The organism is Halorubrum salinum (genome assembly GCF_024494575.1).
GTDB classification, from domain to species: domain Archaea; phylum Halobacteriota; class Halobacteria; order Halobacteriales; family Haloferacaceae; genus Halorubrum; species Halorubrum salinum.
Map to the genome: position 1 here is coordinate 662207 of NZ_JANHDO010000001.1, position 110022 is coordinate 772228.

General features: G+C 69.7%; 121 protein-coding genes (2 of these 121 only partly in view). 58 read left to right on the forward strand and 63 right to left on the reverse strand.

Features of this window, described 5'->3' with window-relative positions; all coding sequences use genetic code 11:
* The 4 genes from NO930_RS03545 to NO930_RS03560 all read left to right on the forward strand — a co-directional run.
* Window positions 1–314, forward strand: partial view of an alpha/beta fold hydrolase gene (locus NO930_RS03545; protein ID WP_256402508.1) — the final stretch only. 469 nt of this gene lie to the left of the window's left edge; the window shows 314 of its 783 coding nt (coding positions 470–783); its start codon lies off the left edge, out of view; the stop codon is at window positions 312–314.
* Window positions 315–613: 299 nt separating this feature from the next.
* Window positions 614–1402, forward strand: a complete 789-nt coding sequence (locus tag NO930_RS03550) for a DUF2391 family protein (RefSeq protein ID WP_256402509.1) — start codon at window positions 614–616, stop codon at window positions 1400–1402.
* A 102-nt stretch (window positions 1403–1504) separates the two neighbouring features.
* Entirely contained in the window at window positions 1505–1888 is a 384-nt protein-coding gene (locus NO930_RS03555; protein ID WP_137783377.1) for an Hsp20/alpha crystallin family protein, read from the forward strand.
* Window positions 1889–1891: 3 nt separating this feature from the next.
* Window positions 1892–3565, forward strand: coding sequence for an ABC1 kinase family protein (locus tag NO930_RS03560; RefSeq protein WP_256402510.1), 1674 nt, complete (start codon window positions 1892–1894; stop codon window positions 3563–3565).
* Window positions 3566–3648: 83 nt separating this feature from the next.
* Here the strand turns inward: NO930_RS03560 and NO930_RS03565 are convergent, their stop codons facing one another.
* The 3 genes from NO930_RS03565 to NO930_RS03575 form a co-directional block, all read right to left on the reverse strand.
* Window positions 3649–4797 (reverse strand): site-2 protease family protein, encoded by a 1149-nt coding sequence (locus NO930_RS03565; RefSeq protein WP_256402511.1) that lies wholly within the window; start codon window positions 4795–4797, stop codon window positions 3649–3651.
* Window positions 4798–5076: 279 nt separating this feature from the next.
* On the reverse strand, window positions 5077–5334 hold the full coding sequence (locus NO930_RS03570; RefSeq protein WP_049983168.1) for a DUF7123 family protein: 258 nt from the start codon (window positions 5332–5334) through the stop codon (window positions 5077–5079).
* Window positions 5335–5685: 351 nt separating this feature from the next.
* Window positions 5686–6552, reverse strand: coding sequence for a molybdopterin synthase (locus NO930_RS03575; protein WP_256402512.1), 867 nt, complete (start codon window positions 6550–6552; stop codon window positions 5686–5688).
* 94 nt (window positions 6553–6646) lie between these two features.
* Here NO930_RS03575 and pyrH point away from each other — a divergent pair, with 94 nt between their 5' ends.
* The 3 genes from pyrH to NO930_RS03590 are packed head-to-tail and all read left to right on the forward strand — an operon-like array spanning window position 6647 to window position 9384.
* Complete coding sequence (gene pyrH / locus NO930_RS03580; RefSeq protein ID WP_256402513.1) at window positions 6647–7372, forward strand: UMP kinase; 726 nt, start codon at window positions 6647–6649, stop codon at window positions 7370–7372.
* Window positions 7369–9126 carry a lysine--tRNA ligase gene (gene lysS / locus NO930_RS03585; RefSeq protein ID WP_256402514.1) on the forward strand — a complete coding sequence of 586 codons (1758 nt, stop codon included), beginning with the start codon at window positions 7369–7371 and terminating at the stop codon, window positions 9124–9126. The genes pyrH and lysS overlap by 4 nt, the downstream gene beginning before the upstream one ends.
* Window positions 9127–9384: a DUF7573 domain-containing protein gene (locus NO930_RS03590; protein ID WP_137783865.1), complete on the forward strand. Its 258-nt coding sequence runs from the start codon at window positions 9127–9129 to the stop codon at window positions 9382–9384.
* Between the two features lie 27 nt (window positions 9385–9411).
* Here NO930_RS03590 and NO930_RS03595 read toward each other — a convergent pair whose 3' ends face one another.
* From NO930_RS03595 to NO930_RS03635, 9 genes are all read right to left on the reverse strand, one after another.
* A complete protein-coding gene (locus NO930_RS03595; protein WP_137783864.1) occupies window positions 9412–9705 on the reverse strand; it encodes a DUF5808 domain-containing protein in 294 nt (97 codons plus the stop codon).
* Between the two features lie 117 nt (window positions 9706–9822).
* On the reverse strand, window positions 9823–11499 hold the full coding sequence (locus NO930_RS03600) for a bifunctional N(6)-L-threonylcarbamoyladenine synthase/serine/threonine protein kinase (protein ID WP_256402515.1): 1677 nt from the start codon (window positions 11497–11499) through the stop codon (window positions 9823–9825).
* Window positions 11500–11510: 11 nt separating this feature from the next.
* Complete coding sequence (locus NO930_RS03605; protein ID WP_137784850.1) at window positions 11511–11819, reverse strand: 30S ribosomal protein S24e; 309 nt, start codon at window positions 11817–11819, stop codon at window positions 11511–11513.
* A gap of 76 nt (window positions 11820–11895) precedes the next feature.
* Window positions 11896–12510 (reverse strand): GTP-dependent dephospho-CoA kinase family protein, encoded by a 615-nt coding sequence (locus tag NO930_RS03610; protein WP_256402516.1) that lies wholly within the window; start codon window positions 12508–12510, stop codon window positions 11896–11898.
* Window positions 12511–12545: 35 nt separating this feature from the next.
* On the reverse strand, window positions 12546–12743 hold the full coding sequence (gene spt4, locus NO930_RS03615) for a transcription elongation factor subunit Spt4 (RefSeq protein WP_137784791.1): 198 nt from the start codon (window positions 12741–12743) through the stop codon (window positions 12546–12548).
* Window positions 12743–13318 (reverse strand): DNA-directed RNA polymerase, encoded by a 576-nt coding sequence (locus NO930_RS03620; RefSeq protein WP_256402517.1) that lies wholly within the window; start codon window positions 13316–13318, stop codon window positions 12743–12745. The genes spt4 and NO930_RS03620 overlap by 1 nt, the downstream gene beginning before the upstream one ends.
* Before the next feature lie 21 nt (window positions 13319–13339).
* On the reverse strand, window positions 13340–13777 hold the full coding sequence (locus NO930_RS03625; protein ID WP_345780032.1) for a type II toxin-antitoxin system VapC family toxin: 438 nt from the start codon (window positions 13775–13777) through the stop codon (window positions 13340–13342).
* A gap of 1 nt (window position 13778) precedes the next feature.
* A complete protein-coding gene (locus NO930_RS03630) occupies window positions 13779–15023 on the reverse strand; it encodes a translation initiation factor IF-2 subunit gamma (RefSeq protein WP_256402518.1) in 1245 nt (414 codons plus the stop codon).
* Between the two features lie 82 nt (window positions 15024–15105).
* Complete coding sequence (locus NO930_RS03635; RefSeq protein ID WP_256402519.1) at window positions 15106–15330, reverse strand: hypothetical protein; 225 nt, start codon at window positions 15328–15330, stop codon at window positions 15106–15108.
* A gap of 162 nt (window positions 15331–15492) precedes the next feature.
* Here NO930_RS03635 and NO930_RS03640 point away from each other — a divergent pair, with 162 nt between their 5' ends.
* Entirely contained in the window at window positions 15493–15957 is a 465-nt protein-coding gene (locus tag NO930_RS03640; RefSeq protein ID WP_256402520.1) for a DUF5810 domain-containing protein, read from the forward strand.
* 36 nt (window positions 15958–15993) lie between these two features.
* A complete protein-coding gene (locus NO930_RS03645; protein ID WP_137783527.1) occupies window positions 15994–16431 on the forward strand; it encodes a DUF5809 family protein in 438 nt (145 codons plus the stop codon).
* Window positions 16432–16505: 74 nt separating this feature from the next.
* Here NO930_RS03645 and icd read toward each other — a convergent pair whose 3' ends face one another.
* Window positions 16506–17768: an isocitrate dehydrogenase (NADP(+)) gene (icd, locus tag NO930_RS03650; RefSeq protein ID WP_137783526.1), complete on the reverse strand. Its 1263-nt coding sequence runs from the start codon at window positions 17766–17768 to the stop codon at window positions 16506–16508.
* 165 nt (window positions 17769–17933) lie between these two features.
* The gene (locus NO930_RS03655) at window positions 17934–19436 is read right to left on the reverse strand and encodes an HTTM domain-containing protein (protein WP_256402521.1); all 1503 of its coding nucleotides are present in this window, start codon (window positions 19434–19436) and stop codon (window positions 17934–17936) included.
* Between the two features lie 147 nt (window positions 19437–19583).
* On the opposite strand from NO930_RS03655, the gene cofD reads away from it, so the two are divergent.
* From cofD to NO930_RS03695, 8 genes are all read left to right on the forward strand, one after another.
* Window positions 19584–20657: a 2-phospho-L-lactate transferase gene (gene cofD, locus NO930_RS03660; RefSeq protein ID WP_256402522.1), complete on the forward strand. Its 1074-nt coding sequence runs from the start codon at window positions 19584–19586 to the stop codon at window positions 20655–20657.
* On the forward strand, window positions 20654–21493 hold the full coding sequence (locus NO930_RS03665; RefSeq protein WP_256402523.1) for a tRNA-dihydrouridine synthase: 840 nt from the start codon (window positions 20654–20656) through the stop codon (window positions 21491–21493). The genes cofD and NO930_RS03665 overlap by 4 nt, the downstream gene beginning before the upstream one ends.
* Complete coding sequence (locus NO930_RS03670) at window positions 21490–22548, forward strand: triphosphoribosyl-dephospho-CoA synthase (RefSeq protein ID WP_425601438.1); 1059 nt, start codon at window positions 21490–21492, stop codon at window positions 22546–22548. The genes NO930_RS03665 and NO930_RS03670 overlap by 4 nt, the downstream gene beginning before the upstream one ends.
* Complete coding sequence (locus NO930_RS03675) at window positions 22545–23174, forward strand: DUF447 domain-containing protein (RefSeq protein WP_256402524.1); 630 nt, start codon at window positions 22545–22547, stop codon at window positions 23172–23174. Before NO930_RS03670 ends, NO930_RS03675 begins: the two co-directional genes overlap by 4 nt.
* Window positions 23175–23272: 98 nt before the next feature.
* On the forward strand, window positions 23273–23467 hold the full coding sequence (locus NO930_RS03680; RefSeq protein WP_049983147.1) for a 30S ribosomal protein S17e: 195 nt from the start codon (window positions 23273–23275) through the stop codon (window positions 23465–23467).
* A gap of 129 nt (window positions 23468–23596) precedes the next feature.
* On the forward strand, window positions 23597–24832 hold the full coding sequence (locus NO930_RS03685; RefSeq protein ID WP_256402525.1) for a tripartite tricarboxylate transporter permease: 1236 nt from the start codon (window positions 23597–23599) through the stop codon (window positions 24830–24832).
* 124 nt (window positions 24833–24956) lie between these two features.
* The gene (locus NO930_RS03690; RefSeq protein WP_049983145.1) at window positions 24957–25136 is read left to right on the forward strand and encodes an HVO_2753 family zinc finger protein; all 180 of its coding nucleotides are present in this window, start codon (window positions 24957–24959) and stop codon (window positions 25134–25136) included.
* A gap of 1 nt (window position 25137) precedes the next feature.
* Window positions 25138–25404, forward strand: coding sequence for an elongation factor 1-beta (locus NO930_RS03695; RefSeq protein WP_049983144.1), 267 nt, complete (start codon window positions 25138–25140; stop codon window positions 25402–25404).
* 110 nt (window positions 25405–25514) lie between these two features.
* Here NO930_RS03695 and NO930_RS03700 read toward each other — a convergent pair whose 3' ends face one another.
* The 5 genes from NO930_RS03700 to NO930_RS03720 all read right to left on the reverse strand — a co-directional run bounded on the left by NO930_RS03700 (window position 25515) and on the right by NO930_RS03720 (window position 29473).
* On the reverse strand, window positions 25515–25883 hold the full coding sequence (locus NO930_RS03700; RefSeq protein WP_256402526.1) for a thioredoxin family protein: 369 nt from the start codon (window positions 25881–25883) through the stop codon (window positions 25515–25517).
* A gap of 49 nt (window positions 25884–25932) precedes the next feature.
* Complete coding sequence (locus NO930_RS03705; RefSeq protein WP_256402527.1) at window positions 25933–27177, reverse strand: M20 family metallopeptidase; 1245 nt, start codon at window positions 27175–27177, stop codon at window positions 25933–25935.
* Between the two features lie 14 nt (window positions 27178–27191).
* Window positions 27192–27629, reverse strand: coding sequence for a YeeE/YedE family protein (locus tag NO930_RS03710; protein ID WP_137784235.1), 438 nt, complete (start codon window positions 27627–27629; stop codon window positions 27192–27194).
* A gap of 17 nt (window positions 27630–27646) precedes the next feature.
* Window positions 27647–28171, reverse strand: coding sequence for a YeeE/YedE family protein (locus NO930_RS03715; protein WP_137784234.1), 525 nt, complete (start codon window positions 28169–28171; stop codon window positions 27647–27649).
* A gap of 99 nt (window positions 28172–28270) precedes the next feature.
* A complete protein-coding gene (locus NO930_RS03720; protein ID WP_256402528.1) occupies window positions 28271–29473 on the reverse strand; it encodes an MBL fold metallo-hydrolase in 1203 nt (400 codons plus the stop codon).
* 282 nt (window positions 29474–29755) lie between these two features.
* Between NO930_RS03720 and NO930_RS03725 the strand changes: the two genes are divergently transcribed.
* Both NO930_RS03725 and NO930_RS03730 read left to right on the forward strand, forming a co-directional pair.
* Window positions 29756–30010 (forward strand): sulfurtransferase TusA family protein, encoded by a 255-nt coding sequence (locus NO930_RS03725; protein ID WP_049983138.1) that lies wholly within the window; start codon window positions 29756–29758, stop codon window positions 30008–30010.
* Window position 30011: 1 nt separating this feature from the next.
* On the forward strand, window positions 30012–30623 hold the full coding sequence (locus NO930_RS03730; protein ID WP_092562179.1) for a DsrE/DsrF/DrsH-like family protein: 612 nt from the start codon (window positions 30012–30014) through the stop codon (window positions 30621–30623).
* Window positions 30624–30655: 32 nt separating this feature from the next.
* On the opposite strand, the gene NO930_RS03735 is transcribed toward NO930_RS03730, so the two are convergent.
* The 8 genes from NO930_RS03735 to NO930_RS03770 form a co-directional block, all read right to left on the reverse strand.
* Window positions 30656–31654: a Gfo/Idh/MocA family protein gene (locus tag NO930_RS03735; RefSeq protein ID WP_256402529.1), complete on the reverse strand. Its 999-nt coding sequence runs from the start codon at window positions 31652–31654 to the stop codon at window positions 30656–30658.
* Between the two features lie 97 nt (window positions 31655–31751).
* Complete coding sequence (locus tag NO930_RS03740) at window positions 31752–32453, reverse strand: helical membrane plugin domain-containing protein (protein WP_256402530.1); 702 nt, start codon at window positions 32451–32453, stop codon at window positions 31752–31754.
* Window position 32454: 1 nt separating this feature from the next.
* Window positions 32455–33600 (reverse strand): NAD(P)/FAD-dependent oxidoreductase, encoded by a 1146-nt coding sequence (locus NO930_RS03745; protein WP_256402531.1) that lies wholly within the window; start codon window positions 33598–33600, stop codon window positions 32455–32457.
* 1 nt (window position 33601) lies between these two features.
* Window positions 33602–33844, reverse strand: a complete 243-nt coding sequence (locus NO930_RS03750; RefSeq protein WP_092562190.1) for a sulfurtransferase TusA family protein — start codon at window positions 33842–33844, stop codon at window positions 33602–33604.
* A gap of 117 nt (window positions 33845–33961) precedes the next feature.
* Window positions 33962–34684, reverse strand: coding sequence for an Sjogren's syndrome/scleroderma autoantigen 1 family protein (locus NO930_RS03755; protein ID WP_256402532.1), 723 nt, complete (start codon window positions 34682–34684; stop codon window positions 33962–33964).
* 67 nt (window positions 34685–34751) lie between these two features.
* Complete coding sequence (gene sufU, locus NO930_RS03760) at window positions 34752–35177, reverse strand: Fe-S cluster assembly sulfur transfer protein SufU (protein WP_137784691.1); 426 nt, start codon at window positions 35175–35177, stop codon at window positions 34752–34754.
* Window positions 35178–35257: 80 nt separating this feature from the next.
* Window positions 35258–35803: a response regulator gene (locus NO930_RS03765; RefSeq protein WP_256402533.1), complete on the reverse strand. Its 546-nt coding sequence runs from the start codon at window positions 35801–35803 to the stop codon at window positions 35258–35260.
* Between the two features lie 288 nt (window positions 35804–36091).
* Window positions 36092–37369 (reverse strand): aminotransferase class V-fold PLP-dependent enzyme, encoded by a 1278-nt coding sequence (locus tag NO930_RS03770; protein ID WP_256402534.1) that lies wholly within the window; start codon window positions 37367–37369, stop codon window positions 36092–36094.
* 397 nt (window positions 37370–37766) lie between these two features.
* On the opposite strand from NO930_RS03770, the gene hemC reads away from it, so the two are divergent.
* From hemC to NO930_RS03790, 4 genes are all read left to right on the forward strand, one after another.
* A complete protein-coding gene (gene hemC / locus NO930_RS03775; protein WP_256402535.1) occupies window positions 37767–39005 on the forward strand; it encodes a hydroxymethylbilane synthase in 1239 nt (412 codons plus the stop codon).
* Window positions 38998–39792, forward strand: a complete 795-nt coding sequence (gene cobA / locus NO930_RS03780) for a uroporphyrinogen-III C-methyltransferase (protein ID WP_137784140.1) — start codon at window positions 38998–39000, stop codon at window positions 39790–39792. The genes hemC and cobA overlap by 8 nt, the downstream gene beginning before the upstream one ends.
* Window positions 39789–40580: a uroporphyrinogen-III synthase gene (locus NO930_RS03785; protein WP_256402536.1), complete on the forward strand. Its 792-nt coding sequence runs from the start codon at window positions 39789–39791 to the stop codon at window positions 40578–40580. The genes cobA and NO930_RS03785 overlap by 4 nt, the downstream gene beginning before the upstream one ends.
* A 222-nt stretch (window positions 40581–40802) precedes the next feature.
* Complete coding sequence (locus NO930_RS03790; RefSeq protein ID WP_256402537.1) at window positions 40803–41204, forward strand: hypothetical protein; 402 nt, start codon at window positions 40803–40805, stop codon at window positions 41202–41204.
* A 126-nt stretch (window positions 41205–41330) separates the two neighbouring features.
* On the opposite strand, the gene NO930_RS03795 is transcribed toward NO930_RS03790, so the two are convergent.
* The 5 genes from NO930_RS03795 to NO930_RS03815 all read right to left on the reverse strand — a co-directional run bounded on the left by NO930_RS03795 (window position 41331) and on the right by NO930_RS03815 (window position 45460).
* On the reverse strand, window positions 41331–42656 hold the full coding sequence (locus tag NO930_RS03795; RefSeq protein ID WP_256402538.1) for a 5'-deoxyadenosine deaminase: 1326 nt from the start codon (window positions 42654–42656) through the stop codon (window positions 41331–41333).
* A 56-nt stretch (window positions 42657–42712) separates the two neighbouring features.
* Window positions 42713–42955 (reverse strand): Rdx family protein, encoded by a 243-nt coding sequence (locus NO930_RS03800; protein WP_256402539.1) that lies wholly within the window; start codon window positions 42953–42955, stop codon window positions 42713–42715.
* Between the two features lie 74 nt (window positions 42956–43029).
* Window positions 43030–44430: a heme o synthase gene (locus NO930_RS03805; protein WP_137783830.1), complete on the reverse strand. Its 1401-nt coding sequence runs from the start codon at window positions 44428–44430 to the stop codon at window positions 43030–43032.
* 47 nt (window positions 44431–44477) lie between these two features.
* A complete protein-coding gene (locus NO930_RS03810; protein WP_137783829.1) occupies window positions 44478–44942 on the reverse strand; it encodes an FAD synthase family protein in 465 nt (154 codons plus the stop codon).
* Window positions 44939–45460, reverse strand: coding sequence for a Mov34/MPN/PAD-1 family protein (locus tag NO930_RS03815; RefSeq protein ID WP_256402541.1), 522 nt, complete (start codon window positions 45458–45460; stop codon window positions 44939–44941). Before NO930_RS03815 ends, NO930_RS03810 begins: the two co-directional genes overlap by 4 nt.
* A gap of 137 nt (window positions 45461–45597) precedes the next feature.
* Here NO930_RS03815 and han point away from each other — a divergent pair, with 137 nt between their 5' ends.
* Window positions 45598–47544, forward strand: a complete 1947-nt coding sequence (gene han / locus NO930_RS03820) for a Hef-associated nuclease (RefSeq protein ID WP_256402542.1) — start codon at window positions 45598–45600, stop codon at window positions 47542–47544.
* A gap of 49 nt (window positions 47545–47593) precedes the next feature.
* Here the strand turns inward: han and NO930_RS03825 are convergent, their stop codons facing one another.
* Window positions 47594–49330, reverse strand: coding sequence for a phospholipase D-like domain-containing protein (locus tag NO930_RS03825; protein WP_256402543.1), 1737 nt, complete (start codon window positions 49328–49330; stop codon window positions 47594–47596).
* Between the two features lie 54 nt (window positions 49331–49384).
* A complete protein-coding gene (locus tag NO930_RS03830; RefSeq protein ID WP_256402544.1) occupies window positions 49385–50836 on the reverse strand; it encodes a HEAT repeat domain-containing protein in 1452 nt (483 codons plus the stop codon).
* Between the two features lie 258 nt (window positions 50837–51094).
* Between NO930_RS03830 and dpsA the strand changes: the two genes are divergently transcribed.
* Window positions 51095–51643 (forward strand): DNA starvation/stationary phase protection protein DpsA, encoded by a 549-nt coding sequence (dpsA, locus tag NO930_RS03835; RefSeq protein WP_137784254.1) that lies wholly within the window; start codon window positions 51095–51097, stop codon window positions 51641–51643.
* A 123-nt stretch (window positions 51644–51766) separates the two neighbouring features.
* Here dpsA and NO930_RS03840 read toward each other — a convergent pair whose 3' ends face one another.
* Window positions 51767–51991: a hypothetical protein gene (locus NO930_RS03840; RefSeq protein ID WP_137784253.1), complete on the reverse strand. Its 225-nt coding sequence runs from the start codon at window positions 51989–51991 to the stop codon at window positions 51767–51769.
* A 71-nt stretch (window positions 51992–52062) separates the two neighbouring features.
* Window positions 52063–52716 carry a deoxyribose-phosphate aldolase gene (gene deoC, locus NO930_RS03845; protein ID WP_256402545.1) on the reverse strand — a complete coding sequence of 218 codons (654 nt, stop codon included), beginning with the start codon at window positions 52714–52716 and terminating at the stop codon, window positions 52063–52065.
* A 104-nt stretch (window positions 52717–52820) separates the two neighbouring features.
* Here deoC and gatD point away from each other — a divergent pair, with 104 nt between their 5' ends.
* From gatD to NO930_RS03865, 4 genes are all read left to right on the forward strand, one after another.
* Complete coding sequence (gene gatD / locus NO930_RS03850) at window positions 52821–54143, forward strand: Glu-tRNA(Gln) amidotransferase subunit GatD (RefSeq protein WP_256402546.1); 1323 nt, start codon at window positions 52821–52823, stop codon at window positions 54141–54143.
* A complete protein-coding gene (locus tag NO930_RS03855) occupies window positions 54140–55249 on the forward strand; it encodes a GNAT family N-acetyltransferase (RefSeq protein WP_256402547.1) in 1110 nt (369 codons plus the stop codon). Before gatD ends, NO930_RS03855 begins: the two co-directional genes overlap by 4 nt.
* Window positions 55250–55352: 103 nt before the next feature.
* Complete coding sequence (locus tag NO930_RS03860; protein ID WP_137783568.1) at window positions 55353–55568, forward strand: hypothetical protein; 216 nt, start codon at window positions 55353–55355, stop codon at window positions 55566–55568.
* A 49-nt stretch (window positions 55569–55617) separates the two neighbouring features.
* Window positions 55618–56895: a DUF6498-containing protein gene (locus tag NO930_RS03865; protein ID WP_256402548.1), complete on the forward strand. Its 1278-nt coding sequence runs from the start codon at window positions 55618–55620 to the stop codon at window positions 56893–56895.
* Window positions 56896–57026: 131 nt separating this feature from the next.
* On the opposite strand, the gene NO930_RS03870 is transcribed toward NO930_RS03865, so the two are convergent.
* Window positions 57027–57542 (reverse strand): HPP family protein, encoded by a 516-nt coding sequence (locus tag NO930_RS03870; RefSeq protein WP_137783570.1) that lies wholly within the window; start codon window positions 57540–57542, stop codon window positions 57027–57029.
* A gap of 99 nt (window positions 57543–57641) precedes the next feature.
* Here NO930_RS03870 and NO930_RS03875 point away from each other — a divergent pair, with 99 nt between their 5' ends.
* Both NO930_RS03875 and NO930_RS03880 read left to right on the forward strand, forming a co-directional pair.
* Complete coding sequence (locus NO930_RS03875) at window positions 57642–58622, forward strand: A24 family peptidase (RefSeq protein WP_137783571.1); 981 nt, start codon at window positions 57642–57644, stop codon at window positions 58620–58622.
* A 57-nt stretch (window positions 58623–58679) separates the two neighbouring features.
* Entirely contained in the window at window positions 58680–58844 is a 165-nt protein-coding gene (locus tag NO930_RS03880) for a DUF7838 family putative zinc beta-ribbon protein (RefSeq protein ID WP_199242211.1), read from the forward strand.
* Between the two features lie 135 nt (window positions 58845–58979).
* On the opposite strand, the gene aceA is transcribed toward NO930_RS03880, so the two are convergent.
* Both aceA and NO930_RS03890 read right to left on the reverse strand, forming a co-directional pair.
* Window positions 58980–60068 (reverse strand): isocitrate lyase, encoded by a 1089-nt coding sequence (gene aceA / locus NO930_RS03885; RefSeq protein ID WP_256402549.1) that lies wholly within the window; start codon window positions 60066–60068, stop codon window positions 58980–58982.
* A gap of 139 nt (window positions 60069–60207) precedes the next feature.
* Window positions 60208–60558, reverse strand: coding sequence for a hypothetical protein (locus NO930_RS03890; protein WP_256402550.1), 351 nt, complete (start codon window positions 60556–60558; stop codon window positions 60208–60210).
* A gap of 239 nt (window positions 60559–60797) precedes the next feature.
* Here NO930_RS03890 and thiL point away from each other — a divergent pair, with 239 nt between their 5' ends.
* Window positions 60798–61748 carry a thiamine-phosphate kinase gene (thiL, locus tag NO930_RS03895; protein ID WP_256402551.1) on the forward strand — a complete coding sequence of 317 codons (951 nt, stop codon included), beginning with the start codon at window positions 60798–60800 and terminating at the stop codon, window positions 61746–61748.
* A 61-nt stretch (window positions 61749–61809) separates the two neighbouring features.
* Here the strand turns inward: thiL and NO930_RS03900 are convergent, their stop codons facing one another.
* The 3 genes from NO930_RS03900 to NO930_RS03910 all read right to left on the reverse strand — a co-directional run bounded on the left by NO930_RS03900 (window position 61810) and on the right by NO930_RS03910 (window position 65443).
* Window positions 61810–62361, reverse strand: a complete 552-nt coding sequence (locus NO930_RS03900) for an HIT family protein (RefSeq protein WP_256402552.1) — start codon at window positions 62359–62361, stop codon at window positions 61810–61812.
* Window positions 62361–63266: a type II methionyl aminopeptidase gene (map, locus tag NO930_RS03905; RefSeq protein WP_256402553.1), complete on the reverse strand. Its 906-nt coding sequence runs from the start codon at window positions 63264–63266 to the stop codon at window positions 62361–62363. Before map ends, NO930_RS03900 begins: the two co-directional genes overlap by 1 nt.
* A gap of 71 nt (window positions 63267–63337) precedes the next feature.
* Window positions 63338–65443 carry a histidine kinase N-terminal 7TM domain-containing protein gene (locus tag NO930_RS03910; protein ID WP_256402554.1) on the reverse strand — a complete coding sequence of 702 codons (2106 nt, stop codon included), beginning with the start codon at window positions 65441–65443 and terminating at the stop codon, window positions 63338–63340.
* Between the two features lie 79 nt (window positions 65444–65522).
* Between NO930_RS03910 and NO930_RS03915 the strand changes: the two genes are divergently transcribed.
* Entirely contained in the window at window positions 65523–65990 is a 468-nt protein-coding gene (locus tag NO930_RS03915; RefSeq protein ID WP_256402555.1) for a peroxiredoxin, read from the forward strand.
* 22 nt (window positions 65991–66012) lie between these two features.
* On the opposite strand, the gene NO930_RS03920 is transcribed toward NO930_RS03915, so the two are convergent.
* From NO930_RS03920 to NO930_RS03930, 3 genes are all read right to left on the reverse strand, one after another.
* Entirely contained in the window at window positions 66013–66939 is a 927-nt protein-coding gene (locus tag NO930_RS03920) for a DMT family transporter (RefSeq protein WP_256402556.1), read from the reverse strand.
* A gap of 90 nt (window positions 66940–67029) precedes the next feature.
* A complete protein-coding gene (gene idsA3 / locus NO930_RS03925; RefSeq protein WP_256402557.1) occupies window positions 67030–68076 on the reverse strand; it encodes a geranylfarnesyl diphosphate synthase in 1047 nt (348 codons plus the stop codon).
* Window positions 68073–69425 carry a ribonuclease J gene (locus NO930_RS03930; protein WP_137784328.1) on the reverse strand — a complete coding sequence of 451 codons (1353 nt, stop codon included), beginning with the start codon at window positions 69423–69425 and terminating at the stop codon, window positions 68073–68075. The genes idsA3 and NO930_RS03930 overlap by 4 nt, the downstream gene beginning before the upstream one ends.
* Before the next feature lie 274 nt (window positions 69426–69699).
* Here NO930_RS03930 and NO930_RS03935 point away from each other — a divergent pair, with 274 nt between their 5' ends.
* The 3 genes from NO930_RS03935 to NO930_RS03945 all read left to right on the forward strand — a co-directional run bounded on the left by NO930_RS03935 (window position 69700) and on the right by NO930_RS03945 (window position 71292).
* Window positions 69700–69942, forward strand: a complete 243-nt coding sequence (locus NO930_RS03935; RefSeq protein WP_256402558.1) for an LSM domain-containing protein — start codon at window positions 69700–69702, stop codon at window positions 69940–69942.
* Window positions 69939–70115 (forward strand): 50S ribosomal protein L37e, encoded by a 177-nt coding sequence (locus tag NO930_RS03940; RefSeq protein WP_049983101.1) that lies wholly within the window; start codon window positions 69939–69941, stop codon window positions 70113–70115. Before NO930_RS03935 ends, NO930_RS03940 begins: the two co-directional genes overlap by 4 nt.
* Window positions 70116–70257: 142 nt before the next feature.
* Window positions 70258–71292, forward strand: a complete 1035-nt coding sequence (locus tag NO930_RS03945) for an MsnO8 family LLM class oxidoreductase (protein ID WP_137783755.1) — start codon at window positions 70258–70260, stop codon at window positions 71290–71292.
* A gap of 25 nt (window positions 71293–71317) precedes the next feature.
* On the opposite strand, the gene purB is transcribed toward NO930_RS03945, so the two are convergent.
* Window positions 71318–72811 (reverse strand): adenylosuccinate lyase, encoded by a 1494-nt coding sequence (purB, locus tag NO930_RS03950; protein ID WP_256402559.1) that lies wholly within the window; start codon window positions 72809–72811, stop codon window positions 71318–71320.
* 187 nt (window positions 72812–72998) lie between these two features.
* On the opposite strand from purB, the gene purN reads away from it, so the two are divergent.
* Window positions 72999–74603, forward strand: coding sequence for a phosphoribosylglycinamide formyltransferase (gene purN / locus NO930_RS03955; RefSeq protein ID WP_256402560.1), 1605 nt, complete (start codon window positions 72999–73001; stop codon window positions 74601–74603).
* Window positions 74604–74614: 11 nt separating this feature from the next.
* Here purN and NO930_RS03960 read toward each other — a convergent pair whose 3' ends face one another.
* Together NO930_RS03960 and NO930_RS03965 are read right to left on the reverse strand one after the other, a co-directional pair.
* Window positions 74615–75757: a sensor histidine kinase gene (locus NO930_RS03960; RefSeq protein WP_137783844.1), complete on the reverse strand. Its 1143-nt coding sequence runs from the start codon at window positions 75755–75757 to the stop codon at window positions 74615–74617.
* Between the two features lie 58 nt (window positions 75758–75815).
* Window positions 75816–78044, reverse strand: coding sequence for a thioredoxin domain-containing protein (locus NO930_RS03965; protein ID WP_256402561.1), 2229 nt, complete (start codon window positions 78042–78044; stop codon window positions 75816–75818).
* A gap of 143 nt (window positions 78045–78187) precedes the next feature.
* Here NO930_RS03965 and purD point away from each other — a divergent pair, with 143 nt between their 5' ends.
* Window positions 78188–79471 (forward strand): phosphoribosylamine--glycine ligase, encoded by a 1284-nt coding sequence (gene purD / locus NO930_RS03970; RefSeq protein WP_256402562.1) that lies wholly within the window; start codon window positions 78188–78190, stop codon window positions 79469–79471.
* Window positions 79472–79723: 252 nt separating this feature from the next.
* The gene (locus NO930_RS03975) at window positions 79724–80290 is read left to right on the forward strand and encodes an acyltransferase (protein ID WP_394348283.1); all 567 of its coding nucleotides are present in this window, start codon (window positions 79724–79726) and stop codon (window positions 80288–80290) included.
* Between the two features lie 7 nt (window positions 80291–80297).
* On the opposite strand, the gene NO930_RS03980 is transcribed toward NO930_RS03975, so the two are convergent.
* Entirely contained in the window at window positions 80298–80636 is a 339-nt protein-coding gene (locus NO930_RS03980) for a DUF5798 family protein (RefSeq protein WP_092566848.1), read from the reverse strand.
* 124 nt (window positions 80637–80760) lie between these two features.
* Here NO930_RS03980 and surE point away from each other — a divergent pair, with 124 nt between their 5' ends.
* Window positions 80761–81597: a 5'/3'-nucleotidase SurE gene (gene surE, locus NO930_RS03985; protein ID WP_256402563.1), complete on the forward strand. Its 837-nt coding sequence runs from the start codon at window positions 80761–80763 to the stop codon at window positions 81595–81597.
* Window positions 81598–81627: 30 nt separating this feature from the next.
* On the opposite strand, the gene NO930_RS03990 is transcribed toward surE, so the two are convergent.
* Window positions 81628–82323, reverse strand: coding sequence for a nucleotide exchange factor GrpE (locus NO930_RS03990; protein ID WP_256402564.1), 696 nt, complete (start codon window positions 82321–82323; stop codon window positions 81628–81630).
* Window positions 82324–82417: 94 nt separating this feature from the next.
* On the opposite strand from NO930_RS03990, the gene menD reads away from it, so the two are divergent.
* From menD to NO930_RS04010, 4 genes are all read left to right on the forward strand, one after another.
* Window positions 82418–84331, forward strand: coding sequence for a 2-succinyl-5-enolpyruvyl-6-hydroxy-3-cyclohexene-1-carboxylic-acid synthase (menD, locus tag NO930_RS03995; RefSeq protein WP_256402810.1), 1914 nt, complete (start codon window positions 82418–82420; stop codon window positions 84329–84331).
* An 88-nt stretch (window positions 84332–84419) separates the two neighbouring features.
* Entirely contained in the window at window positions 84420–85172 is a 753-nt protein-coding gene (locus tag NO930_RS04000) for a DUF2797 domain-containing protein (RefSeq protein WP_137784216.1), read from the forward strand.
* 50 nt (window positions 85173–85222) lie between these two features.
* Entirely contained in the window at window positions 85223–87139 is a 1917-nt protein-coding gene (locus tag NO930_RS04005) for a helicase C-terminal domain-containing protein (protein ID WP_256402565.1), read from the forward strand.
* Window positions 87140–87472: 333 nt separating this feature from the next.
* Window positions 87473–87664, forward strand: a complete 192-nt coding sequence (locus tag NO930_RS04010) for a DUF7317 family protein (protein WP_256402566.1) — start codon at window positions 87473–87475, stop codon at window positions 87662–87664.
* Between the two features lie 120 nt (window positions 87665–87784).
* Here NO930_RS04010 and NO930_RS04015 read toward each other — a convergent pair whose 3' ends face one another.
* Entirely contained in the window at window positions 87785–88891 is a 1107-nt protein-coding gene (locus tag NO930_RS04015) for a 60S ribosomal export protein NMD3 (protein ID WP_256402567.1), read from the reverse strand.
* 160 nt (window positions 88892–89051) lie between these two features.
* On the opposite strand from NO930_RS04015, the gene NO930_RS04020 reads away from it, so the two are divergent.
* The 3 genes from NO930_RS04020 to NO930_RS04030 all read left to right on the forward strand — a co-directional run bounded on the left by NO930_RS04020 (window position 89052) and on the right by NO930_RS04030 (window position 91310).
* Window positions 89052–89405: a DNA-binding protein gene (locus NO930_RS04020; RefSeq protein WP_049983087.1), complete on the forward strand. Its 354-nt coding sequence runs from the start codon at window positions 89052–89054 to the stop codon at window positions 89403–89405.
* Entirely contained in the window at window positions 89406–89999 is a 594-nt protein-coding gene (locus NO930_RS04025) for a DUF7411 family protein (protein WP_256402568.1), read from the forward strand.
* 129 nt (window positions 90000–90128) lie between these two features.
* The gene (locus NO930_RS04030; protein ID WP_256402569.1) at window positions 90129–91310 is read left to right on the forward strand and encodes a CaiB/BaiF CoA transferase family protein; all 1182 of its coding nucleotides are present in this window, start codon (window positions 90129–90131) and stop codon (window positions 91308–91310) included.
* An 80-nt stretch (window positions 91311–91390) separates the two neighbouring features.
* Here NO930_RS04030 and NO930_RS04035 read toward each other — a convergent pair whose 3' ends face one another.
* From NO930_RS04035 to NO930_RS04045, 3 genes are all read right to left on the reverse strand, one after another.
* Window positions 91391–92206, reverse strand: coding sequence for an enoyl-CoA hydratase/isomerase family protein (locus NO930_RS04035; RefSeq protein WP_137783889.1), 816 nt, complete (start codon window positions 92204–92206; stop codon window positions 91391–91393).
* 190 nt (window positions 92207–92396) lie between these two features.
* Window positions 92397–93557, reverse strand: a complete 1161-nt coding sequence (locus NO930_RS04040) for a BMP family lipoprotein (RefSeq protein ID WP_256402570.1) — start codon at window positions 93555–93557, stop codon at window positions 92397–92399.
* Window positions 93558–93701: 144 nt separating this feature from the next.
* Window positions 93702–95216 (reverse strand): phosphohexomutase domain-containing protein, encoded by a 1515-nt coding sequence (locus tag NO930_RS04045; protein ID WP_137784339.1) that lies wholly within the window; start codon window positions 95214–95216, stop codon window positions 93702–93704.
* Window positions 95217–95348: 132 nt separating this feature from the next.
* Between NO930_RS04045 and NO930_RS04050 the strand changes: the two genes are divergently transcribed.
* Complete coding sequence (locus tag NO930_RS04050; RefSeq protein ID WP_137784734.1) at window positions 95349–95627, forward strand: acylphosphatase; 279 nt, start codon at window positions 95349–95351, stop codon at window positions 95625–95627.
* A gap of 20 nt (window positions 95628–95647) precedes the next feature.
* Here NO930_RS04050 and NO930_RS04055 read toward each other — a convergent pair whose 3' ends face one another.
* Together NO930_RS04055 and NO930_RS04060 are read right to left on the reverse strand one after the other, a co-directional pair.
* A complete protein-coding gene (locus tag NO930_RS04055) occupies window positions 95648–96109 on the reverse strand; it encodes a DUF7960 family protein (protein ID WP_256402571.1) in 462 nt (153 codons plus the stop codon).
* 53 nt (window positions 96110–96162) lie between these two features.
* Complete coding sequence (locus NO930_RS04060; RefSeq protein WP_256402572.1) at window positions 96163–96552, reverse strand: winged helix-turn-helix transcriptional regulator; 390 nt, start codon at window positions 96550–96552, stop codon at window positions 96163–96165.
* Between the two features lie 69 nt (window positions 96553–96621).
* Between NO930_RS04060 and NO930_RS04065 the strand changes: the two genes are divergently transcribed.
* The 3 genes from NO930_RS04065 to NO930_RS04075 all read left to right on the forward strand — a co-directional run bounded on the left by NO930_RS04065 (window position 96622) and on the right by NO930_RS04075 (window position 98264).
* Window positions 96622–97071, forward strand: coding sequence for a DoxX family protein (locus NO930_RS04065; protein WP_256402573.1), 450 nt, complete (start codon window positions 96622–96624; stop codon window positions 97069–97071).
* Between the two features lie 81 nt (window positions 97072–97152).
* Complete coding sequence (locus NO930_RS04070; protein WP_256402574.1) at window positions 97153–97635, forward strand: VOC family protein; 483 nt, start codon at window positions 97153–97155, stop codon at window positions 97633–97635.
* Window positions 97635–98264 (forward strand): flavin reductase family protein, encoded by a 630-nt coding sequence (locus tag NO930_RS04075; protein WP_256402575.1) that lies wholly within the window; start codon window positions 97635–97637, stop codon window positions 98262–98264. The genes NO930_RS04070 and NO930_RS04075 overlap by 1 nt, the downstream gene beginning before the upstream one ends.
* Before the next feature lie 99 nt (window positions 98265–98363).
* Here the strand turns inward: NO930_RS04075 and NO930_RS04080 are convergent, their stop codons facing one another.
* A complete protein-coding gene (locus tag NO930_RS04080) occupies window positions 98364–99110 on the reverse strand; it encodes a competence/damage-inducible protein A (RefSeq protein ID WP_256402576.1) in 747 nt (248 codons plus the stop codon).
* Window positions 99111–99266: 156 nt separating this feature from the next.
* On the opposite strand from NO930_RS04080, the gene NO930_RS04085 reads away from it, so the two are divergent.
* Window positions 99267–100136 (forward strand): DUF7260 family protein, encoded by an 870-nt coding sequence (locus NO930_RS04085; RefSeq protein WP_256402577.1) that lies wholly within the window; start codon window positions 99267–99269, stop codon window positions 100134–100136.
* Between the two features lie 46 nt (window positions 100137–100182).
* Here the strand turns inward: NO930_RS04085 and NO930_RS04090 are convergent, their stop codons facing one another.
* Window positions 100183–101544: an MFS transporter gene (locus tag NO930_RS04090; RefSeq protein ID WP_256402578.1), complete on the reverse strand. Its 1362-nt coding sequence runs from the start codon at window positions 101542–101544 to the stop codon at window positions 100183–100185.
* Between the two features lie 334 nt (window positions 101545–101878).
* Between NO930_RS04090 and NO930_RS04095 the strand changes: the two genes are divergently transcribed.
* The 5 genes from NO930_RS04095 to NO930_RS04115 all read left to right on the forward strand — a co-directional run bounded on the left by NO930_RS04095 (window position 101879) and on the right by NO930_RS04115 (window position 105991).
* Window positions 101879–102391 (forward strand): universal stress protein, encoded by a 513-nt coding sequence (locus NO930_RS04095; protein ID WP_256402579.1) that lies wholly within the window; start codon window positions 101879–101881, stop codon window positions 102389–102391.
* 152 nt (window positions 102392–102543) lie between these two features.
* Window positions 102544–103644: an NAD(P)/FAD-dependent oxidoreductase gene (locus NO930_RS04100; protein ID WP_256402580.1), complete on the forward strand. Its 1101-nt coding sequence runs from the start codon at window positions 102544–102546 to the stop codon at window positions 103642–103644.
* A 106-nt stretch (window positions 103645–103750) separates the two neighbouring features.
* On the forward strand, window positions 103751–104671 hold the full coding sequence (locus NO930_RS04105) for a DNA adenine methylase (protein WP_256402581.1): 921 nt from the start codon (window positions 103751–103753) through the stop codon (window positions 104669–104671).
* Window positions 104672–104729: 58 nt separating this feature from the next.
* Entirely contained in the window at window positions 104730–105179 is a 450-nt protein-coding gene (locus NO930_RS04110) for a universal stress protein (protein ID WP_049983071.1), read from the forward strand.
* The gene (locus NO930_RS04115) at window positions 105176–105991 is read left to right on the forward strand and encodes a DUF63 family protein (RefSeq protein ID WP_256402811.1); all 816 of its coding nucleotides are present in this window, start codon (window positions 105176–105178) and stop codon (window positions 105989–105991) included. The genes NO930_RS04110 and NO930_RS04115 overlap by 4 nt, the downstream gene beginning before the upstream one ends.
* 29 nt (window positions 105992–106020) lie before the next feature.
* On the opposite strand, the gene NO930_RS04120 is transcribed toward NO930_RS04115, so the two are convergent.
* From NO930_RS04120 to NO930_RS04140, 5 genes are all read right to left on the reverse strand, one after another.
* Complete coding sequence (locus tag NO930_RS04120; RefSeq protein ID WP_137784400.1) at window positions 106021–106500, reverse strand: DUF456 domain-containing protein; 480 nt, start codon at window positions 106498–106500, stop codon at window positions 106021–106023.
* Between the two features lie 124 nt (window positions 106501–106624).
* Window positions 106625–107206: a DUF2150 family protein gene (locus NO930_RS04125; protein ID WP_137784401.1), complete on the reverse strand. Its 582-nt coding sequence runs from the start codon at window positions 107204–107206 to the stop codon at window positions 106625–106627.
* Between the two features lie 94 nt (window positions 107207–107300).
* Window positions 107301–108149 carry a TatD family hydrolase gene (locus NO930_RS04130; protein ID WP_256402582.1) on the reverse strand — a complete coding sequence of 283 codons (849 nt, stop codon included), beginning with the start codon at window positions 108147–108149 and terminating at the stop codon, window positions 107301–107303.
* Between the two features lie 94 nt (window positions 108150–108243).
* Window positions 108244–108642: a hypothetical protein gene (locus NO930_RS04135; protein ID WP_256402583.1), complete on the reverse strand. Its 399-nt coding sequence runs from the start codon at window positions 108640–108642 to the stop codon at window positions 108244–108246.
* Window positions 108643–108732: 90 nt separating this feature from the next.
* Window positions 108733–109662, reverse strand: a complete 930-nt coding sequence (locus tag NO930_RS04140; protein ID WP_256402584.1) for a PLP-dependent cysteine synthase family protein — start codon at window positions 109660–109662, stop codon at window positions 108733–108735.
* A gap of 150 nt (window positions 109663–109812) precedes the next feature.
* On the opposite strand from NO930_RS04140, the gene NO930_RS04145 reads away from it, so the two are divergent.
* Window positions 109813–110022, forward strand: the 5' portion of a protein-coding gene (locus NO930_RS04145; RefSeq protein WP_137784136.1) for a TlpA family protein disulfide reductase. 174 nt of this gene lie beyond the right edge of the window; the window shows 210 of its 384 coding nt (coding positions 1–210); it begins with the start codon at window positions 109813–109815; its stop codon lies off the right edge, out of view.

A 110022-nucleotide genomic window follows, 5' to 3' on the forward strand; every position in this document is an offset into this window, starting at 1 on the left:
CGCCGGAGTACGTCGAACGGTCGCGCATCGCCATGCGGGAGTGCGGCCGCGAGGTCACGGAGCGCGATTTCTGGACCTGCCACGCCTTCGACGTCCGCGAGCGCCTCGGCGAGATCGCCGTCCCGTCGCTCGCGGTCGTCGGCGAGCACGACGCGCTCACGCCGCCCGCGTCCCACGAGTACCTCGCCGACCGGATCGGCGACTGCGAGTACGCGGCGATCGACGACGCCGCTCACCTCGCGATGCTCGAACGGCCCGCGGCGTTCAACGCCGCGCTGTCGGCGTTCCTGCGGCGCGTGCGCTCCTCGCCGTAGCCGTCTCGGAAACTGACGGCACGTGACGCGGGAGGTTACGAGCAACGGAAAACGCGGGCGAAGAACGCTTGAGAGCACACGGGTCGTCGACGACCCGTGCGCGCTGCGCCTCGAAGACGGTCCACACTGGACTCATTGCGGTACCGCTCGGCAACTGAACACAGTCGATATCGGTCTCCGATGGCCTTGATACTCACCTCGTGGTATGTGTTACCACCTCACAGTATATAAAATGATCGGCAACGAGGGCGAGGGAACCAGCCGGTACGCTTTCGGTGGTCGGCGTCGAGCGGTGGTCCATGGGTACCGACGGGGACGACGCGGGGCGCTCCGCCGCCGACGCGGCGAGATCCGACGATGGTTCGGCGGCTTCCGTCGATGAGGGGTCTTCGGGGTCCGGTGATCGACTGGCGGACGGCGGTGATAGATCGGCAGATCCCACGTACGCTCCGAGCGACCCCGACATCAACGATCTGCTCGCGAAACTCGACGCGCTCCGTGACACCGTCGACGAGGGGCACGAGCGGGAGAAGGTGCGACAGACGATCTCGCTCGTCGAACGAATGCCCGGGAGCGCGGCGTTCACCACCCGGATCACCAAGTACACCTCGCGGGACATGGCGGAGGCGTTCGTCGGGGCGGTCCTCTTTTCGCTGCCGCTGCTCGTCGAAGGAGGCGTCTTCGAGATCGCAGCGTGGTTCGCCGCGACCGCGCCGGGTGGCGTTCCGGTCTTTCTGATCGCGCACGTCTGCTTCGTCCTCGTCATGACCGCCGGTCTGCTCTATTTCGCCGACTTCCGACACATCGAAGTCAGACACCCGATTCTCGGCGTTATCCCGCGCCGGTACGCGGGCATCCTGCTCGTCTCGCTCGTAACGTCCGTGTTCATGCTGCTTCTCTGGGGTCGACTCCACGAGGGGGGGCCGACTGCGCTCGAACAGGTGGGCCGGGTAGCGGTCGTCTGGGCGGCCGCCGCCTTCGGTGCCAGTCTCGGGGACATCCTTCCGGGCGAGTCACAGGGCGAGGACATCTACGACATCGACTTGGACCTCGACTTCGACCGCGGCGGTCGCGAGCGGGAGGACTGACCGCTCCGGGAGCCCCGTCACCCCCGCCTGACCGGTCGGCCAGCCGCGCGATCGATCCGCGTTTTCCACACCTTTTTCGCCGCGGCGACCCTACGAGAGTTCATGTCAGCGTTACGCGACGCGCTCCGGGACCTCCCGGACGCGGTGTTTGCGGATCTGCTCGAATCCGACGAGGGATACGTTCTCGTCGTCGACCTCCCGGGGGCAACCGCGGAGACGACCGAGGTACTCGCGGAGGACGGGCGGCTCGTTATCGAAGGCCGGCGAGAGAAGGCCGTTCCGGACGGCTTCCGCTACGTGCGAGAGGACCGTCCGCTGTTCCTCGACGCCGAGTTGCCACTTCCCGCGGACGCCGACGAAAGCGGGGCGGACGCGGAGATGGACCGCGGCGTCCTCGAAGTCACCATCCCCAAGCGGAGCGACGACGCCGCGCGCACTATCCCGATCGACGAGGGAGACGGGGACGGCTCCGACCGTGACGCCTGACGGGTGGTGACGCTGGTCAACCTTCGCGCATACTGGCGATTCGTCGTGGTCATGCGGCAGTTCTCGCCGCTGATCGTCGCCTACTGGCGGGACCGGAAACGGTACCTCCTGTTCGGCGGCGGTCGCGAGGTCGACACGGAGACCCAGCGGGAGCGGGCGGCGATCCTCCTCGACACCCTGCTCACCCTCGGCCCGACATTCATCAAGCTCGGCCAGCTGCTCTCGACGCGGCCGGACATCCTCCCGCCCGCGTACATCGAGGTGTTGGAGGACCTCCAAGACGACGTGCCGCCCGCCCCGTGGGAGGAGTCACGGACCGTACTCGAAGACGAACTCGGCCCCGTCGACGACGTCTTCGACGACTTCGACCGGGAGTCGATAAGCGGCGCGAGCCTCGGTCAGGTGTACACGGCCCGATACGACGGCGACCCGGTCGCGGTGAAGGTCCGCCGCCCGGGGATCGAGTCGCTCGTCGAGGCGGACCTCCGGACCATCCGCTGGTCGATCCCGCTCGTCAAACAGTTCACCGGGAGCGGACGGGCGTTCTCGCTCGAGAACCTCGCCGACGAGTTCGCGAAGACGATCCGCGAGGAGATGGATTACGAGCGAGAGCGGACCATCCTCGAAGAGATCCGCGGCAACTTCGCGGACGAAGACCGAATCCGGATTCCGGACACCTACGAGGCCGTCTCGGGCCCGCGCGTGCTCACCATGGAGTACGTCCCCGGAACGAAGATCAGCGACATTGACACGCTCGACGACGCGGGGTTCGACCGGAACGCCATCGCAGAGACGCTCCAAGAGGTGTACCTCCAGATGATAATCGAAGACGGGGTGTTCCACGCCGACCCCCACCCCGGTAACCTCGCCGTCGACGACGACGGCACGGTGATATTCTACGACTTCGGCATGGCGGGTCGCGTCGAGCCGTTCATTCAAGAGAAGATCGTCGACTTCTACGTCGCGGTCGCCCGACAGGACATCGACGCGATACTGGACACGCTGATCGCGATGGGAACGCTGTCGCCGGACGCCGACCGCGAGGTGATGGGGAACGTGATGGAACTCGCCATCGCGGACGCCAGCGGTGAGGACATAGAGCAGTACCAGGTGAATCAGATAATCGAGCAGGTGGAGTCGACGATATACGAGTTCCCGCTGCGGCTCCCCCCGAACCTCGCGCTCGTGTTGCGGGTCGCGACGGTCGTCGAAGGGGTCTGTGTTACGCTCGACCCCGAGTTCGACTTCATCTCGACGGCGACGGAGTACCTCCGAGACGAGGGGTACTACGAGGAGACGGCACGGAACCTCGCCCAGCAGGCCGGACAGCAGGCCCAGCGGACCGCCGAGGCGCTGTTCACCGTGCCGCCGAAGGCAGACGACTTTCTCGACCGAGCGAACCGCGGCGACCTCCACGTCGACGTCACGATCGAAGACGACTCGAAGGTCCTCGACAAGCTCGCGATGCGGATCGCCTACTCCGTGCTGCTCGCGGTCGGCGTGCTCTCGGCGACGATCCTCTACTCGTTCGCCGAGGAGTGGCGGCTCGCGGCGGTCGTCCTCGTGTTGGCCGCGCCGCTCGCGGTCGCCCTCTACCGGTCGTTCCGAAAGAAGCGCGGGATCCGCGCGCGGCCGCAGTTCACGCGACAGGGAATGAAAAAGCGACGCGAGGAGTGAGAAGTCGGCCGGGTCCGTGACGCGGATCCGCGGGACCGACGTCTCAGGCGGGAGGTCGTCACCCCGGGTGAGAGATCTGCTCTTCAGGTCGTCACGACCTGTATCGGCACGAGCAGGAAACAGAGCGCGCCCAGCGCGAACGTCGCGATCCCGACGGCGATCCGGGGCCATCCGAGCCGCGTTTCGTCCGTCGGATTCGCCGGTCCGTTGTACGCGATCACGAGCGAGAACACGCCCCAGAACGCCCACAGCCCCACCGACTGGTCGATCCCGAATCCGCGCCAGAAGTAGAGGTACGCGGCGACGGTGAACAGCGCGGCGGGCACGAGCGACGCGATGGTCTCCTGTCGCGGTCCGACCATCGCGCGGACCATGTGACCGCCGTCGAGCTGCCCGACGGGAAGGAGGTTGAGGAGGGTGAAGAACATCCCGACCCAGCCGCCGATCACCACCGGATGCGCCGTCAGGCCCGGGTCCTCGTACGAGGTCGGCTGCCCGAGGAGGTCGGCGATGATCGACAACAGCGGCGGATTATTGAACTGGATGACGGTGCCCGAGGCGTCGGCGAGCGCCGCGGGGACCCGGATCGGATCGAGCGAGAGGCCGATCGCGGTCACGACGACCGTCGCGACGAGCCCCGCGATCGGCCCGGCGACGCCGATGTCGAAGAGCGCCTTCCGCGAGGGCATCCGTCCCCGCATTCGGATCACAGCACCCAGCGTGCCGAACGGGAACACGAACGGAATGACGTACGGTAGCGAGACGTCGACGCCGTGGTACCGCCCGGCGACGTAGTGGCCCAGTTCGTGCGTCATCAGGACGCCGAGCACCGCGACCGTGAACGGCCACCCCTGCAGGACGGAAAGCGGGTTCGCCGTGATCTCTCCCCATCCGACGTAGAACCATCCGTACGCCCCGACGAAGAGCGTCGACAGGACGGTCGCGACGAACATCGCGAGGTTGACCCACGGGACCCCGTCTCGGTCGTGGCCGAACGGCGTCGCGACGACGACGTGCCGGCCGTCCACCACGTCGACGTCGACGTCGTATCCGGCCTCGCGGAACGGCGGGACCAGCTTCCGCACCAGCGTCCGCTCCGGAACGTACGACTCGCCCACGTACCGGACGCGACCGTCGTCCCGATGGACCTCGTCGACCCGGAAGAACGTCCGCAGCGGCTCCGGACGCGGCGCGTCGGTCGTCGCCGACGCCCTTCCGTCGTGTTCTGGCATCGTCCGTCGTAACTGGTCGTCCAGTATAAACCCCGCGTCGGACGACGGTCTCTTGGCGGGGGAGCCGACGCCCACTCGCAGCGGTATCCGAACGGCGCGCGTGGTAGACGTGTCCGAACAGCGCGTGCGGACTATCGAAAAACCGCGACACCGGCAGTCTTCACGCTATCGGGAGGAAGACGAAAAGCGAGTCTGCTGGGAGGAACGACGCGGCGGGGACGCGCGTGAGCGCGCTGTCGTAGTGGCGGTCTGCCGGTCACTCGGTGGCTATCGGCGACGTTACGCCGGCTCGATGCGCCACGTCGTCGCGCCCGTGTACGACCACTTCTCGACGGTGAGCTCGGTGGCCGAGTCGCGGAGCTTCACCATCAGCGCGCCGATCTCCTTCGGGGAGAGGTCGACGTCGTCGGCGATGAACTTTCCTTTGAAATACATCTCGCCTTCTTCGGCGCGATCGAGCAGGTACTGTTTCAGCCGCTCTTCTTTGCTGCGGTCGTCGGCCGTCGCGTTCGTGGAGGGGTTTGCAGTCGCGCTCATGATACACTCACGTCTTGCCCCCGGAAGGTGTTATAAAGCGGCGACCGTTGAACGGTGTTCAGTAGCTTTCAGGGCGTTTTACGCGGAGCGACCGGTCTAAAACGTGTCTGACGGACCGTTTACAACGCTCGCAAACGACGTTAGACATTTTACAGAGCCAGCAGAGTCTGTCTTTTAGCGTGAGGTCCGAGCGTGCAGTTATGCATTTCATCTGACACCATAGGCGCACGATTGCGGTGAATATTGCTTCGATGCGGCTAGGTGCTCCTCGCTCGCGTCCGGGCGATCTGTTCGTTTCCGCTTTTCGACCCTGAACGAATCGCGTCCGCCGGTCGAATCGAGGGGGCGCTATCACTCGCGCTGGTGGACCCAGAACGCCTCGGCTTCGGTGGTCTCTTTTTTGAATATCGGGACCTCGTCTTTGAGCCGATCGATCCCGTCTTCGACCGCGCGGAACGCCTCTCGGCGGTGTCCCGCGAGCACGACGACGAACACGATGTCTTCACCTGACTCTATCACGCCCGTCCGGTGGTGCATGCGGACGTCGAAGACACCGTCGCGCTCGGTCAGCTCCGCGGCGATGGCGTCCATTCGATCGCGCGCGACGCCCTCGTACTTCTCGAAGGCGAGGTGGGTCGTCCGGTCGTCGTCCGCGCCGTCGCGCTCACGAACCCGCCCGGTGAACGTCGCGATCGCCCCGGAGCGGTCGGCGCGTGAAGACGCCTCCACTCTTCGAACCAGCGTCTCGCGGGTGATCCACGGTTCCGCGTCGTCGAGGTCGACGACGAGCCGGTCGAGCGCGACGTCGTCCGCCGAGGGTGCGGTGGCGAGAACCTGACCCGGAACGTCGTCGGGGGAGACACCGTCGCCGAGGAGGACGGCGGGCACGCGCAGGCGCGACTCGCCGAGCACGAGGAGGTAGTCGTGGGCGGGGGCGAGGTCGTCGAGCATCTCGTCGAGGCCGTCGACGCGCCCGGAGCCGGACCACGACCCGTCCGCGTCGAGCGCGATTTCGGTGTCGTAGTCGGGGTCCGTTCGCGTCGTCGACGCGGTCCGAGCGTCGACGGTCCCGCCGTCGGTCGCGCTCTCGTCCGTGTCGTCTCCGCCAGCATCGGATCGCTCGCGACGGTCGACGACGGCCACCCGTCCGTCGAGCCGATCGGCGAGGGCCGCGGCGAGGGCCGCGGCGTCGGACCCGAGGATCGATATCGGCTGCATACTCGGTAGCGGTGTGCGAGCGGCTTAGGCGTTTCCCGGCGGCCGCGTCCGGGCTTGATAATCCTTAAGACCGCGACAGGGATATTCGACGGTAATGAGAGTCGTCGTTTCTGTCGGCGGGAGCGTGCTCGCGCCCGATCTCGACCCGGACCGGGTGGCCGCGTACGCCGACGCGATCGAGCGGCTGGTCGCGGCCGACCACGAGGTCGGCGTCGTCGTCGGCGGCGGCGGCGTCGCGCGCGAATACATCGAGACGGCACGCGCCCTCGGCGCGAACGAGGTCGAACTCGACCAGTTCGGCATCGGGACGACCCGACTCAACGCCCGGCTGCTGATCGCCGCGCTCGGAGAGACCGCGGCCGTCTCGCCGGCGACCGAGTACGACGAGGCGGCGGCCGGGCTCCGCCGCGGCGAGGTGTCTGTGATGGGCGGGATGACGCCCGGACAGACAACCGACGCCGTCGCCGCCGCGTTCGCCGAGTCCGTCGACGCCGACCTGCTCGTGTACGCGACGAGCGCCGACGGCGTGTACGACGCAGACCCCAACGCTGACCCGGACGCGACGCAGTTCGCCGAGATGTCGCCCGCGGAGCTCGTCGAGGTCGTCCTCCCGATGAGCCGCGACGCCGGTGCCTCCGCTCCCGTCGACCTGCTCGCCGCGAAGCTCATCGACCGCGCGGGGATGCGCGCGATCGTCCTCGACGGCACCGACCCGAGCGCCGTCGTCGACGCCGTCGTCTCCGGCGACCACTCCGGCACCGACGTGATCCCCGTCGGCGGCGACGAACGGGCCGACCCCGTACGCACGGAGCAGTCATGACCGACCGCGACGCCACTGGCGGACCGAGCGACTCCCCGCACATCCTCTCTGATCGTCCGGCGGTGGGCGAAGGTGAGGAGGCCGACGGTGACGACGGGGACGCGCTAGCCGGCGGCGAAACTAGCGATGGTACGGCGGGCGACGACTTCCACGCGTTCTGGGCCGACGTCGTCGCGGACGAGATCGAGGCGCGCGGCGTCGACGATCCGGTCGTGATCAAAGGCGGCGTCTCGCCTTCGGGCGTGGCACACCTCGGGAACTTCAACGAGATCATGCGCGGCTACTTCGTCGCCGAGGTGCTCCGCGACCGCGGACACGAGGTCAGACAGGTGTTCACCTCCGACGACAAAGACCCCCTCCGGAAGATCCCGCGAAAGCTGGCGAACGCCGACGGCGAGATCGTCGGGCTCGGCGAGGTCGACGCCGGCGCGCTCGGGCGGAATCTCGGCAGGCCGTACACCGCGATACCGGACCCGTTCGGCGAGCGCGAGTCGTACGCCGCCCACTTCGCGGCCCTGCTCGAAGCCGACGCCGACCGGCTCGACGTCCCGGTCGAGATGGTGTCTAACACCGAGTTGTACGCCGACGGGACGTTCGACTCGGTCACCCGAACCGTCCTCTCCGACCTCGACCGCGTCCGAGAGGTGCTCTCTGCGTACCAGGACAAAGTCGACGGGGAGTACGTCCCGTTCAACCCCGTCTGTGCCGAGTGCGGGAAGATCACGGAGACGGTCACCGGGGTCGACACGGAGAGCGAGACGGTCGAGTACGTCTGCACCGACATGGCGGTCGGCGACGAGACGATCGAGGGCTGCGGCCACGAAGGGACTGCCACGTTCCGCGAGGGGAAGCTCCCGTGGCGGCTGGAGTGGCCCGGTCAGTGGGACGTGCTGGACGTCGACTTCGAGCCGTTCGGAAAGGACCACGCCGAGGGGTCGTGGCCCTCCGGGGTCGACGTCGCTCGTAACGTCCTCGGGATCGAGCCGCCGGTGCCGATGGTGTACGAGTGGTTCACGCTCAACGGCGAACCGCTCTCGTCGTCCGCGGGCAACATCGTCACCGTCCCGGAGCTGTTGGACCTCCTCGAACCCGAAGTGCTGCGGTACTTCTTCGCGCTCCATCCGAAGAAGGCCCGAGACCTCGACGTCGAGCGGCTCGATCAGCTCGTCGACCGCTTCGACCGCTTCGAGCGCGCGTACTTCGGCGAGGTCGACGACGAGGGGCTGACAGCCTTCGCCGAGCGCGCGTACCCGTTCGTCGTCGGGCGTCCCGAGGACCCGCCGACCGAGAAGCCGATCCGACTGCCATACACGTTCGCGGCCGTCCTCGGGATGGTCGACGACCCGGCGTTCCGCGAGCGGCTCGCCCGCGACGAGGGACACATCCCCGAGGATGCGAGCGACGAGGCGATCGCGGCCGCCCTCGCCCGCGTCGAGAAGGCGCGGAACTGGGCGGAACGGACGGAAAACGAGTACGACTACCGGCTTCAGACCGCGCTTCCGAACGTCGACTTCGACGACGACGTTGCGGCCGCGCTCGACGACCTCGCCGATTTCGTCGCCGCCGGTCACGACGGCGAAGCGATACAGAGCGAGATGTACGAGACGGCTCGCGACCACGGGATCGAGGTCAGCGACTTCTTTTCGGCCGGATACCGGCTTTTCTTCGACGACACGCAGGGGCCGCGGCTCGGCGAGTTCCTCGGCGAACTGGAGCGCGAGTACGTGGTCGAGCGGCTCCGACGGGAGGCGTAGATGGCCGAGGACCGATCGCTCGACGAGTTCGCGGGCGCGGCGGACGCCGATCGAGACGACGGACACGGCGATCGGAGCGACGCGGACACAGCGCCGGAGAGCGGCGAACAGAGTGAGACGGACGCCGAGCCGGTCACCGCGACCGCGACGTGGACCGCGGACGGTGCCGACTGCGACCGGTGCGGCGAGCCGATCAGTCGTCGCTGGCGCGACGGCGACGCGCTCGTCTGTGCCGACTGCAAGGACTGGTCTGGATAGCGGAAAAGACGCGAGGTCGGTGCTCGGTTACTCGCCGTCGACGATGACTTCGACGGGACCGTCGTCGTCCGAGTCGGCCGCGTCCCCGTCGCTGCCGCCGGCCCCGCTCTGCGTCTGCTGGTAGTAGAGCCCGCCGGCGACCGCGAGGACGATCCACGACCGCCAGTTCGCGAGGTTCAGCGTGTAGCCGATGCCGAACGGCTTCTCGACCAGCATGCCCTCGTCCGGCTGCCAGTGCGACGAGAGGAGTCGACCGAGGCTCGGTCGATCGAAGTTGTACGGGATTCCGAGAATCTCACCCGACGACGGTTTGTCTGCCATATCGGTGAATCGCCCGCCGGCCATATAAATCGTGGCGCAAGCCGTCGCGCGTCGGGGGAGATCTCGGAGCCGCACGCCTCCCGCTCACCGGGACCCTCGGCCGCCGGCGTCTCCCGCTCACCGGTACCGGCCGCGCCCCTCGACGTCGCGGAGACGGTCGAGGACGGTCGGGTCGCCGACGGCGGCGTACCCCGTCTCGAACGCGTCGATCAGCGCCTCCGGGTCGGTCGCAGTCGCCCGGACCGACCCCTCGAAGACGTGGAGGTCCATCGCGTGGTCTTCGACGTGACCGGTGTGGTAGCCGAGTCCGAAATCGATGAGCGCGGTCCGCGACGCCTCCGGGGCCGACCGCGGCTCGTCCGCAATTCTGACGTTTCGGGTCGTCGGATCCCCGTGGACGATCCCGGCCTCGTGGAGCGTCGCGAGGTGACGCCCCGTCGCGCGCACCCACGCCTCGCCGTCGTCGAGGGCGGCCGCGAGGTCCCGGTCGCCGACGTGCTGGAGCGTGAGCGTTGCGTTCGGCACGTCGACGTCGTACACGAGCGGGGTCGGGACGCCGGATCGGCGCGCCTCGCTCGTGATCCGCGCCTCGGAGACGGTCCGGTCGCGCCTGATCGAGCGGTCCAGCTCCGGGTGTCGATACCGCTTCGGAACCCGGCGCTTGATCACGCGGTCGCCCCCGTCACCCGCCTCGATATCGACGACCGCCTCCGCTCCCCGGCGGTCGGTCACGCGAGTCTCGGCCGCGTCGACGCCCTCGCCGACGGCGACCGATCCGTCGTCGCGCCACGTCACGGGCACCTGATCCGGACGGAAGTTCGGATCGACGGCGGAGTCGGCGATCGCGACGGCGTCGTCCGCCCGCGCCATCTTCGCGCCGAGGACGGCGATCATCCCGGCGTTGTCGCGGAGGAAGCGCGGCTCGGGCGCGTGAAAGTCGGCTCCGCGGTCTTCACACATCGCCGAGAGCATCTCTCGCAGCCGGTCGTTCTGGGCGACGCCGCCGCCGAGGACGAGTTCGGTCGCCCCGGTCAGAGACAGCGCGCGCTCGGCGACCTCGGTGAGCATCGCGAACACGTGTTCTTGAAGCGAAAAGCAGATCGCCTCCACCGACACGCCGTCGTCGTACGCGTCGTTGGCCGCGGAGCTGATCCCCGAAAACGAGAAGTCCATCCCCTTGACGACGTACGGGAGATCGAGGAGGTCGTCGGGGCCGTCCGAAGCGTGCTCCGCCGCGTACTCCGCGGCCGCGGCCTCGACCTTCGGTCCGCCGGGGTGGTCCCATCCGACGTGGCGGGTGAACTTGTCGATCGCGTTGCCGACGCCGGCGTCCATCGTCTCGCCGAGCACGCGGTAGCGACCGTCGTGGTAGCCGAGGAGGTGCGCGTTCGCCCCGGAGGCGTTAAGACAGACCGGGCTGTCGAACCCCGAGCGATGCCTGCCGATCTCGAGGTGTGCCACCATGTGGTTCACCCCGACGAGGGGGACGTCGAGCGCGCCCGCGAGCGCCCGCGCCGCGGTGCCGACCGTACGGAGGCAGGGGCCGAGCCCGGGTCCGCGCGAGAAGGCGACCGCGTCGACGGCGTCCGGGCCGTACTCGTTCTCCGCGGCGGTCAACACCGCGTCGACGACCGCGGGGATCGCCTCGGACATGTGTTCCGCGGCCTCGCGCGGGTGAATGCCGCCGCTGTCCGGCTCGTAGGGGTTCGATTCGATGAGAACAGCGTCGGTCTCGGCGTCGTACAGCGCGGCGCTCGCACACCACGCGGTTCCCTCGATGCCGAGAACGCGCATTCGGCGGAGCGTTAGGCCTCTTCGGCGTCCGCGTCGCCCTCGCCGCCGATCTTGTTGCGTTCGAGCATGTACTCCTGTTCGACGTCGAGCGCGTCGGCCGCGGAGTCGTACACCTTCGCGTAGCCGACCGTCTTGCGCATGCCGAACTTGGTGTCTAGCTCGTGGACGACGACTTCCTCGGAGTCTTTGTCCAGCTTGGCCGCGAGCGAGTCGCGGACCGAGAGACGGGAGGGCGTCGCCTCCTCGTGGGTCGTCTCGAAGCGGATATCGGTGCGGTGCAACATGGGGTTCTCCTCTTCGGAGATGATGTCGACGTCCATGGTCAGTTACGCGTATATCCCCCCGAAAGCTGTAAAAGGATTTCGAAGCGGGGGTGTCGCGGCGGATCGACGGTTATTATCTGTCGTCCGGATCGACGCCGAGCGCGTCGTACGCCGCGTCGACGTCGCCGTCGAGCGCCTCGAACAGCTCGCGAGCCTCGGCCCGCGTCTCCGAGGTGACCGGAACCCGGACCATCCCCTCGCCCGGCTGTCCGTAGACGACGCTCGCCCCGTTCGACGCGGCGAGGATCGCCGGCAGCGTCGCGAGGTCCTCCTCGCCCGTCACCTCGATCCACGTCGGTTCGTCGTCGGCCAACGCCGTCGCGAGCGCCGAGAGCAGCTCCGCCGACAGCGACGCCGCGGGGTTGCTCACGGAGACTCGTCGGACCTCCGGGTCCGCGAGCGACGCCTCGATCTCCTCGTCGACCGCCTCGCGCTCCGTCTTCCCGTCGATGACGGCCACGTCGGGAACGCGCCCGGCCGCACGGAGGTGATAGGTGACCACGTCCCCGACGGCGATGATCGGAGCGTCCCTCACGGTCGGGTCGGCTGCGGCCCGATCGGCCGCGGTCGTCTCGGCGTGCGCCGCGGCCGTCTCCGCGGCCTCCGCGAGCAGCGCGTCGGTGTCGGTCGTCACCGGGCCGAGGGGGTCCTTGAACGCGTCTCTGAGTGAGTCTGGAAGGGTGAGCATGACTGGGCGTGTGGTCGGCTTTCGGCGTGTCCGTCCTACCGGACCTTCAGCGCGTACGAGCCCGCCTTCGTGACGTTCATCTCTTCGGCGATCTCGCTTTCCTCCGGCCGGGTGATGATGACGTATCCCGCCCAGTCCTCCGTCAGCGACGACGACCCGCAGTGCTCGCAGGTCTGTGCGTCGGGGTCGTTGACGTGGTGACACTCCCGACACGCGAGGCGGTCCTCGGCCATCAGTCGGCCTCCTCACCGGTCTGTTCGCGGTGTTTCCGCTGTCCCTCCAGCCACTCGTGTTTCCCGAGACCGGGCTGTTTCGCCGTGAGCCCGATCTTCGAGTCGCGGGGGTTGCGCTCGTCGATGCTCTTCGTCACGACGCGGACCCGGACGGCGTCGTCGACGCCGAGCGTCTTATCGGAGTCCGAGGAGGCGAGCTGCTGGTTCGCCCCGTCGAACGTGAGGTACTCGTCCGTGATCTGCGAGACGTGGAGCAGCCCGTCGACCGGACCGATACCGACGAACGCCCCGAACTCCACCGTCTCCACGACGGTACCGTCCGCGACCTCCTGCATGTCGGGGTCGTAGGTGAGCGCGTCGAACTCGGCCTCGTAGTAGACGCCGGGCCGGTTGTGTAACACCGCCCCCTCGCCGATGTCGTGGACGTTGATGACGCTCACGACGCTGCCGACCTCCTCGTCCATCCGTCCTTCCAGTTTGTCCTGTAGCAGGGCTTTCACCCGCTCGTCGGTGACGTCCGCCAGGTGTTTCGGCGGTACCTCGACCGTATCCTTGAGTCGAACTCGTTTGTACATAGTGTTGGTTGTCCGCGTCCGCTAGGGTTCCGTTATCGCCAGTGTGTTCCGACCCCTTAAACCGATTACTGGTGCGTCCGCCTCCAGCACCCGATTCGCCAGCGGTCGATCGTTGGTGACGACGCCGTCGATCCGGCCCTCGGTGACCAGCTCGACGAGCGCGTCGTCCGCGTACGTTTCCTCGGTCTCTACCGTCTCCGCCCGCGCCGCGAGGTCCGCGCCCACGCTCGCCGCGGTCGCCTCCGCGCCGTTTCCGGCCTGCAGTCCGTCCAGTTCGGCGACGACGGCCGCGGGAACGACCGCCTCGTAGGTCCCGAGGAGCCGATCGAGCTCCTCGAAGAGCCGGACGTTCGCCTCGACCGGAGCCATGAGCGCGCTCGCGTCGAGCGCGACGACCGGCGGGGCCGCGTCCGCACCCGCCGAGGCGTCTGCCAGGAGCGAGCGGGCGGGGTCTGTCACGTTACGAGAGCGTCCCGACGCCGATGAGCCGCCACCGCGCGCCGACGCGTCGGTTGATCGCTATCTGTGCGCCCTCCTCGGCGCAGACGGGGCGTTTGAGGCTCACCTCGCACTCGCCGTCGCGAGCGCTCGTCACCGCCCCGACCGTGGTGGCGGTGCCGACGGTGAGCATCAGGGGCTCGCCCGTGCTGATCTCCTCGATGTCGCTCTCGCCGCTCTCGTCGTCCTCCTTCCCCACGACGCGGTCGAGCAGATCGACTTGCATCTCGAACTCGTTGCGGGTCGGCGGGAGCGTTCCGGGCTCGCCCGCGACCTGCCCCGCGAGCGCGTCGCCTTTCGTCAGGCTCGGGTCGAGCCCCGTGCCGACGCCGAGCAGGCCGCCCGGGCGGGCGCTCTCGACGTCGTTGCTGCCGGCCTGCAGCGAGCGGACCGTCGTTTCGAGCGGCCGCCACTCCGTCTGGCCCTCCTCGTCGACCTCGCGACCGGGGCGGATCTCGAGGCCGTCGCCGACCGACAGCTCGCCGCTGACGAGCGAGCCGCCCACGACGCCGCCCTTGAGGTCCGCGGCGGTCGCGCCCGGGCGGTTGATGTCGAACGATCGGGCCGCGTACATCCGGGCGCTCTCGCCGGGGTCGCGGTCCGGCGTCGGGATCTCCGTCTCGATCGCGTCGATGAGGAGATCGAGGTTGACCTCCTGTTGGGCCGAGACGGGGACTATCGGCGCGTCCTCCGCGACGGTGCCCTCGACGAACTCCTGGATCTGCTGGTAGTTGTCGACGGCGCGGTCGCGGTCGACCAGATCCACTTTGTTCTGTGCGATGACGACGTTCTCGATCCCGATCAGGTCCAGCGCCATCAGGTGCTCTTCCGTCTGTGCCTGCGGGACGTCCTCCGTGGCGCTCACGACGAGCACCGCCCCGTCCATGATCGAGGCTCCCGACAGCATCGTCGCCATCAGCGTCTCGTGGCCGGGCGCGTCGACGAACGAGACGGTTCGGAGCGGCTCGCTCTCGGAGCCGTCTTCGCACGTCTCGTCGACGGTGTAACACTCGGGCGCGTCGACGCCGGGGCAGCGGCGGAACGTCGCGTCCGCGTAGCCCAGTCGGATCGAGATGCCGCGTTTCATTTCCTCGCTGTGCTGGTCGGTCCACGATCCGGACAACGCCTGCACGAGCGTCGTCTTCCCGTGGTCGACGTGACCGACGAGACCGATGTTCACCTCCGGTTGTGTGTTGGCTTCAGTCACTGTTGGACCTCCTAACGGAGCAGTCTTACCGGAAATTCGCCCCGTGCGAGTGATAAAGTTGCTGTTATAGTGGCGATGTTCCCTACGGCCGCGTCACGACCGAGTCGCGCATGTCCGGACCGGACGCCCGGGTGAGCCCCACGACGAGCGTGACGGTCATGACCGCGAGCAGTGCCACCACGGCGAGGAAGAACCCGGTCACCCCGACCCGCGTCAGGAGCGCCGTCCCGAGCAGGTCGCCGCCGACCGCGGCGAGGAGGGCGAGTACCGCGAGTCCGAGCAGCCGGTCCTGTGATGTCGTTGTCATACGAACCGCTTGGGGCCGGAGCGGGTTAAGCCGCACTCGACACCTGTCGGTACGTCTCACGCTCTCACACGCCGCCGATCGACGCCGTCGGGGCTCCGCTCGCCGCGGGCGGCGACTCCGTCCGACGCGACTTTACGCCTCACGGTCGTAGCCGCTCTCGACATGGGATACGCGTGCCCCGTCTGTGAGACGCCACAGCGCGACGGCGAGCACCTCGCACATCATCTCGCGTTCACGGCGTTGCTCCACGGCGACGACCACGCCGCGTGGCTCGACGAGCGCGTCCCGGACTGGGCCGACCGCGATCCAGCCGGGCTCGCGGCCGAGGTGACACCGCACGCCGAGGAGGCCGAGTACCACGAGGTGTTCGAGGACACGGCCGACCGCGGGCGACCGAACGTGGACGTCGGCGCGCACGCGGACCCAGGACACGGGCACGGCGGACACGACCACGCGCACGGCTCCGCCGCGAGGGACGGCGTGGTCGACGAGACCGACGCGACCGACCCGGAGACGGCCGAGGCGCTTCGGGAGGCACGAGAGATGACGCGGAAGATGCTCGACGAGTCGGACGACGGTGGCGGCCGTGACTCGGAAGGAAGCGGCGGCGACGACTCGAACTCGTAACGGAACGCCCTTTTCGCTTCGGAGTCGAGGCGCGGTATGCACACCAGAGGGACGTTCGCCCCGGAGAGCCGCGCCGACGCGCTCGAACGCTACGAGGAGGTCGGTCCGGTCGCACAGGTCGTCGTCCGCGAGGCGACGAAGGCGATGGAGTTCGACGCCGACGAGTACGACGAGCGCGTCACGCCCGAGGTCGTCCAGACCGCCCGCGACGCCGCCTTCGCCGAACTGCTCGCGGTCCACGTCGGCGACGACGGCGAGTTCGACGCGTGGCTCGCGGACAGCGAGTTCGACGACGAGGACGTGGTACGGATCGGCTCCGAGAACGTCGAGAACGTGGTGTGGCACCCGATACCGTTCGCCGACACGGTGATCGCGGCGACGTACCAAGAGGAGCCCGACGCGGCCGCGAGCACCCTCCGCCGGAACGCGTTCGGGCGCGTGTACCGCGAGGAGTTCTACGAGTCCGGGCGCTAGCGCGGGTATCGGCGCGTATAAAAACAGAAACCGAGGGCGTCGGAGTCGACCCGACGCGGCCGCGACGCCGGCGCTCAGGCGAGCTCGTCGATCTTGTCGACGACGGCCTCGGCGAACTCGCTCGTCGCGAGCTTCTCGCCGCCGTCGATCTGGCGGTGGAGGTCGTAGGTGACCTGTCCGGATGCGATGGTCTCCTCGACGGCGTCGCGAACGAGGTCCGCGGCGTCGTCCCAGCCGAGGTAATCGAGCATCTCGCGGCCGGAGAGGATCATCGCGGTGGGGTTCACCTTGTCCTCGCCCGCGTACTTCGGCGCGGAGCCGTGAACCGGCTCGGCCAGACAGCGGCCGTGGCCGAAGTTGGCACCGGGTGCGATGCCCAGACCGCCGATCTGCGCGCCGGCGGCGTCGGACATGTAGTCGCCGTTGAGGTTCATCGTCGCGATGACCTCGTACTCGTCCGTCCGGGTGAGAAGCTGCTGGAGCATGTTGTCGGCGATGCGGTCGTTCACGACGACGGTGCCCTCGGGCTGTTCGCCGTCGTGTTCGTCCCACAGCTCGTCCTCGGTGATGACGTCGTCGCCGTACTCCTCCTCTGCGACCTCGTAGCCCCAGTCGCGGAACGCGCCCTCGGTGAACTTCATGATGTTCCCCTTGTGGACGAGGGTGACGGTGTCGCGGTCGTTGGCGACGGCGTAGTCGATCGCCTCGCGGATGAGGCGCTTCGAGCCGAACTCCGAGATCGGTTTGACGCCGATCCCGACGGGGCCGTCGTGGATGACGTCCGCGACCTCCATGTCGTCTTCGAGGAACCTGCGTACCTTCTCTACCTCGTCGGTGCCGGCCTCCCACTCGACGCCGGCGTAGACGTCCTCCGTGTTCTCACGGAAGGTGATCATGTCCATCGCCTCGGGGTTTTTCACGGGCGACGGGACGCCTTCGAGGTGGTAGGTCGGCCGGACGTTCGCGTACATATCGAGCGTCTGCCGGAGCGCGACGTTCAGCGAGCGGAAGCCCGCGCCGACGGGCGTCGTCAGCGGGCCCTTGATCGCGACGCGGTGACTTCGGATGGCCGAGACCGTGTCCTCGGGGAGGTTCTCGTCGTACTTCTCACGGGCGCTCTCGCCCGCGTAGACGCGCATCCACGCGATGGAGCGGCCGGTCGCCTCCGCGGCGGCGTCGAGTACCTTCTGTGCTGCCGGTCCGACGTCGGTGCCGATCCCGTCGCCGTGGATGATCGGGATAATGGGATTCGACGGGACGTTCAGCTCGCCTGTCTCCTCGTCGGCGAGCGTGATCGCCTCGCCGTCTTCGGGGACGTCGACCTTATCGTAGCTCATGAACGTTCGTGGATTCTTGGGGGCGCTTAAAGTGCCTGCCGCTTTGCCGCTGGCGTCAAATTCGCCGGAATCGAACGGCGAGACCGGGCCCGACTTCAGCGGCCGAGAGGGCGGCCACGGGCGGTCAGACGCGTCGGACACGGCGGACGCGCCCCGGCGACCCGGTCACCGGCGGTCACACCGCCGCTCTCCGAGCGACGCGACCCGCGTCTCGCCGTCGACGACGTCCACGGAGACGAACGAGACCTCGACGCGTTCGACCGCCGCGTCCGCGCGTCCGCCGGCGCGGTCACAGAGGTGCCCGAGGAGGTGACGGGTGCGAGTCGGCTCCGGCGAGTCCGCGAGCAGCGTGAGGAACTTCCGCCACCGCGCCGTCGGATACGCGCGGGCCTCCGTCGGCGGCCTGTCGGCTGCGACGACGTCGCCGTACAGGGCGTCCACCCGGTCGCCGTCCGCGGTCGCGGCCGTCGCGAGCACGAGCCTGTCCGTCGTGGGCGGGTCGGGTGCGAACATGTCCCACCCGCTCTCTGCGGGGTCGCTCACCGCGGCGACCGGCTCCGGCGTCGCGACGACCCCGATAGCCAGTGCGTTCCAGCAGAGCAGCGCCGCGAGCAGGACCGCGGCGACGACCGGCGCGGCTCGCCGGCCGGCGGCGGCGACGCGACGGGCCACCGATCCCGGTCCGCTCGGGCCCGACCGCGGCGCTCGGACCACCCCTCCGACACGCGTCGCGACCGGAGCGACGCGCCGCTCCGCCCGGTCCCACACCGCGGGCGGGAAGAACGGCAGCAGTCCGACGACGGACACGAGCGGAAACACCCCGATCTGGAGGACGAACGGCATCGCGAGGTGCCCGGCGACGAAGACGCCCGCGAGCGCCGCTCGGAGCCGCCCGGTGGCGAGGACGAGAAGCGGCGAGGCGGCGAGCAGCCCGAGCCAGCCGTAGGTGGCGACCGAGAGAAGACCGGGGACCTCGGGGACGAGCCCGCCGAGCGGCCCGTGGAGGTACGTGAGTCGGAACACCCGCCCGACTGCCTCGCCGGTGGTCCACGCCGCGCCGCGGAGCTTCACGATCGCGTTCGACGCGTAGACCACGACCGTGACGGTCAAGAGCAGCGTCGACGCGGGACCGACGAACCGGTCTCCGGCGCCGCCGGATCGGTCACCGGTTCCGCTCGCGCCCCCGTCGCGTCTGACCGCGTCGATCGACCACCGCGAGCCGAGCGGACACAACAGGCCGACGCCGAGCAGGTGTGCGAGGAGGAGGTCGCCCGCGTTGAGCACGAGGGGGTTCCGCGCCTGCAGCGATAACAGGAGCGCGAGCGACGCCGCGGCCGCGAGCCGGGTCCGGTGGCCGACCGCGAGCGCGGCGGCCGCGACGCCGGCCAGCGCGAACAGCGCCGCGACCGCCAGCGGGCCGTCGGCGAGGGCGTGAAGCGAGACCCGGGCGGCGAGCGGGTACGTCTCGGCCAGCGCCGCGCGCGGAAGCACGCCGGCGTCGGTGTAGAACGCCGTCAGGTTCCGCGCGCGGAGCCCGAGGTCGACGAGGAGGACGATCCCGAGCCCGATCCGGAACGCCGCGAGCGCGCGCCGGCCGACGCCGAGGCGGTCGCCGGCCGCGGCGCGCAGGCGGTCGATCGCCGACCCGTTCGGTCCGTCGTCGCTCACAGTGCTGGTCTCTCCGAGGCGCGGAGATATGTCTTGCGGGGACGGGGTCGCGGGGGACGCCCGACCCGTGGCCGCTCTCCGGCACCGCTCGTCGAGCGCGCCAGCGCGGAGCCGAGGATACAAATCCGGTCGCCGCGTGCGTCGGGTATGGTCACGTTCCTCGCCGGCGGCACGGGGACGCCGAAGCTGCTCGAGGGTGCGACGCGCGTGTGGGACCCCGACGAGATCGCGGTCGTCGCCAACACGGGCGACGACGTCGAGCTCGGCGGCCACCTCGTCTGTCCGGACGTCGACACCGTGCTGTTCGCCGGCGGCGGCGTCCTCGACCGCGAGACGTGGTGGGGGATCGAGGGCGACACGACGGAGACCCACGAACAGCTCCGACGGCTCGCCGACGAGATGGGGATCGAGGCGGGGCCGCGGTACCTCGACGCCGACGCGCAGACGGCGGGCCGCGAGATAGCCCGGTGGCGACGCTTCTCGGCCGTCGGCGAGTTCATGGAGATCGGCGACCGCGACCGCGCGGTACACCTCACGCGCACGGGCCTCCTCGACGAGGGGCACACGCTCACGGAAGCCACCCGGACGCTCGCCGACGCCTTCGGGCTCGACGTCGACCTCCTCCCGATGTCCGACGACCCGGTCGCGACGCTCGTGTCCACCGCGTCCGGTGAGACGCTCCACTTCCAGGAGTACTGGGTGGCGCGACGCGGCGAGCCCACAGTCGCCGACGTGGAGTTCCGCGGTGCCGACGCCGCGGCACCGACGGACGCGGTTCGGCAGGCGCTCGCGGACCCGGTCGTGATCGGTCCTTCGAACCCCGTCACGAGCATCGGGCCGATGCTCGCGCTCCCCGGTTTCGAGCGCGCGCTCCGCGAGACACCGGTGGTCGCGGTCTCGCCGTTCGTCGGTGACGAGGTGTTCTCCGGGCCGGCCGCCGACCTGATGGCCGGGACCGGAACCGAGCCCTCGACCGCCGGCGTCGCCGACACGTACCCGTTCGCGGACGCGTTCGTGCTCGACGAGGACGATCCGACGTCCCTCGATCGGCACGTCGAGCGCACCGACACACAGATCGGCGACGCCGACGACGCCGAGCGAGTCTCTCTGGCGTGCGAGCGCGCGCTGGCCGCGGTCGACGCGGGCGGCGTAGGCCCCGGCGGCGACCTCGGCCGCGTCGGAGACCGCTCCACCGACGACGCGGAGGTGACGGAGCGATGAGCCCCCGGGTGGTCGACCTCGATCCGCCGTTCCTCGCCGCCGCGAGCCTCAGCGGCGCGGCCGACGCCGGCTGGGCCCGGCGGGCGGCCCCTCACGTCGACGCCGCGGTGCTTGGCGGGATCGCGCTCGACCCGCCGAGCCGATCGGCCGCGCGGGCCCTCGTCTCCCGCGACCGCTCGGAGTTCCTCCCGGACGACCCGGTCGCGTGGATCGGGCGTCAGCTCGACGCGGTCGCCGACGCTCCCGCGGTCCCCGGCGTCAACGTCCGCAGCGCGACCCTCGATCCGATACGGGAGGCGGCCGCGGTCTGTGCCGACCGCGGCGCAGTCTGTGAGATCAACGCCCACTGCCGCCAGCCGGAACTCCGCGAGGTGGGCTGCGGTGAGTCGCTGCTCCGCGACACGGACCGGCTCGCCGAGTACGTCGCGGCCGCCGCGCAGACGGGGGCGACGACGAGCGTGAAGGTGCGCGCGGAGGTCGAGGGCGTCGACCTCGTCGACGTCGCGGACGCGGTCGAGCGCGCGGGCGCGGACTGGCTCCACGTCGACGCGATGGACTCGGAGCGGGTCGTTCGCGACCTCGCCGAGCGAGGCCCGACAGTCCTCCGAACCGACGCGGCGACGCCCCAAACCGACCTCACCGTGATCGCGAACAACGGCGTCAGAGGCCGAGAGACGGTCTCCGAGTACGCCGCCCACGGTGCAGACGCCGTGAGCGTCGGCCGGCCGAGCGAGCGGCCCGCGGCCCTCGCGCGCGTCGCGGACGCGGTGACGGCGTGGCGAGAGGGGTCGCTGTCGGGGGCCGATCCCGAGGAGCGATCGGAGGCGTCGCCGTGACCGCAGACGGCGGTCGCCCACCGGCGCGAGGCGGCTCGTCACCGGTCGATGACGCCGTCCTCGCGATGCTCCTCGAAGTCGCCGGGACGCCGAAACCCGGCAACGTCGACCGGCGTCGCGACCTCGCCGACCTCCGATTCGAGTCGTTCCTCGGCGGCGCGGTCGGAGCCCGGAGCGGCCTCGAACTGGCCGCCCGCGACCGAGAACGCGAGGCGGCAGACGGCGACCCGAGCGGCGAGGCTCCCGACGGGGCACCCGTCGGCGCCGCGTTCGAGCGCGCCGTCTCCGGGATGGTCGACCGCGCTGGAACGAACACGCAGTTCGGCTGTCTGCTGCTCCTCGTCCCGCTCGTGCGGGCGACCGCGATCGGGGACCTCTCGCCCGCGGGCGTCGACCGGGTGACCCGGGACGCGACCGTCGACGACGCCGTCGCGTTCTACCGGTCGTTCGAGCGCGTCGACGTCGCGGTCGACGATCCACCCGCGGACGCGGACGCGCTCGACGTGCGCCGCGGCGGCGACGCGGAACCGGCGCTCAGGGAGCGCGGGGCGACGCTGCGAGACGTGATGGCGCTGTCCGCGTCCGCGGGATCCGGGTCGGGGTCCCCCCCGGGCGAGCGCGTCCCCGACCGCAACGCGCAGGAGTGGGTCGAGGGATTCCCGCGGACCTTCCGCGCGGCCGAGTGGATCCTGACGGACGACGGCCCGCTCGCGGACCGCGCGGCTCGGGCGTTCCTCGGCCTGCTCGCGACGGAGCCCGACACGCTCGTCGCGACGAACCGCGGTCCGGACGTCGCTCGTGACGCGATGGCGCGGGCGGCCGCGGTCGTGCGCGGCGACGGCGCGGAGGGAGAACTCGACGGCCCCGCCGACCGCGAGACTGGACCGCTCGCCGGTCCGCCGACTCCCGGTGCGGTCCACGCGGTCGACCTCGACGACGCCGAGACGCTGGCGGACGCGTTCGTCGAGGAGAGAATGAACCCCGGAACGACCGCCGACCTCACCTGTGCGGCGCTGTACGTCGCGCTCAGACGCGGCGCGGAGGTCGCGCCGTGACCGACGGCGCTTCCCCCGACGGCTGGCCCGTCCGGCTCCGCGGAGTCACGGAGTCCGTGGTGACGACGCTCGGTCCGAACGGTCGGTGGAACGCCGCGGCGCTGGGACTCCACGCGCCGGACGGCTCCGTCGAGGCTTCGGGCGGCTCCGTGACGGCGCGGACGTACGGGCGAACGCGGACGTGGCGGAACTTCACCGAGCGGGGCGGCGGCGTCGTGCAGTTCACGACGGACCCGCGGACGTTCGTCGACGCCGCGCTCACGGTCCACGAGGTCGACGACCCGGTGCTCGCGACCGCCGACGCGTGGGTCGAGGTGCGCGCAGAGCAGGTCGCAAGCGAGACCGACGGGGAGACGACGATCCGGACGTGGGAACTCGATCCGGTCGAGAGCGCGGTGCTCGCCGAGCGCGTTCCGACGGTGAACCGCGGGTTCGGCGCGGTCGTCGACGCGACGGTGGCGGCGTCGCGGCTCGACGTGCCCGGCTTCGACGAGGGGGCGCTCCTCGACCGGCTGGCGTACTTCGCCGACGTGGTCGAGCGCTGCGGCGGACCGGCCGAGGGCGAGGCGTTCGCGCGGATCCACGAGGTCACCGGGTGGCGCGACCGGTCGCCCGACGGCGAGTGACTGACCGGGGCGATCGGGACCCCGCCTGCCGACACCCGCCTCGCGGCCGCTCGCGGCGGAACGAACCCTTTTAGTTCGCCCCGAGGGTACCGCTCGGTATGGCCATCAAACCCAAGTACATCAAACAGCTCGGGAACGTCCTGTTAGAGCAGTATCCCGACTCCTTCAACACGGACTTCGAGACGAACAAGGAGAGCGTCACCGCGCTGACGACCGTCGAGTCGAAGGGCGTCCGAAACCGGATCGCCGGCTACGTCACGCGGAAGAAGGCGCAGGCGGCCCAGCCCGCCTAACGGCGGTTCGTGTTCTGCGGCGACGACTCGAAACGACCGGTGAGCCGCTGCTCCGCTGCTTCGGCGGCCGACCGCTTATGGCTCCGCCGGCCGACCGCTTATATCCGAAAGCGCGGCCACCTCGGGAGGATGGACGCACTCGTTCGACCCGTCGTCGACCCCGCCTTCTCCGCGGCCGCGCTCGCGTTCCTCGCGGGCGGCGTCGCGCTCGGGACGGCGAGCGGGCTCGTGCCGGGGCTCCACGCGAACAACTTCGCGCTGCTTCTGGCCGGGCTCGCGCCCTCGGTCCCGGGCGACCCCCTCCTCGTCGGGATCGCGATGCTCGCGGCCGGCGTCGTGCACTCGTTTCTGGACATCGTCCCCGCACTCGCGCTCGGCGTGCCCGACGCGGCCACGGCGATCGCCGCGCTCCCCGGCCACCGGCTCGTGCTGGCCGGTCGGGGACGCGAGGCGCTGCGGCTGTCCGCGGTCGGATCCGCGCTCGCCGTCGCTCTCGCGGTGCCGCTCGCGGTCCCGATCACGTGGGCGATGGTCCGCGGCTACCCCGTCGTCCGCGAACACCTTCCTCTCCTCCTCGCCGGGGTCGTCGTCGCGCTCGTGCTCACGGAATCCTCGAAACGGGCCGCAGTCGGTGGACTGGTCGCCTTTCTCGCGAGCGCCGCGCTCGGACTCGCCACGCTCGACGTCGACCCCGCGGCACCCCTCGACGCCGGGGGGATCCTCGCGCCGCTTTTCGCCGGACTGTTCGGCGCTCCGGTGCTCGTCGACGCGCTCGGCGGCGAAGGCGTGCCGCCGCAGGCCGACGCGCGGATCACGATGTCCCCGCGCGACCTCGGCGTGAGCGCGGGGGCGGGGTCGCTCGCGGGCGCGGTCGTCGGATACGTTCCGGGCGTCTCGGCCGCTATCGCCGCGGTCGCGGCGCTCCCGGCGGTCCCGCGGTCCGAGGGCGACCGCGGCTTCATCGTCGCCACGAGCGGCGCGAACACGGCGAACACGATTTTCGCGCTGTTCGCGCTCGCGGCGCTCGGCACGCCTCGAACCGGCGTCACCGTCGCAATCGACCGGGCCGAGGTGCCGCTCGCGCTCCCGATCCTCTTGGTCGCGGCCGCGACCGCCGCGGTCTGCGGGTTCGCGCTCGTGGTGCTCGTCGGCGACGGATACCTCCGTACCGTCGGGACCGCGGACTACACGCGGCTGTCGGTCGGCGTCTTGGCGCTCCTCGCGGCGATCTCGTTCGCGTTCGCCGGCGTCTTCGGCGTCGGCGTGTTCGCCGTCGCCGGCGTCCTCGGACTGTTCCCGCCGCGAGTCGGCACGCGGCGGGTGCACCTGATGGGCGTGCTGATCGGTCCGCTGATCGTGGGGTGAAACGGGCGGTCGCGAGCGGCGCGTACGACGGATCCGGCACGAACCGCGGTACCGCGTGACAGCCGATCGGATCCCGCCGAGGGCAAAGAACAACGGTTAAAAGTCGCGCGGTGGTGGATCGGGTATGAGCGAGAGCGAAACGCAGGGCGCCCGACAGTGCGTCTCCTGTGGCATCCAGGTCGCCGGTATGAACGCCGCGCGCTTCTCCTGTCCGGACTGCGGCGCGACGATCCACCGGTGTGCGAAGTGCCGGAAGCAGAGCAACCTCTACGAGTGTCACGACTGCGGCTTCCGGGGGCCCTAACATGGGCGACGTCGCCGCCAAGATCAAGGTCATGCCGGACAGCCCCGACGTCGACCTCGACGACCTTCAGGACCGTCTGGAGGAGTCGCTCCCGCAGGGCGCGAAGATCCGCGGGTTCCAGCGCGACGACGTCGCGTTCGGACTGGTCGCGCTCCTCCCCACGGTCATCGTCCCGGACGGCGCGGGCGGCACCGAGGCCGTCGAGGAAGCGTTCACCGAGGTCGACGGCGTCGAGTCCGTCGCCGTCGAGAACGTCGGCCGGCTCTGAGCCGGTCGGTCACGCAGGACGCGTACGCCGAGAACGATCCGTTTTCTCCGCACTCGATTCGCGTCGAGCCACAGCGCACGCGATCGGAGACGAGCGGACCGGTCGCTGCCTCACGCGACGTGTCCGTCGACCCACGCCGTCAGGTCGTCGCCGGGAATGAACCCCTCCGCGCGCCGCGCGACGGGTGCGCCGTCGACGAAGAGCACGAAAAGCGGCACGCTTCGCACGTCGAACCGCTCGACGAGCGGCGGGTCGTCGCGGGGGTTCACGAGCGCGACGTCGACGTCGACCGCGCGTGCGACGTTGCCGAGGACGGGTTCCATGCTCGCGCAGATGCCGCACCCGTCGGTGTAAAACTCTACGAGCGCGGCGTCTCTCTCGGCGACGAACGCGTCGAGCGCGTCCTCGTCGTCGAGGGAGACGGGGCGTCGATCCCCCTCGTGGCCGGACGACTCGCCGCTCTGAGTATTGGACGTCATACCCACTATTGGGCTCCTGAACGCATAAACCTCTCCTCGTACGCCGACCTCAGCGAGCCGAAGACGCCCAGATCTCCGGAAGACGCGCGTACACCGTCGCGTTGCGTCGGAGCGCCTCGACCGTGATGTGTTCGTCGACGGCGTGGGCCGTGTCGGTGCCGAACCCGAACTCGACCGTGGGGATCCCGGCGTGTCGAAACGTCTTCGCGTCGCCGCCGCCGGTGGCGCTCCGCCGGTAGACGCGGCCGTCAGCGACGGCCGTCGCGGCCTCGGAGACGGCCTCGACGAGCGGGCTGTCGAGCGGCTCTCGGCTCCCGACGGACCAACTCGCGTCCGCGACGGAGACGCGGGGGAACTCGGCGAGACAGTCGCGGATGTCGGCGAGGACGTCCGCGGTCTCGACCCCGGCCGTGAGCCGCACGTCGAGCCGGGCGGTCGCCGCGTCGGGAACGGTGTTTATCGCCTCACCGCCCTCGATCGTCCCGAGGTTCACCGTCGGATGCTCGAACAGCTCGCGGGCGGCGTCCGCTCCGAGGACGGGCTCGTAGTACTCGACGGACTCCGCCACTATCGGCCGGACCGTCGGATCGAGGTCGAGTTCCCGGGCCGTGAGCCGAGATCGCACGAGCGACGTCGCCTCCCAGAGTCGGTCGATGGCGTTGTCGCCGAGCGCCGGGCGAGAGCCGTGCGCGGCGGTCCCGGCGGCTCGGAGCGTCAACCAGATACTGCCGCGGTCGGCGACCGTGACGGAGCGACGCCCGCGCGAGCAGGTGGTCTCGCCGATCACGCAGGCGTCGGGTGCGATCCGACCGAACGCACCGCTCTCGACGAGGGTATCGACGCCGGCCGACCCGCCCGTTTCCTCGTCGCTCGCGACCGCGAACGCGACCGAGACGGGCGGGTCGCGATCGGCTAAAGCGAGCGCTTCGCCGGCCGCGAGCATCGCCGCGAGCGGCCCCTTCATATCTGTCGCGCCGCGACCGTACAGCCGCGCTTCGTCGCGTTCACCGAACGGATCGCGCGTCCACGCGCCGGCGTCGAACGGAACGGTATCGACGTGACCGTTGTACAGAAGCGTTCGGTCGCGGTCGCCGGGCAGCGTCGCGAGCACGTTCGGCTTTGCCGGGTCGGTCACGGCGCGCTCGGTGTCGAATCCCGCCGCCGCCAACAGCTCCTCGACGTAGTCGGCGATCGCGCGGACGTCGCCCGGCGGATTCTGGGTGTCGATCGCGATCAGATCCGTCGCGATGTCGACGACGCGGTCGGTCGACGGGAGCGGTGAGGAATGTGACACGGTGGGCCTACCGGTCAGTCGTCGCTCGGGGCCGCGCCGGCCGCGTCCGTCGTGTCTCGGCTCCGCCAGACGCCTTGGGCGTACGCGCCGATGAACATCCCGGCGATCGCGTAGAGGATCGGCCAGTTGCCGACGCCGAGACTCGCGTACGCCGCGCCGGGACAGATGCCCGAGAGCCCCCAGCCGACGCCGAAGATCGAGCCGCCGACGAGGACGTTCCGATCGAACGGCTTCAGCCGGCGGCCGTAGGCGCGGCCCGTGAGCGGTGCCGACGCGCGGAGCTTCGGCATCGTCCAGAACGCGAGTCCGGCGACGATCGAGCCGCCGAACATCACGAACAGCAGCCCGAAGTCGGTGAACGTCAGGAAGTCGAGGACGACTTCCGGACGGGCCATGTGGCTGTATCCGAGTCCGAACCCGAAGATCAGGCCCCCGACGAGCACCAGCGGCATGAACAGGGGATGTCGGCTCACAGTCCCACCCCCAGCGCCGAGACGACGTTCGCCGTCACGATCGCGACGACGAGGAACGTCGCCACGCCGGCGAGCGAGGTCCGCGAGACGGACCCGACGCCGCAGATCCCGTGGCCGGAGGTACACCCCTTCCCGACGCGGGTACCGATCCCGACGAGGATACCGCCGACGAACAGCCGCCACGGCGAGACCCGCGTCGTCCAGCCGCTCCCCGCGATCGACCACGGATCGCCCTGATAGACCAACGCGTAGACCGCGGCACCGCCGATGATGCCGGCGGTGAACACGAGCCGCCAGTCCCGCGAGGAGACGTACTGTGTGAACCGCGACCGTTCCGAGACGTACGACAGGGTCGATTCGAGGAACGTGCTCGCACCCGCCGTGATCCCGGTACCGAGGTAGATCAGGGCGGTTCCGAGCCCGACGAACAGCCCGCCTATCGCGTACCGCGAGACGCCGTTCGGGAACAGCGCGTCGACGGTGCCCTGGCCGAGTAGCTCGGCGACGGCGGCGTCGATCACCGCCGATCACCCCGCCTTGCGCTCGGCGACCGGTCGCCGCGGGTCGCGAGTGGGGACCGAGTCTGCGTCACGGAGTGACGGACGCGTCTCACGGTCGGATCAGTCGTCGCTCGTGAGTGCATCTTGGCTCGCGGCGCAGTTGTTCGGGCCGAGTTCGAGCGTGAACGCCTCGTCGTCGTCGACCGCGTTCTGGCCGAGGTTCGTCGCGATGATGTCCTCGTAGTTGGCCGGCCGCGGCGGCATGTCCGCGAGGACGATGTCGACGAACTCGTCTTTCTCGACCGAGAGCGCGTCCATCCGCTCGCGGAGGTCGCCGATCGGTGCGGTGTAGGTGCCGTCGGCCGCGGGCTCGGCCGCGTCGCTGAAGTGTGCGCCGCCGATCAGCACGTCGTCGTCGAGCGCGAGCACGCGCTCTTGGAGCGAGTCGTACAGCGTGCGAGCCGCGTCGGGCGCGCCGTCGTCGCCCTCCTCTAAGTCGGGGCGGGCGACGCTCTCCGTGAACAGGCCGTCGCCCGTCGCCAGCAGGCTGTCGCCGAGCAGGTAGGAGGTCATCCCGGTCGTGTGGCCGGGCGTGAACACCGTCTCCACGGCGGCGTCGCCGACCGCGAACTCGTCGCCGTCTTCGGTCAGCGTCACCGCGTCGGTGTACGTGACGCCGCGGTCGGCGGCGGCCGCGGGCAACACCGCCTCGACGCCCTCGTCTGCGAGGTCGCGGAGCCCCGAGATGTGGTCGGCGTGGACGTGGGTGTCGAACGCGTACGTCAACTCGACGCCGAGGTCGGCGGCGTCGGCGAGGTAGCGGTCGGTGAACGCCCGGAGGGGGTCGACGATAGCGGCCTCGCCGCCGTCGTATAGCAGGTACCCCAGACAGCCGCTGGAGGGGCGCTGATACTGCAGCAGGGTCCCGGGACCGTCGTACCCGGTGACCTCGTGGGCCTCGTATATCGAGGCCCAGCCGTTCATCCCGCCTTCGAGGTGGTCGACGTCGTAGCCGCGGTCGGCGAGCGCGCCGGCGACGTACTCGCTCGCGCCGCCTTTCGCACAGAGCACGGTGACGTGCTCGTCGTTCGGGACCTGATCGAGAATGTCGTCGTCGATCTCCTCGTCGAGGAAGTGGAAGTACGGCACGTTGATCGAGTCCACGTTCTCACCGTCGATCCGCCACTCCTCGTAGTCGCTCGACATCCGCGCGTCGAGCAGCGTCACCGATTCCCCGTCGTCGATGCGGGCCTTCAGCGTCTCGGGGGCGATCGAGTCAACGTCTGCGTCCGGCGTCGGGAAGTCCATCTCGTCTGGGTCCATGTACACCCCACCATAACGGAAGCAGCAACTTAAGAGTTTGTATAGTAATTCACTATATACACAATATTAGTGGGCCACCCAACAGCGTCCGAGCGAGTCGGCCGATCTCGACGAGCGAGGATACGAGCTAACAAATCGTCACAGTTCGCGCGCGAGCGATGACGCCACAATCTGTTGTCTCCTCGTTCAGGAGAGTCAGTCGTTCACGCCGAGCACAAGAATCGACACACTTATACCGATCTGAACAGTATTGTGGGGTAACCCCAACATGGGGAACTAACCATGAGTACGGAAACTGCAGCCCAGACGCTGGACGTGAAGGGACAGAACTGCCCGATGCCGGTGATCAAGACCCGCGGTGCCTTCGACGACCTCGCTCCCGGAGAGGTGCTCGAAGTAGTCGCGACCGACTCGGGAAGTATGAGCGACATCGCCGGCTGGGCCGACTCGACCGACGGTGCGGAGTTGGTCGAACAGGAGGAAGCCACCGAGGGGGGCGAGGACGTGTACAAACACTACCTCCGCAAGACCGAGTGAGATGAGCACGGACACATCCGCGTCCGCAGACGGCGACGACGCGACGGACCCCGGCTCCGAGCCAGCGCCCGAGACGGTCGCCGACCTACGCACGCGCATCGACGACCTCGAGTCCGAGGTGTCCGACCTGCGCGCCGAGGTCGACGACGACGGCGCACAGAAGATGGTGATCATCGCCACGAAGGGTACGCTCGATATGGCGTACCCGCCGCTCATCCTCGCGAGTACGGCCGCCGCCTTCGGCTACGACGTCACCGTCTTCCACACCTTCTGGGGACTCGAGATCCTCCACGAGGAGAACTCGAAAGACCTCAAGCTCAGCTCCGTCGGCAACCCCAACATGCCGGTGCCGAACGTCATCGGCGCGCTCCCCGGGATGGACCGGATGACCACCCGAATGATGCGGAACAAGATCGCGGACAACGACGTCGCCTCGATCGAGGAGCTGATAGAGACCTCGCTCGCGAGCGGCGTGGAACTGCAGGCGTGTCAGATGACGATCGATCTCCTCGGCTACGACGAGGACGACTTCTACGACGGCGTCACCACGGGCGTCGGGGCCGCCTCGGCGTTTCAGGACATGGTCGACGCGGACATCCAACTCCTCGTCTAGCGTTCGGACTCCTCGTCTAGCGTTCGTCTTTTTTACGAGAGGTCCACCGGCTCCGCCGCCGCCGCGCTCTCGGCCAGCGCGTCGAGCACCCGCATGTTCGCGACTGCCTCCGCGCCGCCGGTGCGCGGGCTCGCGCCGTCGGCGACGCGGTCGGCGAAGTGCTCGACCTGCAGGCGGTACTGGTCCACCGGGTCGAACGTCTCGACGCCGCGGCGACCGTCGACCTCGTAGGTCACCTCGACGCGATCGTCCGCCGGCGCGTCGAACGCCCGCTCGACCTCGATCCAGCCGTTCGTCGCGTCGATCCGATATCGCTGAACGAGCTGGGTGTCGAAGCCGGAGGCGACCCGCGCCGACCGGCCGTCGGCGTACTCCAGCACGCCCGCGAACTCCGTGTCGACGCCGGCGTCGCGAGTGTCGTTCGCGTGCCCGTACACGCGGTCCGGCTCGCCGAGCACCGCCCTGACGAGCGAGACGGGGTAACACCCGACGTCCATCAGCGACCCGCCGGCGAGCCCCGGGTCCAGCCGCACGTCGTCCGGACGGTCGTACAGCGGGAACCGGAACGTCGCCGTCACCGTGCGGACGTCGTCGAGCGTGCGCTCGGCGAGCGCTAAGGCGCGTTCGGTGCGGGGGTGGTAGCGGTACATGAACGCCTCCATCAGCGTGACGCCTCGGTCGGCGCAGTGATCGACCACCGTCCGCGCCTCCTCCGCGTCGACCGCGAGCGGCTTCTCACAGAGGACGTCGAGCCCCGCGTCGGCCGCGCGCTTGGTCCACTCGGCGTGGAGCCCGTTCGGGAGCGGGACGTACACGGCTTCGAGCGCGTCGTCCGCGATGAGGGCGTCGTACGAGCCGTAGCTCCGCGGGATCGATCGGTCGGCGGCGAACCGCTCCGCCCGGTCCGGGTCGCGCGAGGCGACCGCACCGACCGAGTGGTCGCTGGCCGCGATGGCCGGCACGACCGCAGTGCGGGCGATCTTCGCGGTCCCGAGCACGCCGAAGGTGAGGCCGTCGTCTGGCGTCGACATACGCAGACGGGGACGCCACCGGTCAAAAAGCACCGCGGATCGGCCGAGCGCGCGGCTCGCCTACCGCGCAGGCCGCGTCGAGCGCCGCGGGACGGCGTCAGTCCCCGTCAGCCGCCCGCGACCGCCCGATGGCTTTCGAGATGGCGATGACGTAGCCCAGCCCGTACTGCACCTCCGGATCGCGGACCGAGCGCGCGAGTCCGAGCGCGCCGACCCGGTCGGGGTCACTGCGCTCTGCGGCACCGACGCCTTCGAGAAGCGTCGTTGCGCCGTCGCGGACGTCGTCGCCGGCCGCGGTGTCCGCCACCTCGCCCAGCGCGGAGCCGGTCTTCGCGAGCGAGCGGACCATCTCGTCGTCGAGGGCGTCGCTCGCGAGCGACCCGACCTGTGCGACCTCCGCGAGGTCAGCTAACGCACCGCTTCGCTGGAGTTCGACGAGCGTCTCCAAGGCGTCGCGAAGCTCGTCCCCGTTCGCGCCGACGGCCTCCGCGAGCGCGACCGTCTCGTCCGTCGCGAGCCCGTCCGCGGACTCCGCGAGCGTCGAGGCCGTGCCGGCGAGTTCGACGACCATCTCGTCTGTAAGCGCGCTCTCGCCGAGCGCCACGACGTCGAGGAACTCGTTCACCGCGTCGAGCCGCTCGACGAACGCGGCGACCGCCTCGGGGTTCTCCGCGACGATCGACTCGAGGTCGGCGCGGTCGAGTTCCTCGGCGTCGAGTTCTCCCCCGTCTCGGCTCTCGCCGTCAGCGTCCTCCGCGCGCGACTGCCCGTCGTCGGCGTCGTCGGTGGCGTCCGACATCTCAGAGCAACCCCCGTGCGGTGAGCCAGTAGGACTCGTTGTACGCCAGCTTCGACCAGTGGAGCTTCTCTGACGGCGGCGCGGGCGACGGCGGATTCTCGTAGTCGAACTCGACGTACGAGGCCGAATCCATCCCGGTCTCGATGAAACACAGCGTCTTGCCGTCGTACGTCTCCGTCGCGGGCCGCCCCCGGATCTCGCTTTCGAGCCGCTGCGCCACGACGCCCGCCTGGTAGTGCGCGACGCTGCCGGCCTTCGGCACGCCGGTGGTCGCGGCGTCACCGAGCGCGTACACGTCTTCGGCCTCGTCGGCCTCCAGCGTGTGTTTGTTCACGTCGACCCAGCCGCGGTCGCCGAGACCGGCCTCTTCGACCACGTCGACGCCGCGGTGCGGTGGGATCGCGGCGAGCACGTCGTAGTCGATCTCGGTCCCCTCCATCGACGTGACCGTCCCCGCCTCCGGATCGATCGCGTCGGCGTTGAAGAACGTCTCCACGTCGATCCCCCGCTCGTCCATGATCGGCTCGGCCCACTCGGCGATGTGAGGGTTGCCGTGGACGCGCTGGATCGGATAGGTGTAGGTGATGTCGACGTCCTCGCGAAGCCCGCGCTCGCGGAGCCAGTCGTCGGCCATGAAGACGAACTCCAGCGGGGCGGCGGGACACATGTGTGGCGTGCCGATCACGCTCAACACGAGGTGTCCCTCGGTCATCGAGAGCAGGTCGTCGCGCAGCGCGAGCGACCCCGACTCCGAGTAGTAGTCGTGACCGCCCTCTTCGAGCCCGGGAATCTCCGTCGGGGCGAGCGTCGATCCCGTCGCGACGACGAGGTAGTCGTACGCGAGAGAGCCGGGACCGTCACGGAGTTCGAGCCGCTTCCCGTCGGTGTCGATCCGGGTCACCCGGTCGATTCGCAGGTCGATCCGGTCGTCGACGAGCGACTGCAGCGGCCGGCGGGCGTCGGCCGGCTCGCGCTTGCCGAACGGGACGTACAGCCAGATCGGCTTGTACACGTGGTCCGGGTCGTCGTTGATCAGGGTGACCTCGACGTCTCCGGCGTCGATCTCCGGACGGAGCCGCTCCGCGAGGTTGTTCGCGAGCACCGCCCCGCCGGTGCCCCCGCCGAGGATAGCGATGCGATCGGTCACGTCAGGCCACCTCGACGTAGAACTCGTACTCGTCGCCCGATTCGTCGACAGCGAGCAGCTCGTTGTCGGTCTCGTCGACCCACTCCGAGACGTCGGTCAGCGACTGGTCGTTGTCGCTCAAAAGCCGGATCACGTCGCCGGACTCCGCGCCCCGGACCCGGCTGATGAGATCCATGAGCGGCCCCGGACAGGCCGCGCCTCGGGCGTCGACGGTGTCGGTGGGTTCGATATCGGTAGTAGGCATGGGTACAGTCGGACCTTCGTGCTCCACGGATATAGTATTGTATAGTCGTTCCAAAATAAGAATAATTGCGGACGCCGACACGCGGGTCGGACCGGTCGAACGAACGGTGGGGCGGAATCAGTCGAGCGCGGCGAGCGCTTCCGCGGCCTCGCGGGCCGCCCGCAGGTGGTCGCGTGCGCGTCGCGGGTCGTCCGTGGCCTCGGCCTCGCGGGCGAACCGCACGAGCGTCCCGGTGAGCGACTCGCGCGCCTCGTCGACCGTTCCGGCTCCGCCGCTCTCGGACCGCTCGGCCGCTCGGTCGCCCTCCGCTCGCCTCGGGGACGGCTCCTTCCCACTCCCGGACGCGCCGCCGCTGTCGCGCGCCCGAGACGCCTCGGACGGATCGCCGCTCCGTCCCCTCGCGGCTTCGTTCGCTCGCGTCCCCGTCCGTGGCTCGGTGCCGATCGGCGGTGCGGTCGCGTCGACGCCGCCCGAAGCGGTCTCTCCGTTCGCTGGCGTCTCCGGTGTCGTCTCCGCGACGTCCGCGCGGGGCGTGTCCGCCGGTTCGGTCCCCGTGGTCTCCGGTGACGACGGGACATCTGTGTCCGCGGTCGTCCTCGCGTCGCTCTCCGTGTCTCTCTCCGTGTCGCCCCGATCGCCCGCCTGACACGTCGGACAGAACTCCCGACCGTCGTGTCTGAAGATGGGGTCGCCGCACTCGTCGCAGTGGCGGTTCGTCATCGTCGCGCCTTGCAAGAGCAACTCCGACATCCGCTGGGTGTGCTCGCGCTTCTCGTCGTCTCTCGCGAACTTCTCGCGGAGCTTCTCTCGTTCGGCCTCCTTGTCGAACCCGTCGCTCATGTCCGAACGGACGTGGCTCACGAGCAAAAGTTCCGTGGGCTCGGGATGGCCGACTCCGGCAGCTCGGCTACTCCTCGGTCTTCGTCCGAGTGCGGTCCGGGTCGAGTTCCCCGCGGTGGATCTTCGTGCCGTCCTGGGCCACTTGCCGCCCGAGCACGGCGCACTTCACGCGCATCGGCGAGATGTCGACCCCGAGCATCTCGGTGATATCGTCGGTGTCGAGCGCGTCCAGTTCCTCCACCGACATGCCGTGGAGCCGCTCGGAGAGCATGCTCGCGGAGGCCATCGAGATGGCGCAGCCGTCGCCGGTGAACCGCACCGCCTCGATCGCCTCGCCCGCGTCGTCGAGGTCGATCTCCATCCGGATCGTGTCGCCACACGAGGGGTTCTCGCCGACGTGTGTCACGTCCGGATCCTCAAGTTCCCCGTAGTTGCGCGGGTTTTTGTAGTGATCGAGGATCTGCTGTCGGTACATGTCCGAGCCCAGTCCCATATCGGTCACGAGTACGCCGGTGTGAGCCAAAAGGGTTCCGTCGGGCGCGGGAGGACCGGCGTGAGACTGCGACGAGCCGACTACTCCTCCGACGACGGCGGTCCTGCAGACGGCCCCCGTGGCGGAGCGGACGATCCCGGCCCCGCCGTGGTCTCCGTATCTGAGGGTCGCGCCTCGGCGACGAGCTCTCGGAGCCGGTCGAGGATGCGGTCGTACTGGCCGCGTTCCGGTCGCTTCGAGAAGTAGCCGTCCGCGCCGGCCGCGAGCGCCCGCGCTCCCGTTTCGACCTCCCGACACGTGGTGTGGAACACGACCGGTGCGTCGACGCCTCGGTCCCGGAGTCGCTCGACCAGATCGACGCCGGAGGCGTCCGGAAGTCGCTGCTCGGTCACGACACAGTCGACATCGTCGGCCGCGTCGAGCGCCGGTCTCATCCCGTCGACCGACCGGACCGTGAACCCCTCGGTGAACCGCTCCGCGAACGTCTCGAACAGCTCCGCGGAGCGCGCGTCCGGCTCGACGTGAAGCAGGACGACGGGACCGGTCCCTTCGGTCGGGTCGTCGGCGGCCGTGTGCGTATCCGGTCGGGCAGCGGCTGCGGTGGGTGACGGCGTAGAATTAGTCATGATATGGTGATCTCGGTATGACGCCCTCGGGCGACGGGGCGGACCTCGTCGCGCTCCCGCCCTCGCCGAGCACCGCGAACGACACTCGCCGGAAGCCGTCGGCTGGAGCGTCCGGAGACCGGTCGTTGTCCGCCGTTCCGATCGGCGTCATCGTGGCTCACCAGACGCGCGCCGCACGGGTATACGGTGGAGATACTCACCCCGGATTAATCCGGATTAAGCGCGTTTAACCGTCTGAGTGCGGGCGAAGAGCGGCCTGAGAGGAGGTGGATCGACGAAGGTGAGGTGTCAGGCGAACAGGTCTCGCGCCTCACCGACGGCGTCGACCAAGGCGTCGACTTCCTCGACGGTGTTGTAGACGTAGAAAGACGCGCGCGCCGAGGCGGAGATTCCGAGCTTGTCGTGGAGCGGCTGTGTGCAGTGGTCGCCGGCGCGGATCGCGACGCCGTAGTCGTTCAGGATGCTGGAGAGGTCGTGGGCGTGGACGCCCTCCACGTTGAACGAGACGAGTCCGCCGCGGTCGTCGCCGGGGGGGCCGTAGATCTCGACGCCGCCGAGCGCGGACAGCTCGTCGTAGGCGTACTCGGCGAGCAGGTTCTCGTGAGCTTCGATCCGCTCCATCCCGATCTCCTCTAGGTAGTCGACCGCGGCCGCGAAGGCGATCCCCTGTGCGATCGAGGGCGTGCCAGCCTCGAACTTCCACGGGAGGTCCTCCCAGGTTGACTCCTCGAAGGAGACGCGCCGGATCATGTCGCCGCCGTAGAGGTACGGCTGCATGGAGTCGAGCAGTTCCTCGCGGCCGTACAGTGCGCCGATCCCGGTCGGTCCGCACATCTTGTGCCCGGAGAAGGCGAAGAAATCGACGCCGAGGTCGGTCACGTCGACCGGGCGGTTCGGGACCGACTGCGCGCCGTCGGCGAAGATCAGCGCGTCGCGGTCGTGCGCGAGGTCGGCCAGTTCGCGGATCGGATTGATCGTCCCGAGCGCGTTCGAGACGTGGACGACGGAGACCATCTCGGTGTCGTCGTCGATCAGCTCCGCGGCGTGGTCCATGTCGAGTCTGCCCTCGTCCGTGACCTCGATGAACCGGACGTCCGCGCCGGTCCGCTTGCCGATCTGCTGCCACGTCACGAGCGACGAGTGGTGTTCCATCTCGGTGAGAACAACGTTGTCGCCCGGGTCGAGCTCTTCGAGCCCCCACGCGTACGCGACGAGGTTCATCGCCTCGGTCGTGTTCTTCGTGAAGACAATCTCCTCGCGGCCCGCGGCACCGACGAAGTCGGCGACGGTGTCGTGCGCTTGTTCGTAGGCGACCGAGGCCTCCTGGCTCAGCTGGTGGATCCCGCGGTGGACGTTGGCGTTGTAGCCGCGGTAGTAGTCCGCGATCGTGTCGACGACGGGATCGGGCGTGTGCGAGGTCGCCGCGTTGTCGAGGTAGACGAGCGGCGTGTCGTCGCCGTCGCCCTCTCCGGGCGTCTCCGGATCGCCGCCGACCCGCCGATCGAGGATCGGGAAGTCGGCGCGGACCGCTTCCACGTCGAACGGGTACTGTTCCTGAACTCCCATTGTCCGATGTGGGGGCCCGAGCACTAACACACCTTCGGTCCGGTACGTGTTGCCAGTACCGCTGATCCGGACGAGCGCGTCCGTACCGGGTCCGCGACGGCGAGGTGGCTCCTCGGAACCCGTACTGCCGCTCCGCCCCGTACTGCCGCCCCGCCCCGTACCTCACGCCTCCCCAGCCTCGCGGCTCGCTCGGGACTCCCTCCGGTCGTCCGCGTCGCTCACCGCGTCCCTCGCGGACGGTCTCGCGGTCGCCGGTGGCGACCGCTCGCCGGCGCGCCACCACACGGTGCGTGACCGATGTGTGACGAGGGTCACGTCGCGGTCCGCCGTTCCGCCCGCGCGTCGGCGTCACGGCCGAACTAGTGCCCTTTTGAACGCGGGGGGCCTCCGTTCGGGTATGACCGAGACACTCAGGCTCGCCACGCGCGGATCGGACCTGGCCCTCGAACAGGCCGGGACCGTCCGCGACGCCTTGTCGAGCCGGCGGCGCGACGTGGAGATCCGGCGCGTCGAGACGCGCGGCGACCAGATCCCGGACGAACTGATCCACCGTCTCGGCAGGACGGGGGCGTTCGTCCGCGCCGTCGACGAGGAAGTGCTCGCCGGCGACGCCGACCTCGCGGTCCACTCGCTGAAGGACGTTCCGACAGAAGGGATGGACGACGTGGTGATCGCGGGCGTCCCCGAGCGCGCCCCGGCCGGAGACGTGCTCGTCCACCCCGACGGACTCGGCGTCGAGGACCTCCCGTCCGGAGCCGTCGTCGGCACGGGATCGCTCCGGCGGACCGCCCAGCTCAAGGCCGCACGGCCGGACCTCGTCGTCGAGCCGCTCCGCGGCAACGTCGACACCCGGATCGAGAAGCTGCTCGCGCCCCGGCTGCAGGCGGAACACGAGCGTCGACTGATAGCCTCCGGCGAGGCGCGCGCGCTGACTGCCGAAACGGGGGGAGATAACGCTTCCGGCGAGGGAACGTCCGAGCCGGACGAGCCGAACTGGGACGCTCTCGACGACGACGCGGGAGACGGCGGCGCGGGCGAGAGCGAGGGGGACGCAGACGGCTCCGACGAGGAGTTCGAACGCCCCGTCGAGGAGTGGTTCGACTCCCTCTCAGAGTTGGAACGCTCGGCGATGGAGCGCGATGTCGAGACCGAGTACGACGCGGTCGTCCTCGCCGAGGCGGGGCTCCGCCGCTCCGGGCTGTTTCACGAGGTCGAGACCACGCGGCTCCCCCGCGAGGAGTTCGTCCCCGCCGCCGGACAGGGCGCGATCGCCGTCACCGCGACCGATTCCGACGTGGTCGAGACGGTTCGGTCCGCGATCGACCACCCGCGCACGCGGGTCGCGGTCACCGTCGAGCGGACGATCCTCGGCGAACTCAACGGCGGCTGCGTCGCGCCGATCGGCGTCTCGGCGCTCGTGCAGGGCGAACACGTCCACACGCGGGTCCGCGTGCTCTCGACGGACGGGACCGAGGAGGTGGCCGACACACGCGACCTGCCGATCCGCTCGCACGCGAAGGCCGCCGAGTCGTTCGCGGCGGACTTGGCGGACCGCGGGGCGGCCGACCTGATCGCGGCGGCGCGCGAGGAGGCGGAGGCGGACGAGGAGACCCTGGCGGAGGCGGACGATGAGTGACGAGTTGGCCCCCGGCACCGTCTACCTCGTCGGCTCCGGGCCGGGCGATCCCGACCTGCTGACGGTGAAGGCGGCGCGGCTGATCGAGTCGGCCGACGTGGTCCTTCACGACAAGCTTCCCGGCCCGGAGATTCTGGGCGAGATTCCGGAGGAGAAACGAGAGGACGTCGGCAAGCGCGCCGGCGGCGAGTGGACCCCGCAGGAGTACACCAACCGCCGGCTGGTCGAACTGGCCCGCGAGGGGAAGTCCGTCGTCCGCCTCAAGGGCGGCGACCCGTTCGTCTTCGGCCGCGGCGGCGAGGAGGCGGAACACCTCGCCGACGCCGGCGTCCCCTTCGAGGTCGTCCCGGGAGTGACCTCCGCCATCGCCGGACCCGCGGTCGCCGGGATACCGGTCACACACCGGGATCACGCCTCTTCCGTCTCCTTTGTCACCGGCCATGAAGACCCGACGAAGGACGAGTCCGCCGTCGACTGGGACGCGCTCGCGGCGACCGGCGGCACCATCGTCGTGTTGATGGGCGTCGGCAAGCTCCCGGGGTACACCGCGGCGCTGCGCGAGGCCGGGCTCGGCGGCGACACCCCCGTCGCGCTGGTCGAGCGCGCGACGTGGCCGGAGATGCGCGTGGCGACGGGCACGCTCGACTCGATCGTCGAGGTCCGCGACGAGGCCGGGATCGAGCCGCCCGCGATCACCGTGATCGGCGACGTTGCGGCGACTCGCGACCGGGTGGTCGCGTTCCTGCAGAACGAACTCGACGAGCCCGCCGGGGGTGACGCCGCGTGAGCGACGGCGACACCTCCGACACGCCCGGGGACGGCGACGACGCACCCGAGGTCGGCGACGCTCCCCGCCCACGCGTCGCCGTCTTCCGCCCGGCCGACGAGCGGATCGACGACGCCGCCGCGCTGCTGGAGTCGCTCGGCGCAGAGCCTGTCGCGGACCCGATGCTCGCCGTCGAGCCGACCGGCGCGGTCCCCCGCGAGGCCCCGTTCGTCGTCCTCACGAGCAAGACCGGCGTCGAACTCGCGGCCGAGGCGGGCTGGGATCCCGGCGACGCGACGCTGGCGGTGATCGGTCCCGCGACCGCCGACGCGGCTCGCGAGGCCGGGTGGACAGTCGACGTCGTCCCCGACGAGTACACGTCGGCGGGGCTCGTCGCGGCGCTCGCCGACCGCGTGGCGGGCGAGCGCGTCGAGGTCGCGCGTTCGGACCACGGTAGCGACGTGCTCTTGGACGGGCTCCGCGAGGCGGGCGCGGAGCCGACCGAGACGGTTCTGTACCGCCTGACGCGCCCGTCGGAAGCCGGTGAGTCGGCCGAACTGGCCGCCGCCGGCGAGCTCGACGCCGCGGCGTTCACCTCGTCGCTCACGGTCGAGCACTTCCTCGACGCGGCCGCGGAGCGGGGCGTTCGTGACGCGGTCATCGGGGGACTCGACTCGGCGATCGTCGGTGCCATCGGCGCGCCGACCGCGGAGACGGCGGCCGACCGCGGGATCGACGTCGACGTCGTCCCCGATGACGCCGAGTTCGACGCGCTCGCGACCGCCGTCGTCGACGCGGCGACCGAGTGAACGGACGGGCTACCGGTCACGTCGCCGACCGCGACCAGACCCCTGCCCCCTCTAGCTCTCAGAGTGGATACCAGCTTGGGGAGAGTCTGCCACGGGGCTCAAGTGGATGACTGCGGGCCCTGAGTCCCGGGTGCGCCGGTTCGGCTCGCAGAACGTTTCTTCTAATATCGATATTGATAATGTGTTCCGCGGATTTATCATCCGGTAGGAAAAAGGGCGGACATGGAACCGAGCGAGCGCTGGGCGCTGCGGGTCGACGACGAAGTGATCGTCGTCGAATTCCCGCACGGGACCGGGTTGAGTCCCGACGACGCCGAGGCGCTCCTCGACCGGTGGCGGACCACCACTACCGACCGGCCGATCGACGCCGTCGTGATCGTCGTCCGAACGAGTCGTCCGTGCTCGGACGCCGGCCGGCGTGCCCTTCGAGAGTCCGCGCAGATCGCGGTCGCTCGCGGCGTGGAGCGGTTCGCCGTCGTCGGCGAGCGCTCGAAGCGCCGGTACCTCAAACGGACGATCGACATCGACGGGGTCGACGTCGAGGCGTTCAACGACACCGCCGCCGCCCGCGGGTGGGCGGAGAGTCCCTCTGCGGCCGCGCCGTCGGTCGACACGTCCACGTAGGCGATTTCTGTGGTCCGGCGTCGTTTCTCGACGCGTTTCCCGACGACCGACTCGAACGTGTCGGGACGGTGACCGTGGTCTCGCTCCGGCTCCCTCCGTCATACTCCCAGTGGCCGCTTCGGCGACTCACCGCGAGGCCGTGTCGATACCGGCCGTCTCGACCACCCGCTTCGCGTGGCGGGTCGCGCGCTCTCTGACGGCCTCGGCGTCGGTCCCGACGTGTTCGCCGTCGGCGTACCGCACCTCGCCGTCGACCATCGTGAACGTCACGTCGTCGCCGTGCGCGGCGTACACGAGGTGCGAGAGCGGGTCGTGGATCGGCGTGGCGCGCGTCCGGTCGGTGGTGAGCCCGATCACGTCCGCGCGCATCCCCTCCCGCAGCGTCCCGAGCCGATCGAATCCGGCGGCACGGGCACCGTTCGTCGTCGCCATCTCCAGTGCCGTCACGGCCGGGAGCCGAGTCGGGTCGCGAGCGTCCACCTTCCCGAGGAGGCTCGCCTGCCGCATCTCGGTGAAGGGGTCGAGCGTGTTGTTACAGGGCGGTCCGTCGTTGCCGAGCGCGACCGTGATCCCGCGGTCGAGATAGTCCTGCACCGGAGCGATTCCCGAGGCGAGTTTCATGTTCGACGAGGGGCAGTGCGTGACGACCGTGTCGGTCTCGGCGAGCACCTCGCGCTCCCGTTCGTCCGTGTGGACGCAGTGTGCGAGCGTCACGTCCGGTCCCGTCAGTCCCACCTCATCGAGCCAGAGGAGGTTCCGTTTCCCGGTGTCCGCCTCGACCGCCTCGATCTCGTCTTCGTTCTCGCTCGCGTGGGTGTGGATCGTCACTCCTTCGTGGCGGTCCGCGAGGGCGCGACAGCCGCGGAGACAGGCCTCAGAACAGGTGATAGCGAACCGCGGCGTGACGGCGTATCGGATCCGACCGTCGGCCGCGCCGTGGTACTCGCGGACGAGCGATTCGCTCTCCGCGAGCGCCGTCTCCGTGTCTTCGAGGAGCCCGTCGGGCGAGTCGCGGTCCATGAGCACCTTCCCGAGACGTGCACGGATCCCCGTCTCGATCGCGGCCTCGAACGCCTCCGCGGCGTGGTGCACGGAGAGGTGGTCGACCACCGTCGTCGTTCCCGACTCCAGACACTCCAAGTAGCCGAGCTCGGCGGCCGCGCGCGTCGCCTCGGCGTCCATCGCGGCCTCCATCGGGAGGACGGCGTCGAACAGCCAGTCCAAGAGCGCGGCGTCGTCGGCGATCCCCCGTCCGAGCGACTGCACCGAGTGCACGTGGCCGCCGATCAGTCCCGGCGCGACCATGTCGCACTCGCGGCGGTCGTGGTCGGGGTATCGGTCACGGAGGGTCGTCGCGTCGCCGACGGCGGCGATCGTCCGCCCGTCGACGACGACTGCGCCGTCGGTCACGACGGTCTCCGGATCGACGACGACGGTCCCGGAAATCAACATGTCCGGCCGTTTCTGGTGGCCAACACAGATGAGTCTGTTCGTTCGCGGTGCCAGCGTCAGTCGCGCGTGCCGGCGTGCGGTCGAACCGCTCGCACGATCTCGTCGACGTCGTAGGTGTCCTCGGCGACGTCGAAGACGACCTCACCGTCGGCGCGGACGACGAACACCCCGTCGTCGCCGGTCACCAGCGCGACCTCGTCGATCGACTCGCCGAACTGCCGGAGCACCGCCTCGGCGACGTCTCTGGCGCGGTTCAACATCCCGCAGGGAACGCAGTACTCGATCTCGACGCGGGTCATGGGGCCGCGTTGGACCCCGAGCGGATTAAACGCGCGGTGTATGGCCACCGGATCCGTCGCCGATCACGGGCGAGTCAGACCAGCAGCGCGTCGAACACGACGGCGAACAACAGCAGCCCGAGGTAGGCGTTCGAGGCGTGGAACGCGCGGAACGCCGCGGCCTCCGTCTGTTCGTAGTGCAGCCGAACGACGGTCCAGAGGAACACCGCACCGAGCGCGACGCCCACGGCGGCGTACAACACGCCGAGCGGATCGGCGGCCGCCGCGAGCGCGACCGCGGCGACGAGCGTCGCGCCGAGGTACCAGACGATGTGCCGTCGGGTCGCCGTCTCGCCCCGAACGACCGGCATCATCGGGAACCCGCCGCGTTCGTAGTCGTCTTTGTACGCCAACGCGAGGTTGTAGAAGTGCGCGGGGGTCCACAGGAAGATGACGAGCGCGAGCAGCAGCCCGCCGCCGCCGACCGTCCCGGTCACCGCAGCCCAGCCGATGAGCGCCGGCAGCGCCCCGGCGGCCCCGCCGATGACGGTGTTTTGGACGGTGTTCGGCTTGAGGACGAGCGTGTAGACGACGCTGTAGAACACGATGGCGACCAGCCCGAGCGCGGCGGTGAGCGGGTTCACGCTCCAGAACAGCCCGAGCGAGACGACCGTGAGCAGCCCGCCGAACGCGAGCGCGTTCGGCACGGGAACGAGGTCGGTCGCGAGCGGGCGGTCGCTGGTCCGCTGCATCCGCTTGTCCACGTCGCGTTCGAGGACGTGGTTGAACGTCCCCGACGCGCCGATCGAGAGCGCGCCGCCCGCGAGCGTCGCGCCGACGGCGTACGGAGTGAACCCCGACCCGCCCGCGAGCGCCATCGCGGCGGCCGCGACCAGACAGAGGAGCCACATCAGCCGGGGCTTCATGAGTCGGAAGTAGGCGGCCGCGGTCGCTCGCAGCCGCGGCAGCGTGGCCGTCGGTATCTCCGGCTCCGGCGCGTCCTCCACCGGCGGGAGGTCGTCCGTTCCCAGATCGAAGTCGACGGGGGCGTCGTCATCACCCGTTTCCGCCTCTAGCCACCACGCGAGCCCGGCGAGAACCGCACCGAATATGATCACGCCAAAGAGCAGGTGGAGCGGGCCGAGGGCGGCCGGAAGCGCGCCGGTGGCGACGAGCGCGCCGACGGCCGCCTGTACGGGGTACAAAAGCAGTGCGCCGGCGAGGGCGGCACGGATCCGACGGCTCACGCCCGTCCGCCACGCTAGGCCGGCCGACGTCACGACGAGGACGCCGACGACGGCCGCGATCAGGCGGTGCCCGAGCGCGATCCACCCGCCCGGAGACGCGGGGAGTCCGGTCCCGTCGCCGCAGGCGGGCCAGCCCCCGCAGGCCGCCGCGGCCTCGGTGAGCGACGTGGTCGCACCGACGACGAGCAGGAGGTACACGCCCATCGCCGTCGCGGCGAGGACCGCGGGGAATCGGTCGGGTATCGTCACGGAACAGGCTTAGGAACCGATCCATATATGTCCCGCGCTTCGGCGAGTCACGGGCGCTCGCCGGTCGCCGCTCCGTCACCGTCCGCGGTCCGCCGTCGCAGGATGCGGTCGACGATGTCGCCGCTCGATAACACCTCGCCGTCGTACCGAGGCTCCCGGCTGGTGGCGCGCTCGACACGACAGTCGATCCCGCGGTCGGCGAGCGCGCCGGCGATGTCGGCCTCGTCGTGGTGCTGGTCGAACCCCAACACGATCACGTCCGGGTCGAGTCGCTCGATCGGGACGAACACGTCCTCGGGGTCGCCGAGGTGCGCCTCGTCGACCGCGTCGAGCGCGTCGACCATGTCGCGCCGCTGTCGGGCACACAGGATCGGGTCCGGCTTGTGGGTGACGTTCGTCTGTCGCGCGACGATCACGTGCAGCTCGTCGCCGTGAGTCGCCGCGTCTTCGAGGTAGTGGACGTGGCCCGGATGCAACAGGTCGAACGTCCCCTGCGCGACGACCCGCGTCATCGAAACCACGAGAGGAACCCGCGGTCGTCTCGCCGCTCGTCGCCGAGTTCGCGGTCGATGTCCTCCTGTGTGAAATCGAAGAAGTGCTCGTCCGGCACCTCGACGTCGAGGACGTCGAGCGTCGTCTGTCGGCCCTCGTTGTCGAACGCCTTCCAGTCGCCCCAGCCGTAGGGCGCGCCGACGATGATGTGGACGCGCCCCTGTCCGAACGTCGCGAGGTCGGCGTCGCTCGGACGAAGCGCTCCGTTCGGATGCGAGTGGACCGAGCCGACGGCGCGCATGTCGTTCGGCTTCATGTGGGTACGAACGCTCGCGCTCGTCGGGTTCGACTCCGTGCCGGGGATGACGAGCACGTCGGTTATCACCTGCCCGTCACGGTCGACGTCGAGCTTGCGAGCGTCGTCCGCGCGGAGGAACCCCATGTACTCGTTGGGGTGGCTCTCCTCGCTCGCCTCGAGGATGAACTCCAACGCCTCTCGGGCGATCCCGAGGAGTTCGTCCGAGCGGAACAGTCGCATACCAGAACGCAGTCGCCGTCGCCTCATAGGGATTCCGGACCGCCGACCGCGGCGACGACGGGACCGGTGGCGGGGTCGCTCCCGCCGCGCAGACGCGAGAGAACAAGCTTAACCCCGGCCGTTCCCGATTGACGCGCATGAGCGAGAACACCGCCGGGAATTCCGGCACGCGAGGCGATTCGAGCCTCGAACCTGACGCCGAGACGGCAGAAGGGGCGGCCGACACTCGGCCGGTCGTCTACGACTTGGCACCCGACTGTACGCTCGAAGACGCGGAGGTCGACGCGCTGTACCACGCGGAAGTCAACGGCGTCGTCGACTACGGCGTCTTCGTCGACGTCTCGGACGCCGTGAGCGGCCTCGTCCACGAATCGAACCTCGACGACGACTACGCCGTCGGCGACCGGCTCGTCGTCCGGCTGACCGAGGTGAAGCCGAACGGCGACGTCGCGTTCGACGACGCGCACCTCGACGACTACCGGACCGAGACGGTCTCACACGAGCCTTCGGTCTCACGCGTTCACGGGCTTTCGCCGGGCGACGAGGTCACCGTCGAGGGGGAGGTCGTACAGGCCAAACAGACCGGCGGTCCGACCATCTTCGCCGTCGCGGACGCCACCGGCGTCCTCTCGTGTGCCGCCTTCGAGGAGGCCGGCGTTCGGGCGTACCCCGAGGTCGCCGTCGGTGACATGGTCCACGTCTCTGGCACGGTCGAAACCCGCGAAAACGCCCTTCAGCTGGAGGTAGACTCCCTGAGCCGGCTGCCGGACGACCGCGCCGCGGACGCCCGCGAGCGATTCGAGGCCGCGCTCGACGACCGCGCAGAGCCCGCCGACATCGACCCGCTCGTCGAGTGGGAGGCGTTCGAGCCGATACACGAGGACCTCCGCGAGCTGGCCCGACTGCTGCGTCGGACCGTCCTCGCCGGCCGCCCGATCCGCGTCCGGCACCACGCCGACGGAGACGGAATGTGCGCGGCGATCCCGGTCCAGCTCGCCTTGGAGGGCTTCGTCCGCGACGTCCACGAGGACCCCGACGCGGCGCGACACCTGTTCAAGCGGCTCCCGAGCAAGGCCCCGTACTACGAGATGGAGGACGTGACGCGCGACCTCAACTTCGCGCTGGAGGGGCGCGCCCGCCACGGACAGAAGCTCCCGTTCCTGCTCATGCTCGACAACGGGTCGACGGAGGAGGACGTGCCAGCCTACGAGAACCTCACGCACTACGACATCCCCATCGCGGTCGTCGACCACCACCATCCCGATCCGGAGGCCGTCGAGCCGCTGCTCGACGCGCACGTGAACCCGTACCTCCACGACGAGGACTACCGGATCACGACGGGCATGATGTGCGTCGAACTCGCCCGGCTGATCGACCCGTCGATCACGGAGGAGCTTGAGCACGTCCCCGCTGTCGCCGGACTTTCCGACCGCTCGAAGGCCGAGGCGATGGACGACTACGTCGACCTCGCCGCCGAGGCCGGCTACGAGAAGTCCGACCTGCTCGACATCGGCGAGGCGCTCGATTACGCCGCCCACTGGCTGCGCTACTCCGAGGGGAAGACGCTCGTCAACGACGCCCTGAACGTCGGCTGCGAAGACGAAGCGCGCCACGAGGAGCTGGTCGAGTTCCTCGCCGAGCGCGCCGAGCGCGACGTCGACCGCCAGCTCGCCGCGCTCGACGACCACGTCGAGCACGAGCGGCTGGCCTCGGGCGCGCACCTGTACCGGATCGACCTCGACGAGTACGCCCATCGGTTCACGTACCCCGCCCCCGGGAAGACGACCGGCGAACTCCACGACACGCGCGTGAAAGAGACCGGCGACCCCGTCATCACGATCGGCTACGGGCCGGACTTCTGCGTCCTCCGCTCGGACGGGGTGCGGCTCGACATCCCGAACATGGTGACCGAGCTGAACGAGGAGCTGCCCGAGGCCGGCGTCTCCGGCGGCGGCCACCTCGTCGTCGGCTCGATCAAGTTCGTGAAGGGCCGCCGCGGTGCGGTCATCGAGACCCTCGTGGAGAAGATGGCGGACGCGGAGATCGACGAGGCGCTCTCCTCGACGGCCGCGCTCGACGACTGATCGCGGTCGGCTCGACCGCGCCGCCGGCGGTCCGCGTCCCAGTTCTCGCTCACGCGAACCGCACCTCTCTGCGGGCCGCCGCTCCCGCTCCGACGGTTGCGACGCCGAATCCCGCGAGGAGCCCGACCGGGAGGTGGACCCCGCCGCCGCGCCAGTCGGCGGCGTACGCCCGAGCGTAGAAGTCGGCGACTCCCGCGTCGTCGACGGCCAGCAGCACCTCGCGGTTCTCCGTCGCCGCGGCGTCGTTCCAGTTGAGGCTGCCGACGATCGCCGCGTCGTCGACGACGAGACCCTTCGCGTGGATCTTTCCGTACCTCCCCCGCGGCTCCGAGACGGCGACCGCGATCGGCTCGGGTTCGAGCGTCGCGACCAGCTCTCGGTTCTCCTCGCGGTCGTACCACGCACCCGAGAGGAGGAGGTGGACGTCGACGCCGCGACCGGCCGCCCGCCGGAGCGCGCGGACGATCCGGTCGTTCGGTCCGCCCGTCCGCGGGACCACGGCGAGGACCCGGTCGTCCGCGGCGTCGATCCGGGCGACGATCCGATCGGCCGCGTTGCCCGGGGCGGTGAGAAGCGTCACGTCGGCGCGGGCGGGCGCGGGCGGCTCGAACCGCGTAGGGTACGTGTCGTTCGCTCGTCCCGAGTCGTGGAACTCGGTGTCCGCCTTGAACTCCCTCCACGGGCGAGCGTCGACGGCGGCGGCGTCCGCGCGAAACAGCGCCGAGAGGTCGTCGGCCGCGGAAGTCGGACGATTCGATCCGGATCGGGTCCCAGCGTCGGCCGTCGGCTCGGCGACGACGCCCCACCCGCGGTTGGTTCGCCCGCCCGTGCCGGACGCTTTCCAGTTCTCTGTGAGCACGACCGCGCGGTCGTCGGCGACCGCGTACTTGGCGTGGTGAAAGCGGAACCGCTCCGCGTCGCCGTCGAGGATCCGGACCTCGACGCCGGCGGCGACGAGCCGGTCGACGAGGCGGGCGCTCCGTGCCGAGAAGCCGCCAACCGGCGAGCCTTCGAGCAGGACGCGGACCGCGACGCCCCGGTCGGCGGCGTCGACGAGGCTCTCCGCGACACGGTCCGATTCGAGGGTGTACCCCGCGAGCAGGAGCCGATCGTCCGCACCACGCAGGGCGCTCACGGGGAGGTCCGAGCTGTCCGGGAGGACGAACGGAGTCACGCTCGCGTCACCGATCCGGACCGGGGCCCTGGGGTCGTACCCGCGGGGACGCCACTCGCCCCAGTCCGCTCGCCAGCGGTGTCCGTCGCTGACGCGGCCGTACTCGACGACGTCGACGGGAACGCCGTTGTGCCGGAGTTCGATCCTGTCACCGGACGCAGACAGCGGAAAGTACCCGTCGAGTCGGTGGAGGTCGACCGGTCCCCGGTCGGCGGCCGCCGGGCCGTCGGTCAGGAACCGGGCGCTCCGTTCGGGGTCCGCGGACAGCGCGACGGTCCCGCTCGCGTTCGACGGGACCGACGCCTCGTGGTGACCGTCCGAGAGCGACCAGTTCCCCCGCGACGGGAGGGCGACGACGAGGTACTCGCCGCGGTCTCGGTCGGTCGTCGGATTCGGGTACAGCTCGACGATCGCCGGCGCTGCCGGACGCGCGGACGCGTTGTGTGTCGCGGCGTCGCCGGCGTCTGCGGTTCCGCCTGCGGTCGGTTCGCCGACCGCGGTCGCGGCGACCGACGGGACACCGGAGACAGCGACGCAGACGAGAAGCGCGAGCACGACGAGGGGCGGGTATCGCCCGGCGACGCTCGGACCGATCGGCGGGTGGGAGCGCACGTCGTCGGTTCCCGCGGCATCAGATAAAAGACGGAGGGGACGGAACGTCCGGCGTTACGCGGCCGCGGCCGCCGCGTCGAGCGAGCGTTGGGCCTTCTCGCCCTCCGTCGAGACGACGAACGAGTGTTCGTCCGCGTGGTCGGCGACCGCTTCGAGCGCCTCTCGGGTCCCGATCTGTCGGAGCGCCCAGCCGGCGGCGGCGCGGAGGTCGTCGCCCCGCTCCTCGGCCGCGAGCACGTCCGCGAGGGGATCGACGGCGCGGGTGTCGCCGATGAGACCCAGCGCTCTGGCGGCGAGCGGTTGGACGAGGTCGTCCGTGTCGCTGTCGGTCGAGAGTCGATCCGCGAGCGGCTGGACGGCCTCGGAAGCGCCGATCTCGCCGAGCGCCTTGAACGCCGCCTTCTGCAGCTGCGGGTTCGAGTCTTCGGGGACGAACTCGACGAGCGTCTCCGTCGCCTCCGTCGCGGCCATCTTCCCGAGGATGCGGATGGCGAACTGGTCGCGCTTCTCCGCGCGGCCGAGCAGCTCTTCGAGGGAGGCCTCCGTCTTCCCGCGCTTCCCCATCCGTTTGAGCGCTTCGAGGCAGTGGCGCTCCATGAACTCCGAGGCGAGCGAGTCGAGCGCGAGCAGGATCATGTCGACGTTGCCGCGCGTCTCGTGTTCCTTCAGCGCGGCCCACTCGACCGGGTAGTCCTTGTAGTGGCCGAGCACGTCGTAGTAGCCCTGCGCGCGGAGCTGCTCGTGGGTCTCAAGGTCGTCCCACTCTTCTGCGGCGTCGAGACCGTCGGTGAGGTCGTCGGCCGCGGCGAGCAGCGCCGAGATGGTGTCCGCGTCGTCGTCGGCGTCGAGGTCCGCGTCGGCGACCGCGTCGGCGACCGCGTCGAGCGCCGTCGCGAGCGTCTCGATCGGGACGGCGTCGGCCGGCTCCCCGGAATCTGCCGTCTCTTCTGCCCCGGTCGTCTCCTCTGACTCGGCGGCGTCGAGAACCGCGTCCGCGTCGTCGCCCTCCTCCACGTCGACCGCGTCGGCGGCGGCGTCGACGAACGCCCGAACCGCGTCGGCCGCGTCGGCGTGGCCGTCGGCGGTCCACTCGGTGTCGTCCAGCGTCGCGGCCGCCGCCTCGATCTCGTCGACGACGTCCGAGCCGTACGGGCCGCGCGCGTCCTCGACGCCCTCGCGAAGCTCCGCGATCCGCGATTCGAGGTCGCCGCGCGGATCGTCGGTGTCGTCGTCTTCGTCCGGTTCGGGAAGGTCGGCCTCCTCGACGCCCGCCTCTGCGTCGTCGAGGAGCGCGTCGACGTCGTCGAGGTCGGCCTCGGTCTCGGCCTCGTCGAGATGCGCCTCGATCTCGTCGAGGTACTCGTTCAAGGACTCCTCGGTCGGTTCGTCGGGACGCGTCGGTGCGGCGGCCTCCGTCGACTCGCCGGCGTCCGCCGCGTCCTCCGCGTCGCCCGGGGCGTCGGCCTCTCCGGAGGCGTCGGCCGGGTCGTCGTCGCCGTTGCTCATACACCACAGACTGCGCGCGTAGTCCATTAAGACGTTTCCCTTCGCGGGCGGGGGAGCCGAGCGGTCGAGCGACCCCGCCGAGGCCGACTGTGGACCGAAATACGAGTTCGGTCCGATCTCCCCCGGCGATCTGCGTCGGCGAACTGCTGTGTGTCGCACTACCGTTTCATTCTACAAAATTTTGTTTTCAACTATTCAAATATCTATTCTATATGTGAGAAGTTTTAAGTGCGTAACGCGCGTACGTGTAGTCACACAATGAGTACGCAAAAGCAGGCCCGTCAGCGCTACGGAGAGGTTCACGAGAGCGACGCGCTCCGCGTTCCCGAAGAGAAAGCGGAGCAGCTCGTCGACGCGCTCAACAGCGATCTCGCGGCGACGTACGTCCTCTACCACCAGATCAAAAAGCACCACTGGCTCGTCGAGGGCGCCGAGTTCCTCGGGATCCACGAGTACCTCGGAGAGGTCGCCGCCGACCTCGAAGAGGGTGCAGACGTGCTCGCGGAGCGCGCGCAGGCGCTCGGCGGCGTGCCGCTCTCCGGCGGCGCGAACTACGAGGAGCACGCGCCGGTGAGCCCCGAGGACGCCGACGCGTACGACATCCGCACGTCGCTGGAAAACGACCTCGAGATGTTCGGCGACATCACGGAACAGCTCCGCGAACACATTCAGCTCGCGAACAGCCTCGGCGATTACAACACCGAAGAACAGCTCCGCGAAATCCTCGAAGACGTCGAGGAACACGGCCACCACATCGAGCACTACCTCGAAGACGACACCCTCGTCACCGAGCAGACGCTCCAGTAACGCCGTTTCGGTCCCCCTGTTCGCAGATTTCCACACACCGTTAGGCGACGGGGTCGTCGTGCGCGGTCACCCCCTCGCTCCGGCGGCAGTCGACACGCGTCTCACGACGCGGTTCGGACCCTCTCAGCGGCGGCGGAGCGCGTACGTCGCGTAGCCGACGGCGGCGAGGAGCCCCACAGACAGGAGGCTCCCGAACACGGCCGGCGAGACGCTGACGTACTCGCCGAACGGATCGGTCAGGGCGAGCACTCCGACGGTGAGCACGACGGCGATCAGGATGCCGACCGCGCCGAACACTTTGAACGCCGCGTCGAGTCTGGGCTGTGCCGCAGTGGTCGAGTGGCTCATACCCAAGACTACGCGAGCCACGTATAAAGCACCACCACGGGATTCTCACGGAGAGAAAACGAGGTCGGCGGTCACTCGCGGTAGCCGTCGACGATGGCGACACCGGAGGACGCGCCGATCCGGACCGCACCGGCGTCGAGCATCGCAGCGGCCTCCTCGTAGGAGCCGATCCCCCCGGAGGCCTTCACCGGGAGGTACTCGCTCATCAGCGCCACGTCTGCGACCGTCGCGCCGCCGTCGGCGAACCCCGTCGACGTCTTCACCATGGCGGCGTCCGCGTCGACGGCGGCCTCGCAGGCGCGGCGCGTCTCGGCGTCGGTCAGGAGCGCCGTTTCGAGTATCACTTTCACCGGGATCGGCACCGCGGCGACGACGTCGGATATCTCGGCGGCGACGACGGCGTCCGCGCCCGCCTTGAGCCGGCCGACGTTGATCACCAGGTCGATCTCGTCCGCGCCGTCGTTCCACGCCGCGACCGCCTCGTCTCGCTTCGCGCTCGGCGCGTGCTGGCCGTGGGGGAACCCCACAACCGTGGCGAGCGCTCCGGACAGTCCCCCTTCCGAATCGCTCACGTAGTCCGCCGCCTCGGCGACGTAACAGGGCGGGACACAGGCGTTCATCCCGCGGTCTGCGGCCTCGTCGAGGACGGTCTCGACGTCTTCCCACGTCGTTTCCGGGCCGAGTACGGTGTGGTCGATGCTGGCGGCGAACTCGTCGCGGTCCATACGCTCGGAGACAGTATCGCGCCTAAAAGACGTACGGGGTACGGCGGAGGCACCTCGCGCCCCGAACGGTTGGATTCAAGTCCGCCGCAGGGGAACCGGGTGGTATGCAACCGGGAGATCGCGTCCGCGTCGACCGCGGGGACGTCACGAACGAGGGCGTACTGCTCCCCTCGACGACTCGCGACCACCTCGTCGTCAAGCTCGACGGCGGCTACAACGTCGGTATCGATCGGACCGAAGCCGACGTGGAAGTGCTCGAATCCGGTGCCCGCGACGTCGACGAGGGCGCGGACGCCGGCGGGGGGGAGGCCTCCGAGATCACCTTCGACTCGGATCTCCCCACGATCTCGCTCATCTCGACGGGAGGCACCATCGCGTCCACCGTCGACTACCGGACCGGGGCGGTCACCGCGCAGTTCGACGCCGAGGACGTGCTCCGGGCTGTTCCCGACCTCGCGGGGCGCGCGAACTACCGCGGGCGGGTCGTCGCCAACATCCTCTCGGAGAACATGGACCCGTCGATCTGGCGAGAGCTCGCGACGGCCGTCCGCGAGGAGATAGAATCGGGTGCCGACGGCGTCGTCGTGATGCACGGCACGGACACGATGCAGTACTCCGCGTCCGCGCTCTCCTTTATTCTCGATTCGCCCGTCCCCGTCGTCTTCACCGGGAGCCAGCGCTCCGCGGACCGTCCCTCCTCCGACAACGTGATGAACGCGGTCTGTGCGGTCGAGGCCGCGAAGGCCGACCACGCCGAGACGCTGGTGTGCATGCACGCGACGCAGTCCGACGACGCCTGCGCGCTCCACCGCGGCACCCGCGTCCGGAAGAACCACACCTCGCGCCGGGACGCCTTCGAGACCGTCGGTGCCGAGCCGCTCGGGCTGATCGACTACGAGGCGGCGGCCGAGGCGGGCGCTGATGGCGAGGCGGCCGACGACGCGATCGAGTGGAACCGCGAGCCGATCGCGCGCGGCGAGGCCGCCGACGGGGACGACGAAAACGGCGACACGTCGGCCGAGGTCGGCTTCTACCCCGACCTCGACGCCGACGTGGAACTCGTCAAGTTCACCCCGGGAATGGACCCGGCGGCGTGGGAGTACCTCGACGGGAAAGACGGCGTGGTGATCGAGGGAACCGGTCTCGGCCACGTCCACACCGACCTGATCGGCCGGATCGCGGACCTCGTCGACGACGGAGCGGTCGTCGCGATGACGAGCCAGTGTCTCGAGGGTCGCGTGTGCGACCGCGTGTACGACACGGGGCGCGACCTGCTCGACGCCGGCGTCGTCGAGGCGGGAGACACCCTTCCGGGCACCGCGAAGGTGAAGCTGATGTGGGCGCTCGCGAACGCCGACGACGCGGCCGACGCGATGGGACGCGACCTCGCCGGCGAGTTGACGGAGGAGTCACAGCCCTGGCGATGACGGCGGACGCGGGGGAGACGGACGGGAGAGACGCCGCGACCGGCGACGCCGACCTCGTCGTCCGCGAGGCCCGCCCCGGCGACGCGGACGCGGTCGCGGCGTTCACGCGCGACACGTGGGGCGACCGCTCCCCCGACTACATTCCGCGCGTGTTCGCCGAGTGGGCCGCGAGCGACGACCCCGACCGCGGCACCTTCGTCGCGGTCCTCCCCCCGACGGCGGTCGACGCGACGGCCATCGACGGACGAGAGCGGGAGGAGACCTTAGTGACGGGCGGGGGAGACGGCGCGTCCGCGGACGGCGATCGCGAGGCCGTCGTCGGCTGCGTTCAGGGCGTCTTGCTCTCGGAGTGGGAGGCGTGGGCGCAGGGGATCCGCGTCGACCCCGCGGCGCGCGGCCGCGGAGTCGGGACCGCGCTCGCGACGGCGGCGCTGGAGTGGGCCCGCGAGCGCGGCGCGACCGTGTGTCGGAACATGGTGTTCTCGTGGAACGTCATGGGGCTCGGACAGTCGCGCGCGGTCGGCTTCGAGCCCGCCACGGAGTTCCGCTTCGCGGAGCCGGAGCCCGACGCGGGGGCGCTCACTGCGCGCTCCGACTCTCCGCCGCACGCGCCGTCTCGGATCGGCGATCCCGACCCGAACGCGGCGTGGGCGTGCTGGACCGACAGCGACGCTCGCGACCATCTGCGGGGGCTCGCGCTCGACCCTGACGAGCCGTGGGCGTGTTCCGAACTCACCCGCGACCGGCTCGCGGCGGCGGCCGCGGACGACCGGCTGATCGCGGTCGGAGACGACGGTGTCGCCGGCTTCGCGGTCCGGGCGCGGACCGCAGAGCGCCCCGTCGACGACGGCGGTGACGCCGACAGTGACGACCCCGAAAGAATCGCGGAGTACGGCGTCGCCGCGTGGCGCGACGTCGACGCGGCCGGGGCGCTCTACGCTGCCGTCGCCACGGACGCCGCCGCTGTCGACGCTGATGCGACCCGCGTGCTGATTCCAGAGACCGCAGAGCACGTGAGCGACACCGGCGCGAGCCGCGTCGCCGTCGCGGCCGAACCCGACTTCGTGATGCGCGCGGACCTCACCGGCGCCGGCGACGGCGCGTAGTCGGGTGGCGTGACCGAGGCCTAACCGACGGCGCTGGAGGTCGAAACACCGATTCGGTCGCAGAACCGTCATCCTCTTTCCGATACGGGCAGTCCGAGTCGGTATGGACCCGGTGACGTTCGCGACGCTTCGGTCGCTGCTCTACTACGGGGCGATCTACGGAATCGTGCTCGCAGTGGCCGTCTGGATCTACCGAGACGCGAAGGCCCGCGGAAGCGATCGGGCGCTCGCGTGGTGTCTCGCGACGCTCGCGTTCACCATCGTCCCCGTGCTGGCGTATCTCTACGTGTATCGGGGAGACGGTCCGACCGAGGACTGACCCGACGCCTCCCGTCCGTTTATATACGCTGACGCGGAACAGCCGACGGATGCCCTCCACCGGACGCCTCGCTGTCGTGAGCCCGCTCGCTCGCGGTCGCCGTCCCCGTGCGCTCGCGGTCGCCACGGCGACGCTGATCCCGCTCGTCGGGGTCGTCGCACTCGGCTGGAACGCCGCCGCGCTCGTCACGCTCTACTGGTTCGAACTCGGGATCGCCTCGTTCTGGGCCGTCGTGCGCGGGCTGTTCGCCGGGCGGCCGTCCGAGTTCGAGGCCGGGACGCTGATAGCCGACCCCCTCGCCGCTCGCCGCATCTCGCTGTCGATACCCCGAACGGACGCGCAGATCTGGCTCTCCTCGGTGCTCGTGCTCCCGGTCGCCGCGGCGGTCCTCGCCGCGGTCTGGGCCGTCGTCGGAACGCTCACTGTCGGCGTCGTCGTCGACGGCGGGCTCGCGCCGGACGCGCTCGATACGGTTGCGCTCGCGACGATCGGGCTCTTCGCCGCGGAGGCGGCCGCGACGGTCGTCGAGTACGGGTACCGCGGCGGATACCGCGAGCACAGCGCACAGACGGCGATACGGGGCGTGTTCGCCCACGGGATGGCGATCTTCTTCGGCGCGATCGTCATCGTCACGCTCGTCGGGGCGGCGACCGTCGGGACCGAGGCCCCGCTGAGCGCGATCGATCCGGACGCGGTCGGCCTGCCGGTGCTCTGCGGCGTGATCGCCTTGAAGCTCGCCGTCGACCTCGCGGGGCTGTACGGCGACCGGCTGGCGGCGTTCGACGAGTCGTCGTCGCTCGATTTGGGATTCTCGTACGATCCGCCGGAGCCGGAGCCGGTCCGCGATCCGCTCGCCGAGCGCTCGCGGACGATTCGGCTGTCTCCCCGCGGCCGCGTCGCCGGCGCGGTGTTCACGGTCGGCAGACACTCCGGGCTCTGGCTGCTTGGCGGATTCCCCGCCTGCGTCGGGTTGCTGTTCGCTATCGGCCGGGAGTGGGCGACCGCCGCGGCTCTCGGCGGGGTCGCCGTTGCGGTTCCCGTCACGGTCGCCGCGATCGACCACGAGCTTCGATACGGGCTCGTCGAGTACCGCGTCGGGGACGACGCGCTCGTCGCGTACGACCGACTGTTCGGGACCGCGCTGTGGCGGATCGAACCGTGGGACGAGACCGACCTCCGACTGGTCCGAACGTGGCTCGACCGCCGGCTCGGAACCGGGACGGTCGTGATCGATCTCGGCGACCGCGAACGTCAGATACCCCTACTCGCCGACCCCGATCCCGTCCTCGACGTCTTCGACCGACGGGCGATGCGGCCGGCGAATTGACGCAGTCGGCGAACTGACGCAGTCGGCGAACTGACGCAGTCGGCGAACTGACGCAGTCGGCGAACTGACGCAGTCGGCGAACTGACGCGGTCGGCGAACTGACGCGGTCGGTTGCGTCGTGGGGCGTGTTACTATTCACCGCGATACTGCGGGTGCGTGTCGCCGACGAGCCGCTCGAACGTCCGGACGACGAGTTCGTGGACTCCGACGAGCACGACCACGCTAACGGCGATGGCTCCCACCTCGATCGGCGTCGTGAGCAGCCCGAGCGAGACGATGAGCGTCGTGGCGCAAGCCGGCGGGTGGACCGCCCCCGTCGCGATCATCGCCCAACTGGTCGCCACGAGCGAGAGGGTCGCGCTCGCGACGAGCCGGAATCCCGTCGCCGAGAGGGCGGGCGGCGTCTGGATCAGCGCCGCCCCGTCGGCGACCAGCCACCAGGCCGCGACGCCGGCGACGACCCCGAGGAAGTGGCTCCCGACGACCCGGGCGGCCCGCTCCCGCTCGGCGCGCCGGTCGAACGCGAGCGCGAACGCCGACGGGCCGAGGCTGGGAAAGACGAACGGCTGTCCCGTCGCCCACGCGACCGCGGCGAGAACGGTGAAGAGGAGACCGGCGTACAGGCTCGTACCGACGCGGCGACGCATCGCGACGGAGTCGGCGGGCGGCGCGGAAAGGCCTCTCGAAGTATCGGTCGCGATAGCCGAACCCGAACGCCTAATTACGCCCGTACCGCGGGTGATGACATGTTCGCGACGCTGCCGGACGCCCTCCGACTGCTCGTCGTCCCCGTCTTCGCGTGGGCGGCGATGCGGGACGTCCGGACCCGACGCCTCCCGAACCGGCTGTGGCCGCCGCTGTACCTCTTCGGGGCGCTGCTCTTACTCTGGGAGGTCGCCGCGCTGTGGCCGCTCGCGGGCGTCGAGGGGCGGCTGTTCCTCGTTCGGGCGGCGATCAGCCTCTTTTTCGTCGCGCCGCTCGGCTACGCGTTCTGGTATCTCGGTGCGTTCGGCGGCGCGGACGCGAAGGCGCTCATCGCGCTCGCGCTCGTCTTTCCGACGTTCCCCGCCTACGAGATCGCCGGGTCGACGTTTCCGATCGTCGGCACCCAGCTCGGCGTCTTCTCGCTCACGATCTTGACGAACACGGTCCTGATCGGACTGGCGTATCCCGTCGGGCTGGCGGCTCTCAACCTCACCCGCGGTACCGTCTCGCCGACCATGTTCCTCGCGCGCCCGGTGAGCGTCGATTCCCTCCCCGACCGACACGGACGGCTCTTCGAAGACGAGAGCGGGGTGACGCGGGGCGGGCTCGACCTCGACGCGCTCCGGATGTACCTCCGCTGGCGGGGAATCACGCTGGCGGATCTTCGCGCCGACCCCGAGCGGCTGCGCGATCCGGACAGCGTCGGTGCAACGTTCGATCCCACCGACGGCGGCACACACGTCGGCCCGCGGACGGACGGCGGCGTCACGGAGTCGCGGGACGAGGATGCGCGCGGCGGCGACCCGTGGGCGGCCGAGCGGTTCCTCGACGAGATCGACCACGGCGCGTACGGCACTGACGCCGACACGCTCCGCGGGGGACTGGCGGCCGTCGCGCACGCGGACCGCGTTCGCGTCTCGCCCGGGATGCCGTTCGTCGTTCCCATGGCCGTCGGGCTGCTCGTCTCGCTGACGTACGGCGACGTGTTGTTCGCGGCGCTCGCCGCGGTCGGGGTGGTGTGACGGGTCCAGAGAGCGCGGATCAGTAGCTTGAAAACCGCGCCGGCCGGATCCGGGCACATGGCGCTCGAAAAGGCGGTAGACTGTCCGTCGTGTGGGGAGTCTCAGCAGTTCTATCGGACCGCGGCGATGACGCTTCACCTCGGCGAGAAGACGAAGTGGCGCTGTCCGGAGTGCGGCTACGGGTTCATCGAGATAAACGGAATCGACACGCTCGCTGCCTGACCACGCGATCGAGTCCGGCGGGTCGCTTCCGTCTTCTGACGCCGGCCGTGCCCCCGACCGCGGTGACGCTTTCTGATAAAAAACGCGACGCGAGAGTGAACGGCCGCGCGCGTCGTCAGACCGAGCGGTCGCCGATCAGTCGTCGGCGCTCTCCGGCGTCGCGACCGGGTCGCTCTCCTCTTCGCTCTCCGACTCGTCGCCGGTCGTGATCGGGTCGCTCTCCTCTTCGGTGAATCCGGCGGACTCCTCCTGGCGGGCCTTCGCCTCGGGGTCGAAGCGCGCCTCGATGTCCTGATACCGCGGGACGAAAGAGAGCTCGTGGTGGCTCTCGGTCTCGTGACCGAGGTAGCGGTCTTCTAGATCCCACTGGGCCTGTTCGGCGTTCTGGGCGATGTTCTCCATGTCCTCGTAGACGGCGTGTGCCCCGGAGTGGAGCCCGTACAGCGTGATGAAGATGTACTGGTAGCCCAAGTCGCCGAGTTCCTCGAACGTGAGCGGGTCCTCCTGCTCGCTCCACGCGAACGACGAGGAGTAGTTGAAAGCGAGGTCCAGGTCGGGATGGGTCTCGTGGATCTCCTCGGCGTAGCGGATCGCGTCCTCGCGGGACGGGTCGGGCATCTCGGGCCAGACGAGGTCGACGCCGGCTTCGGCGTAGATCCGGCCGCGCTCGACGTGTTCGTCCCAGTCGCCGTTCGCGGAGCCGTACGCGTCCGTGCGCGCGATGATGACCGTGTCCTCGCTCTGCTTCGCGTCGACCGCGGCCTCGAAGCGCGAGCGGGCCTGCTCGCGGGAGACGATCTGCTTGCCGGCGATGTGGCCGCAGCGCTTCGGCGAGGTCTGGTCTTCGATGTGGACGGCGGCGACGCCGGCCTTCTCGTACTCGCGGACCGCGCGGCGGACGTTGTGGACGCCGCCGTAGCCCGTGTCACAGTCGGCGACGACCGGCAGGTTCGTCGCTTCGACCATTCGCTTCGCGTTCTCGACCATCTCGGTCATGGAGACCATCTCCAGGTCGGGGAAGCCGAACTGGCCGAGGACGGTCGAGTAGCCGCTCATGTAGGCGGCGTCGACGCCGGCCATCTCGGCGAGTCGAGCGTCGAGCGCGTGATAGATCCCGGGCGCGAACGTGTAGTCCTGCTCGGCGAACTGCTCGCGGAGCTTGCGGCCGGCCGGGTTGTCGATGTCTCTGGCGTAAACGTCGTCGTCGAGTTCGCTTGGATGCATGGATGTCACTCGCTGTCGTCGTCGAATCGGTCGATCGCGCGTCGCGTGAACGTGGTCGGGTCGGGTCGCGGGCCGTCGCCGGTGCCCGTCATCGGAGTCGGGCTCGCGTCGGGCCGCGGGCGTCGAGAACGAGTCGCGGTCATCGGGCACCCCCGTCGGCGCGCGTCCGGCGGGTCGGACGCAGGTCGGGGACGAGCGGCGCGTCCCGCTCGCCGTCGGCCGGCGGCGGGGTCTGACGGCGGGTCGTCCCGCCGGCCGGAGTCGGATCGATCGCGGGCCGCGTCGTCGGTCGGGCGTGCGGGACGAGCGGCGCGCCGGCCTCCTCCGTCGCCGGGATGCGGCCGGGAATCTGTGGGGAGGTCGCGTTCGGCCGCCCCGCGGCGTCGTCGGTGCCGGACGTCTGCCCGTCTCGGGTCGTCGTCGATGTCTGGTCGGTCGGTGTGCGAGTCGTCGTGTCGGTCGTGTTCGTCGTGTCGTCAGGGGTTGTCATCGGGTTGGGGTGGAGTCGGTGGGCGTCTGGGAATCGGCGTGTCTGTGCGTCGGTCCGTGCCGTGTCCGCGTACGGGTACTGACATTGCACTCGGCACGAGCAGGTGGATGGTAATAAACATAATGATTGATAATGATAATATTCGTTAATGTGTTTTACTCCCTTAAATGAATCTTGCTAACAAAAGACACGGATCGGACCGATCCCTTCTAATCCGCGCCGGTCGTGGACTCGACACTGTGAACGAGCGAGACGCGCTCCGGGCGCTCGCGGTCGACCTCCCGCACGCGGGCGACGACGCGGCGGTCGTCGGGGACACCGTCATCACGACGGACATGCTCCACGAGCGGACGGACTTCCCGCCGGGGACGAGCAGGTACACGGCCGGCTGGCGCGCCGTCGGCGCGTCGCTCTCGGACGTCGCCGCGATGGGTGCCGCCGCGACTGCGGCGGTCGCCGTCTACGCCGACGACGAGTTCGACGAAGGGGACCTCGACCGGTTCGTCGCCGGCGCGGCGGACGTCTGTGACGCCGTCGACGCCTCGTACGTCGGCGGCGACCTCGACACGCACGCGGAGTTCACGACCGCCTCGACCGCGATCGGGACGCTCTCGGAGAGCGGCCCCGTCACGCGCTCCGGCGCTGCGCCGGGAGACGCGCTCTGTGTCACCGGCGAGTGGGGACGCTCCGCCGCGGCCCTCCGGCTGTTCGAGCGGGGCCGCGCCGACGACTCCGTGACCGCTGCCGACTCCACAACCGCCGTCGGCTCGGCTGACGACGACGTCGAGCGCGCGAACGACCTGTTCCGGTTCACCCCGCGCGTGGCCGACGGGCTCGCACTTGCGCCGCACGCGACCGCGATGATGGACTCCTCGGACGGTCTCGCGCGGTCGCTCCACCAGCTCGGGGAGGCGAGCGAGGTCGGGTTCGCGCTCGACCGCGACGCCGTCCCCGTTCATCCGGCGGTCGACGAGGTGACCGACGACCCCGCGGAGCGGTTCGAACTGGCCGCGCACTTCGGCGAGGACTTCGAGCTCGTCTGTGCGGTCCCCGAGCCGGCGGTGGACCGCGTCGAGTCGGCGTGCCCCGGATCGCTGGTCCGCGTGGGTTCCGTCGTGGCGGCCGACGACGGGATCACGGCCGACGGCGACCCGCTCCCGGACCGCGGCTACACGCACGGGACGGAGTGATCGGCGCGCGCGGCGAGAAGAGAGGCGGTCGCCTCGTCGACTCAATCATCGCTCCGTTAACTCAGTCGTCGAACGACAGCCTGACCGCCTCTCCGGCCTCTGCGTCGCCCGCATCGACCGCGCGGTCGTCCTCCGTGAAACCCGCGTGGAGATGGTCGTACGTCCGGTCTATCGCCTCGACTATCACCTTCGTGTCGGCGGCGACGGGCATGAAGTTCGTGTCGCCGTCCCACCGCGGCACGACGTGCGTGTGGAGATGGTCGACCGAGCCGCCGGCCGCCGACCCGCCGAGGTTCCGCCCGGTGTTGACGCCGTCCGGGTCGACGTCGCGGCGCATCGCCTCGATCGTCGCCGCCTCCAGTCTCGCGTGGTCCGCGAGCGTCGCGTCGTCGAGGTCGGTGATGTCTTCGGTGTGCTCGCGCGGGATCACCATCGCGTGTCCGGGGTTGTACGGCGCGTTGTTCAACAGGACGTAGTTGCGGTCGCTGTACGCGACGATCCGCGCCTCGCGGTCGGAGTCCCGTTCGGGGAGCACGCAGAACGGGCAGCCGTCGATCGGGTCGTCGTCGCGCTCGACCCACTCGATCCGCCACGGCGCGTAGATCCGGTCCATTAATCGAAGTCGTGGATGCCGGCGGTCGTCACCTCGACGCCGTCGTCGGTGACGAGAAGCGTGTGCTCGGCCTGACTGACGACGGCGTCGTCCGCCTCCTTCAACACGGGGTACCCCTTGATCGCGTTCGCCTGCTTGAGCCGTCGAAGCGCCATCCCGACGCGGTCTCCCTCCAGCCACCGCGCGGCGAAGGGGAGGTCGTCGAACGCTTCGATCTCCTCCAAGGCCTGCCGCGCGCGGCGGTCTCGCACGCTCGCGGACCCCGTCTGCTCGAAGATCTCCTCGTCCGTCCCCTCACCGACCTTCCCCCGCCCGTCCGTCGCGAACGGCTCGATAGCGACGGCCTGTCCGGGCTCCAGTTCGACGGAGCGGTCGACGCCGCGGTTCGGCACCGTCGGGCCCGTGTGCGCGTCGTACCGCTCGACGCCGTGCCCGGAGAGGTTCAACACGGGCGTGTAGCCGTAGCCGCGGATCACGTCCTCTATCGCCTGTCCCACGACCCCGACCTCCACGCCCGGGCCGGCCTCGTCGACGGCGGCCTCCAGCGCCATCTCGGCGGCCTCGACGAGCTCCGGGGTGCCGGTGTGGTCGACCGTGACGGCGGCGTCGGCGATGTAGCCGTCGACGTGGACGCCAACGTCGAGACAGACCATCTCCTCGCCGAACGTCGCGTCGTCGTCCCGGCCCGGCGTCGCGTGTGACGCCTCCGGGTCGACGCTGATGTTCACGGGGAACGCCAGACCGGCCCCCTGCTCGCGGACGAAGTCCTCGGTCCACTCGGCGACTTCGAGGTGCGTCCGCCCCGGTTCGACCATCTCTCGGGCCTCGTTCATCGCCTCGACCAACACCGCGCCGGCCTCCCGGTAGCTCTCGACCGCGCCGTCGTCAAGGGGTCCGTGACTCATGCGTTCCGGTTCGACGACCGTCCGCAAAGAGGTTGCGGAGGGAGGCTACGAGTCCGCGGTACGGCGTCGAATCACTCTCCCGTCGCCCGATCGGGGTTCAGTTCGTCGGCCGCCGGAAGCCACATCCTCACCCGCGTTCCCCGCGGCTCTCGGGTGTCTATCGACAGCTCGCCGCCGGACTGCGAGACGATCCAGTGGACGAGCCAGAGCCCGAGTCCGCTCGCGTGTTCGAGCGGCGTCTCGCGCTCCTCCGAGAAGACCGTTCGCTCGACCGTGGGGATGCCCGGGCCGTCGTCGTCGACCGCGATCCGATAGCCGTCGTCGACGGCGTCGACGCGAGCGTCGACGACCGGCTCCGCCCCGTCGTTGTGGACGACGGCGTTCTCCAACACGTTCCGCACGGCGGATTCGAGCAGCTCGTCCGCGCGGACGACGGCCGTCTCCGGGACCGAGACGCTCACGTCCGCGTGCGGGAACGCCGATTCGAGCGCGGCACAGAGCCGCGGGAGCAGCTCCGCCAGGTCGATCGTCGCCCGTCCGGCGTCGTTGTGGAGCGCGACGTCGATCTCGCGGGCCTGGTCGCTGAGGTGCGTCAGCGTCTGCACCTTGCGGTCGACGATGTCGAGGTACTCCTCACCCTCCTCGTCGACGTGGTCGCGCAGGAGGCCGGCGTACCCGCCGATCACGTTCGCGTCGTTTTTCAGATCGTGTCTGAGAACGCGGTTGAGAACTTGGAGCCGCTGTTCGTATCGGCGGCTCTCCGTCACGTCCGTCGCCGTGATCACCACCTCGTTCGTCTCCTCGAACAGCCCCTCGACGGTCGTCTCGAACTGCCGCCAGTTCCCGTTCACGTGGAGGAGTCGATGGTCGACCGTCTGGGGTTCACAGGTCTGGAAGGCGCGTTCCAACGCGCGCTGAGACGTCTCGCGGTCGTCGGGGTGAACGAAGTCGATCGCCGGCCGCCCTTCGACCTCCGCGGGCGAGTGTCCGAGCAGCCGTTCGACGGAGGGGCTCACGTACCGAACGAGACCGTCCGTGCCGCACACGGCGATGACGTTCGGCGACTTCTCGATGAGCGCCCGATACCGGCGTTGAAGCGTCTCCCGCGCCGTGACGTCGCGGAACAGCAGAACGGTCCCGCCGCCGGCCGACTGCCTTCCCTCGCCAGCGGTGATGTCGTGCGGCGTCACGGTGAGGATACGCGGGTCGCCGCCGCGGTCGACGGTCACGCGGGTCTCGGAGACCGCCTCCGACGCTCGCGACCGACCCTCGCCGTCCGCCCCGCCGCCGTCGACCGCTTCGACGACGCCCGGAGCGTCCTCGAACGCGTCGTCGATGCGGCTCCCGACGGTCGCGGACGGGAAAAGCGCCCGCGCAGGACCGTTCACGTCGACGATCCGGCGGTCCGGCCTGACGACGACGACGCCGTCGGAGAGGTTCGCGAACACGACGTCGCGGGCGACGGGCGAGAGATCGAAGAGGCGGTATCTGAACACGACCCAGCCGAGCACGAGAGAGGTCCCGGCGAACGTGATCGGGGTGTAATCGACGAAGGCCGTTCCGAACGCTCCCCACACGCCGAGCACTCCCGCGGCCATCGGTGCGACACCGGCGACGACGAGGAGCGCGGCCTGTCGGCGGAACACTCCGCCGCGGGTGAGCGCGACGGAGCCGAGCACGAGGAACGTGAGAATGTTCACGAGATACGTGTACGCCATAAATCCGATAAGCGCCGGCGTCGGGAGGAACGTCAACACGAGGTAGCCGTTCGAATCGGACAGCGTCGGCGATCGATAAAAGAGGGGATCGGCACCGAAAGCGAGGATCGCGCCGCCGACGACGAGCGGGACGGCACAGAGGAGCGCGAGGCGACTCGGCCGAAACCACTCCCGCCAGTCGACGTACGCGAGCACGAACGCCGGCCACGCGACGGCGAGGACGGCGACGCCGATCCACACGAACCGGTTCCAGAACAGCGTTTCGGCGAGCGTCGTCGCAGAGAGCTGAGCGGCGTACGCCAGCGCCCAGAGGCCCGCACCGACGGTGACGCCGACGAAACTGGAGATGAGTGGCTTCCCGCCTCGCAGCCGGTTCTTGAGAGCGTACCCGGCGAACCCGAAGGACGCGAGCGCCGCGACCAGCAACGGCGCGGTGAACGGCGTCGGTTGCCACTCCATGGGTACCGTCCCGAGGACGGTGGCGAGTAAAAAGGAACCGGACCGAACGTCCTAACCGCTCTCGGACGGGAGACGGCGTATGCTCGAACCCGGAGACGCCGCCCCACCGATCTCGCTCACGGACCACCGCGGTGACACCGTCACCGTCGATCCGACCGACGCGCGCTATACGGTCGTCTACTTTTACCCGCGCGCAGACACGCCGGGGTGTACGACCGAGGCCTGCGGGTTCCGCGACGAGTGGGACGTCTTCGCGGACGCCGACATCGCCGTCGTCGGCGTCAGCGACGACCCGGTCGCGGATCTGGCGTCGTTCGCCGACGACTACGACCTCCCGTTCACGCTCCTCTCGGACCCCGACGGCGAGGTTGCGCGCGCCTACGACTCCTACGGCGAGAAGAACATGTTCGGAAACACCTTCGACGGCGTGTTCCGAAACACGTACGTGCTCGATTCGGACGGCACCGTCGTGCTCGCGTACGAGGGAGTCGACCCCGAGGAACACGCGGTCGAGATAGTCGAGGACGTCGAGGCGCTGGACGGCTAGGCGCGCGAGCGCAGCGGGACGGCTAGAACAGCCCGCCGACGCGCGCCAGCAGCTTCGGCGCTTCCGTCGCGATCGCGTGTCGTTTCAGCAGGCCGAAGCCGACGACGATGACGGCGAACCCGGCCACCGTGAGCGGCGTGACGGGCTCTTCGAGCAGCAGCGCGCCGGTGACCGTTGCGACCACGGGCACGACGTACGAGACGAGGTTGATCTCGAAGGCACCCAGCCGGCCGAGAAGCGTGAAGTAGATCGTGTACGCCACCGCCGACGCCAGCAGGCCGAGGAAGCCGAGCGCCGCGAGCGCTGGAAGCTCCGTGGCCGGAAGCCGCTGTGTCTCGCCGAGTCCGAGGCTGAGCCCGTGGATGAGCAGCGCGCCGAATCCCATCGCCCAGCCGGTGAGCGCGATGCTGGAGAAGCTCGTCTCGACCGTGCGGAGGCCGACGCTACCCACCGCGACCGCGAGCACGCCGACGGAGATGAGCCCGACGCCGATCGTGACGCCGCCGGCGAGGTTCGACGGATCCGGCTGCGCGACGAGCCCGACGCCGACGAACGCCAACACGACGCCCACCGCGCCCCGCGCGTCGAGGTTCGTGCCGCCGATCCAGAGCGCGGCGACGGCGGCGGTCGCGATCGGGACCAGACTGTAGGTGATGGCGGCGATCCCGCTCGTGGTGTACTGCTGGCCGACGAACAGAAGCGAGTTGTTGACCGCGACGGAGAGGCCGCCGCTGAACCCGATCGCCGCCAGGTCGCCGCGGGTGCGCGGGAGCGGCGACGACTCGGTAAACAGGACGTACGAGAGCAGCGCGACCGCGGCTACGTCGAACCGATAGGCGGCGTACAGTATCGGCGGGTAGTAGTCGAGGCCGACCTCGATGGAGACGAACGACCCGCCCCACAAGAGCGCGAGCAGGAAGAACAACGCGACGTCTCGGTATCCGGACACGCGCTACCGGACGGCCGCCGCGGGTAAAGCCGTGTCCGTTTCACCGTCGGGGCGGTCGGGTGGCGGCCGTCCGCGTTCGACTCGGGCCGCTCAGTAGCCGCGGACGATCAGGTAGTCGGCGAGGTCACGGAGGAGTTCGCGAGAGCCGCTCTCGGGGAGCACGTCGAGGTGCTCCTTCGAGCGCGCCGTGAGGTCCTCGGCGGTCTCGCGGGCGTAGGCGATCGACCCGGCGTCTTCGAGCGCGGCCACCGCGTCGTCGATCGCCGCCTCCGTCACTTCGTCGGGCGTGTCGGCGTCGACGAGCCCGTCGACGTCGACGCCCTGCTGGCGGGCGTGGAGCGTGATAAGCGTCTCTTTCCCCTCGACGAGGTCGGAGCCGCGCTGCTTGCCCAGCTCCTCGGAGGGGACGGTCAGATCGAGCACGTCGTCTTGGATCTGGAACGCTCGGCCCGAGTCGATCCCGTACTGGTACAGCGCCTCGGCGACCTCCTCGTCGGCTCCGAGCAGCACGGCCGGCGTCGCCGCCGACGCGCCGTACAGGACCGCGGTCTTCAACTCGACCATCTCGAGGTACTCCTCCGGGAGGATGTCGTCGCGCGACTCGAAGGCGACGTCGAGCGCCTGCCCCTCGCAGATCTCGGTGCAGGTGGACGCGAGCATCCGCATCGCCTCCAGTCCGTTCGCCGGGTCAGCGCCGGTCTCGGTCATGAACTCGAACGCCTTCGAGTAGAGCGTGTCGCCGGCGAGGATCGCCGTCGATGTGTCGTACTGCTCGTGAACGGCGGGCACGCCGCGTCTGAGCGCGTCCTCGTCCATGATGTCGTCGTGAATCAGCGTGAACGACTGGATGACCTCGATGGCGACCGCCGCGCGCATCACGTCGACCGGCCGACCGTCGAGCGCCGGGAACTCGCGGAACTCGGTGCTCAGCGGTTCGACGCCGGTGACCGCCTCGGCGGCCAGCGTCGCCACCGTTGGGCGGAGCCGCTTTCCACCGGCTTCGAGGATGTACCGCGTCGCTTCGTAGAGGCGCTTCGGCTCTTCGACCGGCAGCTCCTCGTCGATAGCGGCGTTGACCAAGTCGCGCCGCTCGCGGATGGCGTCGAGCACCCGCGCCTCCTTCGTCTCGCTCGTCATTCGACGAGCTGGATGACGCTGCCGTTCTGCGTGACGTGAACGTCACGGCCGAGCTTGTACCCCTGCGACTTCGCGAGGTCCACGTACGGCGAGCGACCCTTCAGCGTCTGGTGGCCGGGGATCAGGTGCTGGGGCTGGAGCGCGTCGAGCATCTCGTAGTGCCCCTCCTCGCGGAGGTGGCCGGAGACGTGGATGTCGTCGTAGATGCGCGCGCCCTGCATCCGAAGCAGCTGTTCGGACTGGTAGCGCTGTCCCTCGTTGGTCGGCTCCGGAATGACGCTCGCGCTGAAGACGATCTTGTCGCCGTCGTCCATCTCGTACGGCGTCTCGCCGCGGCCCATGCGGGTCAACATCGCGCGCGGCTCGCCCTGGTGGCCCGTCACGATCGGGAGGAAGTTGCCCTTCCCCTCCTTCATGATGCGTTTGAACGCGCGGTTGACGGACTTCCGGTGGCCGTACATGCCGATGTCGTCTTGGAAGTCCACGAAGTCGAGCCGCTCTGCGGTCCCGGAGTACTTCTCCATCGAGCGGCCGAGCAGGATCGGCTGGCGGCCGATCTCGCGGGCGTACTCGACGAGCGTCTTCACGCGGGCGATGTGTGAGGAGAACGTCGTGGCGACGATACCGCCCGAGTAGTCCTCCATCGAGGTCAGCGTGTCCTCGACGTGCTTTTTGGCGTACGACTCCGAGGGGGTACGGCCCTTGCGGCCCGCGTTCGTACAGTCCTCGATGTAACAGAGGACGCCCTCGTCTTGGCGGCCGATCTCGCGGAACCGGTCCATGTCGATCGGGTCACCGATGACGGGGTCGTGGTCAAGTCGTTTGTCGAGGCCGTAGACGATCGCGCCCTCGGGCGTGTGTAAGACCGGGTTGATCGCGTCGATGATCGAGTGGGTCACGTTGACGAACTCCATCTCGACCTGCTCGGAGTCGCCGATCGCCATCGTGCCGCCCGCCTGCATCTTCACGAGGTCGTTGTCGACCTGGAACTTCCCCTCGTCTTCGATCTGCTGGCGAACCAGTTCGATCGTGTACGGGGATCCGACGATGGGTGCGTCGTAGCGGTGCGCGAGCTTCGGGATGCCCGCGATGTGGTCGAGGTGACCGTGCGTGGGGACGATCGCCTGCACGTCGCCCTCCAGTTCGCTCATGACGCGGTCGTCCGGGATCGCGCCCATGTCGATCAGATCGAGGCTGTGCATCTTCTCGGTCTCCACGTTGTCGTGGATGAGGACCTTACTGAGGTTCAGGCCCATGTCGAAGATGACGATGTCGTCGCCCGCGCGAACCGCCGTCATCTGTCGACCGACCTCTTCGTACCCGCCGAGTGTCGCAATTTCGATTTCCATGATTTGTTGATATCGAGCGCCTGATCGGCGTCGATCACTGAAACCCCGCAAGGAGCCGTTCTGCGCTACGTCCGACCGTGCGTCGTTGAGGCCCCGCTACGGCCGAGTCGCCGCTGACTCACCGTGTCCCGCGGGAGTGTGGTGCTCGCAGATACAGGTGCCCATCTTAAAAACACCCGGGTTCGGCCGCGCTGACGGCTCCGCGAGGGGGCCGGACGGCGAGGGTCGCCTTCTTCCCGGTATTTTTAATAGTGCCACGGGCCGCGTACAAACAATGAGTGGACGACCCCTCGACGTGCTCGAAGCGTCGCTCGAGGAGCCGGTGACTGTACACCTCAAAGACGGCACGACGTACTACGGCGTCTTGGCCGGCTACGACCAGCACATGAACGTCGTCATCGAGCCCGAGGCCGACGTGGACGACCGCGTCGACGACGACCTCGACGGCGAGTTCGCGGTCGCGATCGAAGACACAACGATTATACGCGGCGATAACGTCGTCACCATCAAAGCATGACCGGCTCCGGAACGCCCTCTCAGGGGAAAAAGAACAAGACGGTTCACGTGAAGTGCCGCCGCTGCGGCGAGAAGTCCTACCACGTCAAGAAGGAACGCTGCTCGTCGTGCGGCTTCGGCGACTCCGCCTCCCGGCGTGACTACGCTTGGCAGTCGAAGTCCGGCGACAACTGACGACGGTATCTCGTTTCTCGTTTCGTCCCCTGCCGATTCGTAGCCGTGCGTCCGGCAGTCGGGCGTCGAAGCCGTGCGTTTCGGTCGCGTACGACCCCGCCGGGAACCCAATCGTTTCCCGCACCGATGGCCGAGTGTGCCCATGGACCTCTCCGCTGTCGACCTCTCGCCGATCCCCGCCGGCGGGACCGCAGCCGACGCCTTCGAGAACACCGTCGCGGCCGCGAGACAGGCCGAGGACCTCGGCTACTCTCGGTTCTGGGTCGCAGAGCACCACGGCCGCGCCGAGCGGCTCGCGGGCACGACTCCCGAGGTGTTGCTCGGGCGGCTCGCCGCCGCGACCGACGAGATCCGGATCGGGAGCGGCGCGGTGCTTCTCAACCACTACAGCCCGTTCAAAGTCGCCGAGGCGTTCGGGACGCTCGACGGACTCGCCCCGGGACGCGTCGACGCCGGGCTGGGCCGGGCGAACGGCTCGCCGGCGGCCGACCGTGCGCTCGGCACGGAACGGCGGGTCGAGAATCCGAACGAGGACCACGAAGAGCGGATCCGCGCGGTCGCGAACCACCTCTACGACGCGTATCCGGAGGGCCACCCGTACGCCGATCTCTCGGTTCCTCGCTCCGGCGCCGCGCCGCCCGCCCCGTGGGTGCTCGGGTCGAGTCCGGCGAGCGGCGAGATCGCGGGGACGCTCGGGCTCCCCTACTGTTTCGCGGGGTTCATTCGCCCGGGGTTCGCCGAGCGCGCCGTCGCCGCCTACCGCGAGGCGTTCGATCCCGGAACGCTCTCCGCGAGCCTCGATTCGCCTCGCGCCATGCTCGCGATCAACGCGGTCGCGGCGGACACCGACGAGGCGGCCGCGCGACGACGCGCTCCCGCCGAGGCCGTCTACCGCCGGATGCAACGCGGGAACCTCGGCGACCGCACGCCGTCGGTCGAGGAGGCGATCGACGAGCTGGGCGGGACGCCGGACCCGACGCCGGCGACCCTCGACGCGGACGAGTGGCCACGGTCGGTCTCCGGGAGCCCGGAGACGATCGCGGCGGTCCTCTCACAGCTCGCCGGTCGGATCGACGTCGACGAGGTGATGATACAGCACACGGTGCCCGACCCTCACGCGGCCCTCGAATCGCACGCGATGCTGGCCGAGGCCGTCGGGGTCGACCCGCGGAGCTGATCCCCCGCCGCACGCTCGTCGCCCGCTACTCGTCGATCTCGTCGGCGAGGTCGCCGGCGACACCGGTGTAGCCCGCGGGCGTCAGCGCCTTCAGCTCCCCGCGGACGTCGTCGTTGACGTCGAGGTCGTCGAACAGATCGCGGAAGTCGTCGAGCGTTACCGACCGCCCGCGGGTGAGTTCCTTCACGCGCTCGTAGGCCTCGGTGTCCCCCTCGCGTCGGAGGATCGTCTGGACCGCCTCGCCGATCACTTCCGGCGTCGCGTCGAGTTCCTCGCGCATCACCGCCTCGTTCGGAACGACCTTCGAGAGCCCGTCTCCCGCCTTCGAGTAGCCGATGAGACAGTGTGCGAGCGCCGCGCCGACGTTGCGTTTGACCGTCGAGTCAGACAGGTCGCGCTGGAGCCGCGAGCTCGTGACGTAGTCGGCGAGGAAGGTGAGGTCGGCGTTCGCCTTCGAGAGGTTCCCCTCGCTGTTCTCGAAGTCGATCGGATTGACCTTGTGCGGCATCGTCGACGAGCCGGTCTCACCCTCGACCGTCCGCTGGCCGAGGTAGCGGTCCGAGACGTACAGCCACGCGTCAAGATCCAAATCGAGGAGGACGTTGTTGACTCCGCGGAGCGCGTCGAAAAGCGCGGCGAGGTCGTCACAGGGGTTCACCTGCGTCGCGAGCGGCGTGTGTTCTAAGCCCAAATCGCGCACGAACGACTCGGCGAACGCCCGCCAGTCGACCTCGGGATACGCGGCCGCGTGGGCGGCGTAGGTTCCGGACGCGCCGGCGAGCTTCCCCGAGAGGTCCCCGTTCGCGACGACGACGCGGCCGAGCGCGCGGCCGAGCCGGGCGGCGTACACCGCCATCTCCTTGCCGAAGGTGGTCGGCGTCGCGGGCTGGCCGTGAGTGCGCGCGAGCATGGGCGCGTCGCGGTGGTCTCGTGCGAGTTCGGCGAGCGCGTCGCGCACCTTGCGGATCGCGGGGACGACCACTTCGGTCACGGCCGACGCGAGGAGCAGTCGGTGCGCGAGGTTGTTCACGTCCTCGCTCGTCAACCCGAAGTGTATCCACGGATACAGCGCCTCGGCGTCGCCGATCGGCGAGTCGGCGCTCGCGGTCGCGTCGTCGCCGTCTCCGGACGCCGCCAGTCGGTCGATCCGGACGCGCAGGAAGTACTCGACCGCCTTCACGTCGTGGTTGGTCGCGGCGTACCCCTCTGCGCCCTCGACTTCGAGCGCCTTGATCAGCCGCGCGTCCTCGGCGGAGAACGCGTCGTATATCTCCCGGAGCGACTCGCGTGCGGCCTCGTCGAGCCCGATCGGCGTCGCGTCGAGGTCGGCCAAGGCGATCAGGTACTCGACTTCGACGCGGGTCCGGGCGCGCATGAGCGCGGCCTCGCTCGCGTACGGAGAAAGCGGCGCGGTGCGGGAGGCGTACCGCCCGTCGAGCGGCGAGACCGCCGCGAGCGGGTCGGAGCGAGACAGCCCGGAGATGGTGTCGTCGTCCGTCGGTTCGGAGCGATCGGTCATGTCCGCGAGTGCCCCCGGAGCCAGCAAAAGCGTGTCGATGGCGACCCACCGGGATCGGTGTGAATCGCACAGATGTGGATAAGTTCGCCGCACAAATCGCCCCGACACCCGCGTCTTATCCGCGAACGTGGATCTATATCCGCGACGGACCGCAATCGATATACCCGATCGGTCGGTCCCCTCGTGTATGAAGATCGCCGGACTCGCGAGCAACCGGGGGCGGAACCTCAGACACATCGCCGACGTCGCGCCGGGGGGCGCGGAGCTGTCGGTCGTCCTGACGAACCGGGAGCAAGCGCCCGTTCTCGAAGCCGCGACGGAGCGCCGGATACCCACCGAGGTCGTCGAGCGGGAGGACGGGGAGTCCCGTGAGTCCCACGAGCGCCGGATCGTCGACCGGCTCTCGGGATACGACATCGATCTCGTCTGTCTGGACGGCTACATGCGCGTCCTGACCGACGAGCTCCTCGACGCCGTTCCGACCACCTTGAACGTCCACCCCTCGCTTCTCCCGTCGTTCCCCGGCACCGACGCCCACGAGCAGGTCCTCGACGCCGGCGTTCGGACCACGGGCTGTACCGTCCACGTCGTCACCGAAGCGGTCGACTCGGGCCCGATCGTGACCCAGGAGCCGGTCCCCGTCTACGGCGACGACGACGCCGAGTCGCTGAAAGACCGCGTGCTCCACGACGCGGAGTTCACCGCGTACCCGCGGGCGGTCCGGTGGTTCGCGGAGGGACGGGTGACCGTCGAGCGGAGCGAGGACGGAGAGGCGGTCGACGCGACCGTCGACGGCGACACGGGCGGCGACTTCCCCGAGCGACGGTTCGTCTCCGAGGAGCGCGCCGCCGAACTCCGATACGGCGAGAACCCTCATCAGGACGCCGCGCTGTACGCCGACGACGGCTGCGAGGAGGCGAGCGTCGTCGGGGCTCCGCAGCTGAACCCCGGCGCGAAGGGGATGGGGTACAACAACTACAACGACGCCGACGCCGCCCTCGATCTGGTCAAGGAGTTCGACGACCCCGCCGCCGCCGTGATCAAACACACCAACCCCGCGGGCTGCGCGACGAGCGACACGCTCGCGGACGCGTACGACCGCGCGCTCCGGACGGACGCCAAATCGGCGTTCGGCGGCATCGTCGCCCTGAACCGCGAGTGTGACGCCGACACGGCGACCGCCGTCGCGGACTCGTTCAAGGAGGTCGTCGTCGCGCCGGGCTACACGGAGAGCGCGCTCGACGTGCTCACGGAGAAAAAGAACCTCCGAGTGCTCGACGTCGGGGCACTCGGAGACGGCGACGACCGCTTCACCGAGCGGTTCACCGAGAAGCCGATCGTGGGCGGGCGGCTCGTGCAGGAGCGCGACCGCCAGTCGCCGACGGCCGACGATCTGGAAGTGGTCACCGAGCGCGAGCCGACCGACGAGCAGTTGGAGACGATGACCTTCGCGTGGAAGACGCTCAAACACGTGAAATCCAACGGTATCCTGTTCGCGACCGGCACCGAGACGGTCGGGGTCGGCATGGGTCAGGTGTCGCGCGTCGACGCGGTGACGCTCGCGGCGATGAAATCAGCGAAAGACGCCGACGGCAAGTCGGCCGAGGGCGCGGTGATGGCCTCTGACGCCTTCTTCCCCTTCCCGGACGCGATCGAGGAGGCCGCCGACGCCGGTATCGAGGCCGTGATCCAGCCCGGCGGCTCCGTCAACGACGAGGACGTGATCGCCGCCGCCGACGAGCACGACATGGCGATGGCCTTTACCGGATCGCGCTGTTTCCGACACGACTGACGGCTCGCCGGTCACTCGCCGTCGGGGTCCATCCCGCGGATCTCGAACCGCGCGCCGCCCTCGTCGCTCTCAGTAACCCCGATCGTCCAGCCGTGCGCCGCGACGACCTGACGGATGATCGCTAGCCCGAGGCCGGTGCCGGACTCCGCGGTGGTGTACCCGTCGGAGAACACCTCCTCGCGGTCGCTCTCCGGGATTCCGTCCCCGTCGTCCGCGACGTAGATCCCGGCCCCGTCGTCGAGTTCGCCGACGGTCACCGTGACCTCGTCTCCGCCGTGTTCGACCGCGTTCCGAAAGAGGTTCTCGAACACCTGCTGGAGCCGGCTCCAGTCGCCGTAGAGGTCGCGGTCGGTCTCGACGCGCAGGGTCGCACCGTCGGCGTCCACGAACGACCAGCACTCGCGGACGAGATCGCCGAGCGCGATCGACTCGCGCCCCCCGATCGTCTGCCCCTCGCGGGTGAGAAACAGCAGGTCGTCGACGAGCGACTCCATCCGGTGTATCGCCTCCCGGCACCGCTCGAAGTGCTCCGGGTCGCCGGTCTCCTCGGCCAGTTCGAGGTATCCCTCGACGACGCCGAGCGGATTCCGGATGTCGTGTGAGACGATCCGCGTGAACTCCTCCAACTGATCGCGCTGGCTCTGGATTCGCTCCGTCGCCTGCGCGTGGAAGATCTCGTAGCCCACCCACTGCGCTAAGAGCTCTACGAACGTCTCCTCGTCCTCGGAGAACGGTCGGTCCCGGGGCTCGGTGTCGGCGAAACAGAACGTTCCGTACACCTCGCCGTCGACGAGCACCTTGGCACCGATGTACGCTTCGAGTCCGAACTCCTCGTAGGCCGCGTCGTCTTCCCACCCCTCGACTCTCGCGTGTTGGACGGTCAACGCGCCGTCGATATCGATCGTCTTCCGGCAGTACGCTCGCGACAGCGGGCAACTGGAGTCGGGCCGGAGCAGGTCGTGGTCCCCGCGCGCCTCGATTATCAGCTGCGTGTCGCCGTCGATCTCGGTGAGGAATCCGACCTCGACGCCGAGATACTCCCGACCCAGGTCAAGCAGGTCCGGAACCTTCCCCTCGAAGGATCGTTCTTGGTCCGCGGTGATCCGGTACATCCGGCGGAGCACGTCACCCTCCGATGGCTGGGCGTCACTCATCGTATCACAATGCTATAACGATCCACCGCACCCCCGGCTATTAAATCAGCCGGGACCGCTAGACACCTCCGTTCCCGCGCGACGAGAGCCACGCCAGCGCCGCGTCGAGGTCGGTCTCCGGCGGCGAACAGGCCTTCCCCTCACACACGTACGCAGTCGGGTCGTCGGCCTCTGCGTCGCGGTTCGCCCAGATCGGCGGAGCCGACTCCATACCCAGCCGGTCGAGCCACTCGTCGAGACCGTCCGCGGTCGGCGGCCGCGGCGAGACGAGCGCTCCGGGGAGGTACCGTTCGCCGAGCGTTTCGTTCCACTCGTCGGGGACCGTCTCGGCCGCGATCGTCACCTCGATCCCACCGGTCCGGACCCGTTCCGCGGCTCGAACGAGCGACACGTGCTCCAGCGGGCTCGCGCGGATTCTGTCGGCGTGCGTCGTCACGACGGACTCCGCCGTCTCCGCGAACCGGCGGTCGGTCCGGAACCCGTCGAGCATCGCCAGCGTCTCCGCCGCGACGCCGAGGCTCGACGGCGTCGACCGGTCGGTGAACTCCTGCGGCCGCGCGAAAAGCGATCCGGGACCGTCGTCGGGCTCCCCGTCTACACCCTCGTCGTCCGCGTCCGACTCCGGATCCCGCGTGAAGTAGACCGTCCCGTCGTCGGCGTCGTAGAAGTCGGCGACGATCGCGTCGGCCAGATCCAACGCGAACCCGAGCGGCTCCGGGTCCCCAGTGACCCCGTACACGTCGAGCGCGCCGCGCGCGAGAAACGCGTAGTCGTCGAGGTATCCCGGACCCCGCACGTCGCCGTCGAGCCAGCGCCGAGCGAGTGTTCCCGTCTCGGCGTCGTAGAGTTTCTCTCGGCAGAAGTCGAGCGCGTCGCGTGCGATCGCGGCGTACGGGTCGCCGAGCGTGCGACCCGCACTCGCGAACGCCGAGATCGCTCGCCCGTTCCACGAGGCGAGGACCTTCTCGTCGCGGGCGGGACGCGGTCGCGACTGCCGCGCCTCGAAGAGGGCGACGCGCGCCTCGGTCAGAACTTCGCGGATCTCCTCGGGCGACCGATCGCGATCCTCGGCGAGCGCCTCGACCGGGGCCGCGGCCGTCGGGACGGTCGTGCCGCGCTCGAAGTTCCCTCCCGACCGGATCCCGAACCGCTGTTTGGCGATCGACGCCGCGGGTTCGTCCAACACCGCGTCGACCTCGCTCGGCGTCCAGACGTAGAACGCGCCCTCCACGTCTCCGCCGTCTCCGTCGTCGCCGCCCGTTGAACCCCCGCCGGTGCGCGCCGTCGGCGGCCGGCTCCGGGCGTCGAGCGTGCTGAAGAACCCACCGTCCGCGTGCCGAAGCTCGCGATCGACGAACCCGAGCGTCTCGCTCGCGATCCGGGCGTAGGCCGGATCCCCGGTGAGCCGATACCCGTCGAGGTAGACCATGGGCAGCTCGGCGTTGTCGTACAGCATCTTCTCGAAGTGCGGGACCGTCCACTGCCGGTCGACCGCGTAGCGGTGGAATCCGCCGCCGATCTGGTCGTACACCCCGCCCGACGCCATCCCGTCGAGCGTGCCGGTCGCGGCCGCGAGCGCGCTGTCGCGACCGCTCTCCGCGTACGCCCGGAACAACAGATCGATTCGACCCGGCATCGGGAACTTCGCGCCGCCGCTTCCGAACCCGCCGTGCTCCTCGTCGTAGCCGCGGACCGCGGCGGCGGCAGCCTCTTCAAGCAGCTCCGAACCGGGCGGGTCGCCGCCGATACCGTCCGGGACCGACTCAAGTTCGTCGCGGGCGCTCGACGCCCACTGCTCCGCTCGGTGGCGCATCTCCTCGCGCTGGTCGGGATCGCGCCAGGACTCCGCGATCTGTTCGCACAGGTCTCGGAACCCGGGCTGGTTCCGGCGCGGCTCCGGCGGGAAGTACGTACCGACGTAGAACGGCTTCCCCTCGGGGGTACACCACGCCGAGAGCGGCCACCCGCCGCCGCCGGTGACGAGCTGTGAGACCGTCATGAACGTGCTGTCGACGTCCGGGCGCTCCTCGCGGTCGACCTTGATCGGAACGAACTGCTCGTTGAGGATCGACGCGACGGACTCGTCCTCGAAGCTCTCTTCGGCCATCACGTGACACCAGTGGCACGACGAGTAACCGATGGAGACGAACACGGGCACGTCGTGTTCGCGGGCGCGCTCGAACGCCTCCTCGCCCCACGGCTGCCAGTTGACCGGGTTGTCGGCGTGCTGTCGGAGGTACGGGCTCGCCTCCTCGTCGAGGCGGTTCCGTGCCGTCGGCTGTGACATACGCGCGGTTCGACCCGGCGCGGCAAAAACCCGTCACACCGGTCCGCACACCAGTCGTCCCGTCGAACGGCTATCCACGACGGTGCATATATTCGTGCAGATAGAGAGTAACGTTTACACTACCGTGCGGTAACCCGTCGAGCATGACGGAGACCGTACTCCTCGTCGGCGGCGGCGGACGCGAACACGCGATCGCCCGCGCGGTGGCCGACGACTGCGCGCTGTACGCCTGCGCGAGCAACCGAAATCCGGGAATCAAGCGGCTCGCAGACGGGTTCGAGTCGATAGCCGAGACCGACGCGGCGGCGATAGCCGACTACGCGACGTCGGTCGGCGCGGACGTGGCGGTAATCGGTCCGGAGTCGGCGCTCGACGCGGGCGTCGCCGACGCGCTCGACGACGCCGGCGTGTACGCCTTCGGTCCGCGCGCCGCGGAGGCGCGGCTGGAGACCGACAAGGCGTACCAGCGCCGGTTCATGGACGAGGAGTCGATCCCGGGCTGTCCCGATTTCGCGGTGTTCGACGACATCGACGAGGCCTGCGCGTACATCGACGAGTACGACGGCGACCTCGCCGTCAAACCCGTGGGACTCACCGGCGGCAAGGGCGTGAAGGTCATCGGTGATCAGGTGACCGCCGAGGAGGCGAAGGCGTACCTCCGCGACTCCGAGTACGACCGCGTCGTGCTCGAAGAGCGACTGGTCGGCGAGGAGTTCACCGTGCAGGCGTTCGTCGCCGACGGGGACCTCCGGACGACGCCGGCGGTCCAAGACCACAAGCGCGCCTACGAGGGCGACGAGGGGCCGAACACGGGCGGAATGGGATCGTACACCGACACGGAGCCGTCGCTACCGTTTATGAACCCGGGCGACTACGACGCCGCGGTCGACGTGCTGGAGGCGGTCGTCGACGCGCTTCCCGCGTACAAGGGCGTCCTCTACGGACAGTTCATGCTCACGGACGAGGGGCCGAAGGTCGTCGAGTTCAACGCTCGCTTCGGCGACCCGGAGGCGATGAACACGCTCCCCGTCTTGGAGACGCCGTTCCTCGACGTGCTCACCGCCGCTCGCGACGGCGATCCGCTGCCGGAGCTCCGATTTTCCGGCGAGGCGACCGTCTGCAAGTACGCCGTGCCCGACGGCTATCCGACCGATCCGGACGCGGGCGCGAAGATCGCGGTCGACGAGACGAGCGTCGGCGACGCGCTCCTCTACTACGCCAGCGTCGACGAGCGCGAAGACGGGCTGTACACGACGACATCGCGGGCGTTCGCCGTCGTCGGCCGCGGCGACTCCATCGCGGCGGCGGAGGCCGAGGCGGCAGACGCGCTCGCCGCCGCCGGCGACCGCGTCCGCATCCGACACGATATCGGGACCGCAGACCTCGTCGAGCGGCGGATCGAACACATGGACGAGATCCGGTCCTGAACGGTCGCGGCCGGGCCGCCTCCGGCGGACATTTCAGAAGTTCCTAGCCGGCGTCTCGGGCACCCTTCCCGTCGGCTGGCGAACAGGCGATCCTCGCGACGGCACCACGGCGGTGGATCGCACGCCCGTCTCGGCCGACCGTGGGTCGGAGTTCCGTCGTGTGCGCGATGGCCGCGGCATGGTACTTGAACGATCGCCGGGGCGGGTTCCGCGGCAGCGACTCTTTTATCAGAGCCGCACGAACGTCGCGTCGTGAGCGACGACGCCGACGCGACGAACTCGGAGGAGAGCCGGCCGGACGAGACGGCCGCGGGCGCTGTCCGCGCCGACCGTCTGGATCGCTTCCCGACGCGAGGGCCGCGCAACTCGCTGTGGTCGTGGCCGGACGCGAAGTCGCCGCTCGCGGTCGTCCGCAACTACGTCGTGATCGTCCTCGCACGGATCTGTCCGAGTCTCCGGCTCAAAAACTGGCTGTTACGCCGGATCGGCGTGACGGTCGGGACGGGCGTCTCGTGGGGGCTGGAGTCGACACCCGACGTGTTCTGGCCGGAGCGGATCGCGGTCGGCGACGACGCGATCGTCGGCTACGACGCCACGCTGCTGTGTCACGAGTTCCTCCACGAGGAGTATCGCCTCGGCGACGTGGTCGTCGAGGAGCGGGCGATGATCGGAGCCGGCGCGGTCGTTCTCCCCGGCGTCACGATCGGCGCGGGTGCCCGCGTCGCGGCCAACTCGCTCGTCGCCGAGGACGTTCCGCCGAACGCGACGGTCGCAGGCGTTCCGGCGGAGGTCGTCTCGCGGGCGGACTCCACCGACTGACCGCGAACTACTCGGCCGCGTCGCCGCCCGGTCCGTCGGTCGCGTCGCCGTCACCCAGGTCGCCGTCACCCGGGCCGTCGCCGGATTCGGCGGCCGCCTCCGCGTCCGTGATGTGCGCTTCCGTGCTCACGCTCTCTAGGTCGACGCCGACCTCCCGGGCGACGGCGTCGAGGACCGCCCGCTGTTCGGCCATCTCGTTTTCGAGCCGCTGTACGCGCTCCGAGGTGTCGAGCACGGTCGACTGGGTCTGTTCGACCTCCGTCCTGAGTTCGTTTATTTTCTGGTACGTGCGCTCGGCCTTGTCTGCGAGCGTCTGGATCTTCTTCGCCGTGTCGCCGAATCCCATACCGGTCGGTGGACGCCGCGGTACCTGTGCCTTTCCTTCGCTCGTCGCCGTGTCCGGGCAGTTCGGAGCGCCGTCGTCGGCGCAGCGTCGGTGGGCTTTTGCCCGAACCGCCCGTCGTATCGGTATGCGCGTCGACCGAATCCTGTTGACGAACGACGACGGTATCGACGCCGTCGGGCTCCGCGCCATGCAGGACGCGCTCTCGGCCGACTACGACGTGGTGACCGTCGCGCCGACGGCCGACCAGTCGTCGACCGGGCGGACGCTCTCGGAGGGGGTCGCCGTCAGCGACCACGAACTCGGCTACGCGGTCGACGGAACTCCGGTCGACTGCGTCGTCGCCGGGCTCGACGAGCTCGTTCCCGACGCCGACCTCGTGGTCGCGGGCTGTAACGAGGGCGCGAACCTCGGCGCGTACACCCTCGGCCGGTCGGGGACCGTGTCGGCCGCCGTCGAGGCCGCCTTCTTCGACGTGCCCGCGGTGGCGACTTCGATGTACGTGCCCGGCGACGAGGACTGGTGGAAACGCGAACTGGAACCGGCGGAGTTCGCAAACGCGACGCGGGCGACGACGTTCCTCGTCGACCGGGCCGGCGAGACGGGGATATTCGACCGCGCCGACTACCTCAACGTCAACGCGCCGATCGCGGAGGCCGCGTCGGTCGGTGCCGACGGCGGCGCCGTAGAGGGCGACGGCCGTGACGCCCGCGCGCCGATGCGAGTGACCACGCCCTCGGAGTGGTACGGGATCGAAGCCACGCGGAACGGCGACGGACGCGTCTCCTTCTCCGACCCCATCTGGGGCCGGATGACGGCGGCCGACGTCCCGGACCCCGTCGGCACCGACCGACGCGCTGTCGTCGACGGAGAGGTGTCCGTCTCGCCGCTGTCGGTCCCCCACGAGGCCGCGTCTGACGCGGGACTCTCTCGACTCGCCGACGCGTACGGCGGGCGCTCGTGACTGCTACGGACGCTGAAAACCGAGACCGGCCTACTCCTCGTCGGCGCTGACCGTGACCTTCGCCTCGTTGACGACGCGGTCGCCCATCTCGTAGCCGGGCTCGTACACCTCGTGGACCGTCCCGTCCGGCTGGTCGCTCTCGACGCGGAGCATCACCTGATGCCGGGCGGGGTCGACATCGGAACCGGGCTCGGGGTCGATGGGTTCGACGCCCTCGTCCGCGAGCACCTCGTCGAACTTCTCTAGCGTGGACTCGACGCCGGGACGGAGGTCGCTTCCCTCCTCCTGATCGAGGGCGCGAAGCAGGTCGTTGCGGACCGGCGTGATCCGCTCGACGAGCGACTCGGAGGCGCGCTCGCGGATGTCCTCCTGCTTCTGTTTAGCGCGTTGCTTGTAGTTGCTGAAGTCGGCGCGGACGCGCGCGAGCTTGCTCGTCAGCTCGTCTATCTCCTCCTCTTTTTCGAGCAGTTCCGCCCGGGTCTCCGCCAGCTCGTCCTCCAGCGCGGCGACCTCTTCGGCGAGGTCCTCGTCGTGTTCGGCGACCGCGTCGGCGAGCGGGTCGCTATCGACTTCGTCCCCGTCTTCGCTCGGACCGCCGGCCGTCGCAGCGGCCGTCCCGTTCGATCTCGCCGCGTCTCGCGACTCGTCGGTGGCGGCCGCGGACGCGTCGGCCTCGGCGTCGTCCGGGGACTCGACCTCGACGTCGACGGCGTCGTCGTCGCTCATGTCCGATCGAAGTCGGTCGGCGGGCATAAGCGTTGCAGAACCGGACGGCGACGACTCGCCGGTGTATTTAGGTCGCGACGCCGAAGTGGGCGTCATGACCGCGCCGAACCGGAACACGCTGTGGGCTCGCGCCCTCGTGGACGAGCTCGTCGCCGCGGGCGTCGACGCCGTCGTCGTCTCGCCCGGCAGTCGGTCGACCCCGCTGACGACCGCCGCTGCCCGCGCCGACGACCTCCACGTCTTCTCGCAGTTGGACGAACGCTCGGCCGCCTACTTCGCTTTGGGTCGCGCCCGCCGGACTGGTGAGGTGACGCCGCTTATCTGCACCTCGGGCACGGCCGCCGCGAACTACCACCCGGCCGTGATGGAGGCCGACAACGCCCGCGTCCCGCTGCTCGCGCTCACCGCCGACCGACCGCCCGAACTGCGCGACTCGGGCGCGAACCAGACGGCGGACCAGGAGAAGCTGTACGGCGACGCCGTCCGGTACTACAAGGACCTGCCCGAGCCGGCGGCGGCAGACCGCGCGCTCCGCTCGCTCAGAACGACGGTCGCCCGCGCCGTCGCCGCCGCCGAGGGGACCGACGCCGGACCGGTCCACCTCAACGTCCCGTTCGCGAAGCCGCTGGAGCCGACGCCCGCCCCCGGCGACGTGCCCGACGACCTCGACCCCGTCGCCGCGTCGGGTCGCGAGGGCCCGTACGTCGACGTGACGCCCGGCGCGCCGGAGCCCGGCGACGACGAACTCCGTCGGCTCGCCCGCGACCTCGGAGACGCGGACCGCGGACTGATCGTCGCGGGGCCGGCCGACCCGCCCGGCCTCGACGCCGAGGCGGTGACGGCGCTGTCGCACGCGACCGGCTTTCCGATCGTGGCCGACCCGCTCTCCGGGGTCCGGTTCGGCGGGCACACGCGCGTCGCGCCCGTGATCGGGGCGTACGACGCGTACCTCTCCGAACCGCTCGCCGGTGACGGGGGCTCGGCGGCCGCGAGCAGCTGGGACGACCCCGAACTCGTCGTGCGGCTCGGCGCGTCGCCCACCTCGAAGCGCCTCCGTAAGTACCTCGCTTCGACCGGTGCCGATCAGTATCAGGTCGATCCCGCCGGCCGGTGGCGCGAGTCCGAGTTCGCCGCGACGGACCTCGTGGTCGCCGAGCCGAATCGCCTCTGCGCGCGGCTCTCGCGGCTCGCGGGCGGTGGAGACCCCGCCCCGGGGTGGCGCGCGCAGTGGGAGGAAGCGGACCGCGCGGCGCGGGCGGTCCACGCCCGCGAGCGCGACACCGACCGCGCGGTGGACGATAGCGCGGTCGACGGCGAGGGCCGCGGGTCGCCCGACGGCACAGCCGAGGGAGTCGACGACGGCTCTCCAGCCTTCCACGAGGGCGACGTCCTGCGCGTCGTCGCGGACGGCCTCCCGGACCCGGCGACGCTTTTCGTCTCCAACTCGATGCCCGTGCGAGACCTCGACCGGTTCGTCGGCCCGTCGACGGCGAGCGTGACCGCCCTCGGAAACCGCGGCGTCTCCGGGATCGACGGGATCGTCTCGGCCGCGCTGGGGGCGGGATCCGCGACGACGGACGACCTCACGCTCGTGGTCGGCGACATCGCGCTGTATCACGATTCGAACGGCCTCCTCGCGATCGATCGCTGCGACGTCGACGTGACGGTCGTGCTCGTCAACAACGACGGCGGCGGGATCTTCCACATGCTCCCGATCGAGTCGTTCGACCCGCCGTTCACGGGGCAGTTCAAGACGCCGCACGGGATGGGCTTCGAACCGATGGCCGACCTCCACGGGCTCTCGTACGCCCGGGTCGAAGCGCGGCCGGACGAACGCCCCGAGGGCGACTCCGAGCCGGTTGCCGAGGAACTCTCCGCGGCGTACGCGGCGGCCCGCGACGCGGACGGATCGCACCTGATCGAGGTTCGCGTCGACGCCGAGGCGAGCCACCGGACCCGCGACCGGCTCGAAGCGGCCGTCGAGGGCGCGGTTCACGGCGGGGACTGACGACCGACCGCCCGGTCGGATCGACCGCTCGCCGCCTCGGACCGGCGTAGACGACGCGCATAAGTCGCGGCTCCGCCTAGAACGCGTCGTGCAGGTCGTCGGCTACGAGACGGGCGAGGGGCTCTACGTCGAAAGCGGCGGCGCGGTCGAACTCGTGTCTGCCGCCGCCGGCGAGGAACTCTCTTTCGGCCTCGGCGACCGCCGCTGCGCCGGGACGGTCCACGAGGGCGAACACATCGCCTGCGACGCCGACGACGCCCCCTACTGTGAGGACCACGGCCACGTCTGGGTGTGCGCCCGCTGTACGGGAACGTGCCTCAAAGACGAGATGGACTGCCACGAGGAGCACGCGATGTACCTCGCGGCGTTCGCACCGGACGTGTTGAAAGTGGGAGTCACGCGGCTGTGGCGGCTGGAGACGCGACTTCGCGAGCAGGGCGCGGACCGGGCGGCCCACGTCCGGACGTTCCCGGACGGCCGGGTCGCTCGCGAGGTCGAGGCCGAACTGGCGACGCGCGACGACCTCGTCGACAGGGTCCGCGTCCCGACGAAGGTCGACGGACTCGGACGCGAGGTCGACGCGGCGGCGTGGGAGACACTGCTCGACGGCTTCGATCCCATCGAGCGGTTCGCGTTCGACTACGGGCTCGACCTCGACGAACGCCCGGTCGCCGAGACGATGGCGGCCGGCACGGTCCGCGGCTGGAAGGGCCGAGTGCTGGTGCTCGACCGCGGCGGCTCGACGTACGCGGTCGACGCGCGCGACCTCGTCGGCTACGAGCTCACCGAGGACGTGCCCTCCCGCGAGCTGCAGTCGAGCCTCGGCGCGTTCGGTCGGTGACCGGCGACGGGAAACGAGGCTTTAATTCCGCGAGCGCGTCAGGGAGAGCCGTGGACCCCGACCGGATCCCGACCGAGTTCCCCGCGCCGAGCTTCCGCGGCGCACAGCGACAGGCGCTCGCGGACATCCGCGACGCGTTCGCCGCCGGCAACGACGTCGTATTGGTCCGCGCGCCGACCGGCAGCGGCAAGTCGCTGCTCGCGCGCGCCATCATGGGCGCGGCCGACACCGTCGAGGAGACGGCGCCGAGCGAGGCGACCGGCGCGTACTACACCACGCCGCAGGTGTCGCAGATCGACGACGTCGAGGCCGACGACCTCCTCGACGACTTGGCGGTCATTCGGGGGAAATCGAACTACGACTGCATCCTCCCCGGCGAGCACGACACGCCGGTCAACCGCGCCCCCTGCGTCCGCCAGCGGGGGTTCGACTGCTCGGTGAAACACCGCTGTCCGTACTTCTCCGACCGCGCCATCGCCTCCGGGAACCGATACGCCGCGATGACGTTAGCCTACTTCATGCGAACCGCCGGTTCGGAGGTGTTCCGCAAGCGCGATGTCGTCGTGATCGACGAGGCCCACGGGCTCGCGGAGTGGGCGGAGATGTACGCGACGATCGACCTCTCGCCGGGGCGCGTCCCGGTGTGGGACGAGGTCGGCGTCCCCGACGTGGCGGCGGACGCCGGCCCCGAGGAAGACGCCCTCGACCGGACCGCGCGCTTCGTCGAATCGCTTCGCGACACCGCTAAGCGGGCGAAAGACGAGCTGACGGGGCGAGCGGAGCTCGACCGCGAAGAGGTCGCGCGCCGGGACCGGCTTCAAGAGCTCGAAAGCGAACTCGGCTGGTTCCTGGAGGACTACCGTGACCCGGAGTCGCCGACGACGTGGGTCGTCGACCAGCCGGACGGCGAGGGGTCGGCGATAGCGATCAAGCCCCTCGATCCCGCGCGGTACCTCAGACACACCGTCTGGGACCGCGGGAACAGGTTCGCCCTGCTGTCCGCGACCATCCTCTCGAAGGACGCGTTCTGTCGGGGCGTCGGCCTCGACCCCGCGAACGTCGCCCTCGTCGACGTCGAGCACACGTTTCCCCTCGAAAACCGGCCGCTCTACGACGTGACGCAGGGGTCGATGACCTACGAGCACCGCGACGAGACGGTGCCGAAGATCGCCCGCCTGATCGTGCGCCTGATGGCGAACCATCCCGACGAGAAGGGACTCGTCCACGCGCACTCGTACGACATCGCCGGGCGGCTCACAGAGCTGCTGGGCGAGTTCGGCGTCGCGGCGCGGGTGCGCCGGCACGGACGCGACGACCGCGACGCGGAGCTTGCGGCGTGGCGGGCGAGCGATAAGCCGTCGGTGTTCGTCTCGGTGAAGATGGAGGAGGCGCTCGACCTCCGCGACGACCTGTGTCGGTGGCAGGTGGTGTGTAAAGCGCCCTACCGCAACACCAACGACTCGCGGGTCGCCCGCCGGCTGGCCGACGGGCAGTGGGCGTGGTACCACCGGACCGCGCTCCGGGCCGTGATACAGGCGTGCGGGCGCGTCGTGCGCGCGCCGGACGACCACGGTGTGACCTACCTCGCCGACGACTCCCTCCTAGATCTCTTCGACCGCGCCGAAACCGACACCCCGCCGTGGTTCCGCGACCAGATCGACGCGATGACGACCCCGTCGCTGCCCGAGTTCGATCCGGCGGCCGCCCTCGCCGGGATCGACGCCGAGCCGTCGGGGCCGTCCCGTGCGGGCCGGCGGCGCGGAGGGGGCGGCCGCCCGACGGACGCCGCCGCGAGCGGTCGGACTCGCGACGCGGGACGCGCCGGTGCGTCGAAGTCACGGTCGGAAAGCGGCGAGGGCGGCGACGCCGGAAGCGACGACGCTGGCGGAAGCGGTACGACTCGGTCGGAAACCGACGCCGAGCGCCGGCGGAATCACCCGCTCTCCGACGTCTGGGGCGACGGCTGACGCTGTCTCCCCCCGCTTCGATCGCCCGCATCTCGGGGGACGGACGTCTCAGAGCAGTGAGATGCCCCACGCGACCATCGAGCTCATCATGAGGAACGCGAAGAACAGCGCGATGAGCTGTTGTCTCTCCATACGCTCCGATCCGTCGCAGACGCTGATAATTCCTGCGGGGTGGACCGGGGATCGCCCGCGGCGCGGACCGCTGAACGCCCGTGGTACGGTAGTGGTTATACCTCACGACACTGATCGATCGTCAATATATATCGTATAAGGTGTATCAGGACCATGAATGAAGTAGTAACCTTCATAATCCCTCATTCCCCTACTGGAGGTATGGTCACACACGGGCTGTCGAGTGCGCTGACGCTGTACGGTTCGCGAACGCTGACACTCTCGCAGGCGGCCGCGCAGGCCGGTCTCAGCGAGCCGGAGTTCATCGACCAGCTAGAGCGCCGCGGCATCGACGTCCCCGACTCGGAGCGCGCCGCCGCACTCGGTGAGGAACCGTCGGTCCACGCGGACTGATCGACAGTCCGTCTCTCTCCCCAGTCTCCTCGCCCTCCCCGCCCTCCCCAGTCTCTTCGCTCTCCTCGCTGCCGCGCAGATCGCCTCGATCAGTCGCGATGGCTACGGGACTGCGCCCGTCTACGCCTCGGGGACGAGGTGGACCGTCCCGCCGTGTTCGAACGCGAGGACGGTGTCCGCGTCGTCGTCGACGAACTCGGGATTCGGGACCGTCTTCGCTTCGTAGGTGGTCGGATCGAGCACTTGGATAGCGTTCTCGTCTTCGACGGTCACCACGGTCGTCTCCGCGGCGTCGTCTCGGGTCCCGAGCCGCGTCGCGTCGGGTGCCTCTGCGTCCTCGAACTCGGAGGTGTACGCCTTCCCGGTCGCGAGCCGGACGCCCTGGAGCCGGCCCGACACGCTCGTGACGAGCACGGGGCCGCCGCCGTCCTCGGGGTCGAGTATCTCCCCTTCGGCGTACCGCGGGAGGCGGACCGCGAACGTCACGCGGTACACTTCGTTGCCGTCGCCGTCCTCGGTAACGAGCGTGGGATACGACTCGAAGCTGCCGCCGAGCCGGTCCGTGATCCGCGTGGCGACGTTCTGGGCGAGCCGGTTCGACGAGAGCTTCACGTCGGGGCCGTCGTCGGTCTCTTTCACTTCGGTGATGAACGCTTCGCGGTCGCCGTCGGCCTCCTGTTTCGCGACGTACGACTCCGCGATCGTCAGCGCCTCCGCGCGCTCTTCCGGCGTCAGGTCGCGCTCGTCCGCGCGGATCTGGACGATCCCGGCGTAGTAGCCGCCGGCGATGCGTCCACAGCGGTCGCAGGTACCCCGAGATATCTTGACCGGAACGGTGACCTCCGCGGAGCGGAGCGTCCCGCGGACGACGCCCGAGAAGCGACAGTGCATACGGATGGCGTTCTCGTCGACTTGCTCGGGCTCGACGCCCCACTCCACCTCTTCGGCGTCGACGTGAACGCCGAGCCGTTCCGCGACCTCGTCGACGGCGACGTCGGTGTAATCGCGTGCTCCGACGTCTCGCCACGACTCGCCGCGCCGGACCGCGCCGCACCCGGAACAGACGAGCACCTCGATCCGGTCCGGGGCGTCGACGAGGTCGAAGTCCTCGAAGTAGCAGTCATCACACAACAGCGCGTCCCGTCCGCCCGGATCGCCCGGCAGCGGTTCGCGCCGCTCGGCGACCGCGTCACCGCAGCGCGGACAGAACTCCCGCGATTCGCTCATTGCCGTGAGATACGTCGAGGAGCCGTTTAAGCGGCGCGGACCGGGGCCACCAAGCGGTGGCGAACGGACCGACGGCCACCGACCGCGTACCCCATCTTCCAGCGCCGCCGACGCCGATCCCTCCGAAATCGTTTTTCGCGCGGGCCGTGAACGGGCGAGTATGAGCGAGAACCCCGACGACGAGCGGCTACAGGAACTTCGCGAGGAGAAGATGGAAGAGCTTCGCGAGCGGAAACAGCAGGGCGGAACGGACCCCGAAGCCCAGAAGGAGGCCCAAGAGCGCGCGGACGCACAACAGGAGGCGGTGCTCAAGCAGTACCTGACCGACGGTGCGCGCCAGCGACTCAACGCGGTCGAGATGTCCAAACCGGAGTTCGGCGAGAAGGTGAAACAGCAGGTCGCCGCGCTCGCACAGAGCGGCCGCATCCAGGGGCGCATCGACGAAGACCAGATGCGCGACCTCCTGAAGGAACTCCAGCCCGACCAGCAGAGCTTCGACATCCGGCGGCGATAGATGGAACTCGCGCTGCTGTACAGCGGGGGGAAAGACTCGTCGCTCGCCGCCCATCTGCTCGACCGATTCTACGACGTGCGGTGTGTCACCGGTAGCTTCGGGCTCACCGACGACTGGGAACACGCCGAGCGCGCGGCCGCGGAGCTCGGCTATCCGTTCGAGCGGGTCGACCTCGACGACGAGGTGGCCGCGGCGGCCGCAGAACGGATGATAGCGGACGGGTATCCCCGCAACGGAATCCAGCGCGTGCACGAACACGCGCTGGAGGTGGTCGCGACCCGAGACGTCGACGCCGTCGCCGACGGAACGCGCCGGGACGACCGCGTGCCGACGGTCTCGCGCGCGCAGGCGCAGAGCTTGGAGGACCGCCACGGCGTCGACTACATCTCACCGCTGTCCGGGTTCGGCCGTCACGCCGTCGACCGCCTCGTCGAGGCGACCTTCGACGTCCAGCAGGGACCGAGCGAGGAGGTTCCCAAGGCCGACTACGAGGACGAACTCCGGACGCTCATCGCCGACGAGCACGGAGAGCAGACGGTCGACGAGGTGTTCCCGGACCACGACCAGACCTACGTGCACGGCCGGAACGGGTGATGCTGTGACGGCGGCAGCGAGTACGCTCCTGTAACCGTCCGTCTCAGCGGCTGTGATGACCTCTGCTCACTACCGCTGTGTGACACGACCGCCGGTAGCGTTTTGTCTTGGTGATATGTATCACACCACATGCCAGTGACGCGCCCGCTTGACGGTATCACCGTCGTCGAACTCGGACAGGTCGTGGCCGGACCGTTTGCGGCGATGACGCTCGGTGACTTGGGTGCCGAAGTGATCAAGATCGAACCGCCGGAGCGCGGTGATCTCGCTCGAAGCGTCGAACCGTCTCCGGAGTATTTCGACACGGTAAACCGGAATAAACGGAGCGTCGCAGTCGATCTGAAATCCGAGGCCGGGCAAGCGGTCGCCCTGGATTTGTTGACCGAGGCCGACGCGTTTATCGAGAACACCAAGCCGGGGCGTATCCACACGTTCGGCCTCGATCGCGATGCAGTCCGCACTGTCAATCCGCGCATCATCTACTGTACGATAACCGGGTTCGGCGCTGACAGCCCGTATGAAGACGTTCCGGCCTTCGATATGATCATCCAGGCGATGAGCGGAATCATGGGCTTGACCGGGCGCGAGGGAGACCCGCCCCTGTGGTCGGGACTTCCGAGCGGCGATCTCGCCGCATCGATGTACGCAACGCAGAGCGTCCTTGCGGCGCTGTACGCGCGAGAAACCGGACAGATCGACGGCGAGTACGTCGAAGTTCCCATGCTCGATGCGGCGATCTCGTGGCTGTGTTCGCGCGCGGCGTACACGTTCAGACACGACGAACCGCGCCCTCGAACGGAGCGGCACACCGGGATGGCACCGTTTGGCCCCTTCACGTGTGAAGACGGACGGATCGTCGTTGCAGCGGGCACCGATCCCCTTTGGCGGGGGCTCTGTGGCGTGATCGACCGCGGTGACTTGGCCGAAGACGGCCGGTTCGACTCGATACCAGATCGGCTCGCCAACCGACCGGCGCTGATCGATGAACTCGACGAGACGTTCGCCGCGCAGTCTCGTGACTATTGGCTCGAACGGCTCCACGAGAGACAGATACCCGCAGCACCGATCTACGACACGAAAGAGGTGTGGGAGGACGAACACGTCCTACGACGGGGTCTGCGAACGGCCATGTCTCGACCCGGGGCTCCGGACGCGGAGGTCATCGCTCCGCCGGCGCGGTTCGAGCGACTCACGACAGACTATCGAGACCCGCCGCCGTCGCTCGGCAGCGACACCGACGCCATCCTGTCCGAGGTCGGGTATGACGCAGCCGAGATCGACGCTCTCCGTTCGCGGGGTGCGGTTGAATAACCGGGAGATCGACCCCCGCGGGAACGAGACCGACGACGGATCGCAACCCGGTGGTATCAGCCTCGAACCGGCAGGGCGGCTCAGGGCTTATCCGTCTCGTTCATCCAGTTGATCGCCGCTCCGACGCCCTCCTCGTCTCGTATCTCGAAGAATTTCTGTCCGGGACCGGTCTGATGTGACAGGGTCGCAAGATACCCGCTGTTTCTGACCGCCGGGCGGTATCCTTGCATCTCGACGACGTCATTGAGCATGTGTTTGGTGATCTGGACCGTCGCGCTGGGGGTTTTCTTGATCGCCGCGACCTCTTCTAGTGCCTCGTCGATCAACACGTCGTGGGAGACGATTCGGTTCACCATGCCGATACGCTCGGCTTCCTCGGCACCGATCGTTTTGCCCGTGTACAGTAGTTCCCGAGCGTGCTTGATGCCGATGACGAACGGGTAGATAAGAGACAGCGACATCCCGCCCATCCGGACGCCCGGATAGCCGAACGTTGCGCGATCGCTCCCGAGCGTGATGTCACAGGTCAGGGCCAGATCGCTTCCACCGGCGAGCGCCGCACCGTTGACCGCGGCGATCACCGGAACGGTGAGTTCGTGAATCGCCGTGAACAGCGGAAGGACACGCTGTTGGCGCGCGAGGCCGTCTTCGACGGTCGGTGACCCGTCCTCGCTCGTGCCGCCGGATTCGGAGAGGTCGTATCCGGACGAAAAGGCATCTCCGTTTCCGGTTATCACGACGGCACGAACCTCCTCTGTCGCCTCGGCGGCTTTCACTGCGTCCGTGAGTTCGGCGACCAACGCCTCGCTGAGGGCGTTCTTCTTTTCGGGGCGATTCAGTCTGAGAAGCGCTGCTCCGTCTGTGACTTCGTATTCCACGAGCGGATCGCTCGACATTCTCTAGTGATTTTCACCTCGCTTAATGAATACAGCGGTGTGTTCGATCTTGTCTAGCACGATCGGTGGGCGGCGGGCCGTCGCCCACGAGAGCTTCAATACAAACCGAGACCGGCTCTCCGATAGCGCGGCCGGGGTCGCGACATCCCGGTCGATGTCGCAGCGGTTCAGCCGACGGCGACCGAACGGATCAGTTCCCGTCGGTCGTGTCCGGAACGTCGACGTTCCCGGCGATGATCTCCTCGCGGGCGTCGGCGACCGCCGTGGCGATATCGTCCGGCACCTGATCGCCGATCTCGTTCCCGTATACGCACTCGACGCCGTCGGACTCCAGTCCGAGCGCGACGGTCTCACCGCCCTGATGCTCGCCGTCGATGACGTTCGCGATCGACTCGTAGACCGCGGTGTCGACGCGCTTCACCATCGACGCGAGGATCACGTCCGCGAACGACTCCTCGGTTATCGACTGGTCTTGGTCGACCCCGAACGCGAACCGGCCCTCCGCTTGGGCGGCCTGGAAGACGCCGACGCCCGTCGCACCGGCGGCGTGGTAGACGATGTCGGCACCGCTCTGGTACATCGAGAGCGCCGCCTCCTGTCCCCCGGATGGGTCGGCGTAGCTGCCGACGTAGCTCGTAGTGACGTCGACGTCGTCCGACGCGTAGTCGACGCCGGCCTCGAAGCCGGCCTGGAACCGGCGGATGACCGGACTGTCGATGCCGCCGACGAACCCGACGTTCGTCGAGTCGGGGTCTGTCTCGCCCGCGCCCGCGGCGAAGTCCGTCTCGGTCAGACGTGCGGCGAGGACGCCCATCAGGAACGATCCCTCCTCCTCGCGGAACAGATAGCTCGCGACGTTCGACTCTTCTACGGTGGTGTCGACGACCATGAAGTCCTGATCGGGGTACTGAGGCGCGGTCTCGGAGAGCGCGTCGCCCTGGTTGAACCCGATACAGGAGACGAGGTCGTACGCCGGGTCGGTCGAGCTCGCGTACCGCTGTTGGAACCGCCCGAACTCGCCCGCGCCGTCCGGTTCGGCCTCGTTGTACTCGATACCGAACTCCTCTTCGGCCTGCAAGAGCCCCTGCTGGGCCGCGTCGTTGAACGAGTTGTCCCCGAGCCCGCCGTCGGAGTAGACGATGCCGACCCTGGCCGGAACGTCGTCTGCGCCGTCCGCGCCGTCTCCGTCGCTCCCGTCGGAGCCATCTCCGCCGCCGCCGTCGCTTCCATCAGAGTCGTCTTCGTCGTCGGAGCCGTCGCCGCTCGGCCCGCCACTGCAGCCGGCGAGCCCGGCCAGGCCCGCCGCGCTCGCCGCCTTGAGAAGTCGCCGCCGATCGATCTCGGATTCCATGTCACCTACAACGGAGCGCGAGCGAGCCATAAATTCGTCGCTCCGGGCGTCTCGCGGGCGTCATTGGCCGCGTCTCTGCCGACATGCGTCTGCATCCGCGGCCCGACGCACACCTGCATCCGCGGCCCGACGCGGCCGCCAGCGTCACTCCACGTCCGTCGCGTCAGCGACCGCTCCGACGGCCGTCTCGACGACCGCTTCGGTCTCCGCGATCAGCTCGTCGACGGCGTCGCTTTCGGCGTACACGCGGACGTACGGCTCGGTCCCCGAGGGACGGACGAGGACCCACGAGGCGTCCGGGAACTCGAGGCGCACGCCGTGGTCGGTGTCGACGTCTGCGTCGGGGAACGCGTCGGGGAGGGCCGTTTCGAGCCGCGCCATCGCGTCGGTCTTAGCGTCGTCGGGACAGTCGACGCTGACCTTGCGATACGGGCGCTCCGCGATCGGTTCTCGGAGCCCGTCGAGCCCCTCGTCGGCAACGAGCCGAGCGATCACGGCCGCGGACGCGACGCCGTCGATCCACTCCCCGAACCCGACGTGAACGTGCTTCCACGGCTCCGCGGCGAAGACGACACGAGTGTCGTCGCCGGTCGCCGTCGCCGTCTCCCGCACGGCCGCGATCCCCTCGTGGAGGGCTCCGAGCCGCACGCGCTCGACCCGCCCGCCGGCCGCCCGGACGCGCTCGTCGATCCGACCCGAGGCGTTCGGCGTGGTGACGACCACCGGGTCTGCGGCGTCGCTCTCGCGGGTGTACCGCTCGGCGAGCATCGCGAGGACGGTGTCCTCGTGGACGACCTCACCGTCGGCGTCGACGACCACGATCCGGTCCGCGTCGCCGTCGTGACCGATGCCGAAGGCGAACCCCGCGTCGTCTCCGCCCTCGCCGGCGTCGTTGGCGTCGGCGACGAACGCACGGAGGTCGGCGAGCGTCTCCGGCGTCGGCTTGCTCCCGCGACCGGGGAAGTGGCCGTCGACGTTCCCGTTGAGGGTGACGACGTCGGCACCGAGTTCGCGGAGCACGGTCGGCGTCGCCGGCGCGCTCATTCCGTTTCCGCAGTCGACGGCGATCCGGAGTCCGTCGAGGTCGGTCCCGAACGCTTCCGCGTACTCACACACCGCGTCGAGATAGCTCGCGAGCGTGTCGACGCGCTCCGGGTCCGTCCACTCGTCCCACGCCGCCGGCGACGAGCCCGCCTCGACGCGCGACTCGACGGCGCGCTCGGCGTCACGGTCGAACTCGCTGCCGTCGCGGAACAGCTTGATCCCGTTGTCGGCCGGCGGGTTGTGCGAGGCCGTGAGCATCACGCCGTAGCGCCCCTGCGAGGCGTACGCGAGCGCCGGCGTCGGTAGCTGACCTGCGCGTTCGACCGCGACGCCGCCCGACGCGACTCCCGCCTCCATCGCGGCCGAGAGCGCCGGGCCGGTCACTCGTCCGTCGCGCGCGATCACGACCTCGGGGGCCGGATTCGTTGCGGCGTCGGTGGCGTCCGTGTCCTCCGTGGCGTCCGCGTCTCCGCCGTCGCTCTCGTCCCCGCCGTCGGCGACCGACTCGCTCTCGCGCACCGCTGCCGCGACCGCCCGCCCGACGGCGAGCGCGAGTTCGGGGGTGACCCGTTCCGTGGCGCTCCCGCGGACTCCCGCGGTTCCGAACAGTTCCATGGTCGGAGTGTCGCGGGCGAGTCGTTAGAAGTCGTCGGTCGCGAGCGGGTCACAGTGGGTCGCGGCGAGTCTGGAAGCGGGCGGAACCGGCGGCCGTGGTAGTTACAACGCTCGCGGACGCACGGCCGACCGATGACCGATCGAACGCGAGCACACGTGCACGTCTCCGGCCGCGTCCAGGGCGTCTACTACCGCGCGACCACCCGCGACACCGCCCGAGAAGTAGGGGTCGACGGCTGGGTCCGCAACCTCGACGACGGCCGCGTCGAGGCCGTCTTCGAGGGCGAGGAGGCGGCCGTTCGAGAGATGGTCGACTGGTGTGAGACCGGGAGCAAGGCGGCCGAGGTCGACGAGGTCGACGCGACCTACGGGGAGCCGAAGGGCCTCGACGGCTTCGAGGTCAGATGGTGACTGCTCGGCCGAGCGAGCGGCTACGGCCTGACCGCGTCTCCGGGGCGGTCGCGGACGCCGAGCGCTTCGAGCGCGCGCAACACGATCACCGCCTCGACCACGTCGCGCTCTTCGGTGTACGGGTCGTCGACCGCGTCGAGAGTTGCTTCGGCTTCGCGCTCCAGCCGAGACTCTAGCTCGGTCTGATCCGTCTCGGCCTTCGTCGCCGACAGCAGCGCCTCGTGGTCCTCGCGGAGGTCCAGGGAGACGTGCGCGGCGTTACACCGCGAGAGCGGGTGAGTGTCCATCTCGACGGCGAGGTCGCGCACGAGGTCCCAGTCGTCGGCACAAAAGCGGAGCGTCACCGTCCCCACCACGTCGCGCCACGCGATCGGTTCGCCGTTCTCCATGAGCCGGAGCGCGCGCGGCGGCACCGCGATCCGGGTGTGGGTGTCGTCGCGGCCGCACAGACAACAGGGAGTGTTCTTCAGTCCGGCGTACACGGCGAGTCGTTGGGGCCGGACGGTGGTGTGCGTTTCGCCGGCAGAAACGTCGGTCAGGCGTTACACTCGGCGAGCCACTCGTGGGCCCACTCGTCGATCTCCTCGAAGACGGGCGCGAGCGACTCGCCTTTCGGGGTGAGACTGTAGTAGGTCGCCACGGGCGAGTCCTCTTCGAGTCGGCGGTCGACGAACCCCGTCTCTTGGAGGTCGTCGAGCACGCGCGAGAGGGTGCGGGCGTTGGCGTCGGTCTCGCGTTTCAGCTCGTTGAACCGCGACTCGCCGTTCAACAGCTCGTGGAGGACGACGAGCCGCCAGCGCGATCCGATCTGTTCGAGCGAGTCGACGACGGGACACGGCGTCTCCGGGGGGGACGCCGCGTCCGACCCGGACGCGGCGTCGGCCGTCTCCGTCGGATCCCCGTCGGCGAGTTCTGGTGAGGACATCGGTGTTACCTGCTTACCCGATTGTCCGGGAATCGATATATAGGTTACGTCCGTATACGTAGTTACACGATGTTAGCTGAAATCACGACGCTACCGCTTCAGTTCGACACGCCCTTCGCGGGCGAACTGTTCCTGCTCGGTCGGGTCCTGTTCGGCGCGACGCTCGCGTTCATGGGACTGAACCACTTCGGTGACCTCGACACCATGGCCGGCTACGCCGAGTTCAAGGGGCTTCCCGCCCCGCGCTTCTCGGTCGTCGCCTCGGGCCTCCTCCTCGCGCTCGGCGGGGTCGGCGTCGCCGCCGGCGCGTTCCCCGTGCTCTCGGCGGGCGCGCTCGCCGCCTTCCTCGTCGTCTCCGCCGTGACGATGCACGACTTCTGGTCGGTCGACGACCCCGAGGAGAAGCAGAGCGAGATGACGAGCTTCCTGAAGAACGTCTACGGTGCGGGCGCGGCGCTCGCGCTCCTCGCCGTCGGCGGCACCGCGTGGCCGTACGCGCTCGGCGTCGGTCTGTTCTGAGCCGGCGGGGCGCTCTTCGTCGCTTCGGACCGCTCGCCAGTATCACTAACTGACTCCGCGACGACTCCCGACACAGGATTCATGACCGACGCGCCACCCACCACCGGCTTACACCACGTGACGAACATCTGCACCGACATGGACGAGACCGTCGCGTTCTACGAGGACGCCCTCGGCTGGCACACGGTCAAGCGGACCCAGAACTACGACGACCCGGGGACGCCGCACTACTACTTCTCGTCCACGCCCCAGGGCGAGCCCGGCACCACCGTCACCTACTTCGAGTATCCGAACTCGCAGGGCGCGCCGGGGCCGGGCGCGAGCCACCACTTCGCGTTCGGCGTCGACGACGAGGCGACGCTCCGCGAGTGGCAGACACACCTGCGCGAGCGGGGCGTCCGCGTCTCCGAGATCAAAGACCGCACGTACTTCAAGAGCATCTACTTCAGCGATCCCGACGGGCTCGTCTTCGAACTGGCCACGGAGGGGCCGGGATTCACTCGCGACGAGGAGGAACCGGGCAGCGACGAGATCGACCCGTTCGAGCGGGGGTACGAGCGCTGATGGCGGACGAAGAGGGAGGCACCCGCCGCGCGGGCGACGACACCCACCGGAGCGGCGGGCCGGACGCCTTCGGATCGCCGTACCGGCTGCTCTCGACCGCGGTGACGCCCCGACCGATCGCGTGGGTCTCCTCGCGCGGGCCGGCCGGTGAGAACCTCGCGCCGTACAGCTTCTCCACGGTCGTCGCGGTCGACCCGCCGGTCGTCGGATTCGCGCCGGTGGCGACCGAGGCGAACCCGAAGGACACGCTCGCGAACGCGCTCGAAACCGAGGCGTTCGTCGTCAACGTCGTCACCGCCGACCTCGTCGAGGCGATGAACGCGTCGAGCGCGACGCTCGACGCCGGAGACAGCGAGTTCGACCACGTCGGGATCGAGCGCGTCGAGGCGGCTCGGGTGGACGCGCCGCGGGTCGCCGACGCGGCCGTCGGACTGGAGTGCGAACTGTACGACGCAGTCGAGGTCGGCACCTCGACGCTGGTGCTCGGTGAGGTCGTCTACGCCCACGCCGACGAGTCCGTTCTCACCGACGGCCAGATCGACGTCGATCGGCTCGACACGGTGGGTCGGCTCGCCGGCGAGTGGTACGCCAGCACCGACGACCGATACGAGATCGAGCGGCCGCCGTAGCGGCCGCGAGACGGTCGGCGTCGCGTTCGGCGTCGCGGCCGACCGGCGAGCACGGCGGGCCGTTCGCTCCGCCGTCCGACCCGCTCGCGGACGCGTCCGTCAGTCGTCCCAGCCGCGGCGCACCGGTTCCTCGCTGGCGTTGACGTTCGAAAGCAGCCACTCGACCGCGGCGTCGATCGCCGCTTCGTCGGTCCCGGTCACCTTCAGGCGGTTGTGGTCCGCCTCGCGGTCGGGGTAACAGCCGACGGCGACGTCGAAGCGATCCATGGCCGCCTCCAGCGCCGGGACGATGTTCGATTCGGGTTCGACCGTGTAGAGGAACCGCGACCGGCGGTCGCCGGCGAACTCGTCGGAGACGGCGCCGAACATCGATTTCAGCTCGTCGGGAATGCCCGGCATGACGTAGACGCCCTCGACGACACAGCCCGGGGCGAGTCCGGCCTCGTTCAGGAGCGGCCTGCTCCCGGTCGGGATCGCGGCCTCCGCGTCGACGTCCACGTCGACGTCGCGGTCGGGGATCCGCTCGCGGACGACGGCGAGTCGACGTTCGACGGCCTCTCGCGTGAGGTCAGTCGGGGCCAACTCCCGGCCGAACGCGTCGGCGACGGCCTCCATCGTCACGTCGTCGGGCGTGCTCCCCAGTCCCCCGGTGACGATCACGGCGTCGAAGGCGTCGGCGTACTCGCGCGCCCGGTCGGCGATGACCGGCCTGTCGTCGGGGACCGAGAGGATCCGGGGAACGGCGACCCCTCGGTCGCCGAGCTCGGTCGCGAGCCAGTTCGCGTTCGTGTTCACCGTGTCCCCCGAGAGCAACTCGTCGCCGACCGTGATCAACGCGACCTCCATCGGACCCGTGTACGACGCCGAGACGGATGTGCGTTTCCCGTTCGCGTCCGCCGTCCGCGACCGTCACGTGTTCGCTATAGAGGGCTCAATACCGCTCCCCAGCGCCCGATACGCCTCATATACACGCTTAGGTGGGCGATCCGCGAGGCGTGGGGTATGACCACGGCCGACGGTACACGCCCGACGGGCCTCGGGGCGCTCGACGACGCCCGAGAGGCGATTCGGGTCGAGCGGCGTCGCGTCGGCGACGAGCGGGAGGCGTTCCGGGCGTTCCGCACGCGTGTCGGATCGATCTCGTCGGAGCCGATCGATCCGGGCGACGGCTGGGACGCGTCGGCACGCGGTGTCGCCGGGGGCGGCGGTCCCGAACGGGTTCGGAACGTCTCCGGGTACGCCGGCGTCGCCGACTCCGGAGAGCCGATCGACACGCGCGCGCCGGCCGGCTCCGGGCTGGTCGGGGTCAGGGACGCGTACGTCGAGACGGTGATGTCGGTCCCCCACTACGACGTCGAGTACGACGACACCTACGAGCGGAGCGTCCGCGAGGAGTTCGGTCCGGAGCTCGGCTTCGCGCTCACGCGGACCTCGCGGTTCCACGCGGAGTACAAGCGGTCGTTGGTCGACGCCGTCGACGCGGCGATCGACGAGCGCGAGCGGTTCCTCGACGTGATCGACACCGAGTCGGAGTCCGTCGCACGCGCCGAATCGCGGCTCGCGGCGATCGCCGACGAACGCGAGGCGATGGCCGAGGAGGTGCACGCGGACGCGGACTTCGGCGCGCTCGACGCGTGTCGCGCGCGAACGGACGCCCTCACGTCCGACTGCGACCGCATCGCCGCCCGGCGTCAGCGAGCGATCGCCGACGCCGAGCGCGCGCTCGCGCTCGCCGACGACGCCGACGTGCAGACCTACCTGTACCAGGACCTTCCGGTGACGTATCCAGTCCTCGCGGCGGTCGGTGACGTCGGTGACAGGCTCGACGCGCTTCGTCACTCGATCGAGCGGGCGGCGGCGGGCGAGACGTGAGAACGGCGGACGGAGCCTGCTCCACCGATCGACAGTCGAGGGGCGGTCAGTCCGCGGCCGCGCTCTCGTCGCCGCCGAGTCCCGCGTCGCTCGGCGGGCGCAACAGGAACGTGGCGAGGCCCGCGGCGATGGCGAGCGCACCGCCGAGCGCGAACGTCGGCTCCCAGCCGAACCGGGCGACGAGGTAGCCGGCCACGGTCCCGGCGAAGACGCCGCCGCCGACCTTCGCCGTGTAGAGGACGGCGTAGTTGCCCGAGGAGTTCCACGCGCCGTAGTAGTCCGCGACGATCGAGGGGAAGAACACGTACAGCGGCGAGGAGAAGAACATCGCCGCCATCACGAGCGCGACGAACGGGATCCCCGCCTCGGCGCGGCCCGCACCGATGAGGCCGAGCCTGAACACCCCGGCGAGGACGAACGAAACGGCCATCACCCACGTGCGGTCGAACCGGTCTGACGCCTCGCCGAGGATCATGCGCGAGACGCCGGCGGCGACGGGGAGGAGCGTCGCCGCGGCGGTCGCCACGACCGCGGCCAGTCCGAAGTGGTCTGCGAACCGCACGACGTTGGCGGTGACGATGAGGTCGGCCCCGGCGGTCGCGATGAACATGGCGTAGAGGAGCCAGAACTGCCACGTCGAGAGCATCTCTCGGGTCCCGTAGTCGCGGCCGCGAAGCGACGCCGCCACGCCGCTGTCGTCGGTCGCATCGGCGGGCTCCGAGACGACCTCCTCTCCGCCGTCTCCGACGTCGCCGGCGTCGCTGTCTTCGTCGCTGTCGTCGTCGAGCCAGTCGTCCGGCGGGTCTTGGAGGAGGTACGCGCCGACGAGCGTCACGAGGAGGATCGCGACGCCGAGGTTCCGGAGGACATCGGCGTAGGCGCCGACGGTGGCGTTCGCGCGGACGTACGGGACCACGAGCGCGCTCCCGCCCGCGAACGCCATCGTTCCGATGCCGGTGGTGAGGCCGGTGCGGTCGGGGAACCACTTGACTGCGGTGTTGACGGCGACCGTGTAGACGATCCCGACGCCGACTGCCCCGAGCGAGTACAACAGGTACAGCTGCCAGACCGCGGTCGCGTACGCGAGCCCGACGTACCCTCCACCGGCGAGCACCGCGGCGAGAAACGTCAGCGTCTTCGGCCCGTGTCGGTCGCGCCACTTCCCGGCGGGAAACTGCGAGAGCGACTGGAAGACGACGTAAAACGAGAACACCGCGCCGAGCGCCGGCAGCGCGATGTCGAGGTTCGCCGCGAGCGGCTGCTCGATCGAGGACCACACGTACTGGTACGGACTCACCGCGGCCATCATCCCCGCCGCGGCGAGGATCTGCCACCACCGCGAGAAGCCGAGCGTGTCGGCCGCGCGGCGCGCGTAGTCGACGCCTCCGTCGGTCTCTCCGTCAGCCATCGGTTCGCTCCGTCGCGTCGGCGGTGTGTGTGGATATCATGTGGCCTCCCCTGTGACGGTCCGCGTCGTTCCGGTACAAACCGACTCGCCAGTTAAAACGCGCCGTTGCAGTCGTTCTTGCCGTCGCGGTCGCGAACGGATGCGATGGTATCGCATCTCCCCCGATCGGACTGCGATCGTCGAACAATATCCGTGAGAAATTCCGTATCGATCTCGATCGAGACATAGATAATGATAATCGTTTATCCTGTCGAAAACCGTTAAGAGGCGGCCGCTCCTACGCGTATTCGAGAGAATCCGGTGCTCGCCGATCGGCGAGGCCGGCACCGACACCATGTCAGCCGACTCAGACGCCTCCGACTCGCCGAACAGCCCATCGACCGTCACGCACTCGCCAGCAGCCGCGCCCTCGGGGTCGGATTCGGCCGGATCGCTCTTCGACCGCGTGCTCGTCGTCACCGCGGACACCGACGCCGGCCGTGCCGCGGTCGACGCCGGCGTCGAGATCGCGGCCACCCACGGTGCGAGCGTCGACGCCCTGTACGTCGTCGACACCACGGAGCACTGGGACATGGCGGTCGAGCGACACGAACGCGAGGGAGAGACGCTCGTCGAGGCGGCCGAGTCGCGCGGCGCGGCGGTCGGCGTCGACGTGGACAAGTGGTTCCGGTACGGGACTGCCCACGAGGAAGTGCTCGATTTCGCCGCTTCCCACGACGCCGACCTGATCGTCGTCGGCTCCGCGCGCCGGACCGGTCTCGATCGGCTCGTCCACCCGGAGACGCTCCCGGTGAGAGTGCAGCGTGCGGCGTCCGCGCCCGTGTTGGTCGTCGGCGCGGACGACTGAGTCGGAAGCGGACGGGTCGGGTCGAAGACGATTCGGGCCGAGGACAGAGTCGGTCCACAATCCGCTGTTCTGCTCGGAGCGGGACGACGCCGAGACCGGCGTGTGTCCGCCCCGACGCCACCGGTTAAGTGAGTGTGACACGTACGACGGACGTGACTAACATCGGCATCGTCGGCGCGGGGGCGGCCGCGGCGGCCGCGGCGTTCGTCCTCGCGGACGCGGCTCCCGACGCCGACGTGACAGTGCTCGAAAAGTCCGGCGGACTCTGCGGCCGCGCGGCCACCCGCCGACACGAAGACCTGACCTACGACTACGGCGCGAACTACCTGAAGTCGGACGACGACCGCGTCGTCGAACTCGTCACGGAGACGCTAGACGACGAGGGGCTCGCCGACATTGACGAACCCGTGTACACCTTCGACGCCGACGGCGCGGTGTCGCCCGGCCGCGACGCCGACGATCGGAAGTGGAGCTATCGGGGCGGGCTCACCCAGATCGCAAAGCGACTGTTCGCGCGGACGGACGCGACCGTCCACCGCCGCACCCGCGTGGAGACGGTCCGTCAGGTCGGGAGCGACACCGCGGCCGGCGACGACGATACCGGTGAGGCCGGCGACGACGAGAGCGCTGAGGACGCTCGTTGGGAACTCGTCGACGCGGACGGAGAGGCGTGGGGGCCGTTCGACCGGCTCCTCGTGAACCCGCCGGCACCGCAGACCGCGGACCTCCTCCGGACCGCGGAGTGGGACTCGCCGGTCCGCGATCGGCTCGTCGACGCCGTCTCGGCCGTCGAGTATCGCACGATCTGGACCACGGTGGCGCGCTACCCGTTCGAGATCGACGTGCCCTACTACGGGCTGGTCAACGCCGACAAAGACCACGCCGTCGGCTGGATCTCCCGCGAGGAGTGCAAGGCGGGGCACGTCCCCGACGGCGAGACGCTGCTCGTCGTGCAGGCGAACGACGACTGGTCCCGCGCACACTACGACCGCGACCCCGCGGAAAACGCCGCCGAACTCGCCGAGCACGCGGCCGCGATCGTCGGCGACGACCGCCTCTCCGACCCGGACTGGACGGACACGCAGGGGTGGCGCTACGCGCTGCCCGAGTCCGGGGTCGACACCGACCCGGTCGACGCGGCGCGCGGGTCGGGGCTGTACCTCCTCGGCGACTGGGTCGCCGGCGAGTCGCGGCTCCACGCGGCGATCGGCAACGGGCTCGACGTCGGAGAGCGCGTCGCCGACGGCTTGTGACCCCGTGGCGTCGGTCACCCGTGCGGCCTGTCGACTCGCCCGCTTGCGAGACGCGCCGACTCCCCCGAGACGTTTATCCGCGCCCGCCGGCGACTCCCGACATCGCATGGCCGAGCCGATCCTGAAGTGGGCGGGCGGTAAGCGACAGCTGCTCGACGAGCTGTACGCCCGGTTCCCGGTCGACTACGACCGCTACCACGAGCCGTTCCTCGGCGGCGGCGCGGTCTTCTTCGATCTCGAACCCGCGGACGCGACCGTCAACGACGCGAACCCGCGGCTCGTCAACTTCTACGAACAGGTCCGCGACCGGCCGGACGCGCTCGTCGAGCGGCTGCGGTCGTTCGACGACCCCGAGTCCGAGCCGGACCCCGACCTCCCGTACGCCGAGGAGACGGCGCGAGGCCGCTCCGTCGAGAGCTACTACTACCAGCAGCGCGCGCGGTTCAACCGCCGGCCGTACGAGGGAGAGTTCGACCCGCTCCAGGAGGCCGCGCTCCTGTTGTACCTCAACCGGACCTGCTACAACGGGCTCTACCGCGAGAACGCTGACGGCGGGTTCAACGTGCCGGTGGGCCGGTACGCGAATCCCGACTGGGTGCAGCGCGACCGGGTTCGGGCCGCGAGCCGCGTGCTGACCGACGCGTCGGTCCGAAACGAGGACTTCGCGTACGTGCTCGACGCCGCCGAGCCGGGCGATCTCGTCTACTTCGACCCGCCGTACGAGCCGATGAGCGCGACCGCGAGCTTCACCGAGTACAGCGCCGATGGGTTCGACCGCGCGGACCAGACGCGACTGCTCGAGGTCGCGAGCGACCTCGACGACGCCGGGGTGTCGATCGTGGTGAGCAACAGCGGAGTCATGTCCGAGCCGTACGCGGAGGCGGGGTTCCGCGTCGACATCGAAGACGCCACGCGCGCCATCAACAGCGACGGAGCGAACCGCGACGCGGTCGACGAGATCGTCGCGACGAACGTGCCACCGAGCGAGCGCCGGGAAAGCGGTCAGCGGGAGCTTCCGGAGTTCTGATCCGCGCCGGCGACCGCATGGGGCGGGCTTTTTCACCACCCGTGACGACGACTCGGGTATGACCGATCTCGACATCGACCTCGTCCTCGTGCCGGTCGACGGCAGCGAGGAGTCACACGAGGCGGTCGACTACGCGATCGCGGTCGCCGCCGAGTACGACGCGAGCGTCCACGCCCTGTACGTGCTCGACGAGGACGTGGTCCGCGCGATCGACCACGGCGTCGTCGACGAGGCCGACGTGGCCGACGACACCGAGGCGTTCACCGACTCCGTGGCTCGTCGCGCCGAGGCCGCGGGCGTCCCCCACAGCAACTCCATCGCGTACGGCTTCTCGATGAGCGTGAAGACCGTCCATCCCGGCAGCGTCGTCCTCGACACCGCGGAGGAGCTCGACTCCGACTTCATCGTCGTCCCGCGCGAACCCGTCTCCGGCGACCCCGGTGAGGTGCTCGGGAAGGCGGCCGAGTACGTCCTCCTGTACGCGAGCCAGCCCGTCCTCTCCGTCTGATGGGCGGGTTTCCGCTCGTGCCCGCGGGGACGACGCTCCCGCCGCTGCCGCACCTGATCGCCGTCGCGCTCGCGGTCGGCGCGGTCGCCGGGGGGCTCCGTCGCCGCCGTCCGGCGGTCACGGACCGTCACGTCCTCGCGCTCGCCCCGTGGATGGCGCTCGGCTCCGCCGCGCACGTGTTGTACGTCGTCGACGCGCTCCCGTCCGCGCTCGCGCCGTTCGCCGGGTCGCCGACCGTCTACCTCACCGTGGGCTCGCTCGCCGGCGCGACGTGGCTCGCGAGCGCCGCGATCCGGCCGCAGCGCGTGCCGACCGCCCTCGCGGCGAGCGGCGCGTCCCTCCTCGTCCCGGTCGCCGCGCTCGCGCTCGCGACCGGCGTGTCGCCAGACGGCGCGTTCTGGTCCGGCGCGTCGCTGGCGCTGACGCTGCCGATCGCGGCCGCGGCGTGGAGCGGCCTCACTCGCCTCCGTCCCGAGGCGGCGGTCACCGGCGGCGTCGGCGCGCTCGCGGTGTTCGGTCACGCGCTCGACGGCGTCTCGACCGCGATCGGTACGACGCAACTCGGGTTCGGCGAGCGGACGCCAGTCTCCCGGTTCTTACTCGAGCTTGCCGGGCTCCCCTCGGTTCCCGTTCTCGGCGAGGGATGGCTGTTCCTGCTCGTCAAGCTCGTCGTCGCGAGCGGCGTGACGTGGCTGTTCGCGGCGTACGTCCGCGAGACGCCGGCCGAGGGATACCTGTTCTTGGGGTTCGTCGCGTCCCTGGGCCTCGGTCCCGCGGCGCACAACCTGCTGCTGTTCGCGGTCGCTGGTTGATGTTGTGGACGGTCGAGTGAGTTCCGGAGTCACCACACCGCGAATGCGAACGCCGCGGTGACGCTTCCTAACAGGACCGCCTGCACGAACGACCCCGAGAGGACGCCGATGACCGCGATCAGCGACCGTCGGACCGCGAGGCGCAGATCGTCGGAATCCTCCGCGAGGCTCGCGAGGAACACGGTTCCGCTCAGTCCGGCGACGAGCCCGATCGGACCCATCACGAACAGCAACGCGACGCCGACGAGGGTGCCGACGGCGACGCTCCGTGTCGATGCCCCGCCGAGCCGCCCGGAGACCGCTCCCGACAGTAGTTCCACGGCAGAGGCCAGAAGAGAGACCAGCACGAGCGCCAGCAGAGCGACGACGCTCGGTTCGGCGAATCCGGTGGTGTACGCGTATCCGATGAGAGTCAGCGCCGCGAGGATGCCACTCGGCACGAACGGAACGAACGAACTGCCTGTCCAGACGACGAGCAGCGCGATCGCGATCGCGGCGGCGGAAGCCATACGAGAGCAACGTCGCGCGAGTGCAAAACCGTTCACGTCGAACGGGATTCGAGCACGTCGAACGGGATTCGAGCACGTCGAACGGGATCAGCGTGGGGTGAGCCGGGGCCGAGCCGGCGGCGATTCAGTCCTCTTCTTCGACGACTTCCGGGTCTTCGATCGCCGACTGCAGCGAGTCGAGGCCGTTGACCCACTCGGAGACGAGCCCGTACTCCAGGTCCTCGACGAGGTCGATATCGAGCGTCTCGCCGTCGATGACCCGAGTGCCGGCCTGCACGACGTAGCCGAGCGCGGCGTCGATGTCCTCTTCGGCCTCGGCGTCGGCGGCCGCGCGGACGAACTCGCTCACGTCGCCCTCGACGACGCCGCCGACGACGTACTCCTCGGCCGCGTAGAAGACGGGGACGAGCGAGGTCTGGACGCCGTCGATCAGCATGACCTTGTCCTCGTCGTCGAACGAGACCTCCGCGAGGACGATCTCGCGGATGTCGTGGACCTCGGAGACCGCGCGGTCCTCGTCGATGCGGCCGTCGTCGTACGCCGCGAGCACCTTCACGACGGCGATAGCCGCGTCGTCTTGCAGGTTCAAGAGGAGCCGAGCCGAGTCCTCGTTTTCGGGGTCGAGTTCCTCCTCTTCGAGCCTGTCGAGCCAGTTCTGCCAGCGTTCGTCGGTATAGAACGTTTCGACGGCGTCGTCGTCGGTCATACCGCGTACGTCGCTCGGATTACTCAAATGCCTTTCCTATCGACCGCCCCGCGAGACGGCCTCACACCCGCTCGACGGCGGGATTTTCAACGGTTCACTCCAGCGCCGCCTCGGTGTCGATCCCGTACACGGCGGCGGGCGTCTCGACGTGTGCCCGCCGGACAGCCCCGTCGTACCCCCGTTCGAGGAGCCAGCGAACGCGGCGCGGGACGGTCTTCGGTCCGAGCACCATCCCGGGGCGGTCGGGGTCGTCGACGAAGTCCGTCTCCATCAGGAACGGCTCGCCCGACTCCGCGGCCCGTTCGAGGCGATCCTTGTCGCTCATCACGCTCGGCGTCGCTCCCGCCAGTTCGCCGGCCGCGTAGTGTTTCACGACGCGTTCGGGGGCCATTCCGGACTCCTCCGCGACGGCGGCCAGACCGGTCAGGTCCTCGGTGGCCTCGGTGTGAAGCTGCACGGCGCAGTCGCGCTCGGCCCCCAGCTCGAACGCGCGTCTCGTCACGTCGTTCGAGGCCTCCCAGACCGCGTCGCTCACGTCGTAGTGCGGCCGCCCCGACTTGAGCGCGAGCGCCTCGCCGTCGGCGACGAACTCGCTCGCGACTTCCAGCCCGCCCCGCATGAGGTCCCGCGCCTCGCCGGGCGTGAACTCCCGCTCGTCGACGAGTCGGCTGATCAGCCCCGGATGGACGCCGAGGACGGGCCACGCCCGACCGGGAAGCGCGTCGGTCGCGCGTTCGACCACGTCTATCGTCTCCTCGAAGACGGGCCGGAAGTCGGCGGGTTCGTCGGGCTCGACCCCGAGGAGCCACGAGGGCTTGTTCACCACGAGCAGGTGGGTGCCGCCGAGCCGTGCGAACTCTTCGACGGCCTCGATCCCGCGACCGTGCCGCGGGTCGAGGTGGAGGTGGTTGTCGAGCACGGGGACGTCGAGATCGTCGGTCATGCGTCCAAGTGGAATCGGGCAGCGGTTATATACACCGACCGCGAGGCGACGGTTCGACCGCGAGGCGACGATTCGACCGGCGAGGGGCGCGTCCTTACAGCGGATCGGAGAGCAGCGCGGCGTCCTCGGGCTTCAGCCACTCGCGGTGCGCGTAGTAGACGACCGCCACCGGCGGAGCAGCCAGCGCGGCGAGCGCGTACAGCCACTTGAAAACGCCGAGATCCGCGACGTTCCGCTCGGCGAGCGAGAGCGCGTCGAGGAGGATCGCCGCGGTCGCGAGCGGCGCGAGGAGGTACCCGTGGGCGAAGGCCGCCGCGGCCCCGGCAGGGCTGCCGGCGGCCAACAGCGCCCGGTCGAGCCCGTACGCGACCGCCCATCCGACGACGGCGACCGCGAGGAACCGAAGCCACGGGCCGTCGAACCGCCGGTCCGCGGCCTCGTCGCTCGGACCGCCGTCGGGACCGTCAGACATCCGTTCGGCGCGCGTGTGCACGCTGGCAGTGAGGGACCGAACGGTAATCAACGTCCGGATCGGCGAGATGTGAGTACCGAGATGGTCGCGGCGACCGGACCGAGACGCCGGTCACTCCGCCGACGGGTCGTCGAAGGTGCCTGCGGTGAGGTACCGCTCGCCGCTGTCCCAGAAGACGGTGACGACGAGCGGCTCCTCGCCGGCGAACGCGCCGGAGTCGCGGAGTTCGGCGGCGACGTCCTTGGCCGCGAGGTTCGAGGCCCCGGAGGACTGGCCGACGAGTATCCCCTCCTCGCGCGCGAGCCGACGGCACTCGGCTTCCGCGTCCTCGATGTCGACCGTGTGAACCTCGTCGAGGAGGTCGATGTCGAGGTTCGGCGAGACGAACCCGGGACCCATCCCTTGGAAGTCGTCGACGCCCGGTTCGCCGCCGGAGAGGACGGCGTTGTCGCTGGGCTCGACCGCGTCGATCCGCACGTCGGGGAACGCCTCGCGGAGCCGGCGTCCGGTCCCCGTGATCGTGCCGCCGGTGCCGACGCCGGCGACGAGCGCGTCGACGGTGCGGTCGCCGACTTGATCGAGGACTTCCGGCCCGGTCGTCTCGTAGTGCGCGAGGGGGTTGGCGGGGTTCTCGAACTGCCGGAGCTGGACCATCCCGCGCTCGCGCTCCAGCTCGTCGGCCCGGTCTTTCGCCGCGGAGATGTCGCCGTCGACGAGTTCGACGGTCGCGCCGTACGCGCGCATGAGACGGCGGCGTTCGACCGACTTCCCCTCTGGGATGACGAGCGTCACGTCGTACCCCTTCACCGCGCCGACCACCGCCAGTCCGATGCCGGTGTTGCCGGAGGTTGGCTCGACGATGCCGTCGCCCGGCTCCAGGTCGCCGGCCTCCTCGGCCGCCTCCACCATGTACAGCGCGGGGCGGTCCTTCGCCGATCCGCCCGGGTTACGCGACTCGATCTTCGCGGCCACCGTCGTCTCCGACGGGGAGTCCACGCGCACGAGCGGCGACCCGAGCCCGTCGAGAACGTCGTCGTTCATTACTCGCCCGAAGACGGCCGACGCTCAAATGCTCGACGGACTCCGGCAAGAGGCGCGACCGTCCGAAACGAGCGGTCCGGCCGCGGGGTTCGGGCGGGTTCACTTGCCACCGGCGCGTCGTTTACAAGCCACGGCGACGTATCAGCCCCCATGACGCTCGAAACGCTCTCGCCCGGCGACGCGGACATCGAGGGGCTCGACCAGGCAGTGATCGACGCGCTCGCGGCCGACGACTACCGATTCAAGGTGTGGGGCGGCGACTGGTGTGGCGACTGTCAACGGCAGCTGCCGGCGTTCGCCGCCGCGCTCGACGCCGCCGGCGTTCCCGACGACCGGATCGATGAGTTCCCGGTCACGAAG

Excerpts from the sequence above, each read along its gene's own strand:
- NO930_RS03550 (WP_256402509.1), top strand. The coding sequence starts at position 614 with ATGGGTACCGACGGGGACGACGCGGGGCGCTCCGCCGCCGACGCGGCG.
- NO930_RS03555 (WP_137783377.1), top strand. The coding sequence starts at position 1,505 with ATGTCAGCGTTACGCGACGCGCTCCGGGACCTCCCGGACGCGGTGTTT.
- NO930_RS03565 (WP_256402511.1), bottom strand. The coding sequence starts at position 4,797 with ATGCCAGAACACGACGGAAGGGCGTCGGCGACGACCGACGCGCCGCGT.
- NO930_RS03570 (WP_049983168.1), bottom strand. The coding sequence starts at position 5,334 with ATGAGCGCGACTGCAAACCCCTCCACGAACGCGACGGCCGACGACCGC.
- NO930_RS03575 (WP_256402512.1), bottom strand. The coding sequence starts at position 6,552 with ATGCAGCCGATATCGATCCTCGGGTCCGACGCCGCGGCCCTCGCCGCG.
- pyrH (WP_256402513.1), top strand. The coding sequence starts at position 6,647 with ATGAGAGTCGTCGTTTCTGTCGGCGGGAGCGTGCTCGCGCCCGATCTC.
- lysS (WP_256402514.1), top strand. The coding sequence starts at position 7,369 with ATGACCGACCGCGACGCCACTGGCGGACCGAGCGACTCCCCGCACATC.
- NO930_RS03590 (WP_137783865.1), top strand. The coding sequence starts at position 9,127 with ATGGCCGAGGACCGATCGCTCGACGAGTTCGCGGGCGCGGCGGACGCC.
- NO930_RS03595 (WP_137783864.1), bottom strand. The coding sequence starts at position 9,705 with ATGGCAGACAAACCGTCGTCGGGTGAGATTCTCGGAATCCCGTACAAC.
- NO930_RS03600 (WP_256402515.1), bottom strand. The coding sequence starts at position 11,499 with ATGCGCGTTCTCGGCATCGAGGGAACCGCGTGGTGTGCGAGCGCCGCG.
- NO930_RS03605 (WP_137784850.1), bottom strand. The coding sequence starts at position 11,819 with ATGGACGTCGACATCATCTCCGAAGAGGAGAACCCCATGTTGCACCGC.
- NO930_RS03610 (WP_256402516.1), bottom strand. The coding sequence starts at position 12,510 with ATGCTCACCCTTCCAGACTCACTCAGAGACGCGTTCAAGGACCCCCTC.
- spt4 (WP_137784791.1), bottom strand. The coding sequence starts at position 12,743 with ATGGCCGAGGACCGCCTCGCGTGTCGGGAGTGTCACCACGTCAACGAC.
- NO930_RS03620 (WP_256402517.1), bottom strand. The coding sequence starts at position 13,318 with ATGTACAAACGAGTTCGACTCAAGGATACGGTCGAGGTACCGCCGAAA.
- NO930_RS03635 (WP_256402519.1), bottom strand. The coding sequence starts at position 15,330 with ATGACAACGACATCACAGGACCGGCTGCTCGGACTCGCGGTACTCGCC.
- NO930_RS03640 (WP_256402520.1), top strand. The coding sequence starts at position 15,493 with ATGGGATACGCGTGCCCCGTCTGTGAGACGCCACAGCGCGACGGCGAG.
- NO930_RS03645 (WP_137783527.1), top strand. The coding sequence starts at position 15,994 with ATGCACACCAGAGGGACGTTCGCCCCGGAGAGCCGCGCCGACGCGCTC.
- icd (WP_137783526.1), bottom strand. The coding sequence starts at position 17,768 with ATGAGCTACGATAAGGTCGACGTCCCCGAAGACGGCGAGGCGATCACG.
- cofD (WP_256402522.1), top strand. The coding sequence starts at position 19,584 with ATGGTCACGTTCCTCGCCGGCGGCACGGGGACGCCGAAGCTGCTCGAG.
- NO930_RS03665 (WP_256402523.1), top strand. The coding sequence starts at position 20,654 with ATGAGCCCCCGGGTGGTCGACCTCGATCCGCCGTTCCTCGCCGCCGCG.
- NO930_RS03680 (WP_049983147.1), top strand. The coding sequence starts at position 23,273 with ATGGCCATCAAACCCAAGTACATCAAACAGCTCGGGAACGTCCTGTTA.
- NO930_RS03685 (WP_256402525.1), top strand. The coding sequence starts at position 23,597 with ATGGACGCACTCGTTCGACCCGTCGTCGACCCCGCCTTCTCCGCGGCC.
- NO930_RS03690 (WP_049983145.1), top strand. The coding sequence starts at position 24,957 with ATGAGCGAGAGCGAAACGCAGGGCGCCCGACAGTGCGTCTCCTGTGGC.
- NO930_RS03695 (WP_049983144.1), top strand. The coding sequence starts at position 25,138 with ATGGGCGACGTCGCCGCCAAGATCAAGGTCATGCCGGACAGCCCCGAC.
- NO930_RS03700 (WP_256402526.1), bottom strand. The coding sequence starts at position 25,883 with ATGACGTCCAATACTCAGAGCGGCGAGTCGTCCGGCCACGAGGGGGAT.
- NO930_RS03710 (WP_137784235.1), bottom strand. The coding sequence starts at position 27,629 with ATGCCGCTGGTGCTCGTCGGGGGCCTGATCTTCGGGTTCGGACTCGGA.
- NO930_RS03720 (WP_256402528.1), bottom strand. The coding sequence starts at position 29,473 with ATGGACCCAGACGAGATGGACTTCCCGACGCCGGACGCAGACGTTGAC.
- NO930_RS03725 (WP_049983138.1), top strand. The coding sequence starts at position 29,756 with ATGAGTACGGAAACTGCAGCCCAGACGCTGGACGTGAAGGGACAGAAC.
- NO930_RS03730 (WP_092562179.1), top strand. The coding sequence starts at position 30,012 with ATGAGCACGGACACATCCGCGTCCGCAGACGGCGACGACGCGACGGAC.
- NO930_RS03735 (WP_256402529.1), bottom strand. The coding sequence starts at position 31,654 with ATGTCGACGCCAGACGACGGCCTCACCTTCGGCGTGCTCGGGACCGCG.
- NO930_RS03740 (WP_256402530.1), bottom strand. The coding sequence starts at position 32,453 with ATGTCGGACGCCACCGACGACGCCGACGACGGGCAGTCGCGCGCGGAG.
- NO930_RS03750 (WP_092562190.1), bottom strand. The coding sequence starts at position 33,844 with ATGCCTACTACCGATATCGAACCCACCGACACCGTCGACGCCCGAGGC.
- NO930_RS03755 (WP_256402532.1), bottom strand. The coding sequence starts at position 34,684 with ATGAGCGACGGGTTCGACAAGGAGGCCGAACGAGAGAAGCTCCGCGAG.
- sufU (WP_137784691.1), bottom strand. The coding sequence starts at position 35,177 with ATGGGACTGGGCTCGGACATGTACCGACAGCAGATCCTCGATCACTAC.
- NO930_RS03765 (WP_256402533.1), bottom strand. The coding sequence starts at position 35,803 with ATGACTAATTCTACGCCGTCACCCACCGCAGCCGCTGCCCGACCGGAT.
- NO930_RS03770 (WP_256402534.1), bottom strand. The coding sequence starts at position 37,369 with ATGGGAGTTCAGGAACAGTACCCGTTCGACGTGGAAGCGGTCCGCGCC.
- hemC (WP_256402535.1), top strand. The coding sequence starts at position 37,767 with ATGACCGAGACACTCAGGCTCGCCACGCGCGGATCGGACCTGGCCCTC.
- cobA (WP_137784140.1), top strand. The coding sequence starts at position 38,998 with ATGAGTGACGAGTTGGCCCCCGGCACCGTCTACCTCGTCGGCTCCGGG.
- NO930_RS03790 (WP_256402537.1), top strand. The coding sequence starts at position 40,803 with ATGGAACCGAGCGAGCGCTGGGCGCTGCGGGTCGACGACGAAGTGATC.
- NO930_RS03795 (WP_256402538.1), bottom strand. The coding sequence starts at position 42,656 with ATGTTGATTTCCGGGACCGTCGTCGTCGATCCGGAGACCGTCGTGACC.
- NO930_RS03800 (WP_256402539.1), bottom strand. The coding sequence starts at position 42,955 with ATGACCCGCGTCGAGATCGAGTACTGCGTTCCCTGCGGGATGTTGAAC.
- NO930_RS03810 (WP_137783829.1), bottom strand. The coding sequence starts at position 44,942 with ATGACGCGGGTCGTCGCGCAGGGGACGTTCGACCTGTTGCATCCGGGC.
- NO930_RS03815 (WP_256402541.1), bottom strand. The coding sequence starts at position 45,460 with ATGCGACTGTTCCGCTCGGACGAACTCCTCGGGATCGCCCGAGAGGCG.
- han (WP_256402542.1), top strand. The coding sequence starts at position 45,598 with ATGAGCGAGAACACCGCCGGGAATTCCGGCACGCGAGGCGATTCGAGC.
- NO930_RS03830 (WP_256402544.1), bottom strand. The coding sequence starts at position 50,836 with ATGAGCAACGGCGACGACGACCCGGCCGACGCCTCCGGAGAGGCCGAC.
- dpsA (WP_137784254.1), top strand. The coding sequence starts at position 51,095 with ATGAGTACGCAAAAGCAGGCCCGTCAGCGCTACGGAGAGGTTCACGAG.
- NO930_RS03840 (WP_137784253.1), bottom strand. The coding sequence starts at position 51,991 with ATGAGCCACTCGACCACTGCGGCACAGCCCAGACTCGACGCGGCGTTC.
- deoC (WP_256402545.1), bottom strand. The coding sequence starts at position 52,716 with ATGGACCGCGACGAGTTCGCCGCCAGCATCGACCACACCGTACTCGGC.
- gatD (WP_256402546.1), top strand. The coding sequence starts at position 52,821 with ATGCAACCGGGAGATCGCGTCCGCGTCGACCGCGGGGACGTCACGAAC.
- NO930_RS03855 (WP_256402547.1), top strand. The coding sequence starts at position 54,140 with ATGACGGCGGACGCGGGGGAGACGGACGGGAGAGACGCCGCGACCGGC.
- NO930_RS03860 (WP_137783568.1), top strand. The coding sequence starts at position 55,353 with ATGGACCCGGTGACGTTCGCGACGCTTCGGTCGCTGCTCTACTACGGG.
- NO930_RS03865 (WP_256402548.1), top strand. The coding sequence starts at position 55,618 with ATGCCCTCCACCGGACGCCTCGCTGTCGTGAGCCCGCTCGCTCGCGGT.
- NO930_RS03870 (WP_137783570.1), bottom strand. The coding sequence starts at position 57,542 with ATGCGTCGCCGCGTCGGTACGAGCCTGTACGCCGGTCTCCTCTTCACC.
- NO930_RS03875 (WP_137783571.1), top strand. The coding sequence starts at position 57,642 with ATGTTCGCGACGCTGCCGGACGCCCTCCGACTGCTCGTCGTCCCCGTC.
- NO930_RS03880 (WP_199242211.1), top strand. The coding sequence starts at position 58,680 with ATGGCGCTCGAAAAGGCGGTAGACTGTCCGTCGTGTGGGGAGTCTCAG.
- aceA (WP_256402549.1), bottom strand. The coding sequence starts at position 60,068 with ATGCATCCAAGCGAACTCGACGACGACGTTTACGCCAGAGACATCGAC.
- NO930_RS03890 (WP_256402550.1), bottom strand. The coding sequence starts at position 60,558 with ATGACAACCCCTGACGACACGACGAACACGACCGACACGACGACTCGC.
- NO930_RS03900 (WP_256402552.1), bottom strand. The coding sequence starts at position 62,361 with ATGGACCGGATCTACGCGCCGTGGCGGATCGAGTGGGTCGAGCGCGAC.
- map (WP_256402553.1), bottom strand. The coding sequence starts at position 63,266 with ATGAGTCACGGACCCCTTGACGACGGCGCGGTCGAGAGCTACCGGGAG.
- NO930_RS03910 (WP_256402554.1), bottom strand. The coding sequence starts at position 65,443 with ATGGAGTGGCAACCGACGCCGTTCACCGCGCCGTTGCTGGTCGCGGCG.
- NO930_RS03915 (WP_256402555.1), top strand. The coding sequence starts at position 65,523 with ATGCTCGAACCCGGAGACGCCGCCCCACCGATCTCGCTCACGGACCAC.
- idsA3 (WP_256402557.1), bottom strand. The coding sequence starts at position 68,076 with ATGACGAGCGAGACGAAGGAGGCGCGGGTGCTCGACGCCATCCGCGAG.
- NO930_RS03930 (WP_137784328.1), bottom strand. The coding sequence starts at position 69,425 with ATGGAAATCGAAATTGCGACACTCGGCGGGTACGAAGAGGTCGGTCGA.
- NO930_RS03935 (WP_256402558.1), top strand. The coding sequence starts at position 69,700 with ATGAGTGGACGACCCCTCGACGTGCTCGAAGCGTCGCTCGAGGAGCCG.
- NO930_RS03940 (WP_049983101.1), top strand. The coding sequence starts at position 69,939 with ATGACCGGCTCCGGAACGCCCTCTCAGGGGAAAAAGAACAAGACGGTT.
- NO930_RS03945 (WP_137783755.1), top strand. The coding sequence starts at position 70,258 with ATGGACCTCTCCGCTGTCGACCTCTCGCCGATCCCCGCCGGCGGGACC.
- purB (WP_256402559.1), bottom strand. The coding sequence starts at position 72,811 with ATGACCGATCGCTCCGAACCGACGGACGACGACACCATCTCCGGGCTG.
- purN (WP_256402560.1), top strand. The coding sequence starts at position 72,999 with ATGAAGATCGCCGGACTCGCGAGCAACCGGGGGCGGAACCTCAGACAC.
- NO930_RS03960 (WP_137783844.1), bottom strand. The coding sequence starts at position 75,757 with ATGAGTGACGCCCAGCCATCGGAGGGTGACGTGCTCCGCCGGATGTAC.
- NO930_RS03965 (WP_256402561.1), bottom strand. The coding sequence starts at position 78,044 with ATGTCACAGCCGACGGCACGGAACCGCCTCGACGAGGAGGCGAGCCCG.
- purD (WP_256402562.1), top strand. The coding sequence starts at position 78,188 with ATGACGGAGACCGTACTCCTCGTCGGCGGCGGCGGACGCGAACACGCG.
- NO930_RS03980 (WP_092566848.1), bottom strand. The coding sequence starts at position 80,636 with ATGGGATTCGGCGACACGGCGAAGAAGATCCAGACGCTCGCAGACAAG.
- surE (WP_256402563.1), top strand. The coding sequence starts at position 80,761 with ATGCGCGTCGACCGAATCCTGTTGACGAACGACGACGGTATCGACGCC.
- NO930_RS03990 (WP_256402564.1), bottom strand. The coding sequence starts at position 82,323 with ATGAGCGACGACGACGCCGTCGACGTCGAGGTCGAGTCCCCGGACGAC.
- menD (WP_256402810.1), top strand. The coding sequence starts at position 82,418 with ATGACCGCGCCGAACCGGAACACGCTGTGGGCTCGCGCCCTCGTGGAC.
- NO930_RS04010 (WP_256402566.1), top strand. The coding sequence starts at position 87,473 with ATGGTCACACACGGGCTGTCGAGTGCGCTGACGCTGTACGGTTCGCGA.
- NO930_RS04015 (WP_256402567.1), bottom strand. The coding sequence starts at position 88,891 with ATGAGCGAATCGCGGGAGTTCTGTCCGCGCTGCGGTGACGCGGTCGCC.
- NO930_RS04020 (WP_049983087.1), top strand. The coding sequence starts at position 89,052 with ATGAGCGAGAACCCCGACGACGAGCGGCTACAGGAACTTCGCGAGGAG.
- NO930_RS04025 (WP_256402568.1), top strand. The coding sequence starts at position 89,406 with ATGGAACTCGCGCTGCTGTACAGCGGGGGGAAAGACTCGTCGCTCGCC.
- NO930_RS04030 (WP_256402569.1), top strand. The coding sequence starts at position 90,129 with ATGCCAGTGACGCGCCCGCTTGACGGTATCACCGTCGTCGAACTCGGA.
- NO930_RS04035 (WP_137783889.1), bottom strand. The coding sequence starts at position 92,206 with ATGTCGAGCGATCCGCTCGTGGAATACGAAGTCACAGACGGAGCAGCG.
- NO930_RS04040 (WP_256402570.1), bottom strand. The coding sequence starts at position 93,557 with ATGGAATCCGAGATCGATCGGCGGCGACTTCTCAAGGCGGCGAGCGCG.
- NO930_RS04045 (WP_137784339.1), bottom strand. The coding sequence starts at position 95,216 with ATGGAACTGTTCGGAACCGCGGGAGTCCGCGGGAGCGCCACGGAACGG.
- NO930_RS04050 (WP_137784734.1), top strand. The coding sequence starts at position 95,349 with ATGACCGATCGAACGCGAGCACACGTGCACGTCTCCGGCCGCGTCCAG.
- NO930_RS04060 (WP_256402572.1), bottom strand. The coding sequence starts at position 96,552 with ATGTCCTCACCAGAACTCGCCGACGGGGATCCGACGGAGACGGCCGAC.
- NO930_RS04065 (WP_256402573.1), top strand. The coding sequence starts at position 96,622 with ATGTTAGCTGAAATCACGACGCTACCGCTTCAGTTCGACACGCCCTTC.
- NO930_RS04070 (WP_256402574.1), top strand. The coding sequence starts at position 97,153 with ATGACCGACGCGCCACCCACCACCGGCTTACACCACGTGACGAACATC.
- NO930_RS04075 (WP_256402575.1), top strand. The coding sequence starts at position 97,635 with ATGGCGGACGAAGAGGGAGGCACCCGCCGCGCGGGCGACGACACCCAC.
- NO930_RS04080 (WP_256402576.1), bottom strand. The coding sequence starts at position 99,110 with ATGGAGGTCGCGTTGATCACGGTCGGCGACGAGTTGCTCTCGGGGGAC.
- NO930_RS04085 (WP_256402577.1), top strand. The coding sequence starts at position 99,267 with ATGACCACGGCCGACGGTACACGCCCGACGGGCCTCGGGGCGCTCGAC.
- NO930_RS04090 (WP_256402578.1), bottom strand. The coding sequence starts at position 101,544 with ATGGCTGACGGAGAGACCGACGGAGGCGTCGACTACGCGCGCCGCGCG.
- NO930_RS04095 (WP_256402579.1), top strand. The coding sequence starts at position 101,879 with ATGTCAGCCGACTCAGACGCCTCCGACTCGCCGAACAGCCCATCGACC.
- NO930_RS04105 (WP_256402581.1), top strand. The coding sequence starts at position 103,751 with ATGGCCGAGCCGATCCTGAAGTGGGCGGGCGGTAAGCGACAGCTGCTC.
- NO930_RS04110 (WP_049983071.1), top strand. The coding sequence starts at position 104,730 with ATGACCGATCTCGACATCGACCTCGTCCTCGTGCCGGTCGACGGCAGC.
- NO930_RS04120 (WP_137784400.1), bottom strand. The coding sequence starts at position 106,500 with ATGGCTTCCGCCGCCGCGATCGCGATCGCGCTGCTCGTCGTCTGGACA.
- NO930_RS04125 (WP_137784401.1), bottom strand. The coding sequence starts at position 107,206 with ATGACCGACGACGACGCCGTCGAAACGTTCTATACCGACGAACGCTGG.
- NO930_RS04130 (WP_256402582.1), bottom strand. The coding sequence starts at position 108,149 with ATGACCGACGATCTCGACGTCCCCGTGCTCGACAACCACCTCCACCTC.
- NO930_RS04140 (WP_256402584.1), bottom strand. The coding sequence starts at position 109,662 with ATGAACGACGACGTTCTCGACGGGCTCGGGTCGCCGCTCGTGCGCGTG.